81 protein-coding genes and 1 pseudogene (1 of these 82 running past the window's edge) are annotated in these 95475 nt (G+C 62.9%); 37 read left to right on the top strand and 45 right to left on the bottom strand.

The genetic code is table 11. The features are described 5' to 3' along the window. Positions 1 to 329, top strand: a 329-nt coding sequence (locus ABLE85_RS04200; RefSeq protein WP_348791411.1) for a hypothetical protein, incomplete at its 5' end; no start/stop codon positions are given. Positions 330 to 848: 519 nt separating this feature from the next. Here the strand turns inward: ABLE85_RS04200 and ABLE85_RS04195 are convergent. From ABLE85_RS04195 to ABLE85_RS04180, 4 genes are all read right to left on the bottom strand, one after another. Next, entirely contained in the window at positions 849 to 2012 is a 1164-nt protein-coding gene (locus tag ABLE85_RS04195) for an ABC transporter permease (RefSeq protein WP_348791410.1), read from the bottom strand. Positions 2013 to 2080: 68 nt separating this feature from the next. After that, on the bottom strand, positions 2081 to 2797 hold the full coding sequence (locus tag ABLE85_RS04190; protein ID WP_348791409.1) for an ABC transporter ATP-binding protein: 717 nt from the start codon (positions 2795 to 2797) through the stop codon (positions 2081 to 2083). Position 2798: 1 nt separating this feature from the next. Continuing rightward, a complete protein-coding gene (locus ABLE85_RS04185) occupies positions 2799 to 4139 on the bottom strand; it encodes an efflux RND transporter periplasmic adaptor subunit (protein WP_348791408.1) in 1341 nt (446 codons plus the stop codon). Positions 4140 to 4791: 652 nt separating this feature from the next. Continuing rightward, on the bottom strand, positions 4792 to 5988 hold the full coding sequence (locus ABLE85_RS04180) for an MFS transporter (RefSeq protein WP_348791407.1): 1197 nt from the start codon (positions 5986 to 5988) through the stop codon (positions 4792 to 4794). 669 nt (positions 5989 to 6657) lie between these two features. On the opposite strand from ABLE85_RS04180, the gene ABLE85_RS04175 reads away from it, so the two are divergent. Beyond that, positions 6658 to 7638, top strand: a complete 981-nt coding sequence (locus ABLE85_RS04175) for a Tim44 domain-containing protein (RefSeq protein ID WP_348791406.1) — start codon at positions 6658 to 6660, stop codon at positions 7636 to 7638. 242 nt (positions 7639 to 7880) lie between these two features. Here ABLE85_RS04175 and ABLE85_RS04170 read toward each other — a convergent pair whose 3' ends face one another. Continuing rightward, a complete protein-coding gene (locus tag ABLE85_RS04170) occupies positions 7881 to 8873 on the bottom strand; it encodes an alpha/beta hydrolase (protein WP_348791405.1) in 993 nt (330 codons plus the stop codon). Positions 8874 to 9048: 175 nt separating this feature from the next. Between ABLE85_RS04170 and ABLE85_RS04165 the strand changes: the two genes are divergently transcribed. The 3 genes from ABLE85_RS04165 to ABLE85_RS04155 all read left to right on the top strand — a co-directional run bounded on the left by ABLE85_RS04165 (position 9049) and on the right by ABLE85_RS04155 (position 11006). Continuing rightward, entirely contained in the window at positions 9049 to 9486 is a 438-nt protein-coding gene (locus ABLE85_RS04165) for an Rrf2 family transcriptional regulator (protein ID WP_348791404.1), read from the top strand. Positions 9487 to 9896: 410 nt separating this feature from the next. Then, positions 9897 to 10214, top strand: a complete 318-nt coding sequence (locus ABLE85_RS04160; RefSeq protein WP_348791403.1) for an ATPase inhibitor subunit zeta — start codon at positions 9897 to 9899, stop codon at positions 10212 to 10214. Positions 10215 to 10385: 171 nt separating this feature from the next. Beyond that, positions 10386 to 11006: a MarC family protein gene (locus ABLE85_RS04155; RefSeq protein ID WP_348791402.1), complete on the top strand. Its 621-nt coding sequence runs from the start codon at positions 10386 to 10388 to the stop codon at positions 11004 to 11006. 343 nt (positions 11007 to 11349) lie between these two features. Here the strand turns inward: ABLE85_RS04155 and ABLE85_RS04150 are convergent, their stop codons facing one another. The 3 genes from ABLE85_RS04150 to ABLE85_RS04140 all read right to left on the bottom strand — a co-directional run bounded on the left by ABLE85_RS04150 (position 11350) and on the right by ABLE85_RS04140 (position 13551). Then, on the bottom strand, positions 11350 to 11628 hold the full coding sequence (locus ABLE85_RS04150) for a hypothetical protein (protein WP_348791401.1): 279 nt from the start codon (positions 11626 to 11628) through the stop codon (positions 11350 to 11352). Between the two features lie 83 nt (positions 11629 to 11711). Next, a complete protein-coding gene (locus ABLE85_RS04145; RefSeq protein WP_348791400.1) occupies positions 11712 to 12188 on the bottom strand; it encodes a hypothetical protein in 477 nt (158 codons plus the stop codon). A gap of 10 nt (positions 12189 to 12198) precedes the next feature. Next, entirely contained in the window at positions 12199 to 13551 is a 1353-nt protein-coding gene (locus tag ABLE85_RS04140; protein WP_348791399.1) for a metallophosphoesterase, read from the bottom strand. Between the two features lie 806 nt (positions 13552 to 14357). On the opposite strand from ABLE85_RS04140, the gene ABLE85_RS04135 reads away from it, so the two are divergent. Beyond that, a complete protein-coding gene (locus ABLE85_RS04135; protein WP_348791398.1) occupies positions 14358 to 16172 on the top strand; it encodes an arylsulfatase in 1815 nt (604 codons plus the stop codon). A gap of 188 nt (positions 16173 to 16360) precedes the next feature. Here ABLE85_RS04135 and ABLE85_RS04130 read toward each other — a convergent pair whose 3' ends face one another. Further along, positions 16361 to 17140 carry a hypothetical protein gene (locus ABLE85_RS04130; RefSeq protein WP_348791397.1) on the bottom strand — a complete coding sequence of 260 codons (780 nt, stop codon included), beginning with the start codon at positions 17138 to 17140 and terminating at the stop codon, positions 16361 to 16363. A gap of 382 nt (positions 17141 to 17522) precedes the next feature. Here ABLE85_RS04130 and ABLE85_RS04125 point away from each other — a divergent pair, with 382 nt between their 5' ends. The 3 genes from ABLE85_RS04125 (at position 17523) to ABLE85_RS04115 (ending at position 21394) form a co-directional block, all read left to right on the top strand. After that, on the top strand, positions 17523 to 18446 hold the full coding sequence (locus tag ABLE85_RS04125) for a formylglycine-generating enzyme family protein (protein ID WP_348791396.1): 924 nt from the start codon (positions 17523 to 17525) through the stop codon (positions 18444 to 18446). A gap of 173 nt (positions 18447 to 18619) precedes the next feature. Then, a complete protein-coding gene (locus ABLE85_RS04120; RefSeq protein WP_348791460.1) occupies positions 18620 to 20230 on the top strand; it encodes an arylsulfatase in 1611 nt (536 codons plus the stop codon). An 84-nt stretch (positions 20231 to 20314) separates the two neighbouring features. After that, positions 20315 to 21394 (top strand): AI-2E family transporter, encoded by a 1080-nt coding sequence (locus tag ABLE85_RS04115; protein ID WP_348791395.1) that lies wholly within the window; start codon positions 20315 to 20317, stop codon positions 21392 to 21394. Between the two features lie 49 nt (positions 21395 to 21443). Here the strand turns inward: ABLE85_RS04115 and ABLE85_RS04110 are convergent, their stop codons facing one another. The 11 genes from ABLE85_RS04110 to ABLE85_RS04060 all read right to left on the bottom strand — a co-directional run bounded on the left by ABLE85_RS04110 (position 21444) and on the right by ABLE85_RS04060 (position 32023). Further along, positions 21444 to 22178: an SDR family oxidoreductase gene (locus ABLE85_RS04110; protein ID WP_348791394.1), complete on the bottom strand. Its 735-nt coding sequence runs from the start codon at positions 22176 to 22178 to the stop codon at positions 21444 to 21446. Between the two features lie 63 nt (positions 22179 to 22241). Continuing rightward, positions 22242 to 23135 carry a fumarylacetoacetate hydrolase family protein gene (locus ABLE85_RS04105; RefSeq protein ID WP_348791393.1) on the bottom strand — a complete coding sequence of 298 codons (894 nt, stop codon included), beginning with the start codon at positions 23133 to 23135 and terminating at the stop codon, positions 22242 to 22244. Beyond that, on the bottom strand, positions 23069 to 23734 hold the full coding sequence (locus ABLE85_RS04100) for an RraA family protein (protein ID WP_348791392.1): 666 nt from the start codon (positions 23732 to 23734) through the stop codon (positions 23069 to 23071). Before ABLE85_RS04100 ends, ABLE85_RS04105 begins: the two co-directional genes overlap by 67 nt. A 34-nt stretch (positions 23735 to 23768) precedes the next feature. Beyond that, a complete protein-coding gene (locus ABLE85_RS04095; RefSeq protein WP_348791391.1) occupies positions 23769 to 24962 on the bottom strand; it encodes a PLP-dependent aminotransferase family protein in 1194 nt (397 codons plus the stop codon). Between the two features lie 138 nt (positions 24963 to 25100). Next, entirely contained in the window at positions 25101 to 26300 is a 1200-nt protein-coding gene (locus ABLE85_RS04090; RefSeq protein WP_348791390.1) for an ABC transporter substrate-binding protein, read from the bottom strand. 52 nt (positions 26301 to 26352) lie between these two features. Next, positions 26353 to 27351: a branched-chain amino acid ABC transporter permease gene (locus tag ABLE85_RS04085; RefSeq protein WP_348791389.1), complete on the bottom strand. Its 999-nt coding sequence runs from the start codon at positions 27349 to 27351 to the stop codon at positions 26353 to 26355. A gap of 12 nt (positions 27352 to 27363) precedes the next feature. Continuing rightward, positions 27364 to 28230 (bottom strand): branched-chain amino acid ABC transporter permease, encoded by an 867-nt coding sequence (locus tag ABLE85_RS04080; RefSeq protein WP_348791388.1) that lies wholly within the window; start codon positions 28228 to 28230, stop codon positions 27364 to 27366. Between the two features lie 18 nt (positions 28231 to 28248). Further along, positions 28249 to 28956, bottom strand: a complete 708-nt coding sequence (locus tag ABLE85_RS04075) for an ABC transporter ATP-binding protein (protein WP_348791387.1) — start codon at positions 28954 to 28956, stop codon at positions 28249 to 28251. Further along, a complete protein-coding gene (locus tag ABLE85_RS04070; RefSeq protein WP_348791459.1) occupies positions 28953 to 29723 on the bottom strand; it encodes an ABC transporter ATP-binding protein in 771 nt (256 codons plus the stop codon). The genes ABLE85_RS04075 and ABLE85_RS04070 overlap by 4 nt, the downstream gene beginning before the upstream one ends. A gap of 350 nt (positions 29724 to 30073) precedes the next feature. Continuing rightward, positions 30074 to 31087, bottom strand: coding sequence for a 4-hydroxy-2-oxovalerate aldolase (dmpG, locus tag ABLE85_RS04065; RefSeq protein ID WP_348791386.1), 1014 nt, complete (start codon positions 31085 to 31087; stop codon positions 30074 to 30076). A gap of 3 nt (positions 31088 to 31090) precedes the next feature. Beyond that, the gene (locus tag ABLE85_RS04060; RefSeq protein ID WP_348791458.1) at positions 31091 to 32023 is read right to left on the bottom strand and encodes an acetaldehyde dehydrogenase (acetylating); all 933 of its coding nucleotides are present in this window, start codon (positions 32021 to 32023) and stop codon (positions 31091 to 31093) included. A 291-nt stretch (positions 32024 to 32314) separates the two neighbouring features. Here ABLE85_RS04060 and ABLE85_RS04055 point away from each other — a divergent pair, with 291 nt between their 5' ends. Both ABLE85_RS04055 and ABLE85_RS04050 read left to right on the top strand, forming a co-directional pair. Then, positions 32315 to 33217, top strand: coding sequence for an AraC family transcriptional regulator (locus ABLE85_RS04055; RefSeq protein ID WP_348791385.1), 903 nt, complete (start codon positions 32315 to 32317; stop codon positions 33215 to 33217). 748 nt (positions 33218 to 33965) lie between these two features. After that, positions 33966 to 34214: a hypothetical protein gene (locus ABLE85_RS04050; RefSeq protein WP_348791384.1), complete on the top strand. Its 249-nt coding sequence runs from the start codon at positions 33966 to 33968 to the stop codon at positions 34212 to 34214. A 491-nt stretch (positions 34215 to 34705) separates the two neighbouring features. Here ABLE85_RS04050 and ABLE85_RS04045 read toward each other — a convergent pair whose 3' ends face one another. After that, positions 34706 to 35059, bottom strand: coding sequence for a hypothetical protein (locus ABLE85_RS04045; protein WP_348791383.1), 354 nt, complete (start codon positions 35057 to 35059; stop codon positions 34706 to 34708). A 323-nt stretch (positions 35060 to 35382) separates the two neighbouring features. Here ABLE85_RS04045 and ABLE85_RS04040 point away from each other — a divergent pair, with 323 nt between their 5' ends. Beyond that, complete coding sequence (locus ABLE85_RS04040) at positions 35383 to 35763, top strand: rhodanese-like domain-containing protein (RefSeq protein ID WP_348791382.1); 381 nt, start codon at positions 35383 to 35385, stop codon at positions 35761 to 35763. A gap of 147 nt (positions 35764 to 35910) precedes the next feature. Here ABLE85_RS04040 and ABLE85_RS04035 read toward each other — a convergent pair whose 3' ends face one another. The 5 genes from ABLE85_RS04035 to ABLE85_RS04015 form a co-directional block, all read right to left on the bottom strand. Then, a complete protein-coding gene (locus ABLE85_RS04035; RefSeq protein ID WP_348791381.1) occupies positions 35911 to 36642 on the bottom strand; it encodes a DUF4386 family protein in 732 nt (243 codons plus the stop codon). A 273-nt stretch (positions 36643 to 36915) separates the two neighbouring features. Continuing rightward, complete coding sequence (locus ABLE85_RS04030; RefSeq protein ID WP_348791380.1) at positions 36916 to 37353, bottom strand: TRIC cation channel family protein; 438 nt, start codon at positions 37351 to 37353, stop codon at positions 36916 to 36918. Between the two features lie 24 nt (positions 37354 to 37377). Continuing rightward, entirely contained in the window at positions 37378 to 37575 is a 198-nt protein-coding gene (locus tag ABLE85_RS04025; protein ID WP_348791379.1) for a TRIC cation channel family protein, read from the bottom strand. A 54-nt stretch (positions 37576 to 37629) separates the two neighbouring features. After that, a complete protein-coding gene (locus ABLE85_RS04020; protein ID WP_348791378.1) occupies positions 37630 to 38898 on the bottom strand; it encodes a M20 family metallopeptidase in 1269 nt (422 codons plus the stop codon). Positions 38899 to 39056: 158 nt separating this feature from the next. After that, the gene (locus ABLE85_RS04015) at positions 39057 to 40109 is read right to left on the bottom strand and encodes a LacI family transcriptional regulator (RefSeq protein ID WP_348791377.1); all 1053 of its coding nucleotides are present in this window, start codon (positions 40107 to 40109) and stop codon (positions 39057 to 39059) included. Positions 40110 to 40479: 370 nt separating this feature from the next. Here ABLE85_RS04015 and ABLE85_RS04010 point away from each other — a divergent pair, with 370 nt between their 5' ends. The 7 genes from ABLE85_RS04010 to ABLE85_RS03980 all read left to right on the top strand — a co-directional run bounded on the left by ABLE85_RS04010 (position 40480) and on the right by ABLE85_RS03980 (position 48230). Beyond that, on the top strand, positions 40480 to 41697 hold the full coding sequence (locus tag ABLE85_RS04010; RefSeq protein ID WP_348791457.1) for an ABC transporter substrate-binding protein: 1218 nt from the start codon (positions 40480 to 40482) through the stop codon (positions 41695 to 41697). Positions 41698 to 41964: 267 nt separating this feature from the next. Further along, a complete protein-coding gene (locus ABLE85_RS04005) occupies positions 41965 to 42864 on the top strand; it encodes a sugar ABC transporter permease (protein ID WP_348791376.1) in 900 nt (299 codons plus the stop codon). Continuing rightward, complete coding sequence (locus ABLE85_RS04000) at positions 42861 to 43793, top strand: carbohydrate ABC transporter permease (RefSeq protein WP_348791375.1); 933 nt, start codon at positions 42861 to 42863, stop codon at positions 43791 to 43793. The genes ABLE85_RS04005 and ABLE85_RS04000 overlap by 4 nt, the downstream gene beginning before the upstream one ends. 4 nt (positions 43794 to 43797) lie before the next feature. After that, positions 43798 to 44904, top strand: coding sequence for an ABC transporter ATP-binding protein (locus ABLE85_RS03995; protein ID WP_348791374.1), 1107 nt, complete (start codon positions 43798 to 43800; stop codon positions 44902 to 44904). Between the two features lie 32 nt (positions 44905 to 44936). Next, a complete protein-coding gene (locus ABLE85_RS03990; protein WP_348791373.1) occupies positions 44937 to 45683 on the top strand; it encodes a sugar phosphate isomerase/epimerase in 747 nt (248 codons plus the stop codon). A gap of 10 nt (positions 45684 to 45693) precedes the next feature. Beyond that, the gene (locus tag ABLE85_RS03985; RefSeq protein ID WP_348791372.1) at positions 45694 to 46836 is read left to right on the top strand and encodes a Gfo/Idh/MocA family oxidoreductase; all 1143 of its coding nucleotides are present in this window, start codon (positions 45694 to 45696) and stop codon (positions 46834 to 46836) included. Between the two features lie 176 nt (positions 46837 to 47012). Then, complete coding sequence (locus tag ABLE85_RS03980; RefSeq protein ID WP_348791371.1) at positions 47013 to 48230, top strand: cation:proton antiporter; 1218 nt, start codon at positions 47013 to 47015, stop codon at positions 48228 to 48230. Between the two features lie 158 nt (positions 48231 to 48388). Here ABLE85_RS03980 and ABLE85_RS03975 read toward each other — a convergent pair whose 3' ends face one another. From ABLE85_RS03975 to ABLE85_RS03950, 6 genes are read right to left on the bottom strand one after another with little or no spacing between them, the layout of a single operon-like run. Next, the gene (locus ABLE85_RS03975) at positions 48389 to 50011 is read right to left on the bottom strand and encodes an AMP-binding protein (RefSeq protein WP_348791370.1); all 1623 of its coding nucleotides are present in this window, start codon (positions 50009 to 50011) and stop codon (positions 48389 to 48391) included. Between the two features lie 4 nt (positions 50012 to 50015). Next, entirely contained in the window at positions 50016 to 51173 is a 1158-nt protein-coding gene (locus ABLE85_RS03970) for an acyl-CoA dehydrogenase family protein (RefSeq protein ID WP_348791369.1), read from the bottom strand. Between the two features lies 1 nt (position 51174). Then, positions 51175 to 51987 (bottom strand): enoyl-CoA hydratase family protein, encoded by an 813-nt coding sequence (locus ABLE85_RS03965; RefSeq protein ID WP_348791368.1) that lies wholly within the window; start codon positions 51985 to 51987, stop codon positions 51175 to 51177. Continuing rightward, positions 51980 to 52474: a MarR family transcriptional regulator gene (locus ABLE85_RS03960; RefSeq protein WP_348791367.1), complete on the bottom strand. Its 495-nt coding sequence runs from the start codon at positions 52472 to 52474 to the stop codon at positions 51980 to 51982. Before ABLE85_RS03960 ends, ABLE85_RS03965 begins: the two co-directional genes overlap by 8 nt. Beyond that, positions 52471 to 53235 (bottom strand): SDR family oxidoreductase, encoded by a 765-nt coding sequence (locus ABLE85_RS03955; protein WP_348791366.1) that lies wholly within the window; start codon positions 53233 to 53235, stop codon positions 52471 to 52473. Before ABLE85_RS03955 ends, ABLE85_RS03960 begins: the two co-directional genes overlap by 4 nt. Further along, positions 53232 to 55532, bottom strand: a complete 2301-nt coding sequence (locus ABLE85_RS03950; RefSeq protein ID WP_348791365.1) for a bifunctional salicylyl-CoA 5-hydroxylase/oxidoreductase — start codon at positions 55530 to 55532, stop codon at positions 53232 to 53234. The genes ABLE85_RS03955 and ABLE85_RS03950 overlap by 4 nt, the downstream gene beginning before the upstream one ends. Before the next feature lie 170 nt (positions 55533 to 55702). Here ABLE85_RS03950 and ABLE85_RS03945 point away from each other — a divergent pair, with 170 nt between their 5' ends. After that, positions 55703 to 56533, top strand: coding sequence for an alpha/beta hydrolase (locus tag ABLE85_RS03945; protein WP_348791364.1), 831 nt, complete (start codon positions 55703 to 55705; stop codon positions 56531 to 56533). 135 nt (positions 56534 to 56668) lie between these two features. Further along, the gene (locus ABLE85_RS03940; RefSeq protein ID WP_348791363.1) at positions 56669 to 56905 is read left to right on the top strand and encodes an Lrp/AsnC ligand binding domain-containing protein; all 237 of its coding nucleotides are present in this window, start codon (positions 56669 to 56671) and stop codon (positions 56903 to 56905) included. A 56-nt stretch (positions 56906 to 56961) separates the two neighbouring features. Here ABLE85_RS03940 and ABLE85_RS03935 read toward each other — a convergent pair whose 3' ends face one another. The 4 genes from ABLE85_RS03935 to ABLE85_RS03920 form a co-directional block, all read right to left on the bottom strand. Further along, positions 56962 to 57726, bottom strand: a complete 765-nt coding sequence (locus tag ABLE85_RS03935) for a heme ABC transporter permease (protein WP_348791362.1) — start codon at positions 57724 to 57726, stop codon at positions 56962 to 56964. A 75-nt stretch (positions 57727 to 57801) separates the two neighbouring features. Continuing rightward, a complete protein-coding gene (locus tag ABLE85_RS03930) occupies positions 57802 to 59577 on the bottom strand; it encodes a glucan ABC transporter ATP-binding protein/ permease (protein WP_348791361.1) in 1776 nt (591 codons plus the stop codon). 244 nt (positions 59578 to 59821) lie between these two features. Next, a complete protein-coding gene (locus ABLE85_RS03925; RefSeq protein ID WP_348791360.1) occupies positions 59822 to 68374 on the bottom strand; it encodes a glucoamylase family protein in 8553 nt (2850 codons plus the stop codon). 374 nt (positions 68375 to 68748) lie between these two features. Continuing rightward, a complete protein-coding gene (locus tag ABLE85_RS03920; protein WP_348791359.1) occupies positions 68749 to 69093 on the bottom strand; it encodes a RidA family protein in 345 nt (114 codons plus the stop codon). A gap of 203 nt (positions 69094 to 69296) precedes the next feature. On the opposite strand from ABLE85_RS03920, the gene aztA reads away from it, so the two are divergent. From aztA to ABLE85_RS03895, 5 genes are all read left to right on the top strand, one after another. Beyond that, entirely contained in the window at positions 69297 to 70142 is an 846-nt protein-coding gene (gene aztA / locus ABLE85_RS03915; RefSeq protein ID WP_348791358.1) for a zinc ABC transporter ATP-binding protein AztA, read from the top strand. An 8-nt stretch (positions 70143 to 70150) separates the two neighbouring features. Then, positions 70151 to 71017 (top strand): zinc ABC transporter permease AztB, encoded by an 867-nt coding sequence (gene aztB / locus ABLE85_RS03910; protein ID WP_348791357.1) that lies wholly within the window; start codon positions 70151 to 70153, stop codon positions 71015 to 71017. A 22-nt stretch (positions 71018 to 71039) separates the two neighbouring features. Continuing rightward, entirely contained in the window at positions 71040 to 71975 is a 936-nt protein-coding gene (gene aztC, locus ABLE85_RS03905; protein WP_348791356.1) for a zinc ABC transporter substrate-binding protein AztC, read from the top strand. A gap of 242 nt (positions 71976 to 72217) precedes the next feature. After that, on the top strand, positions 72218 to 74290 hold the full coding sequence (locus ABLE85_RS03900) for a 3-hydroxyacyl-CoA dehydrogenase NAD-binding domain-containing protein (RefSeq protein ID WP_348791355.1): 2073 nt from the start codon (positions 72218 to 72220) through the stop codon (positions 74288 to 74290). Between the two features lie 211 nt (positions 74291 to 74501). Then, the gene (locus ABLE85_RS03895) at positions 74502 to 74843 is read left to right on the top strand and encodes a TIGR01244 family sulfur transferase (protein ID WP_348791354.1); all 342 of its coding nucleotides are present in this window, start codon (positions 74502 to 74504) and stop codon (positions 74841 to 74843) included. A gap of 19 nt (positions 74844 to 74862) precedes the next feature. On the opposite strand, the gene ABLE85_RS03890 is transcribed toward ABLE85_RS03895, so the two are convergent. Beyond that, the gene (locus tag ABLE85_RS03890; RefSeq protein ID WP_348791353.1) at positions 74863 to 75330 is read right to left on the bottom strand and encodes an Lrp/AsnC family transcriptional regulator; all 468 of its coding nucleotides are present in this window, start codon (positions 75328 to 75330) and stop codon (positions 74863 to 74865) included. 137 nt (positions 75331 to 75467) lie between these two features. Between ABLE85_RS03890 and hppD the strand changes: the two genes are divergently transcribed. After that, on the top strand, positions 75468 to 76580 hold the full coding sequence (gene hppD, locus ABLE85_RS03885; protein WP_348791352.1) for a 4-hydroxyphenylpyruvate dioxygenase: 1113 nt from the start codon (positions 75468 to 75470) through the stop codon (positions 76578 to 76580). 56 nt (positions 76581 to 76636) lie between these two features. On the opposite strand, the gene ABLE85_RS03880 is transcribed toward hppD, so the two are convergent. The 3 genes from ABLE85_RS03880 to hmgA all read right to left on the bottom strand — a co-directional run bounded on the left by ABLE85_RS03880 (position 76637) and on the right by hmgA (position 79586). Further along, entirely contained in the window at positions 76637 to 77173 is a 537-nt protein-coding gene (locus ABLE85_RS03880) for a DinB family protein (protein WP_348791351.1), read from the bottom strand. 9 nt (positions 77174 to 77182) lie between these two features. Then, positions 77183 to 78199 (bottom strand): fumarylacetoacetate hydrolase family protein, encoded by a 1017-nt coding sequence (locus tag ABLE85_RS03875; RefSeq protein WP_348791350.1) that lies wholly within the window; start codon positions 78197 to 78199, stop codon positions 77183 to 77185. 73 nt (positions 78200 to 78272) lie between these two features. After that, positions 78273 to 79586, bottom strand: coding sequence for a homogentisate 1,2-dioxygenase (hmgA, locus tag ABLE85_RS03870; protein ID WP_348791349.1), 1314 nt, complete (start codon positions 79584 to 79586; stop codon positions 78273 to 78275). Between the two features lie 165 nt (positions 79587 to 79751). Between hmgA and ABLE85_RS03865 the strand changes: the two genes are divergently transcribed. Further along, the gene (locus tag ABLE85_RS03865; protein WP_348791348.1) at positions 79752 to 80207 is read left to right on the top strand and encodes a MarR family winged helix-turn-helix transcriptional regulator; all 456 of its coding nucleotides are present in this window, start codon (positions 79752 to 79754) and stop codon (positions 80205 to 80207) included. 17 nt (positions 80208 to 80224) lie between these two features. On the opposite strand, the gene tdh is transcribed toward ABLE85_RS03865, so the two are convergent. Both tdh and ABLE85_RS03855 read right to left on the bottom strand, forming a co-directional pair. Further along, positions 80225 to 81259 carry an L-threonine 3-dehydrogenase gene (gene tdh, locus ABLE85_RS03860; RefSeq protein WP_348791347.1) on the bottom strand — a complete coding sequence of 345 codons (1035 nt, stop codon included), beginning with the start codon at positions 81257 to 81259 and terminating at the stop codon, positions 80225 to 80227. A gap of 72 nt (positions 81260 to 81331) precedes the next feature. Then, complete coding sequence (locus ABLE85_RS03855; RefSeq protein ID WP_348791346.1) at positions 81332 to 82519, bottom strand: glycine C-acetyltransferase; 1188 nt, start codon at positions 82517 to 82519, stop codon at positions 81332 to 81334. Between the two features lie 171 nt (positions 82520 to 82690). Between ABLE85_RS03855 and ABLE85_RS03850 the strand changes: the two genes are divergently transcribed. Then, entirely contained in the window at positions 82691 to 83674 is a 984-nt protein-coding gene (locus tag ABLE85_RS03850; RefSeq protein ID WP_348791345.1) for a 2-oxoglutarate and iron-dependent oxygenase domain-containing protein, read from the top strand. A gap of 72 nt (positions 83675 to 83746) precedes the next feature. Here the strand turns inward: ABLE85_RS03850 and ABLE85_RS03845 are convergent, their stop codons facing one another. Further along, complete coding sequence (locus ABLE85_RS03845; RefSeq protein ID WP_348791344.1) at positions 83747 to 84223, bottom strand: cupin domain-containing protein; 477 nt, start codon at positions 84221 to 84223, stop codon at positions 83747 to 83749. 116 nt (positions 84224 to 84339) lie between these two features. On the opposite strand from ABLE85_RS03845, the gene ABLE85_RS03840 reads away from it, so the two are divergent. Further along, positions 84340 to 85395, top strand: coding sequence for a LysR family transcriptional regulator (locus tag ABLE85_RS03840; protein ID WP_348791343.1), 1056 nt, complete (start codon positions 84340 to 84342; stop codon positions 85393 to 85395). 157 nt (positions 85396 to 85552) lie between these two features. Here ABLE85_RS03840 and ABLE85_RS03835 read toward each other — a convergent pair whose 3' ends face one another. After that, on the bottom strand, positions 85553 to 86764 hold the full coding sequence (locus ABLE85_RS03835; RefSeq protein WP_348791342.1) for an acyl-CoA dehydrogenase: 1212 nt from the start codon (positions 86762 to 86764) through the stop codon (positions 85553 to 85555). Between the two features lie 290 nt (positions 86765 to 87054). Between ABLE85_RS03835 and ABLE85_RS03830 the strand changes: the two genes are divergently transcribed. Continuing rightward, on the top strand, positions 87055 to 89088 hold the full coding sequence (locus ABLE85_RS03830) for an EAL domain-containing protein (RefSeq protein WP_348791341.1): 2034 nt from the start codon (positions 87055 to 87057) through the stop codon (positions 89086 to 89088). A gap of 10 nt (positions 89089 to 89098) precedes the next feature. On the opposite strand, the pseudogene ABLE85_RS03825 reads toward ABLE85_RS03830, so the two are convergent. Beyond that, positions 89099 to 89962, bottom strand: a pseudogene (locus tag ABLE85_RS03825) (DMT family transporter). 103 nt (positions 89963 to 90065) lie between these two features. Between ABLE85_RS03825 and ABLE85_RS03820 the strand changes: the two are divergent. The 6 genes from ABLE85_RS03820 to ABLE85_RS03795 all read left to right on the top strand — a co-directional run. Next, entirely contained in the window at positions 90066 to 91469 is a 1404-nt protein-coding gene (locus tag ABLE85_RS03820; RefSeq protein ID WP_348791340.1) for a PLP-dependent aminotransferase family protein, read from the top strand. Between the two features lie 98 nt (positions 91470 to 91567). Further along, positions 91568 to 91852 carry a type II toxin-antitoxin system RelE/ParE family toxin gene (locus ABLE85_RS03815; protein ID WP_348791339.1) on the top strand — a complete coding sequence of 95 codons (285 nt, stop codon included), beginning with the start codon at positions 91568 to 91570 and terminating at the stop codon, positions 91850 to 91852. A gap of 51 nt (positions 91853 to 91903) precedes the next feature. Next, positions 91904 to 92212, top strand: coding sequence for a HigA family addiction module antitoxin (locus ABLE85_RS03810; protein ID WP_348791338.1), 309 nt, complete (start codon positions 91904 to 91906; stop codon positions 92210 to 92212). Between the two features lie 104 nt (positions 92213 to 92316). Further along, entirely contained in the window at positions 92317 to 94167 is a 1851-nt protein-coding gene (gene mutL, locus ABLE85_RS03805) for a DNA mismatch repair endonuclease MutL (RefSeq protein ID WP_348791337.1), read from the top strand. A 78-nt stretch (positions 94168 to 94245) separates the two neighbouring features. After that, the gene (locus tag ABLE85_RS03800) at positions 94246 to 95346 is read left to right on the top strand and encodes a glycosyltransferase family 1 protein (RefSeq protein ID WP_348791336.1); all 1101 of its coding nucleotides are present in this window, start codon (positions 94246 to 94248) and stop codon (positions 95344 to 95346) included. Positions 95347 to 95399: 53 nt separating this feature from the next. After that, on the top strand, positions 95400 to 95475 hold the 5' end (the start) of the coding sequence (locus ABLE85_RS03795; protein WP_348791335.1) for a DUF2093 domain-containing protein. The gene runs 161 nt beyond the window's last position; only the first 76 of its 237 coding nucleotides appear in the window; its start codon is at positions 95400 to 95402; the stop codon falls past the right edge of the window.

Here is a 95475-nt window from a genome sequence, read left to right as displayed (position 1 = left end):
GGTGCGGCCGACCTTATCCGGCGCAATTAATACCCCGGATAATATCCCGGATAGCAGGCGCCGTAGTAGCCGTAGTAGCCGGTGGCATAGTAGGGGTTGCAGTAATACAACAACGGCAGGCCTCGACCGAAGAAGAACGCGTTGCCGCTGCCGTTGAAGAAACGACGGTGGAAGAAGCGGCCATCACGGAAGCCGTGGAAACTGCGGAATCCGTGCATACCATGGAAGCCGCCGAAGCGATGGAAGCCGCCAAAGCCGCGCATGCCAGGGAAGCCGCCAAAGAACGTTCACGACGTCTTTCGCCGCTTCGCACAGTCGATGCTTCATGATGACCGGCGCAACTCGCTGCTGTTCCAGCGCATGGCCGACAAGTCTGGGATCGAGCACCGCTACTCGTGCCTCGCGCCATGATGCATGGGCGCTGTTGGCAGCGTTCGCGTTGTTGGGCGTATTGGTCGTGCCATTTGCCTGGAGCCGGGCAACAGTATCGGCGATGAAGTCGAACTGAGGGACGACGCGAGTCGGAGAAAGCGCACTCCTTTTCCGTTTTGGCCTCCAAATCAACCAGATCCAGCTTGCGGTGAAGGTCCGCGACCTCCTGCGCCGCTACGTTCGGATGGAGCACGCTCTCTGATCTCGTTCAGCTTGTCACGCGCCGAGGACGCAGGAGGCGCGAACCTCCCGGGCGCCGAGCATAGGCGACTTCCCAGAACGGATACCGTGACTATCGCCACAGACGCCAGCGCGGTCATGATTGTGCTTTTGGCCAACTTGCAGGGGTAAGAGGAAATACGCTCACCGGCCGGATGGTTCCGGCCGCCGCCGTGACATCCACTGCCGGCAAGTGACTAAGCGAAGCGCAATGCCTCAATCGGATCGAGCCGTGCGGCCCGATGGGCCGGATAGACGCCAAATGAAATCCCAATGAGCCCCGAAAATCCACAAGCCAGGACAACGGCCCAGGGGCTGATCAGGATCGGCCAGCCAGCCTCCCATGCGATTGCAACCGCCGCCGCCGCTCCGAGCACCGCCCCGACAAGCCCGCCCAGCAGTGCCAGGATCAAGGCCTCGATCAGGAACTGCCATCGGATATCGCGGCGACTAGCCCCGACAGCCATGCGCAAACCTATTTCGCGGGTCCGTTCGGTCACAGAAACCAGCATGATGTTCATGACACTGATGCCGCCAACGACCAGCGAGACTGATGCCACCGCAATCAACAGAATGCCGAGGAGCCGCACTGCGGCCCCACGTGCAGTGAGGACATCCGCCGGATTCTCGATTCTGAAGTCGCTGGGAGCATCCCCGCGAATGCGGTGTCGTTGCCGGAGCAACGCTTCGATCTCTTGTTGCGTCTCCGACATCGCGGCCGCATCCGACACCTTGACCGAGACGAAATCCAACGCCTCGCGGGTTGTGCCACGCACGGCCCCGACCACGCGGCTTTTCGCTGTCAACAGCGGAATGAACACGACATCGTCTTGACTTCGGCCTGCCGCCCCCAATCCCTTTTTGTCGAGCACACCGATCACGGTGAACGGTACGTTGCCAATCCGAAGCGTTTCACCGACGCCGGCGCGTCCGTCGAAGAGTTCCTCGACAATAACCGACCCGACAATGGCCACTTTGGCTCCAGATGCGACCTCTTCGTCTGTGAAGGATCGACCGTCGACAACTTGCCACTCGCGCGCCACCAGGTAGTCGGCGTTGATCCCGGCGACCAGCGTCACCCAGTTCTTGTTTGCGGCGACCAGGGGCATGGGGCGCGATAACAGCGGGGCGGCCACCTGTACGTCCGCCAGTTCGCGGCGAATGGCTGCCGCGTCCTCTTCCGTCAGTGTGGGCTGTGTTCCGGCTTGGAGCTTGGCCCCATTGGAATTCTGGGCTCCGGGCAAGACCAGCAGGAGATTGGCACCAAGCGTGCGGATCTTCTCCGAGACCTCCGCCTGAGCGCCCGCTCCGATCGATATCATGCAGACCACAGCGGCGACGCCAACGACGATCCCCAGCACGGTCAAGGCGCTCCGCAGTTTATTTGCGCCAAGCGCTCGAGTGGCGATTCGCATGCTCTCCAAAGGGCTCATTCCGGGAAGTCCGCAAGCGAGTTCTGAGCTGATGTCCCTTCAACTTTAAGAATCCGTCCATCGTGTAAGGTGATCTGGCATTGCGCCCGATCGGCGACATTGGTGGCATGCGTAACCATGATGATCGTGCGACCATCACGGTGAAGGCCCTCGAACAGGGACAGAATCTCGTCGCTGGTGCGACTGTCCAGCGCGCCCGTCGGCTCGTCGGCCAGGATCAGAACAGGATCATTCACGATTGCCCGGGCAATGACGACCCGCTGCTGCTCTCCTCCCGAGAGTTGACTCGGCCAATGGTGACCGCGGTTGGCAAGGCCTACGCGGTCAAGCGCATCCTTGGCCCTGCGACGCCGCTTTGAGCGAGGAACACCCGCATAGATGAGCGGCAGTTCGACATTTTCCAGCGCGGTTGCTCGCGGCAGTAGGACCGGCAATTGGAATATGAAGCCGATGGCTTGGCGCCTGAGGGCGGCGCGCTTGTCCTCGCTAAGCTCTGCAACCGCCTGACCCTGCAGCGAATATTCGCCGGAATCCGGCCGCTCCAAAAGACCCAGGAGGTTCAGCAAGGTCGACTTGCCCGAACCCGAGCGGCCGCGGATCGCAACAAATTCGCCGTGGTTGATCAACAGCGACACGCCGGATACCGCCCGAATGATGGTCTCGCCGGAAGGGTAGGATTTTGAGATTCCTACGGTCTGGAGGAGGGGTTGCATCTCAAAAACCCAGGCGAATGCCGAAGTAGCCCTTCTGGCTCTGTGAATTGGCAACCCCGACGATTACTTGCTGGCCCACTGTAAGCGGTCCCTCAAGCAGCTCTGCGCCGCTGTCGTCGCTCGCCCCGAGCTTGACGGCGATCGGGCTTGGTTGCCCGTCACCGCCGACCACCCACACCGTCGCAGCCGCCCCAGAGGAGGTGCTCAGGTGACCGGGCGGGGATTCGGCGCCGCTCGGCCGGAAGCGCAGCGCTTGGCTGGGAATTTTGAGGATCTCGCCGGTATCACTGACAACGATTTGAAGCTGCGCAGTCATTCCCGGCATCAACAGAAGGTCCGGATTGGGGGCGGAAACGATGGTGGTATAAGTCACGACGTTTTGCACGACCTCGGGCGCCTTGCGGATCTGCAGAATCCGCCCGTCGAAGGTTCGATCGGGGTAGGCGTCCACTCTGAACAGGACCGCCTGGCCAATATGCAGTTGTCCAATATCGGCCTCATCGATCTTTCCGTGGACCTCCATCTGTCGCAGATCGTTCGCGATCTTGAACAGTGTTTTGGCTTCCAGGCTGACGGCGACCGTCTGTCCTGGATTGACATCCCGGCTGATGATGATCCCGTTAATCGGAGCGCGCAGTACGGTGCGATCCAGATCAAGTCGCGCCTGGTCCAGAGTCGCCTGCCTCTGTTCGACAACAGCCTGAGCATTCTCGATTTCGGCCTCGGCCATCAGCTTTTCTGCTTCGGCCATCGCAATGGCCTCCGCCTTCATCTGAACCTGATCCACGGAGGCGCGCAGGTCGGCGGCCCCTGAGTCACGCATAGCTCTGGCCTGGCTTAGGTCGCGCTCGGTCCCGCTGCCGGTGCGTGCCAATTGAACCTTTCGCACGAGATCTCGCTCCGCTTCATCCTGCCTGGACTTGATTGCCGCCGATTGAGCCTCCGCCAATTCCTTGGCGGTCTGCGCATTCGTCACCGCGACCTTCGCTCTTTCCAGCGCCGCCCTTGCGGTTTGGGCGGCAGCCCTTGCCACGCCCAGGGCGGCCTTCCCCTCATTGACCCGGGCGACAAAGATCTCCGGATCGATCTGGGCGATCGGCTGACCAGCCTTTACAGCATCATTGAAATTGACGAACACCGCCGCAATCTGGCCGGACAGTTGTGAGCTGACGTCAACGCTCGCGGCGGCCTCGACGGTCCCATTTGCCTTCACCAGAGTAGAAATGTGACCGCGCTCGACCGGGGCTGTGAGGAAGATCGGGATCGTGCGCTCTTGACTGTAGGTGTAGCCTAAGCCGACCGCCACCGCACAAAGGAAGCCGGCCACAACGACGAGACGCATGCAACTGTCATTCTATTCCAGTGTCCGGCGTTTTGCCCAAAACTCCAAATAACCCTGCACGCCGGAACGAGTCGGTCGATTCAAACCGATCACGTGTTTTAGTAGGCGCAGATGCGCCTACTATGGCATCTGCTTCATCTCCCTTGTCGTGGCGTTCCGGCAAGCAACGTCGTACTGGGAAACCGCATTGGCACTTGCTTGCCCGTTCGTTGTAGTTGGGTTGCCTGGGTTTCCGGCATATCCCTTCGTTACTGACTGGTTGAACGGCGAACCATTGGTGCCTGCCGGGTTACCCGCGTTAGCCGCGTTGCCGGGGGTGTCGAGGGCAGCGGTACTAACCGTGCACGCCAAGCCCGCGCCAGCGCCGGGTTGGCCCGTAGCAAATGCGGCCCCGGTTGGCAGAAGTACCAAGCATAGGCCGGCGGTGAGAGAGACGAATAGGTGTTTCATCTCTTCGCTCCTTCCAAAGCTGTGTTGCAGATCGAAAACGGTCAAATTTGAGTCGTCGCTTCGAGGCGCGTCACGCCTTCAAACCCGGACCATCGATGTGGGGCTGGGACTTGACCGTTAACTGGGAAGAACACCGGAAGGGGGTAAAAGTTCCCGAACAATCCCAGATTTTTTTAAGCCGCCTGTTCGACCCTGCCTCGAGCTAAGTCTGCTCTTCAGGTGGCTTGACGTGACGAAACTGAGCCAGGACCAACAGATCGTAGCTGATCTTCAGCGCTCCACAGATGAAGAGCGGCCACGCTTGGAGGGAGGCGGCAAATAGCAGCCCTGCAAATGTCGGACTGATCGCCGCGGCGAGACTGCGGGGCACCGACGTAAAGCTGGCTGCGGCGGCACGCTCGGGCTCGGTCACGACCGCCATGACATAGGACGAGCGCGTCGGCACATCCATCTGCGACAACGCTGCCCGTAGCAGCAGCAAAGCGAGCGCCACAGGCAACGTCGGTGCAACAGCGGCCAGCATCAAGGCGACGCTGGATGGGATGTGCGTAAACACCATCGTGTTGATGAGCCCTATGCGTCGCGATAGCCGTGCGGCGACCAGATAGGAGGCCGCCGAGAGCAGGCCGGACCAGAAGAAGAACGTGGCCGCCTGGGAGAGCGACAGGTTGAACCGCTCGAACAGCCACAAAGCCAGCAGGGACTGAACGACGAAGCCACCGGCGAACGCGTCGAGGCTGAACAGTGCTGCCAGCTTGAAGACAACGTGACGAGAGGGCCCAAGCGCGGCCGTTGGCTTGGTTTTCGGGACTGTTTCACGCGCGGGGATGCGAGCGTAAAGGCTGCCTCCCAGCACGCCCAGCAACGCATAAAGGACGAACATGACCCTTATGCCGCCGAGGCGATCGAGACCGAACATCGCCAGATGATCCGGAATTGCCGCTGCAAGGCCACCAAACGCCGCGGCGATGGCTCCCACGAAGCTGTAGCGTGCGAACATCCTGGTGCGGGCAGAGGCTGCAACTTCGCGCGCGAGCACGGCGTGTTCCAATGGCACAAAAATGCTGACGCTGCCGGCGGATGGGTTGATCGTGCCGGCGAACGCAACGAGCAAAAGCAGCGCATAATCATGAAGGAAAACGAACGCCGCGCCGGTTGCACACATCAGGCCGGCGGCGGCAAGCAAAAGCCGGCGATGATCGTGGCGCGCGCCGAGGAAACCAATGCCAATGGTGAGCGATGCCGATCCCAGAAGCGATGCGGTCGCAACAACCCCGACTTGCAGCGGCGTGAAGCCGAGAGCGAGCAGATAGACCGGCAACAACACCGCCACGAAGGCGTCACCGAAGTCACGCAGGGCACGCGCCGCAAACAGATAACTTGCGGGTTGGAATCGCATTTGTTCCGCCAGCCGAAATCGACGCAAGCAGAGGTAGACTACTCCATTTCCAAGATCCGTATCGAGTGCCGAGGCGTCGAAGACCCGTCTCACCTGCGGGGGGGCGTTTTGCATACGCCGAAGGTCGTCAAAGGGTCGGACGCATTGGCGCAGCTCTGCCTGGCATGCGCGAGCGCCATTGGGGACGTGTTCTGCTGGTGACAGCGATCGCTGCCAAGCGGGCGGACCTGTATCGCAGCCGGCCAGTATGGTCACCCGCGATGTCTGCTTCCGGGCGGAGGCAAGAATTGCCTCTATGGCCCATATCGGGCGCGTAGCTGACTGGCAGGTTTTGGGGCACGTTACCGGACCGGCAGCTTCTGGCGTCCGGATCGCAGCAACAGACATTCAGCGAGTCTCCCACGAATGCCCGTTCATGAATGCCACCTGCCTGCCGTGGATGGCGGACTGAGCGTCCGGCAGCATCCGGCCTGAACGGGCAAAGGCACGGCCTGCCCTGCCAGACATAAAGTGGGAAGACTGCGCCTCGGGTCTTGTGCGCCGACTTCCCGGCTTCTACATGAGCCACCGTCCGGGCCATTCCGGGCAGCCACCGCATCCGCTCGTCAACGCCGCCATGGCGTGACGCCGAGCCTGGGGGCGACCGCACGCATCCGGGAGAGACCAGTTATGTCCAGGTCACGTCGCGCCAAGATCCTTGCCATGTTCACGGGCCTGATCGTGGCCTTCTCCATGGTCTCGCTGGACTATGCCGAGGCACGGCGCGGCGGCAGTTTCGGCAGCCGCGGCGCCCGCACTCATCAGAACGTGCCAGCCACCCGTACCGCGCCGAGCCAGGCTGCGCCGGTGAAGCGGTCAATGACGCCGAACACCGCTCCCAACGCCGCCCGCCAGCCATCCGCCGCCCAGCAAAGGTCGGGCTTCATGAATGGGCTCGGCGGCTCGCTGCTGCGCGGCCTGTTGCTTGGTGGCCTCATTGGTCTGCTGCTCGGACAGGGCCTCGGCGGTCTGGCCGGCTTCCTCGGCCTCTTGCTGCAAGGTCTGCTGATCGCCGCCGTCGTCATGCTGGCGCTGCGCTTCTTCCGCGGTCAAAAGACGCAGCAACCGGCCATGGCCGGCGCCGGAAACGCACCCCGTGACACCGGCTCCGAAGCGCATTCGGGCATGGGCAAGGCCGGCGGCTTCACCATTCCCAGCTTTGGCAGCCCGGCCGACGCTCCCCGGTCTCAGCCGCTCTCATCCGGTTTGGCTCTCGAACAGGCCGATCTCAGCCGCTTCGAGGCTCTACTGAGCGAAGTGCAAAACGCCTTTGCCCGTGAGGACCATGACGCGCTGCGCCAGCTTGTGACCCCGGAAATGGTCTCTTACCTGTCGGAAGAGCTGGCGCAAAATGCCCATAGGGGCCTGCACAACGAGGTTAGCGACGTCAAGCTTCTGGAAGCCGACATTGCCGAAAGTTGGAGCGAAGGTGCGCGCGATTACGCGACGGCGGCGCTGCGCTACGAGGCGCTGGACGTGATGCGCGACCGCGCCACCGGCAAGATCGTCGAAGGCGACGCCGATGCGCCCAGCCAGACCACTGAGATCTGGACCTTCGTGCGCGAGAACGGCGGCGACTGGAAGCTCTCCGCCATCCAGCAGCCCAACTGACCGCCCTCCCCTTTCCGGATTTGCCGGGCCACCTTGACGGCCCGGCGGTTCTTTGAAGCCTGCAGAGGGCGTTCGAGAATTAACGTCTAGCGAGCCGATTGAGCATGAGGCGAGTGGTTGCGATATCGATCATCGTCTCGGATGTCTGGACGCGAGACTCATGATCCTTGACCGCTTGGCGCGGCGGACAATAGTGAACCGCAGCGCCTATTTCTTGAAAAATCCCACTGCCGTGCCGGAGGCTATCGCAGCCCCTCGCCGTTTCCGAGTTGGCCCAAGAACTCCGTGATGATCTCGGAAACCTCCGACGGCCGCTCCTGCGGCAGCCAGTGCCCCGCGCCAGGCAGGATGTGCGTTCCGCGCAGGTGCGGAACAAGGCTGGGCATGGCCGCGATGATCTGGTCCATGCCGGGAATTTCCAGGCCGGTGTCGCGCTCGCCGATCAAGAACAGGGCCGGAATGGCGATCTTCGCCCCGGCCATGGCCTGTTGAAGCTCCCAGTTTCGATCCAAATTGCGGTAATAGTTCAGGCCGCCGCTGAAGCCCGACATCCGGAAGGCATCCACGAGGCGATCGAAGTCTGCCGCCGGGAGCCAGCCGGGCAGCGCTGCCGGATCGGGCAGGCTCGCCAGCAATCCTGTGCTGCGGTTGACCATGCCGAAAGGATTGGGCGTTCCGTCTCCGGGCTTCCGCTGTCCCGCCTCGCCGCTGGCGGCAAAGAGCAGTTTCCGCAGCGTGCGGCGCGGGTCGGCCTCGAACTCGGCCTCCGCGACCCCGGGTGCCTGGAAGTACAGGGCGTAGAACAGCGCCGCGTCGGTCTGGGGGAAGAGTTTCGTCGGCGGCACCGGAGGCTGGCCCATCATCGGCACGCTTAGCGCTGCGACAGCCCGAAATCGGTCGGGGCGGAGCAGTGCTGCCTGCCAGGCGATCGTGGCTCCCCAGTCATGCCCGACAATGACGGCCCTTTCCTCGCCCAAGGTGTCCAGGAGCGCAATCATGTCGCCGACGCCGTGATAGACCGTATATTGGTCGACATGTGCCGGGACATCCGTCTTGCCGTAGCCTCGCATGTCCGGCGCGACGGCGCGGTAGCCCGCCGCTGCGAGAGCGGCGATCTGGTGTCGCCATGCCTGTTTCGTTTCCGGAAAGCCGTGGCAGAGCAACACCAGAGGGCCAGCCCCCTCGTCTAGGACGCTCATGGCGAGCGTCCGCGTCTGGATAATCTTTTCGTTCATGACGGTCTCCTGAGGAAAGGCGCCGACCTGTGGGGCGGAAAGGGCCAAAGCCGCCGCAGCGAACAGAAATTGGCGACGCCGCATGGATGTTCCTTTCCATGTGTAACAATGCATGTTACGGAAAAGGACGAAAGTCAAGATCGCGTAACTTTAGTTGTTGCGGAAAGGCCTGAGAATGAGAAGCGACGGTCGGTTGGCGCGGATGCTGCATGTGCTCGTCCACATGGCGTTGCTCGGCGGCAAGGAAACATCCGAGCGGATCGCGCAGATGCTCAACACCAATCCGGTTGTTGTCCGCCGGACGCTGGGCGCGTTGCGTGACCACGGGATCGTCGAGTCCGAAGGCGGCCGCGGTGGCGGTTGGAGGATGTCCAGGACATTGGACGACATCACCGTCCTGGATGTCCAGCGCGCCCTGCACAAGGGAACGATCCTGTTGCCGGGAGTTTCAAGCGACCATCCCTCCTGCCCTGTCGAGCGGGCGTCAAATTCGGTTCTCGAAGCGGCCCACGCCGCCGCCGAAGCCAAGCTGCTGGAAATCTACGCCACCACCACACTGGCGGAGATTGCCCGGATCGCACTCGCCTCCAACGGCGAACAGGCGGCCAACTAGGAAAGACAGCGTCAGTGGTGAGACGAATTCACCACGTCAGTTATTGGCGCAATACCGCCCGGCAGTTTGGGAGCCGACAGAGGACTGGCAGCTTTTGGCGTAGAAGGCCAAAAAGCGGACGTTTTGGATCATAAGACGTCATGTCCGAGGCTCTCCCCTTCCGAACATGGAGCCTATTCGACGATTGAGAGAGTTCGATGGAACGAACGGCAGTGTCGCCATAGTCGGCGAGCCCGGCGGGGAGCGTGACGCCGTGGGTTCCGTTGTATGTCTTACCGTGTGTCCTGCCACCTACCGCGCGACCATTATGGCTGAAATTCGTGGACTCGGACGACGACTTCGACGATGATGAGTTGGATGGCGGCCGTGACTGATTGTGACGTGAGCCGAGCCAGCTAGGTGCATTTCCAATGCCCAACCTCGACGAAAACACCCTGCGAATAGTGCGCCGTAACAAGCTCCTTGGGATGTGGGCGGCAGAAAAATTGGGGCTTGTGGGCGAAAGCGCTGACGCCTATTCGACCGATCTCGGCATGCGCGCGTTTGATTACTGCGACGTGGCTAGCAAAATTCGCGAAGATTTCAACGCTGCGGGCGTGGTCGAATCCGACGAGGAAATTCGACGCATCATGAATGAGTCCTGGCTCCAAGCGTCGAGCGGCAAACGAACAGGAGATGCTCGCGACGGCGCTATGGTACAGATCGTGCGCAATCTTGTGCTGAAATGACAACCTCACCGAGGTGCGTTCTCAATCCGGGTCCCTTTCTCCAAGGTTGTCAGGGAATTTTGCTCAGCTATCCATTTTGATTACGATGCATCCATGCTCGCCGGCATAGCTTCGTTTGACATCCGCCATAAATGTCCAATGTCCAGATCCGCTCAGAAATGAGAGCGCCCGATGGAAGACCATCTGCAAGCCATCGTCACCCTCTTCTCGCTGGTCAATCCCATGGTCTGCGCGATGATGTTCGCTGGCCTGACCGCCGGGCGGACGGGGGCGCGGCGCGTTTCGGATGCGACAAGGGCGATCCTGACCATCGCCGTGGTCCTGATCATCGCGGCGCTTGCGGGCGCTCGAATACTCGACATCTTCGGCATACCACTGGATGTGTTTTCCGTGGCTGGCGGGATCGTCCTGTCCTTCATCGGTTTCACCATGCTGTCCGGCTCCAGGCCGGCCAACGAGCCCGATCCCGCAACTCAGAATCCCGATCCATCTGCTGCGGGTGCGGCGCTGGCGCCGATGATCCTGTTCGCGGCCAGCCCCGGCACCATCACCGGGGTCATCACCATCGCGGCGGCGCATTCGCGCGCAGGCATCCCTCTTCCAGCGCTAACCGGAATATGCGTGGTCCTGGTCATCACCTGGGTACTGCTGATGCTTGTTGCACGCGGATCGAAAGAGCCCAAAAAGCCGAGTCTGGCACATGATATGGCGACCCGATACATGGGCTTGATCGTGATAGCGATGGGGATCAAATTCGCCCTGACCGGATACAAGGCATTCATGGCTGGTTGAGGCCAGCCATCGACAGAGCCAATCTGTCCGACCAGCGGCATGGCTCGGACCGTCTCCCATTTCGAAGCTCAAGGCGACCTACCGACCTGAATCGCGCGCGTCTGTCGTGTCAATATCAGCAGGCCGCGGTTTCTTCTCGGCACGGAACGAGCCCAGACTTGTTCTCAAATGCTGAACTACCTGAATGGTGGGCCGGAAGCCAACCGTCAGCTATCGGGAGGCATTTGGCTGAAGTGGTCGCTCCGCTCACGACGCCAAGTAAGTCGTTCGGGCTTTAGCGTCCAAATCCGGAGGCTGAATTTCGCGAAGCGTGAAATAGCGGCTTCGGGCTCCGCCGCCGGGGCTAGAGCCGAAAGAAGGGGAGCGCGAGGTAGACACATGCGACAATTGCCAGCACCGGCGTCAGGCAAATCCATGCCTGTCCGAAAAACCGCGTCGATCGGCCGGGAAGCGACACGGTAAGGAGGCCTATTATGAGCGCGCCAGTCGCCGCCGTCGCGGTCCAACCGTACCAGTAGATTGCCAGCGCCAAGAAACCGACGGCAGGATCCGCGACATCCTGGGAATGGTGCGTGCCGAAAAGGACGATGCCAAGCGAGGGGTATACCGTGAACAGCGCCACGTCTCTCGCCAGCGCGATCACGTAAAGGACTGGGAACGTTGCGCCATACGCCAAGACGAATCTGCGAAACGTAAGACCAGACGTCATTGACTGAAGCCCATGATGTCATTCATGACATGGCCGACCAAGAAGGCCCACCAGACGATGAAGGCAAGAATTGCGGTCAAGATGGCACGCATTCGGCGGGTGTCTTCTGCGGCTGGCCGTCGCCAGAAGAGCCAATAGGCCGGCAAAATCCCCAATCCGATCGAAATGAAGTGCTCCTTGAGGTCGAACAACCCAAGAGCCTGCCAATGTCCGCTGCGCTCCAGTGCAGGCCTGACATCGACACGGAAATACAAATATAGGCTCGCGCCCAGCAAAGCGGCGGCAAGGTACAAAGCGACGATGGCGTTGGCGAAGGACGCGGGAGGGATGGACCGGAAGCGCGCGAAGAAGGAATTTTGGCGAGGGACAGCCGGAGCCCATGCCGCCAGCGTCTGATGAGTGATCGCCCCAAGCAGCGCGACCGCCACCAGGCCATGAATGATCATCAGCGCGCTCGTCACCTCCATCTGCACTCGCAACTCGCTAGGTAAACAAATCCACACTGGCGAACGGTTCTGCCGCCCACGGCCGGAAGCGATTGAGTGTGAATTTGGTCTTCTGCCCCGGTTCAACATCGACCAAGACGTAATTGTATTCCTCTTTGGGTGGCTGGCCTTTCCAATACAAGTCGAGTGGATAGTCCGCCGGCACCTTTATGTTCGTCCGCCCCGGCAGGATGGGATCCTGCTCCGCGCCACCGCCGCCAAGCATCAGGTATTTCACGCCGTCAACCTCGTAGAGCTCGGTCGTGTGGACATGCCCGTTGAATACGACCAGTTCGATATCGTTGGCGTAAGACGCGATGATCTTATGGGGATTGTCGGGCTCAGGAATAGGGCCCAGGCCCGAGCGCGCGAAGACCGGGTAGTGGAAGATGATGAATGCCTTGCGGATGCCTTTGGCCTTGGCGTCGTCCAGCCACTGCTGGAGCTGCGTCATCTGCGCGGCATATTTCGGCCGATCGGCATCCCAGAGCGACGGGGAGCGATAGTCGTACTTCCCGCTCCACAGGAAAATGAAGCGAACATTCTTGAAATCGAACTTGTAGATGAGCCGATCCGGCGTCACGCCCAGTTCCTTCAAATAGGGCACGGCGGACAGGACCCCGGCGATCTGCGGATCGCCCCACACTTCATGATTGCCCACGCTGATGAACCAACGTCCCTCGAGGCCCGCCGCGCGCATCTCATCATCAGGCGGCGGCAGTTGCCTGAGCATCGTATCGTTCACCCGCTGCCAATAGGGGCTCTGCTCGACCGTGAGCCCCTGATTTCCCCACCAGACAACGTCGCCGCTGTTGACCACGAACCTCGCACGCCCGGATCGAACGTCTCTGACGATCTCGCGGCTGACCCATTCGCCGCCGCTCAGCCGGAACATGGTTCGATGCACGCCGGGAAGCAGTTTGACGTCCTCGACCGAGGCTTCCGTGACCCAGCCTCGATCCACGCTCAACGTCATGACCTCGCTGCGGCTTTCAAAGGGCATGACGACCTGAATGAGCTGGCCGGTCACCGGGTCGAAGGTCATCTTCACATCGCGCTTGACGACCGCTTCCGCGACCTTTTCGGGCAAGACCAGTCCAAACATCTCGACGAACAACTTCACGAGGTCCGGTTGGCCATCCTTGTTCGGCAGATACATCATCGGGCGCGTGTCGCCGACCGCGGCGAATGAAAACCCATTTCCCGTTGCCGCGCTTTGGGCGCTTGCCATATTGGAGAGCAGCGTCCCGGACAGAACCGGCATCATCCAAAAGCCTGCCAGCAAAACTCTTCGGTCGACTTGGAGCTTGCGATCGCGATCCCTGCGGTCGGAAAACCGAGCTTTGTGCATGACCTGCCTCCATCACAGATGTTGGCGCCCCGGCAAATCATGCCCGGGCAACATCTGAAAACCTCCGAAAGCCCCGACAAGAGAGGCGCACATGCTGAAAGATAAGGCATCCCGCAATTAGGGCGAGCCGGGTCGTGATGTAGATCGGCTTGCAGCGTGGTCAAGGGCGCTCGGCAAGGCAAGCTATTGTCCGAAATCGACGGATATCCGAGAGTTCGCTCCTGCCGCTCTGCCGCCGCCATGGACCGGCAACTTCGAGGCACGGATTTTCAGAAGCAGACCTTCTGACCCCGGGCGGGCATCGACGTGAGTTGACCCGTCGCTGGCACTCCCGAGCAGGGTTTCCTTCCCGAAAGCTGACATAGCAGGAGCCGTTCAGACAACCCAGTATTTGCTCTCGCATAGACTTGATCGCTTCGCATCAGCGAAATGGCAGTCGTGAAATCCCCGACATGCGCGCCAACCTCTTTCGGGCTTATGCTCTCAATCCATGGTCCGATCGTGCGCTGGTCGGAGTATGCTCGAAGAAGAAGCTAAGGGCTTTGTTCCTCGAGGTGTTCGGCAACTATTCCCATTTGCACACCCGCTCTAACTACTTGCTGTCATTGCCAGAAAACCAGTCGTATTTGCCTTAATACTGGCGACATTCGGTCAACCGAAGAGGTTCGGGTACGTGGAACGGTGAGCCGCGGAACAGGGAGTTCCAACAGGCAAAGCAATCGCGCATTTCGATCGAAATAGGGGTGCCCAGGAGAGGGAGCATGTCTGCCAACTCGAATTGGCGATCTCAATCGAAGGAGCGTGCAATGACAGACAAGCCAGGAGATGACCGCAACACCGAGGCAACCGACGTTGTTGGAAGTGCGTCGTGTGCATCGGGCGGTTCTGCAGAATATTCCCATTCCATCCTACGACGGGGCATTGAGGTTTGCTCCAAGACGATCGCGCTGTGCTCGTTCGGCGCGCTTGCGGCCGGGGTGTTCATCGTCGGGCTGCCCGCGCTCTCGGGCCCGGCGCAGGCGCAGGAAAAGCGTCCCAACATCGTCATGCTGATGACCGACGACACCGGCTGGAGTGACTTCGGTGCCTATTCCGGAGGCGGTGCGGGCCTCGGCCATCCCACGCCAAACATCGATCAGATCGCCAAGGAAGGTGCCGTCTTCACCAACTGGTATGGACAGGCGAGCTGCACGGCCGGCCGCGCTTCGTTCATCACCGGCCGCGTTCCGATCCGCTCGGCGCTTTCAATCGTGGTCGCGCCAGGCGATGAAAACCGTATCCGCAAGGAGACGCCGACAATCGCGGAATTCTTCCAGAAGAACGGCTACTCCACCTATTTCTCCGGCAAATGGCATCTGGGCGACAAGCCAGACGCCTATCCGACCGAGCATGGCTTCGACCAGATGAAGCACTTCGCGGCCTATTATGCCGGCGTCTATGCCTATAACGACACCGCCAGCAACTTCCATCCCTGGTTCCCGTCCTACAATCGTGAATTCAACAAGATGTATGATGACATCGTCAATCTGGGCGAATGGGAAGGAACCGCGGGCCAGCAGGCCAGGATGGTCGGAACGATAACCTACGACTCGCTGGCGGAGTTCGACATCCGGCAAACCGACTCGGCGATCGACTACATCAAGCAGCACGCCAAGGGCGGCAAGCCCTTCTTCATGGACGTCAACTTCATCAAGATGCACAACCCGACGAACCCGGCGCCAGAGTTCAGGGGCAGAACCAAACTCGGCAATTATTCGGATTCATTGTTGGAAATGGATACCGACATCGGCCGCATCATGGACGCGATCCGGGCTGAGGCCCCCAACACGATCGTTATCGTGACAGCCGACAACGGTGCCTGGCTCGATGCCTATCCGGACGCCGGAACGACACCCTTCCGAGGCGAAAAGGGATCGGCTTTCGAAGGTGGCTGGCGCGTGCCTGGCATCATGTGGTGGCCCGGTCATGTGCCGGCCGGCGTCCAGGACCATGAAATGATGTCACACATCGACTGCTGGGCGACGCTGGCTTCTATGGTAGGCCTCACCCCGCCCCCGCACGATTGGGTCGGCAATGACGGCAAACCGATCTACTTCGACAGCATCGACAACAGCGCATACATCCTCGGCAAGGCCCAGCATTCCGCGCGCAGATCGTGGGTGTATATCGACGGTGAGAATTTCATGGGCGTGCGAGCGGATATCGGCGACGACCCCAAGGAACCCTGGGTCAACATCGCCTGGAAATACCTCTGGACGGCGAAGGACTCCTGGCTTGGCGCGACTGCCAATCTGGGCTCGATCGGTGCCCTCTACAACCTGACCATGGACCCTTATGAGAAATACGACATGATCTTCAACGGGGCGGCTCCGGCGCGCGTGCTCACGAGCTCGCCAGGACGTTTCTCCGGAGAGGACAATGGCTGGGCCCTCTCGCTGATCTATCCGGTAGTCATCGATTTCGACAAGTCGATCATGCAATATCCCAGCATCAGGCGCTATGTTGGCGGCGCGTCAAATGACCTGGTGCCCAACCTTCAGCGCCCGGACGATCCGGTCCCGCTTCTGAAGCAGCAATTGATGGAACAGAAGGAACCGCATATCGGCGGTGGTGGCGGCTAAGCCGTTTGCCCCACAGGATGTCAACGCAGCCAGTGCCGTTGGCCTGGCTGCGTTGACGTCTTGGAGGGCCCTTCGGGAATAGATACCGCTCATATCCTCAACGGAAGCTGCGAAAGCAGACCTTGCTTGAGTGTCATCTCGCAATGGGCACCCAATCTGCTTCCGCGAACAGCGCTATACGCCCAGGGTCAAAAATGGATGCCGAGGCTCAGATATGGCCCGTATTCGGTCGTCTTGTAGAGGAAGTTATCCTTGTCATAATCGGTGTAGAGGACCCGATATCCGAGCGCGGTCGAGATCTTCTCGTTCCAATTGTATCCGACCGCACCGAATGCCTGCGCCGAAATTTTCGAGCCGGCACCAAAGCCGCCAATGTCGGCAAGGCCATTGGCGAACCAGCGGTCATTGAAGTCGTAGTGCGCGAAGAGCCCGACGGTCGGATCGACCCAGTCGCGCTTGCCCTCGCGGCTGATGCCTGGCAAAACTGTCGGGGCAATATCGAGGTCTGCCTTGAGATAGTTGTACCTGATGCCCGCCGTCGCGCTCAGATCGAGATTGGGGACGTTGACCGGCAGCGCGTAGCCAATGATGCCGGAAGCGATGACCTGGGTCTGCACCAAGTCGACCGTGCCGACGATCGGGCCGGTCGCTTCGAACGCGGTCTTGGCCCAGATCAGGTCGCCCAGGAACATCCATTCCCCGTCGGTGCCGTAAATCGAGCCCATGAACACGCCGTGAAGATGCCGGAGAATATCGGCGAAGGACACGTCGGCGTGGACGACCGGCAAATCTCGGACACCGATGTCGCCGGTCAGAGACGTCGCCCAGCCGTAAAGGGTCAGTTGGTATTTCCAGCCGCCAGCCTCGATCGGAACCGGCTCGGGTTGAGTCACGTCCGCCGCGGCAACCGGACCCGACAAGGACAAGGATACGATCATTCCAAGCAGCACAGTCCGCATTGCAGCCATCCCCACTTGCTTCGTCCAAGACACCGGAACAATAGTCAAAGACAATCGGCAAACAAACAGATTTCCCTAGTTAGACTCAATATCTATTTGGACTGTTGCGACATTGGCTCACCTTTCCAATAAAGGAGCGACCGAGCAACTGCGCTTTCGGCGCAGGCAACGGCTCGGATACATGTGGGACGAAAATATCTCGTTCACGCTCAGTCGCAATACGATGAATTTTGGGTGGCATTTGAGTCAACATTGACGACCGGAGGCCCCGCCCTAGAACTCCCCAAGATCAGTCTTCATCAGCGCAAAGGAAGGGGTGCCGAGTTCAATGGCTGTTGCTTTGGATTCGCCGACTGCTGGGGGCGCCCGAAGTAAAACGCCAAGTCCCGGCATGATTTGGATTCCGGGCGGTACGTTCCGCATGGGATCGGAGCAGCACTATCCTGAGGAAGCCCCGATCCACCGCGTCGTTGTCGACGGCTTTTGGATGGACCGGACGCCTGTAACCAACCGCCAATTCCGCGCCTTCGTCCGTGCCACCAGGCACGTCACCGTGGCGGAGAGAAAGCCAGACCCCAAGGATTATCCTTTCGCGCTGCCGCACATGCTGAACGCCGGGTCACTTGTGTTCAGCCCACCGGATCACCCAGTGCCCCTCAACGACTACAGTTGGTGGTGGACCTTCAAATTCGGCGCGAACTGGCGCAGTCCTTACGGCCCGGGCTCCTCGATCAAGGGTCTGGAAGATCACCCGGTGGTGCACATCGCCTGCCTCGATGCGGAGGCTTATGCGCGCTGGGCCAACAAGGACCTGCCAACCGAGGCGGAGTGGGAATACGCGGCGCGCGGCGGGCTCGACCAGGCAGAGTTCGCCTGGGGCGACGAGTTGATCCCCGATGGTCGACATATGGCCAACACCTGGCAGGGCCAGTTCCCCTGGCAGAACCTCGCACAGGACGGTTTCGAGCGCACGTCGCCCGTCATGTCGTTCCCGGCCAACGGCTACGGGCTTTACGACATGATCGGCAATGTCTGGGAATGGACGAGCGACTGGTACATGCCGAAACACCCGGCCGATGCGGCGAAGTCGTGCTGCATTCCACAGAATCCGCGGGGTGCGCAGGAGGAGCAGAGCTATGACCCCCGCCAGCCGCAGGAGAAGATTCCCCGACGGGTGCTGAAGGGCGGTTCGCATCTGTGCGCGCCAAACTATTGCCGACGCTACCGTCCGGCCGCGCGTCACCCTCAGCCTGTCGACACGTCCATGAGCCACGTCGGGTTCCGCTGCATCATCAGAAAGAGGAGCACTCCATGAGTGATGTTCGTGCGTTCTCAGAGACTACAGACGGAAGGCCCTGCCTCAGGCGTCTATGGACAAAAACGGCTTTGATCGGGGGCACGGCCTTGCTCTCGGCTGTGACCGCCGCCGCGTCCTTCGCCCAAGCGCAGCAACAGCCACCTCAACCGCAGCCGCAGCGACCGAACATCATGTTCATCATGGGCGACGACATCGGCTGGATGCAGCCGAGCATCTACCATCGCGGCGTGATGGTCGGCGAAACGCCAAACATCGACCGCATCGGCAAGGACGGTGCGATGTTCACCGACTATGTGGCCATGCAGAGCTGCACCTCCGGCCGCAACGCCTTCTTCACCGGCATGTATCCGCTGCGCACAGGCATGATCCCGCCACAGTTGCCCGGCAGCCCATCCTATCTGCAGCCTGGCACGCCGGCGCTGGCCAAGTTCCTGCTCGACCTTGGCTACACCACCGGCGAATTCGGCAAGAACCATCTGGGCGATCACACCGCATCGCTTCCAACCGCACACGGTTTCCAGGAATACTGGGGCTATCTCTATCACCTCGATGCCATGCAGCAGGTGAGCTTCCCGGACATCAACAAGAATCCGAGCACTCAGACCGTCGCGCCACCTTGCCGCAACACGCCGATCCCCGGCATTGCGGAGGTGCCGGGCGCGGTCGACCCCACGACGACGACCTGTCTCACGCCGCCGCGGAACGTGCTGTCGTGCAAATCCCCCGACGGCACGGAGCAAAAGCAGATGTGTTCCGACGAGGGGCCGCTGACGCTTGAGCGCTCCAAGACGGTGGACGAGGAAATCTCGGACAAGGTCGTCGACTTCCTCGACCGCAACGACCCGAAGAAGACCAACAAGCCCTTCTTCGTCTGGTACAACCCCGCCCGCATGCATGTCGTGACCGTTCTGTCGCCGAAATACGAAGCCATGGTCGGCGAGCGCGGCGGCAAGGACTGGGGCGTGAATGAAGCTGGCATGAAGCAGCTCGACGACAATGTCGGCGTCGTCCTCAAGAAGCTGGAGGATATGGGCCAGCTCGACAACACCATCGTGGTCTTCACCACAGATAACGGCGCTGAGGCAATCACTTTCCCGGATGGCGGCATTACCCCCTTCAAGGGCCAGAAGGGCGAGGCTTGGGAGGGCGGTTATCGCGCGCCTATGGTGATCCGCTGGCCGGGCGTGATCAAGCCAGGCACAATCAACAACCAGTTGTTCGCAGCCCTTGACTGGGTGCCGACGCTGGTCGACATCGCCGGCGGCCCCAAGGGTGACGGGCTGAAGCAGCAAATCGAGGCGGGGCAGTATCCAGGCATCGTCAAGACGACACTTGATGGCTTCGACCAGACCGACATGCTCGAAGGTAAGTCCACGAAATCGGCACGTGACTACTTCTTCTACTATTCAGGAGCGACGCCGTCCGCGGTACGCTACAAGAACTGGAAGATGTACTACACCATGTCCCAACCGGGGCCGTCCGGCTGGATTCTGCCGCTCGTCCCATTCCACTTCACCCTGGTGCAGAACATCAAGCGTGACCCCTTCGAGCAGGCGGTCGGCATCGATCAGAAGACGGCCTTGAGCATTGGCGGCGCGTTGGGCGCTCCGGCGACCGCGTTCCAGTACGATTGGAACTTGCTGCCGATCGGACAGCAGTTGTGGCTGCGACACCTCGAGACCTACGAAAAATTCCCGCCGCTGCAAGCCCCCGAAAGCTACAATCTCAGCGGCATCCTCGATCAGGTCAAGAAGGCCTTGGCGAACCACCCGAGCGACTAGCCAACTCGTTAAATGAAGGCACCCGGTGCCCCTACCTCCCCGCTTATGGGGAGGCAGCGGCCGGGTGCCAGGCGGAGAAACTCGATGAGATTTGCGCAACCAGCCACGTTCTGGATTGCGGTCTCTGCTTTAGCTGTGGTTGCGCTGGTGCTGTTGCACCAAATCCTCTTGCCGTTCGTCGTCGGCGCATTGCTCGCCTATCTGCTCGTTCCGGCGGTCGACAGATTGGAGCGGTTTGGAATTGGCCGTTCCTTTGCAGCTCTCATCGTCTTCCTGCCGCTGTTTGCGGGTCTTGTCGCCGTTCTCTTGGTGATGCTCCCGGCCATCATTGGCGAACTCAGATTCTTTATCGAGGAATTTCCTCGCTATGTCGCACGGCTCCAGTCGCTGATGACCGATGCAAGCCGTCCCTGGCTGCACCGTATCATGGGTGATGAGCTTCATATCGAGCCATCCTCCGGCGGTGTCGCGGGCGCGATGGGCAGCGCTTGGCTCGATGGCTTCCTTCGCTCGGCATGGTCGGGCGGACTGGCCTTGATCCGCCTTCTTTCACTGCTCATCATCACGCCGATCATCGCCATTTATCTGGCAATTGACTGGCACCGAATGATTGCGACCGTCGACGGCTGGTTTCCCCCCGCGCACCGCGACCAGGTTCGGGCGCTTGGGCGCGAAATCCACGATACGGTTGCTGGCTTTGTGCGCGGGCAGCTCGTTATCTGTCTCGTTCTCGCCGTGCTCTACGCAACAGCGCTCAAGCTGACCGGCCTCAACCATGCCATTTTGATAGGTATCACCGCGGGCCTCATCAGTTTTGTGCCGTATTTCGGGGCCGCCACCGGCTTCTTCGTAGCCGTGTGTGTTGCGATAGCCCAGTTCTGGCCCAACTGGGCACCCGTCGCTGTTGTGGGGGGCATCTTCATCGTCGGAGAAATGCTTGCCGATTATGTCCTGTCGCCGCGTGTTATCGGTCCTCGCGTCAAACTCAACCCAGTCTGGATGATGTTTGCGCTGTTCGCCTTTGGATGGCTGTTCGGCTTCATCGGCTTGCTGTTGGCGATACCGGCCGCAGCGGCACTGGGCGTGATCCTGCGGTTCGCGAAGCGGCAGTCTCTGACAAGCTCGGGTGACGACGTCGATGGCAGCCTACCCGGCCCTGAATGATGGAGCGGCACTGAGCCGGGTCGCAGATCAAGCGTTGGCTATTCTCAATTCAAATCGACCACAAGGCACCGCCGTCGCAGGCAATCGCTTGCCCGGTGATGTAGCTTGCCCTGTCAGATGCCAGAAATGTGGCGAGGGCAGCAAACTCTTCCGGCTGGCCAATTCGCCCCATGGGGATCATCCCGGCGACCTTTTGGAGATCGAGCTTCGCCTCCGCCAGCCGCTCCGTCATGGTGTAACCCGGCATCAGGGCATTGACGGTAATGCCGTTGGCGGCAAATTCGCGACTCAAGGTCTTCGTCAATCCGTGCAGCCCGGCGCGCAAGGCGTTCGAGATAGTGAAATTGTTGATCGGCTCCTTGGCGGCGATCGACGTCACCAGCAGGATCCGGCCCCAGTTGCGCTCGCGCATGCCGGGGATCGCCGCCCCAATCGCATCGGTCGCGCTCATGAACAGTCCCTCGAAGGCACCGCGCCAGTCATCTGCGGAGATGTTTTCGAACGGCATCGTTGCCGGTCCGCCCGTGTTGACCACAAGGATATCGACCGCGCCGAGTGTCGCGGTCGCCTGCTCAACCAAGCGCCGCCCCGCTCCAGGCTGTCGCAAATCGCCGACCAGGGCGGTCGCCCCCAGCTTCTCCGCGGCCCCTTTGAGCCGAGCTTCATCCCGCGCGCAAATGGCGATGTTTACGCCCTCGGCGGCCAGTTCCCTGGCAACAGCAAAGCCAAGCCCTTTCGACGCGCCCATGACGAGGGCGGACCTACCGCTCAATCCAAAGTCCATCACATAGCCTCTTTCTTCAGTGCACCATTGAAGTCTGCCGCCGGGCAGACGGCCCTGCCGGCGTCAGGCCCCGCTGACCTCGACGCTGCCTATCCCGGAGACATCGAAGCGATAGTTGAAGGGGCCAGCCGGGAAGCGTGTGGTCACGATGCTGCCCGTCATGACGACATCGCCCTTGCGCAAGATCTGCCCGGAGGCCGCGAGATGGTTGGCGAGCCAAGCCAACGGCACGAACGGATGCCCGAGCGCATCCGCGCCACGGCCGCGCGCAATTTCGACGCCTTCCTGATAGGCGATACCCTCGGCCTCTTCCATGCGGCTCGGTGGCGACACGAACGGTCCGACCACGATCCCCGCATTCCAGGAATTGTCCGCCACCAACGTCTCGCAGTGGAGAACGCTGTAGTCGGCATGGCGGTCATCCACCAGTTCGATCGCGGCGGCGACCGCATCGACCGCAGCTCCCGCACTTTCGGGCGTGAACGGAACACCATCCGGCACCAGGTCATGACCGAGCCGGACGCAGATTTCGAATTCAAGGCCGAGATGGTGATAGTCTGCCAGCGACAGCTGGGCGCCGGATTCGACGACACGATTGGTGAAGATGGATCCCCTGATGGGCTGGTCGATGCCGCACATCTCCTGCATGCGCTTTGAAGTCAGGCCGATCTTGTAGCCCGCTGTTCCGTTGTCGCCGATGATCGCGGCGACGTAGGCATCCTGTACCCGATAGGCGTCGGCCAGGCCATTGATCCCGTCCAGCCTGTGGAATTTGGTGCCGTCGTTATGTTCGGCAACCAGCTTCTTGGCGATCTCGCCGATAGCCTGTGTCAAATCCTCATCCTCCGATTTCGATAAAATCGTTTTCAAGCGCCCAATAAAAACAGCCTCTAGATGGCGTCCGGAACGCTGAACACATCGAGCAAAGTCCTGCCCGCCGCCAGTTCCGCCGCCCATTGTTCTTCGAGGCGAACACGCTCCAGAGCCAAGGCGAGGAGGGCTTCTGCGTCTTCCGCTGGAACGATGGCAAGACCATCATTGTCACCCACAACGAGATCGCCGGGCTTCGCCGGAACGCCGCCGAAAACGATCGGCCCATTTACGAAACCGCGCTCCTTCGACAAGGGTCCGCGCGCCGTGGTGCCAAGACAATACACGGGAAAGTCGGGCCAGCTTGCGATCGTGTCGATGTCGCGGACGGAGCCGTTGACGATCAGGCCGGCAATCTTCTTTCGGCGAGCGGCACCGCACAGCAGTTCGCCGACATAGGCCGTGTCAATGCTGCCGCCAGCATCGATGACCACGATGTCGCCTTCCCCGGCGATGTCGATCGCATGCAGCGACGGTCCGAAGTCGGCGCGTTCGCACCAGGCCGTGACAGCCTGCCCGACCATCCGCGTGCCGAGCTCGAACGGGCGAAGCGGCCTTATCCGGCTATCCGTCAGCAGCCGGCCGCCAGTCACGTCTGACAAGATCGTCACCGGCACCGACGCCCAGCCTTGCAGAACGTCACGCGCCGAACTGTTCGGGCGTGTGCTGTGGATTTTTGTAGGCATCGGTTCTTCCTTGATTGCAGGCTGCCGGCAAAGGTCAGGCTTTGCGCCTAGCGGTCAGCAGCTTGCCGAGCGCGGTGATCCCCTTGACGATGACTTCGTCCGCTTGCGTGGAATAGCTGACCCGCGCGTGGTTGACCTCCTGCTCCAGCGGGAAAAACGTCGCGCCGGGGACGTAGGCAACCTTCGCCTCTGGCAACGCGTAATCAGCCATGAAGCGAGCGGTGTCAAAGCCGTCCGGAAAGGTCAGCCATGTGAAAAGGCCGCCGCTAGGTTCGGTGAACACAACGTCCTGCGGGAAGGTCCGCCTGATGGTTTCGAGCATCAGGTCCTTCTTGTGGCGATAGGTCTGGCGGATAGACGCAATGTGTGAATCGATGTCGTATTTTTCGAGAAACAGGGATACCGCCGCCATGTTCAGCGTGCTGCACTGGGTGTCGGCGGCAAGCTTCAGCAGCCCAAGCTGCTGGATGAGTTCCTCGGAGGCGACGGCCCAGCCCAACCGCAAACCGGGCGCGAGAATTTTGGAGAAGCTGCCGAGATAGATGACGCGGCCTCCGGTGTCGAAGCTCTTGATCGGCGGGATCGGCTCGCCCTGATAGCGGATTTCGCGATAGGGCGTGTCTTCGAGGACGACGAGATCGAACCTGTTCGCCAGTTCGACCAACTTCTTGCGGCGCTCCAGGCTCAGCGTCACGCCGGTCGGGTTCTGAAAGTCGGGCACGGTATAGATAAGCTTGGCCCCCGGATTGCGCTCAAGTGTCCGCTCAAGGTCGTCCATGTCCATGCCGTCATCGTCCATCCGCACGGCGGCATAGCGGGGTTCGCAGGGGTTGAAGGCGATGAGTGCGCCCAAGAAGGTGGGGTTTTCCGTGACGATGACGTCGCCCTTGTCGACCAGCATTTTTGCCACGAGATCCAGCCCCTGCTGGCCGCCCTGCAGGATCAATACGTTGTCGGCCCCACAGGCGATACCGTCGCGAGTCATTCGCGTGGCGATCTGCTCGCGCAGCTTCGGGCTGCCGTTGGAGACGGTGTATTGCAGCGCTTCCCGCCCATTGCCAGCGATCGAAGCGCGGAAAACTGCCTCCAACTGTTCGAGCGGGAACAAGGAAGCGTCGGGGTAGCCCCCGCCAAAGGACATGATGCTGGGGTCCGCGCCGAGCCGCAAAAGCTCACGGATGGCGGATGGCTTAACTTGGGACATTCGGTTGGCAAGCCGGATGGTCATCGTCACACTCTCACTTCATCGGCAAGGGCCGGCGGCAATGTTGCCACGGGTACGTGCCTGCTTCTCGTCCGATCGCGGTCGCCTTGAGGGCTGGATAGTGTCGGCGCGACGGGTTCGAACCCGCCGCGCCGGCGTGGTTTATTTCATTTCGGTTTCGACTTCCCAGTCGTCGCCTGCGACCTTGAACAGGGCGTAGCTGCCTGGGACGTCGCCATTGGCGTCGAAGTTGAGTTCACCGGAAGCGCCCTTGTAGTCGATCGCCTTACCTCCAGCGATCAGTTCCTTGGCCTTCTTCCATTCGCCGGGAAGAATGGGCTCGCCCTCGCCGTTCGAAACGGCACGCAGCGATTCCGACAATTTGGACTTGTCGCCGCCGGCTTTCTCAATGGCCAGCGCCAGCAGGAACACGGCATCGTAAGAAGGACCGACATAGCTGGCGTTGATGTCGCCGCCAGCTTCGGCAAATGCCTTGTTGAAGATATCGAGAGCCTCGGACTTCGTGCTCACCGGCGCGGAGGCCATGAACGTCGTAAGATTGTCAGCGCCGATCGCCTTGATTGGAGCGGATGTCTTCATGCCCTCGGCACCAACGAACTTCTCGAAGAAGCCGTTTTCGATCGCCTCGCGCAGGACGGTCAGGCCGGACGTATCGCCATAGTCGAGCAGGACCAGCGTATCGGCACCGCCCTGGGCCAGTCCGGCAAGGTCGGCGCGGTAGGACGACTTGTTTTCCTCATGCGCCTCATAGCCGGAAATCTCTCCGCCCTTGGCTTCGTATTCCTTCTTGAACGCTTCGGCGATGCCCTTGCCGTAGTCGTTGTTGATGAAGGAAACGGCTACTTTCTTGGTGCCGCGGTCCAGCAGCGTCCGCGCCAGCGCCTGGCCCTGATATTCGTCCGACGGAATCGTCCGGAACACCAGGTCGTTGTCCTTGAGTGTCGTGATCTCGGGCGACGTCGCGGACTGCGAGATCAGGATGACACCGGCCGGGATCGTCGCCGAATTTGCAGCCGCCATCAGCGCTCCCGAGCACAACGGCCCGACCACGCCGATGACCTGGGAGACGTTGACGAGCTTGGTGGCCGCGTCGGCGGCGACCTGCGGGCTGCACCCGTCGTCGGCCATGATGCCGACCAGCTTTTCACCCTGCAGGACGCCGCCCTGTTCGTTTATCTGATCCACTGCGAACTGGAGCGACTTGGTTATTTCCGGCGCCATCGCAGCGGCGCCGCCGGTAATCCCGTTCAGCAGGCCGATATTGACGTCGGCAAGCGCCGGCGTCGCCAGGGCACTCGCCCCCAGCAACAGCGAGGCCAGTCCAAGGTGCTTTGCTTTCATTCCATCCTCCATCGTTGTCAGGTCGGCGATCCATTCGCCTTGCTGGGTAAACTCAATTGATGATGTTCCCGGTGGCCTGTGTGACGGAGTCTTGTTCCCCCACCCGCCGCTCCTCCCGGGGTTCTTTGCGCAACTTCTCCGGCAAGATCCCTTCGGGCCGGAAGCGAAGCACGAGTTGCAGCAGCAGCCCGATCAGGAACATGCGGCCGTATTTGGCTTTCAAGGCGTATTCCGACGGCAACTGATCGGTCACGATCTCGGATGTGGACCAAATGACCCAGACGATGATCGCGCCGAGGAGCACGCCACGGTTGTTTCCCGACCCGCCCAGAATGACCATGATCCAGACCAGGAATGTGATGAGCATCGGGTCGATGGCGTCCGGCGTGATGGTGCGGGCGAGATGGACATACAGCGCACCCGCCAGGCCCATCAACGCCGAACCCAGGATGAAGGCTTCGAGGCGGCGGTAAGGCACGTCCTTGCCCATGGCCTGAGCCGCGCTTTCGTTATCGCGGATAGCGCGCATCATCCGGCCCCAGGGCGAGACGGCCTGTCGCTGGACAAGCACATAGGCGACAAGCAGGATCAGTGCGGTGATGCCCAGATAGACCAGTTGCGCCTTGGCGTAAGGCAGGTCGCCGAAAGGCCGAGGGATGGCGCTGATTCCGCGCGCGGAATTGGTCAACCACTCCTCGGAGCGCGCAACGAGACGAATGCCTTCGGCCACGCCGATCGTCACGATAGCCAGATAGTCGGACCGGAAGCGCAGGCATATCTTGCCGATCGGCCATGCGAGCAGACCGGCCAGTAGCATCGCGCCGACGAGCCCCACGGGAAAGGGCAGGTCAAAGCCGCCGAGGCGGCCTTCGGCCCACGGCGATGTCAGGATCGCCGAGGTATAGGCGCCGATCGCGAAGAACCCCGCTACACCGGCATTGAAAAGGCCCGCATAGCCCCATTGAATGTTCAGCCCGATGGCGAGGCAGCCGTAAATGCAGATGAAGATCGCCAGATAGACCGGGTAGTTGAGGACGGTGATCCATTCCATGAGACGTCCTCCCTAAAGTACCTTGCCGCGGAACAGACCGGTCGGGCGGAAGAGCAGCACGAGAAGGAGTATCCCGAACGCGCTCATGACCTTGTATTCGCCGGGAATGACCAGGACGGAGAGTTCTTCCGCGATCCCTACGATCAACCCTCCGACGATCGCGCCTTCGATCCTCCCGACGCCGCCCAGAATGGCGGCGGCAAAGGTCGGCAACAGAATGTTCCAGCCCATCAGCGACTTGAGTTCGGTGTTGAGACCCAAGAAGAAGCCGGAAGCCGCGCAAAGACCGCCGGCGACGATCCAGGTGAGCGCGATGACCTTGTTGTTGTCGACGCCCGACAACAGCGCCAGGTCCGGGTTGTCAGACATGGCGCGCATTGCCTTCCCCCATTTGTTCCTTGTCAGGAACAGGTGCAGCGCAACGACCAGGGCAATTGCCACCAGCAGGGTCACCAACTCATGGCTCTTCACTCGGATCCCGAACCAGTTTTCCGGCCGGGTGATGCCGCGCGCATAGCTCGTTGTGTTCACCCCCCAGACGACCTGGACGAACGAGCGCAGCATCAGCGCGACACCGAAGGAGGCGATCGTCGTGATGATCTTGGGCATGGTGCGCAGATGCGCATAAAACAGCCGGTCTATGCCGATTGCAAAGACACCGGTCGCCAGCACTGCTAGCGGCAATGCGATGTAAGGCGACACGCCGAGCATTGTGGTGAAGGCCAGCGCGATAAAGGCGCCGAAGGTGGCGAGGTCGCCATGGGCGAAGTGGCCGTAGCGCATGATGGCGAAGACAAGGGTTATGCCTATCGCGCCCAGCGCGTAGATGGAGCCCTGCACGATGCCTGGAAGCAGGAAAAAATTGACGAAGCTGAGCATGTCCATTCCGATTGCCGCTTACCCGCCCAGAAACATTTCGGCGATATGACGGTCCGCCAGAAGAGCGGGACCTGGACCTTCATGTCGGTTGCGGCCGGCGGCGAGCACATAGCCGCGATCGGCAAAAGCCAGAGCCTGCTTTGCGTGCTGCTCAACGAGAAGGATCGCCACGCCGCTGTCGCGGACATCGCGGCTGATCTGGAAAATCTGCTCCATGTATTTTGGCGAAAGGCCGGCGGTCGGCTCGTCCAGCAGTAGAACCTGCGGGTCCAGCATCAATGCGCGCCCCATAGCGACCATCTGGCGCTGTCCGCCCGACAGGCTGCCGGCTGTCGTTTTCCGCTTCGTCCTGAGATCGGGGAAAAGGTCGTAAACACGATCAAGCGCAGCGCTGTAGTCGCCTTTGCGAAGAAAGGCCCCCATCTCGAAATTCTCATGAACGGTCATTTCGCTGAAGATATTCTTCACTTGCGGAACGTAGCAGATGCCGGCCTTAACGATGCGATTCGGAACCCAGCCGGTTATGTCGGTTTCGCCGATAGCAATCGATCCCGCGCGGATATCGAGCAGGCCGAAGATCGACTTCATGGCCGTGGACTTACCCGCCCCGTTCGGTCCGACGATGGCTACGATCTCGCCCTTGGCAACCTCGATGGAAAGGTCGAAAAGGATGTCCGCGTCCCCATACCCGGCGCGCAGATTCTTCATGGTCAGCAGGGCTGTCATGCGGCGGCTCCCTGCCTCTCTCCCAGATAGGCCTCGAGGACGCGCGGGTCGGAGCGCACCGTCTGGAAACTCCCCTCGATAAGCACCTTGCCCTCGGCCATGCAGATGACCGGCTCACACAACCGCTCGATCATCTCCATGTCATGCTCGATAAGGATGAAGGTGTAGCCGCGCTCCCGGTTGAGATACTCGATCTTCTCTTCCAGCTTCCTAAGCAGGGTGCGGTTGACGCCGGCGGCCGGCTCGTCGAGCAGGACCAGTTCCGCATCAGTCATGATGGTCCGCCCCAGTTCGAGAAGCTTCTTCTGGCCGCCCGATATCTGGCCCGCGCGCTGGTGTGCAACATGGGTCAGTTCCAAAAACTCCAACGCCTCCCATGCCCTCCGCGAGGTCTCCGCTTCGGCTTTCCTCACCTTCGCAGGGCTTATCCAGTTGTTTAGGAGCGACTCCCCCGACTGTGCCGGAGCCACCACCATCAGATTTTCGATGACGGAGAGATGATGGAATTCGTGGGGTATCTGAAAGGTGCGCACGGCCCCCTTGTGAAACCGCCGATCGGGAGCGAGCGCAGTAATATCCTCGCCGCGATACACGATCCGGCCGCTGCTCGGACGCAGGGCCCCGGCGATCATGTTGAAAACCGTGGTCTTGCCGGCACCATTGGGTCCGACAAGACCGGTTATGGAACCCTTCGCAACGGAAAATGAACAGGCGTCAACGGCCCGAAAAGAGCCGAAGTCAATTGTCAGATTCTCACAGGAAAGTATCGGAGATACGTTCGTCACAGTGCTTTGCCGGCTCCGCCAAATCGAGCTCGTCCGGCGAATGGACGGCAAATCGCACCGGCAGAGGCCCTTCTCCCGGTTCCAGGCCGGTTCAACGGCGAACCGCCCCCGATCAGGCAGTTTGCCCTCTCTGCATGCCGCGTCATCATGGTTTTATGTTTTCCCCCTCACACACCGGCACGCACAGTAGACGTCTGTCCGTTTACCGCCGATTTGCAAAAGGCACCATAAACTTTCTGTCCGCGGATTTTTTCTTTCAAAAGGCCAGAAATTTCACAGGCAGGCCACCGCGCAAAAGCCTAGCGGCCCTTAACCCCTTCCCGGTGTCAGCCCTAGGCATTGGCCCGCTCGACCAGATCGAGCGCCACATCCACGATCATGTCTTCCTGCCCGCCGATCAAACGCCGCCGGCCGATCTCGATCAGGATCGCACGTGGGTCGAGATCAAATTGCTCAGCAGCTTTCTCCGCGTGGCGCAGAAAGCTGGAATAGACGCTGCCGTAGCCGAGTGTGAGCGTCTCGCGATCCACGCGAACCGGGCGATCCTGGATCGGACGCACGAGGTCGTCGGCCGCATCCTGAAGCTTGAACAAATCGCAACCGTGTTCCCATCCATAGAGATTGGCCACGGCCACGAAAGCCTCGATCGGACAGTTGCCGGCACCAGCGCCCATGCCAGCGAGCGAAGCATCGACCCTGGTTGCGCCGTTTTCCACCGCGGTGACCGAGTTCGCCACCGACAGGGAAAGATTTTCGTGGGCATGGATGGCACGCTGCGTACCGGCATCGAGCACAGCGTCGAAGGCCCGGAAGCGCTCGGCAATGGAGCGCATGGTCAAGCCGCCCGCCGAGTCCGCGACATAGATGCAGTCCGCTCCATAACTTTCCATCAACCGCGCCTGTCCGGCCAACCCGTCGGGCGAATTGGCCGAAGACATCATCAGGAACCCCGAGACATCGAGCCCCATCTCCTTGGCTGCCGCGATATGCTGCTCGGAGACATCCGCCTCGGTGCTGTGCGTGGCAATGCGGATCGACTGTATGCCAGCGTCGCGCGCCCGTTTCAGGTCGTCGATCGTGCCGATACCAGGAAGCAGCACGGTGGTCAGCTTTGCGCGCTTGCAGACTTTCGCGGCCTCCCTGATATAGGCGATGTCGGTATGGCGGCTGAACCCATAGGCAATGCTGGAGCCGTCCAGCCCGTCGCCATGACCGACTTCGATCCCATCGACACCCGCCTCGTCAAGCGCGCTGGCAATTTCGCGGACATGACCCAGATCGTACTGATGGCGGATTGCATGCATGCCGTCACGCAGCGTCACATCGAGGATGAACAGTCTCGGCATCGATCAATTCCAGTTGCGGAGTTCGGCGAGGCGCTCGGCAGTCCGCAGCGCTGCCGACGTCATGATATCGAGATTGCCGGCGTAGGCCGGGAGATAGTGCGCGGCACCTTCCACCTCGAGAAAAACGGAGACTTTCAGGCCCGTGAACGGCGCGTCGCTCTGCGGCATGCGCAGCGGGGCATCCGCGCCGATACGCTGGATCTGGACTTCCTGCTTTAACCGGTAGCCAGGAACATATTCCTGGACCGACCGGACCATGCTCTCGACGGACTCCTTTATCACCCCTTCGTCGGCGGTGTCGCAAAGGCAGAACACCGTGTCCCGCATTATCAGCGGCGGCTCGGCCGGATTGAGAACGATGACGGCCTTTCCTCGAACAGCTCCTCCGACGCTTTCCAATGCCCGCGAGGTCGTATGGGTGAACTCGTCGATGTTTGCCCGCGTTCCAGGACCTGCCGACTTCGAAGCGATCGAAGCCACGATCTCGGCATAATGCACCTTCGCGACGCGGCTTACCGCCGCCACGACTGGGATCGTTGCCTGCCCGCCGCAGGTGACCATATTGATGTTTTGCGTATCGAGATGGCTGTCCAGGTTTACCGGCGGCACGACGTATGGACCTATGGCAGCCGGGGTGAGGTCGATGACCTGTTTGCCATGCCGGCGCAATATCGCATCATGCTTCGAATGTGCGGCGGCAGAAGTCGCGTCGAATACGATACGAATGTCTTGAAATTCGGGCATGCGCAGCAGGCCATCTATGCCGTCGTGGCTCGTTGCGACACCAAGGCGGGCCGCGCGCGCCAAGCCGTCGGAGCCGGGGTCGACGCCTATGAGCGCCGCAACCTCCAAAGTCGCGGAGTTGCGCATGATCTTCATCATCAGGTCGGTCCCGATGTTGCCTGAGCCAATTACCGCTGACTTTATTTTTGGCATTCCGCCTTTTTCCTGGCGCACCGACATTGGACCCGTCCCCCTGCGTCAGGGCTGATGCTCGATGTTTGACAATCTTCCCCACCCTAGCCCCATGGGTCTGGCCATGCTTGCTCCATCGAGCCATTTTTGACAGCAAATCGCCAATTGAAGCGGAGCTGGGCGACGCGGGGGGCTATTGCCTAGCCATGGCGTTCCGCCTATCAACGCGCCGGCAATTGAACTTGTGCAAACCATTGTCGGCTCATTCTCGGTGGCAGCCAGATGCAAAGGAATTCTCGGTCAGGGCCTCCAATGTCGAATATCGCGTGGAGCGACTATTCGGACTTTTATCAGGGGTCGGGTTACGGGAAGTTCCCTCAGGAGCATCGTCGTCCCGGAGGGCGGCTAGCGTTCCGCATGATACTGGTCGATCAAGGACCGCACGATTTTAGCGATCCGTCATTTACCGAGACGATTCTCGCCCTTCCCCTCGAGGTGCAAAATGATTGCAATTGGAGCTGGAAGATCGGCGAGTATCGTCATCGCCAGAAGGCGGAGGCGGGCCGAATGCTCGTCGTCCCGGCCGAAACCGAGAGCAGGTGGGATGTGGACGGCAGCCGCAAGATCCTGGTTCTCGCCGTTCCCAACGATACGATTCGTAACGTCCTTGGCGCCGCATGTCCGCGACAGATCGGCGCGGCATTCTGGAAGCTCTGCGAACATACGTGGGCCGACCCCTTCATCGAAGTGCTGATGAATAGACTTTGGGAGACCACCGCCGGACACGAGGTTGCCCACGACTATCTGGCGGATGGATTACTGACGTCGATCCTTTCGCAATTGCTGATCAGGGCCGGGACGGATCTTCAACCGAACACGGCGATAGCGCTACCGCAATGGCGGCTGAAGCGCGTCAAGGAATTCGTCGACAACAACCTCGGGAACGAGATCGGCCTGGACCACCTGGCTGACGCTGCGGGCCTCAGCCGAAGACACTTCGCCCGCAGCTTTTATCAGGAACTGGGCGAAACTCCGCATCGTTGGCTCATGCAAGAGCGCTTGGACAAGGCAAAGGAATTGCTGTCCAGCACCGACGCTTCTATTTGCGAGATTGCCCAAAACTGCGGCTTTTCCAGCCAGAGTCACCTCACCACCGCGCTGAAGCAGTCCACCGGCATGACGCCGCATCGTTGGCGCCAGCTTTTTCGCGGGTGATATGGCTTCGTGGTCCGCAGGAGGATCGTCACGCGTTGCCCTTCAGCGAAGGCCCTGAATGTTCGACGGCATCAAGCCCGCATGCTTCTGCGCCAGTTGTAGATGCCGCTGATCCTGGCCTTCCGGCAGGCCTCTCCCCAAGCGGTGCCGTCCTGCGCACCAAGGGCAAGAAAATCCGGCTGGGACTGAAGCCGGCGACAATCCGTCGACACCTGGGCAACCTCGACCACTTCCTGAAGCACCTGCGCTCGTCCTTTTTCACGGTTACCGAGTGGACCTTCGAGGGATTGCGTCCGAGGAAGCCGCCGAAGGGGGAATTCAGGCTGCAGCAGGTCAAGCCACGGCCTGAAGAGATCCGGCCGATTGAACCGCGCCTATCGCGGCGGAAAGGCGGACGAAAGGGTCTGAGTTTACGCGGCCGGTGGCTACTACTATCCCGGCAAGGCCCGCGGCAAGCTGCAGGACGAGATACGCAACTATCTCGACCGAGGCACCGTCCGCGTCATTGCTACCGCGCGCTTCTGATCACAGCTTCAGGCTACCCCGGTCAGTGATGGTGCACTGCGCACCAGTGACGCGCCCCGTATGAGGCATAGTGGCGATAGCACCAGCTTGCATGCCGGTGGTGCCACCTGACGCCGTAGTATACCGGGTGGTAAATACCGTAGTAGCCGCCGTCATAGTAGTAGGGATATAGCCACGGCAGGCCCAGACCGAACCAGCCCCAGCCCCAGCCGCCGCCACCGTCATGGAAGAAGCGGCCGCCGTGGAAGAAGCGGCCGCCATGGAAGCCACGGAAACCATGGAAGCCGCCGCCAAAACCATGGAAGCCGCCGAACCCATGACCACCGAAGCCGCCGAACCCATGACCGCCGAAACCGCCAAAGCCATGACCGCCGAAACCGCCAAAGCCATGACCGCCGAAACCGCCAAAGCCATGACCGCCGAAACCGCCAAAGCCATGACCGCCGAAACCGCCGCCGCGGACCAACTTTAGGCCACCGGTCGCGCTGTCCGAGCGGGCGCGCATTAAGACGGCCGACTCGAACTTACCTTGGCAGCCGTCCGTGGTGCATGATGGATTCCAGGTCTGGCCGTCGGCTACAGGCTGCGCCGCGCGGATGCCGGCCGCATTGGCCGCCGGAACGTTGTCGACAACGGAGTTGGGATCGATCCCTGCAAACGTCGGTATGCAGAGCGTTCCAATGCTCAGCAACCCCGAACATGCGAGCGTGGTGAGATAGCGTCTCATTGTCTCCTCCAAGGAATTTGTCCGTGGAGCTCAAGGCCTGCGAAGATCGTGGGAAGAAATAGCCTCTCTGCGATGATCGTGGAGACTGGGCCCCTAGCGGGCACCAACATGAACGCATCCGGAACAAACAAGTTCCATAATGCCGGATTGCGGAGCGCGCGCCCGCGTTCGGATCTGCGCTCGCGAGAAGCCAGTCTCAAAATCCGGCACAATGGAAAATCGCAGGTTGCTCTCGTTCAGTGGCGAGCGGACACGATCTCCACCGGGCCGTGATCGTCGACATGATCGCCATGCGGGTGCTGAAGGCGTCCGTCGACGATGTAGTCTATGTGATCGCCATGCGGGACCGCATCGTGACCGCAGCCGGGTCCATGCACATGACCGGCCGCGACGACGGCCCTGTGTTCGGGCGAGCAGCGATCGGGATTGCGCTCGCTGACCTCGATGACATGTTCGTCGTTCCGCCTTCCGTGCGGATGCTGAAGATGCCCATCGGACAGATAGTCGACGTGCCCGTTGTGGCGGATGGCGGTGTGGCCACACCCGGGTCCGTGACGGTGAGGCTGAGCGTGGGAGGATGGATGTGCCATTGCAGTATTCCTTTAAGATTGACCTGCCGATGCTTCAGGCATTCCCTCAACGAGGGTGCATCGAATGCGGTTCCCCGCAAACGCAATCGGCCTCGTCTGCGTTCGGCACAAAATGTGAGTTTGAGGAGATGCGATTGCCGCGCAGAGGCCATATTTGCAGCCGCGCCAGCGAGAATTCCTCAGCCGCGTCGCGCTTAAGAAAAAACAAGCTTAGTCTAAGCTTTTTGGCGCAGTGCTCGACATAAGAATTTCACAGCAATTCTGTTATGAACGCCTCACGATATGTGCTTTAATTAATGCCTGTTCTCGTGATGGAGGATGAAATGGCGACAAGCGTGAAAGAACTTCTTTCTGCCGCAAATTCTGCCGTTCCCAAGATCTCCGCCGACGAAGCACGCAGGATGATTGCGGAGGGAAGTGTTCTCGTTGTTGATGTGCGCGATGCGCCCGAAGTTCAGGCCAGCGGCAAGATCAAGAATGCGCTGCACGTTTCTCGTGGCATGCTGGAATTCCGCGCCGACGCCAACACACCGTATCATAACCCCGAATTCCGGAGGGACCGTCCCGTCATCCTTTATTGTGCGTCCGGTGGCCGTTCGGCCCTGGCAGGCAAGGCCCTTAAGGACATGGGATACAATAAGGTCTTCAATCTCGGTGCCTTCAAGGATTGGGCCGAAAGCGGCGGCGAGGTCGAGGCGAGCTAGACGGCGTTCGCGCTACAGGGCGCGAACCGTGCGGCAACTCGGGTCGGCAGTTCATTGAGTTCGGCCGCGCGCGGCCTCCGGCCCTCGTGCGGTAGAAATTCATCTTCTATCCCGCGAGCTTTGAGACTTGTGCCGCAGGATGGGCCGCTACAGCGTGGCGGCGCGGCTCTCGTTTTGCGACGGGAACTCAGATTCCTGCATCCGCCAGGCGACGACCGCCAGCCAGACCATCCACACCAGGCTCAGCAACCAGCCCAGTACGATTGCGATCGAATGCGCTGCCGTGAAGCCTTGCGAGCCCGCCAGCCATCCCTGCACCAGATAGGTCAGGCCGGTCAGGCCCATGAGGTAGGCTATCGGGCGCGGAACCCAAGCCGTGCGAGCCAGCGAGACCGCAAAGAGGAGCGAGGCAAGGCCCATCGCGCTGTCCTGGTAGCTTCTCATCCCCCATTCGAGCCAACGGATTGCCTCGGCGCTCGCGAAGCGCGCTGCCTTCTCGGCCTCGGGGGCGCTCGCCCAGGCGCTTACGGCCTGCTTGAGGGCAACTCCGTCAACCGCCTGGAGAACGCCGTAAAGCGCCAGGGACGCGGTTGCCGCCGCCGCGCCGCACAGGCCAACCAGCCTTGCCGTCGCAGCTCGAGCATCGAGAGCGAAGAACAGGACGATCAGCCCAGCGAGCAGGATGGCCATGCTCATGAACTGCCCGAGATGCACGGCCGTCCAAATCCCGTTGTCGGCGTATTCGGTGAAGATGGCGGGATGATCATTGGCGTCCCCGCCGGCGTGCAACTGTGTGACCAGAATATACAGGAGTTGCCCGGCAAGCAGCAGCCGGGCCGAAAGCCGCAGCGCTGCACGCGAGCTGAATGTGCCGTTCATGACCATGCGCCTCTCCTTTTCTCAACTAACGACATCGAAGTGCATCATCTCGGCCCCGCGGCGCTGAAACGCCGGCCAATATTGGCAATGTCAAAAGCGGGTTGGCAGCGCCGCAATGCGGAGCGTGGCCGAACATGATGCGGCTTGCAAAGTGCGGCTCCATTATCCCGTCGTAGCGCTGCGGACTTGAACGTAGGGGCTTTTCGCAGACGGATTTTCACGGTGCGATGCGCATCGCAGGAGATTTCTCGATGCATGTCGGAGAATGCGGGCCTAGGATTGCTCCGTTTCGTCTCCGCTTCCGGGCTTCGCATCGTGTTGATCCAGCATCTTGGCCACGGGAAGTCGCCAACCGTACCTGATCGCCAAGATGCGCAGCCCGAAGCAGAGTAGCAATGCAACGGCCGTCACCGGACCTGCGGGCAAGTGAACCATATGCCCGACGACCACGACCACCGCCGCTGCCAGCGCTGCAACGGCATAAAGCTCTGAGCGCAACACGACGGGAATCTCGGCCAGCAGCACGTCCCGAACCATGCCGCCGCCTATGCCGGTCACCATGCCGAGCACTATCGCCATGCCAGGGTTCAGGCCGAAGGCGAGCGCATTGGATGCGCCGGCGACGGCGAACAGGGCAAGTCCTGCCGCATCGAACAGAAGGACCGGGTTCGACATCCGCACGATCAATGGCGAGAAGTAGAAGGTGATCACTCCCGCCAGCAGCGAAACGCCGAGCTATAGCCAATCGTTGACCGAGGCGGGAGGAATCGCACCAATCAGTACGCCCCGCGCCATGCCGCCCGCGGTTTCCGCCGCGAAGGACAGCACCAGAACGCCGAACAAATCCAACTTTCGCTTGGCGCCTGCCAGTGCGCCGCTCAGCGCAAAGACGAAGGTTCCGGACAGATCAAGCGCAAGCGGCAGCGTCTCCACGACCGGCTCCCGGTATTAGTGAACGCGCCCCGGATCGGCGCCCTCCGGCAGGCTCTACGCCGACAGCCATGCGCGGGTCGCGACGACCAGGGTTTCGACGCCCATTGGCAGTGTGGGCTCAAGAACGGGCGCGAATTTTGGACTGTGGTTCACCGGAAGTTCGTTCAACCGGTTTGCCGCCTTGGCCTTCGCGTAGGTGTCCGGGTCCGTGCCGCCCACGAACCAGAAAACCGAAGGGACGCGCCACTCGGATCCGAACGATCCAAAATCTTCGCTGGCAGGTGCGGGGCCGGTTTCTCGAACACGCTCCGCTCCAAAATGCGCGCGGAATGCGTCCACCACGCGCTTGCTCGCATCTCGATCGTTGACGTTGAGCGGATAGCTGTCGAGGGCCGTGATCTCGGGCGGCCGGGGCGCGCCCGAGGCGGCCGCTTCGGCGTTGACGATACGCTCGATCGCCGCCAGCACGCGGGCGCGCACGCCGGCATCGAATGTTCGGACATTGAGCTTGATGATGGCTTCGTCGGGAATGACGTTCTCCTTGGTGCCCGCCTGCAAGACGCCCACCGTCACAACGGCGGCTTCCGCAGCGGCCAGTTCACGCGACACTATGGTCTGGAGGCGCAGGACCGTGGCTGCGGCCATCACCACCGGGTCGATGCTTGCCTGCGGCATGGAGCCATGCGCGCCGCGTCCGAACAGGCGGATCTGCAGGCTGTCCGCTGCCGAAGTGATTGCGCCCGCGCGCCCGGCAACCGTGCCTGAGGGCCCCACCATAACGTGCTGGCCGAGGATCACGTCAGGCTTTGGAAACCGATCGAATAAGCCATCGCGGATCATGCCCAGTGCGCCCTCGCCCGTTTCCTCCGCCGGCTGGAACACCGCCATCAATGTGCCGTGCCACGAGGACCGCGTTTCAGCGAGCAGCTTGGTCGCACCGGCGAGCCAGGTCACATGCATATCGTGACCGCACATGTGCGAGACAGGCACCGTGCGGCCCTCCCGATCGGTGGCCGTCGCCGTGCTCGCATAATCGAGGCCGGTCGCTTCCTGGATCGGCAACGCATCCATGTCGGCCCGCAACATGACGGTCGGGCCATCTCCGTTGCGAAGCAGGCCGACCACGCCGGTTTTGCCCACGCCCGTCGTGACGTCGTAGCCAGCCGCACGAAGACGGTCGGCAGCGAGACTGGCCGTGCGCATTTCCTGCATCGACAGTTCGGGATGGGAATGAATGTCTTTGTAGAGCGCAGTCAGATCGGGAAGCAGATCATCGAGACGGCGCAATACCGGATCGGAAGCTCTCGCTTCATTGGTATCCATGGCCTGCTCCATGAGAGTATCATAGAGAAAAGCGTCGGCCCGTTCCCTGCGGAAGACAAGTAACGTTGGCTTGAGATCAACCTGCCAAGCGGCAGCGGCACCGTCTCTTTTCCGCGCCGAGATGCGCGCATGTTGGGCGTCAGCGTGCCGATGGCTCCCTACTTTTGCTGGCTCGTATGCGCTTCCACCGTCGTCGGCCGGTTGAGGCTCTGCAGGGAAATCACGGGCGCTCCGGCGATGCGGCCCATCACGGCGCGCGCGAGTTCCGCACCCGCCAGCCGCACGTCCTCGTTTACGACATAAAGCTGCGGCCGCAGGAGATGCAGCAGGCGCGAAGATTGCTTTGAGACGATGTCGAGATCCGTGCCGATGCCGAGCCCGGCGTCCTCTACGCCGGCAACCAGGGCGAAGGCCGAGGCGCTGGCGCCGGAGACGATGCCGTCCGGCCTCAGCCGGCGGTTCATCAATTCGGTGGTTCGCGCGCGGATGTGCTCGATCGAGTGGTCGACGGTCGCGGCCGGGAACGGCACCTCGCTCAGGCCGCAATCGACCAGCGCGTCGGCGAAGCCGTTGCGCATATGGTGGTAGTAGCTGAGATTGGCGGGCGGAGCGAGCAGCGCCAGGCGGCGCCGGCCGAGCGCGGCGAGCTTCCTCACCGCCTCGACCGCGAAGGCGTAGTTGTCGAAATCGTGGTATGGATGCTCAATCCCCATGTCGGTCCTGCCATGGGTGGCGAAGGGAAAACCGCGCTCGCTCATGTAGCGCACGCGCTTGTCGTCGGGCTCGGTGCGCGAGATGATGATGCCGTCGGCGGAGGCCGTCTCCACGACATAGCGCACCGGCTCGAGCGGATCGTTGTTGCGCGAGTAGGGCGTGACGATCAGGTGGTAGGGCGTGGCCGCGAGCGCCTCCGAAATGCCATAGATCATGTCGGAGACGAAACCGCCTACCTGCTCCTCGGTGTCGAGCACCAGCGAAATGACGTTGGTCTTGCCGGTGCGCAGGCGCACGCCTGCGCGGTTAGGCCGGTAGCCGATCTGCTTGGCGACGAGTTGCACGCGCCGGCGCGTTTCGGCGCCGATCTCGGGTGCATCCTTGAGGGCGCGCGAGACGGTGGTGACGCCGAGCCCCGTCATGAAGGCGAGCGTCTTTAGCGTCGGCCTGCCAGCCTCCGCCTGCTCCAGTGCCTCGGATATCTTGTCTTTGTCCATTCCGTCCGCCCGGCAGGCGCATAGCAGTCTCGAAACGCGCCCGCAATTGCCGTTTAGGCTTGCCCGACGCATCTCGAGAAGTTTCTATACTGAAACGTTACAGATTGCGAGATGACGCGTTTTCTGTGACGTGCAGATAGGGCCCTGGCGGCAATGCGCGTGCACCTGCCGTGAGCTTTTGCGCCGCGTCAGGCGTTTTGCACGCGCGAAGGCCCTACTGCATCGCAAGATGGGTCGCACGCCGATTTTCTTCGAGGCGCGACAAAATGCCGCCTGCAGGCTTGCGCCCTTGCTGCAATTGCCGTATCGAAAATCTGTAACGTTTCAGATTCTGGGAGGAACCGAAATGCGACACTTGCGCGGGGCTGCCATGCTGGCGGCGGGCGCGGCCGTTTTCGCCTATGCGGGCGTCGCGGCTGCAACGGATCTGGAAGTAACTCATTGGTGGACCTCCGGCGGTGAAGCGGCGGCGGTCGGGGAACTCGCCAAGGCCTTCGACGCCACCGGCAACCACTGGGTCGACGGCGCCATTGCCGGCTCCGGCGGCACGGCGCGGCCGATCATGATCAGCCGCATCACCGGGGGCGACCCGATGGGCGCCACGCAGTTCAATCATGGCCGCCAGGCGGAGGAGTTGATCCAGGCCGGCCTGATGCGCGATCTCACCGATCTCGCCACCAGGGACAAGTGGGCCGAGATCGTGCGGCCCAAGAGCCTGCTCGACAGCTGCACCGTCGACGGCAAGATCTATTGCGTGCCGGTCAACATCCACTCCTGGCAGTGGCTCTGGCTTTCCAACGAAGCCTTCGCCAAGGCCGGTGTGCCGGTGCCGAAGAACTGGGACGAGTATGTCGCCGCGGCTCCCGCGCTGAAGAAGGCAGGCATCGTGCCGCTCGCGGTCGGCGGACAGCCGTGGCAGGCCTCGGGCGCCTTCGACGTGCTGCTGGCGGCCATCGGCGGAACGGACGCTTTCCTGAAGGTCTATAAAGACAAGGACAAGGACTTCGCCGCGGGTCCCGAAATCGCCAAGGTGTTCAAGGCCGCGGACGATGCCCGCAAGATGGCCAAGAACACCAATGTGCAGGACTGGAACCAGGCCACCAACATGGTCATCACCGGCAAGGCCGGCGGCCAGATCATGGGCGACTGGGCACAGGGCGAGTTCCAGGTGGCGGGCAAGGTAGCCGGCAAGGACTATACCTGCCTGCCCGGCCTCGGCATCAATGCCGTCATCGCGACGGGCGGCGATGCCTTCTACTTCCCGCTGCAGAAGGACCCGGAGAAGGCAAAGGCGCAGGAGGTGCTGGCGGAAACGCTGCTCGCGCCGAAGACGCAGGTCGCCTTCAATCTCAAGAAGGGCTCGCTGCCGGTGCGCGGCGACGTGGATCTCGACACCGCCAACGACTGCATGAAGAAGGGCCTCGACATCCTGGCCAAGGGCGCCGTCATGCCGTGGACGGACCAACTGCTTTCCCAGGACAGCCAGAAGCAGAAGGAGGATCTCTTCTCCGAGTTCTTCGCCAAGCAGAACTTGAGCGTGAAGGACGCACAAAAGCGCTTCGCCAAAATTATCGCCACCGCCGACTGACGCGGTCTTACCCTCCCTTCTTGCGGGAGGGGTCGCGAGCGAAGTGAACGGGGGCGGGCGAAGCACGTCCGCCACCCCACCCCTGTCCCCTCCCCACAAGGGGGAGGGAGACGATTTCATTGCTGCCCCGGCCGCAGACGTCGATGTTGGTGCGGGAGCAGGCCGCAGCCAAGTTCCGCTCTCCCTTGTGGAGAAAGGGACAGGGTTGAGGGTAATTCCATTCACCGGGAAGGTGGAATGCCTCGGCGTATCGATGAGAGAGCTCCGATGAGCGAAAGCCAGACACGGCCTCCCAGCAGGCCCTTGCGCAATCTCAATGCCAAGATCGCCTCGATACCGATGATCCTGACGGCTTCGGTGGTCTTTGCCGGTGGCACGGCCTGGACGGTGCTCTACTCCTTCACCAACTCGAAGCTGCTGCCGCGGCTGAACTTCGTCGGTCTCGACCAGTATAACCGGCTGTGGGCAACGCCGCGCTGGCTGGTCTCGATCGAGAACCTGCTGATCTACGGCGTCCTGTCGCTGATATTCTCGCTCGTGGTCGGCTTCGTGCTGGCGGCGCTGCTCGACCAGAAAATCCGCTTCGAGAACACGTTCCGCACCATCTTCCTCTACCCCTTCGCGCTCTCGTTCATCGTCACCGGGCTGGTGTGGCAATGGCTGCTCAACCCGGACCACGGCATCCAGAGCGTTGTGCGCGACCTGGGATGGACGAGCTTCAGCTTCGATCCACTCTACAATTCCGAGATCGTCATCTACGGCATCCTGATCGCCGCGCTGTGGCAAGGCACGGGGCTCGTCATGTGCCTGATGCTGGCCGGTTTGCGCGGCATCGACGAAGACATCTGGAAGGCCGCTCGCGTCGACGGCATTCCGATGTGGAGGACCTATCTGTTCATCGTCATCCCGATGATGAGGCCGGTCTTCGTCACCACGCTCGTCATCATCGCGTCAAGCATCGTAAAGGTTTATGACCTGGTGGTCGCCCAGACAAGCGGAGGGCCCGGCATCGCCTCGGAAGTGCCGGCCAAATACGTCTACGACTACATGTTCCACGCGCAGAACCTCGGCCAGGGCTTTGCAGCATCCACCATGATGCTGCTTTCCGTCGTCATCGTCATGGTGCCGTGGGCCTATCTCGAGTTTGGACGGAGGCGCCGGGCATGAGCACGGCCACCCTCCCTCCCCCGACCCTCATAACCGGCACCGATGCCGCCTCCGGCCCGCGTGGGCCGAAACCACGGCGCATGCTCTCGCGCCGAAACATATTCGTTTACGGCACGCTGCTGGTGATGGCGATCTACTACCTGCTGCCGCTCTACGTGATGATCGTGACCTCGCTGAAGGGAATGCCGGAGATCCGGCTCGGCAACATCTTCTCGCCGCCGCTGGAGATCACCTTCGAGCCCTGGGTCAAGGCGTGGTCCAGCGCCTGCACGGGGCTCAATTGCGACGGGCTTTCGCGCGGCTTCTGGAACTCGGTGCGCATAACCGTGCCGTCGGTGGTCCTGTCAATCGCCATCGCCTCGGTGAACGGCTACGCGCTTGCCAACTGGCGTTTCAAGGGCGCGGAACTCTTCTTCACCATCCTGATCGTCGGCGCCTTCATCCCCTATCAGGTGATGCTCTATCCGATCGTCATCATCCTGCGCGAGATCGGCCTTTATGGCAGCCTCACCGGGCTGGTGATCGTGCACTCCATCTTCGGCATGCCGATCCTGACCCTGCTGTTCCGCAACTACTTCACCTCGATGCCGGAGGAACTGTTCAAGGCCGCGCGGGTGGACGGCGCAGGCTTCTGGGGCATCTACCTGCGCATCATGCTGCCGATGTCGCTGCCGATCTTCGTGGTGGCGGTCATCATCCAGATCACCGGCATCTGGAACGACTTCCTCTTCGGCGTCGTCTACACGCGCCCCGACACCTATCCGATGACGGTGCAGCTCAACAACATCGTCAACTCGGTGCAGGGGGTGAAGGAATACAACGTCAACATGGCCGCCACCCTGATCACCGGGCTGGTGCCGCTGGTCGTCTACTTCGTTTCCGGAAAACTGTTCGTGCGCGGCATTGCCGCGGGCGCCGTGAAGGGATGAGCGCATGAGGTTTGAACGAGCCGCCAGCACAAGCGTCTCAGTACGCGACCTCTCGCTCGACTTCGGCGCCGTGCAGGTGTTGAAGGCGCTCAACCTCGACATCGCCGAAGGGGAGTTCGTGGTGCTGCTCGGACCATCGGGCTGCGGCAAGTCCACCTTGCTCAACTGCATCGCCGGATTGCTGGACGTGACGGACGGGCGCGTCTTCATCAAGGGTCGGAACGTCACCTGGGAGGAGCCGAAGGACCGCGGCATCGGCATGGTGTTCCAGTCCTACGCGCTCTACCCGCAAATGAGCGTAGAGAAGAACCTGTCCTTCGGGCTGCGTGTTGCAGGCCTGCCCAAGGATGAGATCGCGCAACGCATCGCGCGCGCCGCGGAAATCCTGCAGATCGAGCCGCTGCTTCAGCGCAAGCCCGCCGCGCTCTCGGGCGGCCAGCGCCAGCGCGTGGCGATCGGCCGGGCGCTGGTGCGCGATGTCGACGTCTTCCTGTTCGACGAGCCGCTTTCCAATCTCGACGCCAAGTTGCGTTCGGAACTGCGCGTCGAGATCAAGCTCCTGCACCGGCGCCTGCAGAACACGATGATCTATGTCACCCACGACCAGATAGAGGCCATGACACTCGCTGACCGCATCGCCGTGATGCGGGGCGGCGTCATCCAGCAATTCGATGCCCCGCAGGCCATCTACAACCGGCCGGTCAATCGCTTCGTCGCTGGCTTTCTCGGCTCGCCTGCCATGAATTTCCTGGAAGGAACCATCCAGAAGGACGGGCCGGATCTGCGCTTCGCCGCCGACGGTCTTTCGGTGCCGCTCTCCACCTATGCCTTCGCGGACGGTGCGCATCCGGCGCCGGGAGCCGCCGCGCTCGGCATCCGGCCCGAGCATGTGAGCCTCAACAGCGGCGACGGCTGGCCCTTCTCGGCCCAGGCGGTCGTCGAAGTGGTCGAGCCGATGGGCTCCGACACGCTGGTTTGGCTGAAGCTTGCCGGCCAGAAATTCTCCGTGCGCATGTCTTCCGAGCGTGCGCCGCAAGCCGGCGATCGCGTCACCATCGGCTTCGACCCGATGCGCGCCTCGCTGTTCGATGCCGCCGGAGACCGGCTTTGACGATTTCTCTCCCCCAGAAACGGACGGACACGATGAACTGGTCATTCCAACTTTACAGCGCCCGCAACTTCCTCCCCTGGGATCAGGTGCTGAAGATGCTGTCAGCGACCGGCTACAGGGAGGTCGAAGGGTTCGGCGGGGTCTACGAGGACCCGCAGGCCTTCCGGGCCGAGCTCGACAGGAACGGGCTTTCGATGCCGACGGCTCATTTCTCCATCGACGCGCTGGAGACCGATTTCGATGGGGTGCAGCGCATCGCCGAGACGCTCCGCGTCAAGCTGCTGGTCTGTCCCTATCTCGTGGCCGAGGCACGGCCGACGGATGCGGCCGGCTGGCGGGCATTTGGTGAGCGGCTGGCCAAGGTAGGCGAGCAGGCGAAGGCGGCGGGCTACGGCTTCGCGTGGCACAACCACGATTTCGAGTTCGCGCCGCTTGCCGACGGCTCCGTGCCGCAGGAACACATCCTTTCGGTCGCGCCGGACATCGGCTGGGAGATGGACGTGGCCTGGGTGGTGCGCGGCGGCGCCGATCCGCTGCCCTGGATCGACAGGCACGGGCAGCGCATCGTGGCAGTGCATGTCAAGGACATCGCAAGGCCTGGCGAGGGGCTGGACGAGGACGGCTGGTCCGATGTGGGCCACGGCACCGTGGATTGGGCCGGGCTGATCAAAACCTTGCGGAAAAAGACGCCGGCGAAACACTTCATCATGGAACAGGACAATCCCAACGACGTCGAGCGCTTCGCGCGCCGGTCGATCGCTGCGGTCAAGGCTTACTAGGAGAAGGCATATGGCAAGGAAACTGGGGGTCGGCGTCATCGGTTGCGGCAACATATCGGCGGCCTATTTCAGGCTGGCGCCGATGTTCCGCGGCATCGAGATGCGCGCCTGCGCCGACATCAACATGCAGGCGGCCAAGGCACGGGCGAAGGAATTCTCGCTGCGCGCCGAGACGGTAGAGGACCTGCTCAAGGCCAAGGACATCGACATCGTCGTCAATCTCACCGTGCCGGCGGTGCACTATGAGGTGTCCAAGGCAGTGCTCGACGCCGGCAAGCACGTCTATTCGGAAAAGCCGTTCGTGCTGTCGGTCAAGGAAGGGTCGGACCTCAAGAAGCGGGCCGAGAAGAAGGGGTTGCGCATCGGGTCGGCGCCGGACACCTTCCTGGGCGGGGCGCACCAGCTCGCCCGCAACCTGATCGACGAGGGCAAGGTCGGCAAGATCACCAGCGGCACCTGTTTCGTGATGAGCCACGGCATGGAGCACTGGCACCCCAATCCGGACTTCTTCTTCCAGCCGGGCGCTGGCCCGGTCCTCGACATCGGACCGTATTACGTCACCAACCTGATCCAGCTCATCGGGCCGGTCAGGCAGGTCGCGGCTTTCGCCTCGACCCCGGCCAAGGAGCGGACCATCCTGTCCAAGCCGCGGGCGGGCGAAAAGATCCCGGTCGACACGCCCACGACCATCCACGCCATACTGGAGTTCGCGAGCGGAGCAGTGGTAACAATGAACACGAGCTGGGATGTCTGGGTTCACGCCCATCAGCCGATGGAGCTTTATGGCGAGGCGGGCACGCTGTTCGTGCCTGACCCCAACTTCTTCGGCGGCGTTCTCGGCTACACCAACGGCGGCAAGGCGGCAAAGAAACTGCCGAAGTGGGAGCATCCGTTCGGCATCGAGAACGAGAAGCACTCGCACGGCATGATGGCCAACTACCGCACGGCCGGGCTCGCCGACATGGCACTGGCTATCCTCGAGGACCGGCCGCACCGCTGTTCCATTGAGATGGCGCTGCATGCGGTGGAGGTGATGACCGGAATTCTGAAGTCAGGCGAGACCGGCAAGTTCGTCGCCATGCAGACGAGCTGCGAGCGGCCGGCGGCATTGGGCGTGAAAGAGGCGAAGGCGCTGATGGCGAAGCGAGGTTAGCCGCAGCAGCGCGCGAAGCCATACATCCGATGATAACGTCGTGCCTGCTCTTGACGTGCGGTCTCCGTTGCGCGAATGCGATTGCCGTTCCAGCATGGTAGTATCGACGAACCTTCGGCTGGCGCCAATGGAACAGACGGGGAGCGACTGCCAGTGCGCGGGAGAACCGGTGGATCATGCACCAGGACCTGGCCATCCTCGCTGGATTTGCGTTCGTCTATGCGCTCATCGCAGGGCGGCTCGAGCGCACGCCCGTTGCCGGCGCTCTGGTGTTCACCGCCTTCGGGCTCGCCGTCGGCCCTGAGGGGCTGAACTGGCTCACCCTGGATGTCCATGCTCAGGGCCTTCGGACGCTGGCCGAGCTCACGCTGGCGCTCGTCCTGTTCACGGATGCCGCCAATGCCGATCTCAGCGTTCTCAGGCTCAACTACACGATCCCCGAGCGCCTGCTGCTGATCGGCCTGCCCCTGACCATCCTGCTTGGGACCGCTGCCGCCGCCCTGCTTTTCCCAAAACTCGGAATGATCGAGTGCGCCCTGCTTGCCACCATGCTGGCTCCGACCGACGCGGCCCTGGGCAAGGCGGTGGTGACCAACCCCGCCGTCCCCCCGCCGATCCGCGAGGGCTTGAATGTGGAGAGCGGCCTGAATGACGGCATCTGCGTGCCTATCCTTCTGATCCTCTTGGCTTTTGCCTCTAAACCGGCCGACGGCGGCTCTTGGCAACTGGTGCTCGAACATTTCGCGCAGGAGATCGGGATCGGGGGCGCCGTAGGCATATTCTTTGCTATCATCGGCGTCTGGGCGCTCCGCCTTTCGGCCGGGCACGGCTGGCTCAGCCCGGCATGGCGTCAGTTGCCGGCTATCGCCCTGGCGCTCGCCTCCTTCGGTGCGGCACAGGCGCTGGGCGGCAGCGGCTTCATTGCCTGCTTCGTCGGCGGGATCGTGGCCGGCGGGATGGTCCGCGACCAGAAGCAGAAGCACGAATTGCTGCTCGCGGCCGAAGGCTCCGGCGACCTCTTCGGCCTTCTGACCTGGGTGCTCTTCGGCGCGGCGGTGATAGGCCAGGCGCTGAGCCGGCTGACCTGGGAAATCGTCGTCTATGCCGTTCTGAGCCTAACGGCGGTTCGAATGCTGCCGGTCTGGCTGGCCTTGGCCGGCACGGGGCTGAACGCCGACGGCAAGCTCTTTCTGGGCTGGTTCGGGCCGAGAGGCCTGGCGAGCATCGTGTTCGCCATCATCGTTCTCGATGCGAACCTGCCGGGCAGCGAGACGCTGACGGCGACGGTTGCCTGGACGGTGATCCTCAGCGTCCTGGCTCATGGCCTGACCGCCAGTCCTCTGGCCGACGTGTTTGCACGGCGCAACGGCGCAATGAAGGCCCCGATCACCTAGTTTTGAGTTGCAGTGCCAAGCTGTGGCAGCATTTCAAATCGCCGCAAGTGCGTTGAATACCCGGCGCCAATTGAGCCGAGAAAGCATGAGGACGGACTAATGCCCGCCATATGATCCCGAGACGGCAAGTCTCGGGATCAATTTAGACGCGAGGCGACCTACTGCGCCGCGTCCTTCAGCATGAAGCGCTGGATCTTGCCGGTAGCGGTCTTGGGCAGCGCCTCGATGAACTTGATCGAACGCGGATATTTGTACGGCGCGATCACCTGCTTGACGTGATCCTGCAGGATCTTGGTCGTCATTGCATCGGCGGAGACACCCTGGACCAGCACCACATGCGCCTGAACGATCTGGCCCCGCTCCTCGTCGGCCGCACCGATGACGGCGCATTCGGCGACGAAGTCGTGGCTGAGCAGTGCCGCTTCCACCTCCGGCCCGGCTATGTTGTAGCCGGCCGAGATGATCATGTCGTCGGAACGGGCGGCGAAATGGAAATAGCCGTCCTCGTCCTGGTAGAAGGAATCGCCCGTCAGGTTCCAGCCGTCGCGCACATATTTCTTCTGGCGCGCATCGGCGAGATAGCGGCAACCCGTGGGGCCGCGCACCGCAAGCCGACCCACCTCGCCGCGTGGCTTCTCTTTCATGTCCTCGCCGACGATCCTGGCCTCATAGCCGGTCACCGGCTTGCCGGTGGAGCCGGGTGCTGAATCGCCCAAGCGGTTGGTGATGAAGATGTGCAGCATTTCGGTGGCGCCGATGCCGTCCAGCATCGGCTTGCCGGTCTTTTCCATCCAGGCATTGTAGACCGGCGCCGGCAGAGTTTCGCCCGCAGATACGGCGACCCGCAGCGAGCTGAGGTCCGCGCCCTCTTCCATCGCAGCGAGCATCACCCGATAGGCGGTAGGCGCGGTGAAGCTGATGGTCGCCTTGTAGGTCTCGATGATCTCGATCATCTTCGGCGGCGTTGCCTGCTCCAGCAGGGTCGCGGCGGCGCCGAAGCGCAGCGGAAAGATGGCGAGGCCGCCGAGGCCGAAGGTGAAGGCGAGCGGCGGCGAGCCGACGAAGATATCGTCCGGACGAACGCCCAGTACTTCCTTGGCATAGGCATCGGCGATGATGAGCAGGTCGCGATGGAAATGCATCGTCGCCTTGGGCTCGCCGGTGGTGCCTGAGGTGAAGCCCAGCAGCGCAACATCGTCGCGGCTGGTCGGCACGGCCTTGAACTTCACCGGCTTGTCGAGCGCGATGCGGTCGAGCTCGGCATCGTGGTTGGCGGTGCCGTCGAAGCCGATCACCTTCTTGAGGAATTTCGAGGTCTTGGCGCAGGCGACGATCTCGTCGAGGATGCGCGTGTCGCACAGCGCGAACTCGATCTCCGCCTTGTCGACGATCTTGCCCAACTCACCGGCGCGCAGCATCGGCATGGTATTGACCACCACGGCACCCGCCTTGGTGGCCGCCAGCCAGCAGGCGACCATGGCCGGATTGTTGGCCGAGCGGATCAGAACCCGATTGCCGGGCTTGACGCCATAGGTGTCGACCAGCGCATGCGCGATGCGGTTCGACCAGTCGGTCAGTTCCTTGTAGGTGCGGCGGCGGCCATTGCCGATCAGCGCGATGTTGTCGCCAAAGCCCTTGGCGACCATGGCGTCGGTGAATTCGACGCCGACATTGAGGGTTTCGGGATAGTCGAAGCCGTCGAGCAGCAGGTTGGGCCACTCCTCCATCGGCGGCAGGTTGTCACGTGTAAAGGTGTCGGTGTGCGCCGATGGTCCCAGCATCTTGTTATCCTCCCGCCAGTGTCTGCCTGGCTATTATGACTTTCTGTACGTCGGACGCGCCCTCATAGATGCGCAGCGCGCGGATCTCCCGATAGAGCCTTTCGACGACGCTCCCCTTGCGCACGCCGTCGCCGCCATGAATCTGCACCGCCTTGTCGATGACGCTCTGGGCGCGGTCGGTGGCGTAGAGCTTGGCCATGGCAGCTTCGCGGCTGACGCGCGGCGCGCCGGAGTCCTTCAGCCAGGCAGCGCGGTAGACGAGAAGCGCCGACGCATCGATGTCGAGCGCCATGTCGGCAATGTGGCCCTGCACCATCTGCAGGTCGGAAAGCGGTGCGCCAAACAGTTCACGCGATGTGGAGCGCGAAACGGCCTCGTCCAGCGCGCGGCGGGCAAAGCCGAGTGCGGCGGCCGCGACCGTCGAGCGAAACACGTCGAGCACCGACATGGCGATCTTGAAACCTTCGCCCGGCTTGCCGAGCATGGCCGACTTCGGCACGCGGCAGTTCTGGAAGGACAACCGTGCGAGCGGATGGGGCGCAATCACCTCCAGCCGCTCGGCGATCGACAGGCCTGGCGTGTCGGCCGGCGCGATGAAGGCCGATATTCCCTTGGCGCCCGGCGCTTCGCCTGTCCGGGCAAAGACGGTGTACATGTCGGCGATGCCGCCGTTGGAGATCCAGGTCTTTTCACCGTCGAGCACGTAAGAGTCGCCGTCCTCGCGCGCGGCAAGGTCGAGATTGGCAACGTCCGAGCCGGACTTGGGCTCGCTCAGCGCGAAGGCCGAAAGGGCCGTGCCCGCCCGCGTACGTGTCAGCCATTCGCGCTTCTGGTCGACCGTGCCGAAGAGCGAGATCGCGCCGGTGCCCAGGCCCTGCATGGCGAAGGAAAAGTCGGCAAGGCCATCATGGCGCGCCAGCGTCTCGCGGATGATGCAGAGGCTGCGCACGTCGAGCATGCTGACCGCCACATCGGGATCGACCGCCGAATGGGTCAGCCAGCCGCCCTCGCCCAGCCTTGCCACCAGTTCGCGGCAAGCGGCGTCGACGTCGCTGTGATCGATATCGGCCAGATTGGCGGCGGCCCAGCGGTCGAGCGCGTCGGCGAGGATGCGGTGGCGCTCCTCGAAGAAGGGCCAGTTCAGGAAGCTGCGGTCTGCCATGTCAGTCGCCTTTGAAAGCCGGCTTTTCGCGCGCGACGAAGGCGTCATAGGCGCGCTTGAAATCCTGGGTCTGCATGCAGATGGCCTGCGCCTGCGCTTCGGCCTCGATGGCCTGCTCGATGGACATCGACCATTCCTGGTTCAGCATGGTCTTGGTCATCATGTGGCCGAAGTTCGGGCCGTCGGCGAGACGGCGGGCCAGCGCGAGAGCCTCGGCGTCCAGCGAAGCGGCATCCACCAGGCGGTTGTAGAAGCCCCAGCGTTCGCCTTCATCCGCGCTCATCGTGCGGCCGGTATAGAGCAGTTCGGACGCTCGGCCCTGGCCGATGATGCGGGGCAGGATTGCGCAGGCGCCCATGTCGCAGCCGGCAAGGCCGACGCGGGTGAACAGGAACGCGGTCTTGGCCTCGGGCGTGGCGATGCGGATGTCGGAGGCCATGGCGACGATGGCGCCGGCGCCGACACAGACGCCGTCGACCGCCGCGATCACCGGCTTGCCGCAATTGATCATGGCTTTCACCAGATCGCCAGTCATGCGGGTGAAGCGCAGCAGGCCCTTCATGTCCAGGTCGAGCAGCGGGCCGATGATGTCGTGCACATCGCCGCCCGAGCAGAAATTGCCGCCGTTGGAGCCGAACACCACCGCCTTGATGTCTTCGGCATAGACCAGTGCGCGGAACACGTCGCGCAGCTCGGCGTAGCTGTCGAAGGTCAGGGGGTTCTTGCGCTCGGGCCGGTCGAGCGTGACGACGGCAATACCGTCCTCCACGCGCCAGCGGAAATGCTTTGCGACGTAACCCGCCATATCAGTCATTATCATCAACCTTCACTGTCTGTTTCGGCGCCCGGCCGATGGTGTCCAGGATACCGATGACCTGCTCGCACGCCGCCGGCGGCAGGTCCTCGAGCACGGCATTGACCCAGCGCGCATGCGCGGCCGCCATCTTGGCGAACTCCTCCTGCCCCTTCTGGGTCAGGCGCACCAGGGTGGCGCGCTTGTCGCCTTCGACCGGCACGCGCAGCACCAGCCCGTCGATGACGAGACGTTCGATGATGCCGGTGACATTGCCGTTGGAGACGCGAAGCGCTGCCGAAAGTTCGCTCATCTTGAGGCCGTCTTCGAAGCGGTCGAGCGCGGCAAGCACGTCGAAGCGCGGCAAGGTGGTGTCGAATTCGGCGCGCAGGTTTTCGCGCACGACCTGCTCGACGATCTTCGTGACCTTCAAAAGCTTCAGCCAGACGCGAACCCGCGGCCTGGCGGCGCTGGAAGCACTCAACTCGTCGGGCAGCTGCACGCTCATATCTCGCCCCCGGATACGGAAAGAGCCTGGCCGGTCATGGAGCCGGAGTTCGGCCCGCAGAGGTAGAGCACGCTCTGCGCTACCTCCTCCGGGAGCACGAAGCGGCGCTGCGGGTTGCCCGCCGTCAGCGCGGCGGCGGCTTCCTCTCGGCTCTTGCCGGTCTTCTGCATGATGTTTTCGATCGAGCGTTCAAGCATGGGCGTCAACGTGAATCCGGGACAGACGGCGTTCACCGTAATGCCGGTCTCGGCGAGTTCAAGCGCCAGAGAGCGCGTCAGCCCGATAACCCCATGCTTGGCGGCCGCATAGGCGGAGACGTAAGGGTATCCCTTGAGCCCGGCGGTGGAGGCGATCGCGACCAACCTGCCCTCGCCCCGCTTCGCCATGCCGCCGGCCAGCGCCTGCTGGAAGGTCATGAAAACGCTGGTGAGGTTCACGTCCATCATCCGGCGCCAGAGGTCGAGGCCGGTGCGCCGGAAGGGCGCGCTTTCGGCAGCACCCGCATTGGCAATGACGATGTCGAGATCGCCGACTTCGCTGGCGATCTTGTCGAACAGAGCCTTGAGCGACGCCTCGTCGGTGACATCGGCCGTCATGGCGACGATGTCCTTCGAACTAGCCGCCACCTCCAGCAGCGCATCCATGCGCCGACCAGCGACGACGACGGTCGCACCGGCATCGGCCAGCGCCCGCGCAATCACGGCGCCCATGCCGGAGCCGCCGCCGGTGACCAGTGCGCACTTGCCGGTCAGCTCTCTCATACCGCGCGATCCTGCGCCGCCATCTCGGCAGCGCGCTCGGCGAGGCGGCGAAGCTGGTCGCGGCCGGGCAGATACGGATCGGGCCAAGCCTCTGCCGTGTCGCCCAGCGTCGCTGCGGCCCGCAGCGTCCAGTAAGGATCGGTCAGGTGCGGACGCGCCAGGCAGACGAGATCGGCGCGGCCGGCGAGCAGGATCGAGTTGACGTGGTCCGGCTCGTAGATGTTGCCCACGGCCATGGTCGCTATGCCGGTCTCGTTGCGGATGCGGTCGGAGAACGGCGTCTGGAACATGCGGCCATAGACCGGGCGCGCAGCCTTGGTGGTCTGCCCGGCAGAAACGTCGCAGATGTCGACGCGGGCTTCCCGGAAGATACGCGCGATCTCCACCGCTTCCTGCGGCGTCACGCCCTCGGGGCCGACCCAGTCGTTGGCCGAGATACGAACCGAGATCGGCTTGTCCTCCGGCCAGACGGCGCGGATCGCATGGAAGATCTCCAGCGGATACCGCATGCGATTTTCAAGCGAGCCGCCATATTCGTCGGTGCGGTTGTTGGTGACCGGCGTGATGAAGGACGACAGCAGATAGCCGTGCGCGGCGTGGATTTCGAGCATGTCGAAGCCGCAGCGATCCGCCATTTGGGCGGAGGCAACGAACTGGTCGCGCACCAGGTCCATGTCGGTGCGGGTCATCGCCTTCGGCGTCTGGTTTTCTGCGGACCAGGGGAGGTCGGAGACCGACAGCAGCGGCCAGTTGCCTTCCTTCAGCGGCTTGTCGGTGCCTTCCCAGCCCACGCAGGTCGAAGCCTTGCGGCCGGCATGGCCGATCTGCGCGCAGATCTTGGCTTCCGTCTCGGTATGGACGAAATCGACGATGCGCTTCCAGGCCACTTCATGTTCCGGCGCGTAGAAGCCGGGGCAGCCGGGCGTGATGCGGCCTTCGGCGCTCACGCAGGTCATCTCGATATAGAGAAGCCCTGCTCCGCCCTTGGCGCGTTCGCCATAGTGGACGAGGTGCCAGTCGGTCGGCGTGCCGTCGACGGCCTTGTACTGCGCCATGGGCGAAACCACGACGCGGTTCTTCAGTTCCATGCCGCGCAGCTTGAACGGCGCGAACATCGGCGCGCGGTGCGTGCCCTGCGGCGCGCCGGCCTTTTCCTGGAACCAGCCCTCGGCGCTCTCCAGCCAGTCCTTGTCGCGCAGGCGCAGGTTCTCGTGGCTGATGCGCTGCGAACGGGTCAACAGCGAATAGTTGAACTGCACCGGGTCGAGATGGAAATAGCGCTCCACCTCCTCGAACCATTCCAGCGAGTTGCGCGCCGCCGACTGCAGGCGCAGCACCTGCACGCGGCGCTCGTCCTCGTAGCGGGCGAAGGCGGTTTCGAGCGACTTTTCGGTGTGCACATATTCGGCGAGCGCAACCGCGCTCTCAAGCGCCAGCTTGGTTCCCGATCCGATCGAGAAATGCGCGGTTGCCGCCGCATCGCCCAGAAGCGCGATGTTCTTGTGGGACCAGCGCTTGCACAGCACGCGCGGGAAGTTCAGCCAAGCCGAGCCGCGAATGTGGTTGGCATTGGTCATCAACGCATGGCCGTCGAGATGCTTGGCAAAGATGCGCTGGCAGACCTCGATGCTCTCCTGCTGGCTCATGCCACCGAAACCGAATTTTTCCCAGGTCTCGGTGCTGCATTCGACGATGAAGGTCGCCGTGTCATTGTCGAACTGGTAGGCGTGCGCCCAGACCCAGCCGTGCTCGGTCTCCTCGAAGATGAAGGTGAAGGCGTCGTCGAATTTCTGGTGGGTGCCGAGCCAGACGAACTTGCAGGCCCTGACATCGATATCGGGCTCGAACTGGGCGGCAAACTCGGTGCGCGCCCGCGAGTTCAGGCCATCGGCAGCAACGACGAGGTCGTATTGCTCCGCATAGCCCGCGACGCTCTCCACATTGGTCTCGAAGCGAATTTCGATGCCAAGCTCTTTCGCTCGCGCCTGCAGCAGGAGGAGAAGCTGCTTGCGGCCGATGCCGCAGAAGCCGTGGCCGCTCGACACCGTCTTGGTGTCCTTGAAGTGGACGGCGATGTCGTCCCAATAGGCGAAATGCGCGCGGATGGCTTCAGCACTCACCGGATCGTTGGCGGCAAGGTTGGTCAGCGTTTCGTCGGAGAGCACCACACCCCAGCCGAACGTGTCGTCCGGCTTGTTGCGCTCGATCACGACGATCTCCGCCGACGGGTCGCGCAGCTTCATGCTGATTGCGAAGTACAGGCCGGCAGGCCCACCTCCGAGACAGGCGATCTTCATCGGCAACTCCTTTTGATGGGAAAAGGATGGCACCGGGCCGCCATAATTTCAAGTATGAAGTTTCAAGCTTGAAGTTTTTTCGACAACGGTGAATTCTGCCTTGCACGACCGGCAGAGGCCGGCGGATAAGATGCAGAGCCGTGCGGAAAGCGTCGAAATTGGGGGAGAGCATGTCGGCAAGCAGGATCACGGATTGGGACAAGGCCTATTCGAACACGATCTACATTCCTGGGGGGCCCGACTATCCGGCAAAATGGGAGGTTGCCGCATCGGTATTTCGCGACGAGATGCGGGATGCCGGACGCCTGCGCGAGAACATCGCCTACGGCCCGCACCCGCGTAACCGCTACGATCTGTTCCTGCCGAAGGTCGCGGCCAAGGGCCTCGTGGTTTTCGTGCATGGCGGTTTCTGGATGGCCTTCGACAAATCGGCATGGTCGCATCTGGCGGCCGGACCGCTCGCACATGGCTACGCCGTGGCGATGCCCTCCTACGTATTGACGCCGGAAGCGCGCGTCTCCGACATCACGAGGCAGATCGGCGCGGCGATCAATGCCGCCGCCCGCGAGATCGAGGGCCCGCTGCGGATCACAGGCCATTCGGCCGGCGGCCATCTGGTCAGCCGCATGAACACCGCCACCTCGCCGCTCGAGCGCGACGTTGCCACGCGACTGCGCAAGACCGTCTCGATCTCGGGCCTGCACGACCTTCGCCCCCTGCTCAACACCAAGATGAACGAGACGCTGCATCTCGACCTTGCGGAAGCGCGCGTGGAAAGCGTGGCGCTGCTCGAACCGCTCGATGAGGTGGATATCACCTGCTGGGTGGGCGCCGACGAGCGGCCCGAATTCCTGCGCCAGAATCGCCTGCTCGAAAATCTCTGGAGCAGTTTCAACATCGAGATTTCGAGCGTGGAGGAAGCCGGTCGGCACCATTTCGATGTGATCGAAGGCCTTGCCGACCCCGATCACAGGCTGGTGCGGACCCTGCTCGGCGTGTAAGACACGAGCTGGACCGGCCGCTTCCGAGCCCCGCGCAAGCATGGGCTTTGCAGTGAATGCCGGATTGTCGAATCAATGCATGATGTTGGACCGGACGGCTCATGCGCCGGTCGAATCCCGCGTCAGGAGAGCACAATGAAAACCGTATTCGTCCAACTGCAATGCGTGCCCGGCCAGACCTATGCGGTGGCCGACCAGCTCTACGAGCGGGAGGTTGCCTCCGAGCTCTATTCGACCAGCGGCGACTACGACCTGTTGATGAAGATCTACATCGAAGACGATGTCGACATCGGCAAGTTCATCAACGAGAACGTGGCCAATGTGCCGGGCATCGTGCGCTCGCTGACCACGCTTACCTTCAAGGCGTTCTGAGAAACGCGAGAATCAATTGCGGCCTTGATTCAAGGCCGCAATCCAATCCCTTGTTTTCAGTCGGCTTTCCGGTCGGCGCGGCGCGCAGCGATATAGCGCATGGCCATGACGCGGCGGCGCAGGATCTCGGTGCGCATGGCCATGAGATGCAAGGTGAAGAACAGAAGCGTGATGCCGACGGCCATCACCATCAGCGGCCACAGCATGCTTGGGTCGATCGTCGGCCCGCCCATCCGGAACACGGACGCCGGCTGGTGCAGCGTATTCCACCAGTTGACCGAAAACTTGATGATCGGGATGTTGACGAAACCGACCAGCGTCATGACGGCGGCAGCGCGGGCCGAGCGCGCCGGATCGTCGAGCGCGCGCGTCAGCGCGATGACGCCGAGATACATCAGGAACAGGACGAAGACCGAGGTCAGCCGCGCGTCCCACACCCACCAGGTGCCCCAGGTCGGCTTGCCCCAGATCGAGCCGGTGACCAGCGCCAGCGCGGTGAAGGTGGCGCCGATGGGTGCCGCGGCCTTCAGCGAGACATCGGCCAGCGGGTGGCGCCAGACCAAAGTGCCGAGCGAGGACAAGGCCATCAGCGAGTAACACATCATGGCAATCCAGGCGAAGGGCACGTGGATGTACATGATGCGGACGGTGCTGCCCTGCTGGTAGTCCTCCGGCGCGGCGAAGCCCATGTAGAGTCCGACGGCCAGCAGCAACGCCGAAAGGCCGGCAAGCCAGGGAACGATCCTGTCGGCCAGCGCCAGGAAGCGTGTCGGGTTGGCAAGGTCGATCCAGCGGCCGGGCCGCGCGCTTGTTTCACTCATGCCGGATTATCTACCCCGAGCGGCCGTCCCCTGCAATGCGGGAGGTCGCCGCAGCGGCCTCCCCGTCGGCGCATGTCAGGCCGCTTCCGGCTGCACCGAGACGTGGCTGAGGGCACGCACGTCCTCGTCGGTCAGCAGGCCGCCGGCGCGCAGCAGTGCGGCGAAACGTCCGTTGGTCGCCGACAGCTCGGCAAAGCCTCCCATCTCGACGACGCGGCCGTGGTCCATGAAGACGACCAGATCGGCGTCGCGGACCGTGGTCAGCCGGTGCGCGATGATGAAGGTCGTGCGGGCCTGGCGGACCGCGTCGATCGCGTCCTTCACCCGCGTCTCGGTCTCCACGTCGAGGGCGCTCGTCGCCTCGTCCAGCACCAGGATCGGTGCGTCCTTGAGGATGGCGCGGGCAATGGCGATGCGCTGGCGCTCGCCGCCCGAGAGTTGGCCGCCGCGTTCGCCGACGCGGGTGTCGTAGCCTTCGCTCTTGGCCAGGATGAAATCCTGGGCCGCGGCCGCCTGGGCGGCAGCATGAACTTCGGCATAGCTGGCGTTCTCGCGGCCGATGCGGATGTTGTCCTCGATCGAGCGATTGAACAGCCCGGCATCCTGGAACACGGTTGCGATCGACTGGCGCAGGGACTTCTTGGTGACGGTGCGCGTGTCGATGCCGTCGATAAGGATGCGGCCGTCCTGCGGGGTGTAGACCCCCTGCAGAAGGTTGATAAGCGTGGTCTTGCCCGCCCCGGTCGGACCGACGATGGCCACGGTCTGGCCGGCAGGAATCTCGAAGGAGATGTCGTGCACGCCCTGGCCGGAATTCGGGAACTCGAAGACGACATTCTCGAAGCGAACATGGCCGGTGACGTTCTCGAGTTCGCGAAGGCCGGCCGGCTCCTCGCGGTCGGCGACCGAGTCCTCGAGCTTGTAGAAAGCTTCCAGCTTGGCGCGCGAATCGAAGATCTGGTTGGCGAAGTTCGAGATCTGGTCGAGGCGGCTGATCAGCAGCGAGGCAAAGCCGGTGAAGGCGACGATATCGCCGATGCGCAGTTCACCCCGAGACACCAGCAAGGCGCCGATCATCAGCACGATCATCATCGAGACCGTGGACGACAGGCGATGAAGCGCACTGGCAAGCGCCCACCAGTCGAGCACCGGATACTGCGCGTTGATCAGGTCGCGCACGTGGCTGCGCAGTTTTTGGGTCTCAAGCGAGATGCGGTTGTAGCTCTGCAGCACCGAAACGTTGTTGACCGAATCGGTGACGTGGGAAAACACCTCCTGATAGTGGCGCTCCACCTTGGTCTGGCCGTCCTTGGTCTTGTGCATGACGATGCGGCTGACGACGAGGTAGAACACGCCCAGCGCCAGAAGCACAAGCGACATGCGCAGGTCGAGCGACAGGGCGGTCGGCACCAGAAGGACCAGGGCCACGGCGGTGGACAGGTGCTGGCGCATGAATTCCAGCCACAGCGTGAAAAGCGCCTCGACCGCGCGCAGCATGGTGTGCAGCGCGTTGGAGGTGCCGCGCTCCTGATGCCAGGACAGCGGCATGGTGATCACCTGTTCAAACGATTCGCACAGGACCGCCACGCGGCGGGCATGCGCCAGCCGGTCGGCCCCGCGGGCGACGAGGACGAAGGCGACGATGTTGAAGGCACCAAGACCCGCCCACAGCGCCAGGGTCGGCACAAGCTCAGTTTTCTCGGAGATGGCATCGATGACGCGACCGAACAGGATCGGCTCAGCGATGGTGACAATAGCCAAGATGATATTCGCGGTACAAATGAAAAACACGCGTCGTTTTTCGGCGGCTAAATACCGAAGCGCTCTAAAATAAACTTCCAGCAATGACACGAAACTCACCTCAGAGAGTTAACGCCGTGCAGCCACTCATTGCTGAACCCAACACTGCCCGCTGCACCGCAAGACAATGCTCACATACAGACTTGGTTCCGCCATTTCGAAACAACATCGAGCAACGCGCCGTAATGTCACGTGATCGCGTAACGAATTGAGTTTTAAAGAAAAATGGCACGCTTACGGCAAAATAATGGCGGCCGGCCCCTGTTGGGGCCGGCCGCCCAAATTTTCATTTTGGCTAACCCGGAAGCCGCACGAGGATTTCGCTTTTACTTCCGGATTTGAGCTCGAAGGACGACCCGCGAAGCCGCTTTCCGTCGACCTCGATGCTGACTGCCTCGGCGCCCTTTTCGCGCTCGACCCGGATGCGATGGACCGTTCCGGCAACCTTAAGGGTAGCCGAATAACCTGGCCAATCGCTCGGCAGCACGGGCGTCAAAGTCAGGCGCTGCCCTTCCCTGCGGATGCCCAGAATGGCCTCGACCGCCGCCCGGTAGAGCCACCCGGCCGAGCCCGTGTACCACGTCCAGCCGCCGCGACCGGCCTTGTCGCCTTCCGAGTAGATGTCGGCGACCACGACATAGGGCTCCACGCGGTAGTGCTCGGCCGCGTGCTCGTCCAGGGAATGGTTGACCGGATTGAGCATGCTGAAGCAGCGATAGGAGTCATCGGCCCGCCCCATTTCGGCCAAGGCGATGACGAACCAGGTCGAGGCATGCGTATATTGGCCACCATTCTCGCGCACGCCCGGCGGGTAACTTTTTATGTAGCCCGGGTCTTTTTCGGTGTTCGAGAAGGGCGGAGTGAACAGCCTGACGAGCTTGTGCTCGTTGTCGACCAGCATCTCCATCGCAGAGTCCATGGCCTGCTTCGACCGCGCCGGATCGCCCTGCCCAGACAGGACGCTCCAGGACTGGGCGATGGAATCGATCTTGCACTCGTCGCACAGGTGCGAGCCAAGCGGAGAGCCATCGTCATAGGAGCCTCTGCGGTACCACTGGCCGTCCCAGGCGGTCTTCTCCATCGCCTGCTTCAGGCGCTTCGCATGCTTCTCCCATTTGTCCGCGCGCTTCGTGTCGCCCTGTTCGCGGGCGATCGGCGCAAAGTCGCCGAGCGTCTTGAGCAGGAACCAGCCCAGCCAGACACTATCGCCCTTCCCCTCCTCGCCGACGCGGTTCATGCCGTCGTTCCAGTCGCCGCCGAGCATCAGCGGCAGGCCGCCGGCGCTGGTGCGCTTGATGGCGAGGTCCAGCGCCCGCGCGCAGTGCTCGTAGAGCGACACGGACTTTTCGGATGTTTCCGGCGTGAAGAAGTTGTCGTGCTGACCCGGCTCCAGAGGCTCGCCCTCTATGAAGGGGATGCTTTCTTCCAGGATCGTAGCATCGCCGGTCGCCTTCACGTAGCTCGCCGTGCCATAGGCCAGCCAGACCACATCGTCGGAGATCATCGTGCGCACGCCTGCGCCGGTACGCGGCAGCCACCAGTGCTGCACGTCGCCTTCCGGGAACTGCCGGTGCCCTGCGTTGAGGATCTGGTCACGCGCGAGTTGCGGATCGTGCATCATCAGCGACAGCGTATCCTGCAGCTGGTCGCGGAAGCCGAAGGCGCCGCTGGCCTGATAGAAGGCAGTGCGGGCACGGATGCGGCAGGCCAGGCTCTGATAGGGCAGCCAGTTGTTGACCAGCGCGTCAAAGGACTTGTCCGGCGTCTCGACCTGCAACGTGTCGAGGAAACCGCGCCAGTTGCTTTCGTTCTCGGCGAGCCGTTCGTCGAAGTCGCGCCGGCGATGACGGACAACGAGATCCCTGGCCTCTTCCGGCGAGTCCGCGTCGCCGAGCAGGAACAGCATGGATATCTCGCCGCCTGCCGGGACTTCGACGTCGCGCGCCATGGCGGCGCAAGGGTCAATGCCCGCCTCGATCTTGCCCGTCAGGTCCAGGCCGCGGGTCACCGCATGCGGCTTCTCCACCGACCCACCCCGGCCGATGAACTCGGTGCGGTCGGCGGTCACCGAGTGGGCATCGCCGTCGCACGCCAGGAAGGCGACGCGTTCGCAGAAGTCGAGGCTATAGGCATTCTTGGCCAGCAGCGCGCCGGTCAGCGGGTCCTGCGAGGGCACGATGGTCGGCGCCGACTTGGCGCGGTTGTTGCCCAGCACCCACTCGACATAGGCATAGACCCGCAGGCGCACGGACGCGCCGCCCGAATTGCGGATCCGCAGACGCGAGATCTTCACCGGATCGACCGGATCGACGAGCTGGGTCACCTCGGTCGAAATCGGACCCCGCGACGCGGTGAACGTGCTTACGCCTTGCCCGTGTCGCGCTTCGTAGGCGACCGACTCGTCACGAAGCACGGCCGCAAAGGGCGAGAACGCCTGCCCGTCGGCATGGTCGTAGATGTAGATCGCCTCGCCCGGCCGGTTGCTGACCGGATCGTTGGACCATGGCGTCAGCTGGAAGTCGCGGCTGTTGCGGCTCCAGGTGAAGGACGCGCCTTCGGCCGAAGTGTGGAAGCCGAACGACGCGTTGGAGACCACGTTGATCCACGGTTGCGGGGTGGTACGCCGGCCGTCGAGGTGCACGACATAGTCGCGCCCGTCGCGGTCGAAGCCGCCGAAGCCGTTCCAGGCGTGGAGACCGGTGTCACCCTTTGGTCGGGTGGCCGGGACCGACGGTGCACCCCTCCTCATATCCATGGCGAATTCACGCATCATCGACGTCTCGGTGGCCGCCAGCTGATCCCTTGCCTGCAGGGCAGTGGCTTCGGCGCGCTCGATCTGGTCGAAGATGGTGCCGTTCCTGGTGTGCAGCGACACCCGAGCGACCGCCAACAAGGTCTTGTAGGACGTCTCCTCCATCAGATCGCGGCGCACGGCAAAGATGTGCTGCCGCGGCCCGAGCTCCTTGCCGCGCGACCGGCTGTTGTCAGCCAGCGTTTCGATCGCCTGCTGTAGATCCTGGACGTAGGATGAAGCCTGCTCGTTGACGATGACGAGATCGGCAAGCATGCCGCGCGCGCGCATGTATTCCTGGAAGCGCAAGGCCTGGGCGACGATATCGAGGTCGGCGACGTCGCCGATCCTGATCGCCAGGATCGGGAAATCGCCGGAGATTCCCATCGGCCAGAGCGCCGACTGCTGCCCCAAGCCCGTCGCGATCGTCTCGGCCGGCATACGCAAGAACGGATCCGGGTAGAGCAGATAACGCGCGAGTTGCTGCACATTGGAAGCATCGGACAGGCTGAGGCCGAAATGGCGCGTCTGCACCTGCGACCGCGTCCAGGCGAGCATGGCCTGGCGGTGGAAGCTCTCGGGATGGCCGAGCCTGCTCATCGCAGCCTCGACCTCGGCGCGATCGGCGCCCACCATGGTCCAGAACGTCAGCGACACCTTCTTGTTGGCCGGCACGCGCACACGGCTGCGCAGCGCCATCACCGGATCGAGCACGAAGCCGGCATGGCCGCCCAGCCTGACGCCGGGGTCGAAGGCGGCGGCGTCGGCAATGGTCCGCCCGCGACCGATGAAGGCACGGCGATCGGTTTCGGCCTCCGTGTCCCGGGTCGAGCCCGAGGCGTCGGTCACAAAATGCGCCGCCGCTATATCCGGCTCTCCAGCGCTGCGCTTGCGCCGGGTCGCGAAGATGGCGCGGCTGTTCGGCAAGATCTCGGTTTCGACGAACATCTTGGAGAAGGCAGGGTGAGCGTTGTCGGCCGCCTCGGGCGCAAGCACCAGCTCGGCAAATGAGGTCACCTCGATATGGCGGTCGGCGATGCCGTCATTGGCGATGGTGATGCGCCGGCCCTCGCCGTTGCCTTCCGATACGACAATGCACTCGACTTCGGAACGCAGGGTGCCGACGGTCTTGATGAAGCTGGCCTTGTCGTCGCTGAACAGCGTCTGCGCGTGCTCGGAGGCCGCGCGTTTGGGTTCGGTGGTGGCGGACCACCACTCGCCCGTCTCGGTGTCACGCAGGAACAGGTAGGTCCCGTACCGGTCTTCCGTCGGATCGGGCTGCCACCTTGTGATGGAAAGGTCGTTCCAGCGGCTGTAGCCAGAGCCGGTCGCCGTCACCATCACCGAGTAGCGGCCGTTCGACATCAGGTTGGTCGAGCGCAAGGCACGGGCAGGCTCGACCACCAGGCGGGTATCGGCGGCCTGCTCGAGCGTCTCGACCTTGCCGCGCTCGTCCGCCTCGGTGCGCACGGTCGAGACCGTGATGTCGCGCGGGGCCTTCTCCTGCAGAAGCAGTTCGGCGGCCTCGATGACGGGATCGCTATGGAAGCGATCGCGCAGGCGGCCTTCGAAGATCGCGTTGGCCACGGAGGCGATGGACATGCCCTGGTGATGGGCCATGTAGTTGTAGACGATCGCATGGGTGGTGCCTTCCGGCACGCGCTGCGGCGTGAAGTCGACGGCGTCATGATAGCCGTAGCGGCCGAGCGCGCCCAGGCGCTGCAGACGCTCCAGGTTCTGAACCGCCTCATGCGGCATGAACTGCGCGGCCAGCACGGTAGCATAGGGCGCGATCACCGTGTTCAGGCCGAGGCCACGCTTGAGCCCCAGACCAGGCACGCCGAAATTGGTGTACTGGTAGGTCATCTCGCGGTCGCGGGCGTTGTACGCCGATTCCGAGATCCCCCAGGGAACGTGTTTTGAGCGGCCGTACTGGATCTGGCGGTGGATCACCAGCTTGTTCGTCTGGTTGAGCAGGCCGCCCTGCGGCTCCTTCATTACCAGCGGCGGCATCAGGTACTCGAACATCGAGCCCGCCCACGACATCAGCGCGCCCCGGAAGCCGATCTCGACGATCGGGCGGCCAAGCCTGAACCAGTGCTCGGTGGGGATGTCGCCCTTGGCGATGGCGAAAAGGCTGGTCAGCCGCGCCTCGGAGGCGAGCAGGTCGTAGCAGCTCTCGTCAAGCTGGTGCTCTTCGACGCGGTAGCCGATGGACAGCAGCTTGCGCTCGCGCCGGAAGAGGAAAGTAAAATCCATCTCGAAGGCGAAGCGGCGGGCCCGTTCCTGAAGGTTCTTCAGCTTGTTTCGCAGCTGTTCGATAGACTTTTCGTCGCTGTGGGCGTCGTGGACATGCGCCTCGCAGGCGGCCTCCAACTTGGCCGCCCAGTCGGTCAGCACTTCGCTGCGCGCTGTGCCGACCTCTGTATGGATGGCGCTGGCCAGCTTGCGGATCTCGCCGGAGAGCACGGCCAGATTGATGGTGCGGATCGACGCCATTTCCGGCTGCAACTTGATGGTCGCGATGGCGCGCGCCATGCCGTCGATGCGGTCGCGCAGGCGCTGGCGCAGCGGCCGCAGCTGCCGGCGGTCGTCCGGAAGTTCGTCGAGGCTTTCGCCGAGGATCGCCACCGCGTCGAGCAGGCCGTCGAAATCGCCCTGAAGATGGACCGAAGGTGCTTCGGCCCATTCGGCGCAGGCGGCCGCCACCGCTACCAGATGGCCGGCCAGATTGCCGCTGTCGACACTAGAGACATAGAGCGGCAGAAGCGGCCGCAGGGTGACCGTGTCGTACCAGTTGTAGAGATGACCCCGATAGCGGTTCATCCGCTCGATCGTGGTCAGCGTCTGGTCGATGCGGGTGGCCGCCTCGGCAAGGCTGATCCAGCCGAAGTCGCGGGCGGAAATGACCGACAGGAGATAGACGGCGATATTCGTCGGCGACGTGCGGTGCGCGACCACCGGCTGCGGGGTCTCCTGGAAATTGTCCGGCGGAAGCATGTTGTTGTCCGCCGTCACGAAGGTTTCGAAATAGGACCACGTGCGCCGCGCCACGATGCGCAGCCGCTGGATGTCGCGGTCGGAAATGCGCAGCCGGTCCTCGGTCTCGGCCGAGCGGCTGATGAGCCAGGCAAAGGCGGGCGAGCCTGCCCAGAAGATCGCAAAGAAGAATGCGACGAAGCTGCCGGTCGAATCCGCCGCCACGGGAATGGCGAGCCCGACGATCGCGATCACCACGGCGCCGCGCATCAGCCGGTAGTAGGACAGGAGATCGTTGTCGCCGGCCTTGTGCGCCTGCGAGGCGGTGCGCCATTCGAGCAGGTTCTGCCGGCTGACGAAAAGCCGGTAGAGCGTGCGCATGATGGAATCGCCCATCATCCAGGCATTGTGGGCCATCAGCACCACGCGCAGCGCCACCATGGCGGTACCGAAGGCGATGTCGCGGAACAGCGCGCTGAAATGGCCGCGCGCAGTGGCGTCACGGTTCTTCGGCAGGATCGAATTGACGATGTCGAATGTGGGCGCCATGAACAGCACGAGGATCAGCAGCGCCTGCCACTGCGCCGCCTGCGTGAACGGCAGCAGGGTCCAGCCGGCAACCGCCGAAGCGACCCAGAAAATCGGCGTCAGCGAGCGCCGCAGGTTGTCGAGCATCTTCCAGCGCGAGAGGGCCGGCACGCCCGACTTGGGATCGAGCATGAAGCCGAGAAGCTGCCAGTCGCCGCGCGCCCAGCGATGGTGGCGGGAAGCATCGACCGAGTAGCGGGTCGGGTAGTCCTCCACCACCTCGACATCGGTGACGAGCGCCGAACGCGACAGCGCGCCTTCAAGCAGGTCGTGGCTGAGAACAGCGTTTTCCGGGATGCGCCCCTTCAGTGCCGCTTCCATCGCATCTATGTGGTACAGCCCCTTACCGGTGAAGGAGCCGTCGCCGAACACGTCCTGATAGAGATCGGAAACGGCGAAGACGTAAGGATCCAGGCCGCGATTGGCCGAGAAGACGCGCTGGAAGAACGAGGCCTCGTCGCCCGTCGTCAGCGAGGCCGTGACGCGCGGCTGCAATATGGCGTAGCCGGCCGTCACGCAGCGGCGCTTGGGATCGAACTCCGGCCGGTTGAGCGGATGGCACATCTTGCCCACCAGGCGCTTCACCGCGTCGCGGGTCATCCGGGTGTCGGCGTCCAACGTCATGACATGGACGATGTTGTCCGGCAGCGGAGCGTCGGGCGGCAGGAACGTGGTGTCGGCGTCGCCACGCAGCAGCAGGTTCAGCTCGTGCAGCTTGCCGCGCTTGCGCTCCCAGCCCATCCAGCACTTTTGAGTCGGATTGAAGAGCCGGCGCCGATGCAGCAGATGGAACAGCGGCGCGCCTTCGACCGGATAGCGCGCATTGAGCTTGGCGATCTCGTCACGCGCATGGTTGAGGATTTCCAGGTCGCCGGCAGTCTGCTCCATGCGGCTGTCCGGCCAGTCCGACAAGATCGCGTAATGGATCTCGCCGTGCATATTGGCCAGGTGATGAACCTCGAGCTGCCGGATGTTTTCCTCGACATCGTCGCGCGAGCCGATCAGCGAAGGCACCACGACCAGCGTGCGCGCCTCGGCAGGCACGCCGTCCTTATATTCGTACCCGACCAGCCGGGTCGGTTTCAGGAACAGGAGCACGATGGTGTTGAAGAAGGCCATCGCGCCTTCGCTTGCCGGGATCGAGAACAGCACCAGCATCAGTGCGATCTCACCCTTCGACATTCCGATGCCGGCAAGCGCGAAGCCCGCCAACATCAGGAGCAGCGCTGTCAGCAGTAGGACCGGGATGACGATGCCCAGCCAGCCGGTGCGCCGGAATACCCGCGTGAACATCAGGTTGAAGCCTCGCCGATACCCGATCGCCCGCTCGAGCTCGGGACGCTTCGGGCCGACGAGGTAAAAGCCGATGTCGTTGCAGCGATCGCCGGCCGTTTCGTCCCCCTCGGCGCCGTCCTTGACCATTTCCACCGCGCGCTCGGCGACTTCGTATTCGGTATTCTTGGAGCGGCGAGCGAGGTCTTCGATGGCGGTGCGGTACTGGTCGCGCGACTGGAAGTCGAGCTGGCCGAAATTGCTGCGCAGGCGCAGCAGCGCGTCGATGGGGCTGACCGACTCGAACCATTGCGTCCAGTCGACGTCATTGAGCAAACGCAGTCCCCGGATGATGTTGCCGGTGGTCACGTTGGCGCTCGACAAGGTCTGGTGCTCGGTGAGGATGATCTCCTCAGCGTCAGAGCCGGAATTTTCGAGCTGGTCCTCGAGCCACACCAGCGCCGTGCCCGCATTCTGCGAGCCGTCGCGCAGCCGGTAGAGCAGCTGCGTGGCAAAGGTCGTGTCCTGCGCGTGGTTCGTATAGCGAGACAGCATTGCCTCGCGTTTCTCGCCGTCGCTGGTAGCCGCGATCTGGTCAGCCACCTCATTGGCGACCTGTCGCATCTCGTGCGTGCGCTTCACTCGCACGGCCAGGCGGCGCAGATTTTCGACCAGCACAAAGCGCAGCAACGACGGAAGCGCCCACAGTTCGCCGATGCGCAGGGGCTCAATGCTCTGGTAGCCATCGACCAGCGTCTTGAACATATCCCCCGAGACGGTGCTGTCGGAATGGGCGACATAGACCCAGGCCAGCGCCAGCGCGCGCGGTGTGACGACGCCATTCGCCAGTTCTATGGTGGGCAGTTCGCGGTAGAACCGGCGCGGCAGGTCCCGCTTGACCTGGAAGATAGTCTCCTCGACCAGATAGTTGTTGTCGAGCAGCCACTGGGCGGCCGGGGTGATCGTTTCGCCGCGCCCTTGGGCGGCGTTGGTGGCGCGATAGACATCGAGGATCTTCTCGGCATTCTCGCGGATGCGGGCCTGGAAGTCGAAGGTCTCCAGCCCGTAAAATTGGGTGAGTTCGTTGCGGGCCAGACTCTCACCCAAAACCCTCAGGCGGTCCTCCGGCAAGAAATTCGAGCGGATCGGCTGTTCCGCGGTCGACTGAAGACCCGAGACGGCCTTTTCCAAGGTTACGGGGTCGGTCTGGAGATTCATCAATAGCAATTCCGCTCAAGTGGAAACCGGCCGCGCCGTGGACGCAGCCGTTGTAGGGCCAGAACAGTTCAGGTGACGATTGGTTGCATCAAAGCACCGACCGAATAATCTTTTCACTGAAATATGAGCCGGCTGGAAATGTATCGGACATTTCCTGTCAAAACGTCAGTCGAATCAATGCGAAGAGAAAAGGTGTGAATTCGGGCATTTTCGTGTTGGAGCGCTCACTTTCAAGCCCGCTCACGCGAAGGGACCAGCGGCAAGCCTCCACCCACTCGACGCGGCCCGATGCGGCCCCCCGCTACGCCGGAAAAGCAAAAAATTATGCCGCCGGCGACGCGGCGGCATAATCAGGATTTTAGGCGGACGGCCGCTCAGAGCGCCGCCGTGATGATGATCTCGACCTTGTAGTCCGGGGTTGCCAGCTTGGCCTCGCCAGTGGCGCGGGCCGGCGTGTGGCCCTGCGGAACCCAAGCGTCCCAAACGGCGTTCATTTCGCCAAAAGTGTTCATGTCGGCCAGCCAGATGATCGCCTGGAGGATCTTGGTCTTGTCCGAACCGGCCTTGGCCAGCAGCTCGTCGATGGAGGCCAGCACCGCCTTGGTCTGCTCGGTGACGCTCGCGCCCGGCGTGCCGACCTGGCCGGCCAGATAGATCGTGTTGTTGTGGATGACGATGTCGCTCATGCGGGGACCGACATCGATACGGCGGATGGTCATGGCTCGCTTCCTTCCTGTTGTTCCGTGCCCGCCCTCTTTAGTTTTCAGCTTCCTGGCGGGCAAGGCCGCCCCACGGGTATCCCCCACATCTTCCCACCGATTGTGGGCGGGCAGCGTGCAGACACTTGCCGATCCGAATTCTTGACTAATGTAATAACATCACATATCCAGACGACGACGATCACCTTGGCCCACGGACGACCATGACCGACGCCTGCCTGACATTCCGTGACCTGACGCTCGGCTACAACAGCCACCCGGCGGTGCATCACCTCAACGGCGCCGTGAAGGCAGGCTCGCTGACGGCTGTCGTCGGCGCCAACGGCTCCGGCAAATCGACGCTGATGAAGGGCATCGTCGGCGTATTGAAGCCGATGGCCGGGGCGTGCCTGAACACACGCAACGCCCGCATCGCTTACCTGCCGCAACAGTCGGAACTCGACCGCTCCTTTCCCGCCCGGGTCGTCGACCTTGTGTCGCTGGGACTGTGGCCTCGCCGGGGCCTGCTCGGGCGCTTCACCAAGGAAGACCGCGAAGAAGTCTCGAAGGCACTGAAGGCCGTCGGCCTCGAAGGCTTCGAAACGCGTCCGATCGACTCGCTTTCGGGCGGTCAGCTTCAGCGGGCGCTGTTCGCCCGCGTTCTCGTGCAGGACGCGGAATTGATCCTTCTCGACGAGCCGTTCAACGCCGTCGACGCCAAGACCGTCAGCGACCTCATCCAGCTCATCAAGCGCTGGCATGGCGAGAACCGCACGGTGATGGTGGTGGTGCACGACCTCGAGCTCGTCCGCGAACACTTTCCCGAGACGCTGCTGCTGGCGCGCCGGCCCGTCGCCTGGGGCGAAACGAAAGAGACACTGCGGCCGGACAACCTGCTGCGGGCCCGCCGCTTCGACGAAGCCTGGCACGAGGACGCGCCCTGGTGCGAGCCCGACCATGGGCATGGCCATGCGCATGCTCATCCGCATGCCCACGACCACCATCACCATCACGAGCATGGCGAAGTGCTCGACCGTCCCGACCATGAAACCGGCCCAAGGGCTGCGTGAGCGGCGCCATGTATGATTTCCTGATCGCCCCCTTCGTCGAATTCGGCTTCATGCAGCGCGCGCTGGCGGGCTCGCTGATGCTGTCGCTGGGCGCCTGCCCTGTCGGCGTGTTCCTGATGCTGCGTCGCATGAGCCTGACGGGCGACGCCATGGCGCACGCCATCCTACCGGGGGCGGCGGTCGGCTTCCTGTTCTTCGGCCTGCAGATCGTGCCGATGACCATCGGCGGACTGATCGCCGGCGTCATCGTCGCGCTGGGCGCGGGTGCGGTGTCGCGCTTCACCGTGCAGAAGGAAGATGCCTCGATGGCTGCCTTCTACCTGATCTCGCTGGCGCTCGGCGTGCTGATGGTTTCGCTGCGCGGGTCGAGCGTGGATCTCATGCATGTGCTGTTCGGCACGGTGCTTGCCCTCAACAACGATGCGCTAACGCTGATCGCCGCGATTTCAGTCATCACGCTGGCGACGCTCGGCATCTTCTGGCGCGCCATCGTCGCGGAATGCCTCGATCCGCTGTTCCTGCGCTCAGTGAGCCGGCTCGGCACGCCGGTGCATTTCATCTTCCTCGGGCTGGTGGTGCTCAATCTCGTCGGCGGCTTCCAGGCGCTCGGCACGCTGCTTTCCGTGGGCCTGATGATGCTGCCGGCCGCCGCCGCACGTTTCTGGACGGCGCGCGTGGAGCCTATGTGCCTGCTTGCCATCGTCATCGGCTTCGGCTCGTGCATCGCGGGGTTGTTGTTGTCCTATCACGCCTCGCTGCCCTCCGGTCCGGCCATCATCCTCTCGGCCGGGCTGGTGTATTTCGTCTCGACCATTTTCGGCACGCGCGGCGTCTTCAACACGCGCCTGCGCCGTCACCGCCACAGAACCGCCTGATCAACCACAAGGAGACCACCCAATGCTCAAGTCCCTTCGGCTCGCCGCCCTTGTGAGCGTTATAACATCACTACCCTTCGGACTTGCCTCGGCATTCGCTGAACCGCTGAAGGTAGTGGCAAGCTTCTCGATCATCGAGGATTTCGCGAAGAATGTCGGCGGAGACCGCATAGAGGTGACCACGCTGGTGGGACCGGACGGCGACGCCCATGTCTACGAGCCCAAGCCGACTGACGCCATGGCCATGAGCAAGGCCGACGTGGTGCTGGTCAACGGCCTGCATTTCGAGGGCTTTCTGCAGCGCCTGGTCGAGGCCAGCGCCACAAAGGCCTCGATCGTCGAGCTCACCAAGGGTGTCGAGCCGATCAAGATGAAGGAAGAGCACGAGCACGCCGCCGATGATAGCCACGCGGACCACCATCACGGCGACATCGACCCACACGCCTTCCAGTCCATTGCCAATGCGAAGATCTATGTGAAGAACATCGCCGATGCGTTCTGTGCGGCCGACAAGGAAGGCTGCGACGCCTACAAGGCCAATGCGGCAGCTTACACGCAGAAGCTGACGGAAACCGAAAAGGACGTGAAGGCCGCCGTCGCCTCGATCCCGGAAGACAAGCGCACCATTATCACCTCGCATGACGCCTTCGGCTATTTCGAGCATGAATACGGCCTGACCTTCCTCGCGCCGGAAGGCATTTCGACGGAAGCCGAAGCTTCGGCGGCCGATGTCGCAGCGCTGATCAAGCAGGTGAGAGAAGACAAGGCCTCGGCGGTCTTTGTCGAGAACATCACCAATGCCCGGCTGATCGAGCAGATCGCATCCGAGACCGGCCTCAAGGTCGGCGGCACGCTCTATTCGGACGCTCTGTCGCCCGCCGATGGCCCCGCCTCGACCTATATCGACATGATGCACCACAACGTCGATACGATCAAAGGCGCGATCCTGGGAAGCTGAGCGGACAAACCGATTCAAGCTGACGCGCCAACTCACTGACGGGGCGCGATCTTTTCAGGGTCGCGATCCGCCAGCCCAATCCAAACTCCGTTGGGCAGCCTCCCAAGGCGGTTGACCCGACCTCCCCTCTTCACATACTCAGGCGCATGTCCTGAAGGGAGGCCGGGCAGCATCTGGCACCGCCCTCTCTCCCGACCAGCCAGCTATCGGCGCCTGATGCGCCATAAGGGGAGTTTTTTCGAATGACCGACGCAGTGACCCTCGCCCGCGACGGCGAGATCGCCATCGTGACCATCGACAATCCGCCGGTGAACGCGATGAGCTTTCACGTGCGCGAACCCCTGCTGGCTGCCCTGACCGCCCTGCGCGACGATGCCTCCGTTGCCGGCATCGTGCTGGCCTGCGCGGGCCGCACCTTCGTCGCCGGCGCAGACATCACCGAGTTCGGCAAGCCGATGCAGGCGCCGGAGTTGCGCGACCTGATCTCAGCGCTCGAAACGCTCGGCAAGCCGGCGGTGGCGGCCATCCACGGCACGGCTCTCGGCGGCGGGCTGGAACTGGCGCTGGGCTGTCATTATCGCGTGGCCGAAGCGAGCGCGAAGGTCGGCCTGCCCGAAGTGAAGCTTGGCATCCTGCCCGGCGCCGGCGGCACGGTGCGCCTGCCGCGCCTTGTCGGCCCGCTGAAGGCGCTCGACATGATCGTCTCCGGCACGCCGATCAGCGCCAAGGAAGCCCATGCGAACGGCCTCGTCGATGCCCTCGTCGAGGGTGACCTGGTCGCCAGCGCCGTCGCCTTCGCGCGTGAGCAGGTAAAATCCGGCAAGCCGGCCGTCGCCGTGCGCGACCGCAACGATCTGATCGAAAATGCCGATCTCGCCGCTTTCGATGCTCGCGCGGCCGAACATGCCAAGAAGGCGCGCGGGCTGGAAGCGCCGGTCGCCTGCGCCGAATCCGTGCGCAACGCGCTCACCCTACCCTTCGACGAGGCGCTGGCCAAGGAACGCGAAATCTTCGCCAAGCTGGTCGCAGGCGACCAGTCGAAGGCGCAGCGCCACCTGTTCTTTGCCGAGCGCGAGGCCGCAAAAGTGCCGGGCGTGGGCAAGGACGTGAAGCCGCGCGAGATTGCCCGCGTCGGCATCATCGGCGCCGGCACCATGGGTGGCGGCATCGCCATGGCCTTCGTCAACGGCGGCATCCCGGTCACGCTGCTCGAGATGAACCGCGAAGCGCTAGACCGCGGCCTCGGCACGATCGAAAAGAACTATGCGATCTCCGTCTCGCGCGGCTCGCTGACTGAAGAGGCCAAGGCCAAACGCATGGCCGCCTTTACTCCTTCAACCGATTATGCCGATCTCGCCGATTGCGACCTCATCATCGAGGCCGTGTTCGAGGAAATGTCGGTGAAGAAGGAAGTGTTCGGCAAGATCGAAGCGGTGGCGAAGCCCGGCGCGATCCTCGCCACCAACACCTCCTATCTCGACGTCAACGAAATCGCCGCCTCGACCAGCCGGCCGCAGGATTTCCTGGGCCTGCACTTCTTCTCGCCGGCCAATGTCATGAAGCTGCTGGAGATCGTGCGCGGCGCCAAGACGGCACCCGACGTTCTGGCAACGGCGCTGGCGGTAGGCAAGAAGATTGGCAAGGTGCCGGTCGTCGTCGGCGTCTGCCACGGCTTCGTGGGCAACCGCATGCTGGGCGCGCGCGGCTCGGAGACCGAGACGCTGCTGCTCGAAGGCGCAACCCCGCAGCAGGTCGACAAGGTGTTCACCGACTTCGGCTGGCCGATGGGCCCGTTCCAGATGTGGGACCTCGCCGGCCTCGACATCGGCTGGCGCAACCGCAAGGCGCAAGGCAAGAAGGCGATCATCGCCGACACGCTGTGCGAACAGGGCCGTTTCGGCCAGAAGACCGGGCGCGGCATGTATCTCTACGAGAGCGGCGCCCGCACGCCGACGCCCGACCCGGAGGTCGCTGGCCTGATCGAAGAGAAGGCCAAGGAGCTCGGCATCGAGCGCCGCGAGATCTCGTCGCAGGAGATCGTCGAGCGCACCTTCTATCCGCTGATTAACGAAGGCGCGAAAATCCTCGAGGAAGGCATCGCCGCCCGCGCTTCCGACATCGATATCGTCTGGGTCAACGGCTACGGCTTCCCGATCGGCAAGGGCGGCCCGATGTTCTGGGCTGGCCTCGAAGGTTTCGCCAAGATCGTCGAGCGACTGGATTACTGGCATGCCCGCACCGGCAAGGACATCTTCAAGCCGGCCGAACTGCTGCGCAAGGCTGCCGAGACAGGCAAGCTGGCGGACGCAGCCTGAGCGTACTGCCGGGACAGGAAATCATTTTCGCGAGGCAAGACATGCCTCGCGAAACCAGGCGGCCCGCACTATGTTTGCCGCAACCGATTAGAGCGAGACGGCTTCCCCGTTGAATCACCATCTCGCTCTAGGATTAGTTTTTGACGCATGATCTTGTCCGAAAAGTCTGCAACTTTTCGGGATCATGCTCTGAGCGCCTGTGAGGAGCACCATGGAATACCGCCAGATTTCCGACGATTATTCGGTGTCGGGGCAGATCACCGCCGACGACATCGCCACCATCAAGGCGGCCGGCTTCAAGGGCATCATCTGCAATCGCCCCGATAACGAGCAACCCGGCCAGCCTTCCGCCGACGAGATCCGCAAGGCGGTTGAGGCCGCCGGCCTCGGCTTCCGCCATGTACCGCTCATCAGCGGCCAGCCGGTGACGATGGAAGCCGCCGAAGCCATGGCCAAGGCGCTGGACGAACTCGACGGCCCGGTCTTCGCCTATTGCCGGTCCGGCGCGCGCTCGACCAATCTTTTCCTGGCCGCACAGCAGGTCAGAGGCTGAACCCTCTTCGCCCTGTCGCCTAAAGCGGCAGGGCCGACGTTTCCTTCAGGGTCTGCAACACGATCGCGGTCTTCACATGCTGCACGGATTCGTGCGGCAGGAGCACGCCGTTGACGAAGTCAGCCAGCGACCTCAGGTCCGGCGTCACCACTTTCAGAATGTAGTCCATCTCGCCGGTCAGGGCGTGCGCCTCTTGCACTTCGGGCAGGCGCGCGAGCAGATCGGCAAAGCGTTGCGCATTGTCCCGGTTGTGCGTGGCCAGCGTCACCGAGATGACGTTGACCAGCGGAAACCCCAGCCGCTCGCGGTCGAGCACCGCGCGATAGCCGCGGATATATCCGTCATCCTCCAGCCTCTGGCGCCGCCGCGAACATTGCGACGGCGACAGGTTCACGCGCTCCGACAGGTCGTTGTTGGTGAGCCGGCCATCCGCCTGCAGACATGACAGTATCTTGCGATCAAATTGATCAAGATGCGCGTCATTCATACCAGAATGCCCTTTCTTACACGGTCCATGCGCAATTCGAGCACTTGCGGCATTCGAATGCAAGCACTGTGCACCTTTGCGGGCGTATCATGCGGGGAAGATGAAAATTCGCGGCTTTCGAGCCGCAGGAGGAGACTATGGGACCCTTCCCTCACGACGCGCCGCCCGCAACAATCAGCACGGCCAACCCTGCCGGCACCGACGGCTTCGAGTTCGTCGAGTTCGCCCATCCCGAACCGGAAAAGCTCTCCGAGCTGTTCACGCGCATGGGTTATATGCCGGTTGCCAAGCACCGGACCAAGAACATCACCATCTGGCGCCAGGGGGACATCAATTATGTGCTGAACGCCGAACCCGGCTCGCACGGCATGAAGTTCGTGGAAAAGCATGGGCCGTGCGCGCCTTCGATGGCCTGGCGCGTGGTCGATGCCAAGCACGCCTTCGACCATGCCGTCTCCAAGGGTGCCACGCCCTATGACGGCGACGACAAGACGCTGGACGTTCCGGCCATCGTCGGCATCGGCGGCTCGCTCATCTATTTCGTCGACAAGTACGGCTCAAAGGGTTCAGCTTACGACGCCGAGTTCGAATGGCTGGGCGAGCGCGACCCGAACCCGGAAGGCGTCGGCTTCTACTACCTCGACCACCTCACCCACAATGTCTATCGCGGCAACATGGACAAGTGGTGGGATTTTTATCGCGACCTGTTCGGCTTCACCCAGATCCACTATTTCGACATCGACGGCCGCATCACCGGGCTGGTCAGCCGCGCCATCACCTCGCCCTGCGGCAAGATCCGCATCCCGCTGAACGAGTCCAAGGACGACACCAGCCAGATCGCGGAATATCTGCGCAAGTACAATGGCGAGGGCATCCAGCACATTGCCGTCGGCACGGACGGGATCTACGACGCCACCGACAGACTGGCCGCCAACGAGCTGAAATTCATGCCCGGCCCGCCGGACACCTATTACGAGATGTCGCGCAAGCGCGTGCACGGCCATGACGAGCCGCTCGAGCGCATGAAGAAGCACGGCATCCTGATCGACGGCGAAGGCGTGGTGAACGGCGGGATGACAAAGATCCTGCTGCAGATCTTCTCCAAGACCGTGATCGGCCCGATCTTCTTCGAGTTCATCCAGCGCAAGGGCGACGAAGGGTTCGGCGAAGGCAACTTCCGCGCGCTGTTCGAATCCATCGAGGAAGACCAGATCCGCCGCGGCGTGATCAAGATTCAGGCGGCGGAATAAGCCGCCTGTTGCAAGCCGGATCGGCGCTGCCGCCGATCCGCTCAAGACCTGCGCCTCTAAAGGCCGAGCCGCTCCACCTCCTCCTTTCGGAAGCGCAGGTCAAAATCCAGGAAAAACTCATCGAGTTGCGGCGGCTTCACCGAGGTGCCCGATAGCATGGCGTGCACCTGACCCCGATGGTGGGTCTGGTGCACGAAGAGGTGCGCCAGCAGGTCGCCGATCCTTTCGGGAATGATGCCCGCCGTGCCTCGGTCCGTCGGCACGCGGCGGTCGAGGTCGGCAAGCCAGAGTCCATCGCAAAAAGCGATCAGCCTTCCATCCAGCTCCGCTTGCGCGGCGGCGAGCCTTGCCGGGTCGTCATAGGCGACAAAGCGATCGAACAGCGCCCGCCCCTCGCCGCCCTCTACCAGCATGTCGAAATAGAACAGGTCCACTTCGTGGATGTGGTTGAGCGTTTCCTTGATCGAGGGGAAGAAGCTCACCCGCTCGGCCTCGAACTCGCCCGGCTGGAGAGCTAGCACGGCGCGATAGAGCCGGTCGTTTGACCAGCGATTGTTGCGCGCCATCTGGCGATTGTGGGTGAGCATATCCATGGCCGCGGCTCAGCTCTCGTATTTCTGCACGGTCTGCTCGATCGCGCCGAAAATCGAGTGATGTCCGGCCTTGTCCTTCATCTCGATGCGGACCGTGTCGCCGAAATGCAGGAACGGGGTCTTTGGCGAGCCGGTTTCGATGGTCTCAATGGTGCGCAGTTCTGCAATGCAGGAGTAGCCGACGCCCCCCTCGCCCACCGGCTTGCCTGGGCCACCGTCGAGCTTGTTGGACACCGTGCCGGAACCGATGATGGTGCCGGCTACCAGCTGGCGCGTCTTGGCGGCGTGAGCGATCAGCTGCGGAAAATCGAAGGTCATGTCCACCCCGGCATTGGCGCGGCCGAAGGCTTTGCCGTTCAGGTCGACATTCAGAGGCAGGCTGACCTTGCCGCCGTCCCATGCGTCACCAAGTTCGTCCGGCGTCACCGCCACCGGGGAAAAGGCCGACGAGGGCTTGGACTGGAAGAAACCGAATCCCTTTGCGAGCTCGGCCGGGATCAGGCCGCGCAGCGACACGTCGTTGACCAGCATGACCAGCCGGATCGCGTCACGTGCCTCTTCGACGCTCGCACCCAAGGGCACGTCGTCGACGATGACGGCGACCTCGGCTTCCATGTCGGCGCCATAGGTCTGGTCGGCAAGCGGGATCGGATCGCGCGGGCCGAGGAACGCATCCGAGCCGCCCTGGTACATCAGCGGGTCGGTCCAAAAACTCTCCGGCATGGCCGCGCCACGTGCCTTGCGCACCAGTTCGACGTGGTTGACGTAGGCCGAGCCGTCCGCCCACTGATAGGCACGCGGCAGCGGCGAATGGGTGTCGTGCTCGTGAAAACGCTGCGAGGGCACCGCACCATGCTCCAGCGACTCCGCCAGCGCCGCCAGATGCGGGGAGATGCGCCGCCAGTCGTCGAGCGCGGCCTGCAAGGTCGGCACGAGAAAGGATGCATCGCTGTAGCGCGTCAGGTCGCGCGAAACGACCACCAGCTTTCCGTCGCGCGTACCGTTCTTCAGCGTAGCCAGTTTCATGAGCGATCAGTCCCCCGTTTGGTTTTGCGGCATCCCGCGCACCGCAATCAGCGCAGCTTAGACTGCGGCGGCCTCAACTCCAATCACCTTCCGGCGTGCCGTTGAAACGCTTCTTCAGGTCCTTCCAGCAGTCGATGTAGTTGTCCTGGCGCGTCTTGAGTTCGGCGCTGTAGCGCGTGAGCATCTGCGGGAAGCGCGTCTCGAACATGAAGGCCATGGTGTTGTCGAGCTTCACCGGCTTGAGATCGACGTGCGACGCCTTCTCGAAGCCAAGGGCATCCGGCCCATGCGCCAGCATCATGTTGTGCAGGCTCATGCCGCCGGGAACAAACCCCTCTTCCTTGGCGTCGTACTGGCCGTGGATCAGCCCCATGAACTCGCTCATGATGTTACGGTGGTACCAGGGCGGGCGGAAGGTGTTTTCCGCCACCAGCCAGCGCGGCGGGAAGATGACGAAATCGACATTGGCCGTGCCTTCCTCGCCCGACGGCGCCGTCAGCACCGTGAAGATCGACGGGTCCGGGTGGTCGAACAGGATTGCGCCGACAGGGGAAAAGGTCGCCAGATCATATTTGTAGGGCGCATAGTTGCCGTGCCACGCGACGACGTCCAGCGGCGAATGGTCGAGCTCCGTGACGTGGAACTTTCCGCACCACTTCACGATCAGCCTGCACGGCGTCTCCTTTTCCTCGAACCAGGCAACGGGCGTCTTGAAGTCGCGCGGATTGGCCAGGCAGTTCGCGCCGATCGGCCCGCGGTGCGGCAAGGTGAACTTGGCGCCGTAGTTTTCGCAGACATAGCCGCGCACCGGCCCGTCGATCAGCTCGACCTTGAACACGAGCCCACGCGGCAGCACGCAAATCTCGCCGGGGCGGATCTCCATCACGCCCATCTCGGTGACGAAGCGGACGCCGCCCACCTGCGGCACGACGAGAAGCTCGCCGTCGGCATTGAAGAAATGATCGTCTTTCATGTCGGCGTTGGCGACATAGACATGGGCCGCCATGCCCGACTGTCCGAGCACGTCGCCGGCAGTCGTGATGGTACGGATACCTGCGAGAAAATCGGTGCGCGCCTCGGGAACGGGCACGGGGTTCCAGCGATATTGCCCGAGCGCCAGTTCATGGTCGCCGACATTCGGCGCGCTTTTCCAGTGGGGATAGTCGGTCGCCGCGAACCGCCCCGTATGCTTCACGCTCGGCCGGATGCGGTAGAGCCAGGAACGCTCATTGGCGCCGCGCGGCGCGGTGAAAGGGGAGCCTGACAGCTGCTCGGCATAAAGCCCGTAGGCGGGCCTTTGCGGCGAGTTGCGCCCCTGAGGCAGGGCGCCAGGCAGGCTTTCGGTTTCGAAATCGTTGCCGAAGCCGGGCATGTAGGAAATGGCCATGGCATCCTCCCGTGATTGACGCTTATTTGTTACATCTGTAACCATTGAAAATGTAACCATCAACGCGTCGTGGCCAACCTGCAACGGCCTACGATGACAAGCGGCACCCGGCCGATATTCGAGCGAAAAGATGCAGGAAAGGCCGGGCCATCAGGAAATAGTGCGATGCAGCCGGAAATCCTCCCCCTGGAACAGTTCCTGCCCTACCGGCTGAACCGGCTGGCCGAGGCCGTCAGCCGCGAATTCGCCAAGACCTATCGCGACCGCCACGGCCTGACGCGACCCGAATGGCGCACCTTTGCCACGCTTGGCCAATACGGCTCCATGACGGCGACGGCCATCGGCACGCATTCGGCCATGCACAAAACCAAGGTTTCGCGCGCGGTGGCCGCGCTCGAGGAGCGCAAATGGCTGACCCGCACGCCCGATCCAGCCGACCGGCGCATCGAGCATCTGGCGCTGACCAAGGCCGGGCTTACCGCCTATCGCGAGATGGTGCCGCTGGCGAAAGCGTTCGAGCGGGAGCTTCTCGGCAAGCTCGGCGCGAAGGAACGGGATGCGCTGCTAGGCGGATTGCATGCGCTGCAATCCGTCCTGAGCCTCGATCCGTCGGAAACTTAGACCGAAACCCGCGCCTCTTACCAATCCATCACCACCTTGCCGGAGCTTCCGCTCCGCATCGCATCGAAGCCCAGCTGGAAATCGTCGATGCCGATGCGGTGGGTGATCAGGCCAGATACGTCGAGCGGGCCCTGCACGAGCGCGATCATCTTGTACCAGGTCTCGAACATCTCGCGACCGTAAATGCCCTTGAGATGCAGCATCTTGAAGATGACCTTGTTCCAGTCGATCTCGAAGCCGGTCGGGGCGATACCGAGGATAGCTATCTTGCCGCCATTGTTCATGGTGTCGATCATGTCGCGGAAGGCGACCGCCGAGCCCGACATTTCGAGGCCTACGTCAAAACCTTCGGTCATGCCCTCCTCGCGCATGACGTCGCGCAGCGTTTCCTTGGAGGCATCGACCACATGATGCACGCCAAGCTTCCGCGCCAGATCCAGACGCGCCGGGTTGATGTCGGTGATGACGACTTTTCGCGCACCCACGCACTGCGCCACCAGCGCGCCCATGATGCCGATGGGGCCTGCGCCGGTGACCAGCACATCCTCGCCCACCAGATCGAAGGAGAGCGCGGTGTGCACGGCATTGCCGAGCGGGTCGAAGATCGCCGCGATCTCGTCGGGAACGTCGTCGGGGATCGGCACCACATTTTGCTGCGGCAGCACGACATATTCGGCAAACGAGCCCGGCCGGTTCACGCCGACCCCCAGCGTGTTGCGGCACAGGTGCCCGCGCCCCGCGCGGCAGTTGCGGCAATGGCCGCAGACGATGTGGCCTTCGCCGGACACGCGCTGGCCGACCTTGTAGTCGTTAACGCCGGGGCCGAAATCGGCCACCGTACCGACGAATTCGTGACCGGTGACCATCGGCACCGGCACGGTCTTCTGTGCCCACTGGTCCCAGTTGTAGATGTGCACGTCGGTGCCGCAGATAGCGGATTTGCGCACCTTTATCAGCACGTCGTTGGGGCCGACCTCGGGCACCGGCACCTCTTCCATCCAGATGCCCGGTTCGGCCTTGGCCTTCACCAGCGCGCGCATCATGTTCGACATGATCTTGTTCCTCGAAACCGTTGATCCGGAATCCTTCTTCCGGAAAACGTCAATGTAATGTCAGACCGCAGGTCAGGAAATGACGCCGAGTTGGCGCCCAACCACGCCGAATGCCGCAACGGCCCGATCGATGTCCTCGGCCGAATGCGCCGCCGACATCTGCGTGCGGATGCGCGCCTGCCCCTTCGGCACCACGGGGAACGAAAAGCCGATCACGTAGATGCCGTGGTCGAGAAGCCTTTGCGCCATCTCCTGCGCAAGCGCGGCGTCGCCCAGCATGACCGGGATGATCGGATGATTGGCGCCGGCAAGCGTGAAGCCGAGCTTGGACATGCCCGTGCGGAACCGGGCCGCATTGGCGTAGAGCCTTTCGCGCAACGCCTCGCCGCCGGCGATCAGCTCCAGCACCTTCAGCGACGCGCCTGCGATCATCGGCGCCAGCGTATTGGAGAACAGATAGGGCCTCGAGCGCTGACGAAGCCAGTCCACCACCTGCCGCCGACCTGAGGTGTAGCCACCGGAGGCGCCGCCCAGGGCCTTGCCGAGCGTGCCGGTGAGAATGTCCACCCTGTCCTCGACGCCGCAATATTCGGGCGTTCCGCGCCCATGCTTGCCGACGAAGCCCACGGCGTGGCTGTCATCCACCATCACCATCGCGTCGTATTTCTCGGCGAGGTCGCAGATGCCCGGCAGGTTGGCGATGATGCCGTCCATCGAAAAGACGCCGTCAGTAGCGATCAGCCGGAAGCGGCAGTCCTGCGCCTCCTTCAGCCGCTCCTCGAGGTCGGCCATGTCGTTGTTAGCGTAGCGCAGGCGCCTGGCCTTCGACAGACGCACGCCATCGATGATGGAGGCGTGGTTGAGTGCATCCGAGATGACGGCGTCCTCGTCGGACAGCAGCGTTTCGAACAGGCCGGCATTGGCGTCGAAGCAGGAGGAGTAGAGGATCGTGTCCTCCATGCCGAGGAACGAGGAAAGCTGCGCTTCCAGTTCCTTGTGCTCTTCCTGCGTACCGCAGATGAAGCGCACCGAGGCCATGCCGTAGCCATAGCGGTCGAGAGAGGCCTTGGCGGCATCGCGCAGCGCAGTGCTGTCTGCCAGGCCGAGATAATTGTTGGCGCAGAAATTGAGCAGCGTCCGGTCGCCGACCTCGATCTCGGCCGACTGGGGCGAGCTGATTATCCGCTCGGATTTGTAGAGCCCCGCGGATCTGAGCCCGGAAATCTCTGCCTCGAGATGGGAAAGGAATGTTTCACTCATCGCCGTCTCGCCTTGTTGGAGATCGCTCGACTGTGGCGGCAAGCGCGACGAAAAGCTACCCGAAATACGACCCGGCACGGTGGATCATTCAACGGATTCCGCAGGAGGCAGCTGGATTGCACGCCGCCCGATGACTAGGATCGCCGCGACTTTAATGCAGTGGAGTTTGCAATGGCCGTCGGGCAGTTTCCGGTATTCGACCTCGGGCAATTCGAGCAGGCTGATCCAGCCGAACGGCAAAGGCTGGGCGCCGAGGTCGACGCCATCTGCCGCTCCACCGGCTTCCTGGCGATCGCCAATCACGGCGTACCGCAGGCGGTGATCGACGCGGTGTGGAGCAAGGCGCACGACTTCTTCGACCTGCCGCCGGAGGAAAAGCAGAAGTCGAAAGCCCCCTACAAGGGCTATCCTTACGGTTATCTCGGGCCGGAACTCGAAGCGCTGGCCAGGTCGCGCGACGTCGATAGCCCGCCGGACCTCAAGGAGAGCTTCAACGGCGGCCCGCAGCGCACGCCCGAAGGCATGACCGACAAGGACGCGCTGGCCTTCTGCTATGCGCCGACGATCTGGCCGCAGGCGCCGGAAGGTTTTGTCGACGCCTGGAAGGCCTACTACACCGCGCTCGAAGACCTGGCGGCACGCATCATGCGGCTGTTCGCCGTCGCCCTAAAGCTGCCGGAGGACTATTTCGACCGCTTCATCGACGCGCCGATCAGCGCCCTGCGCGCGCTCAACTATCCTGAGCAGACCGTGCCGCCCAAGCCCGGCCAGCTGCGCGCCGGCGCCCACACCGACTATGGCAGCCTGACCATCCTGCTGCCGCAGGAAGGCTCGAAGGGGTTGGAGCTCATCACGCCCGATGGCAACTGGACCCCGGTGCCGCCGGTGCCCGGCGCCTTCGTCATCAACATCGGCGACCTGATGGCGCTGTGGACGAACGACCGCTGGGTCTCCACCATGCACCGCGTGGTGAACCCCTCGCCGGAAGACGGCGGCATGGACCGGCGCCAGTCGCTGGCCTTCTTCCATCAGCCCAACTGGGATGCCGAGATCGTCTGCCTCGAGCAATGCCTCGCACCCGGCGAGGAGCCGAAGTACCAGCCTGTGCTCTCGGGCCCCTATCTGATGAGCAAGTTCCAGTCGACGACGAAATAGTCCCGGCTGCCACTTCGGCCACTACGAGGCCGGCACCGTGGGCCGCTGCTTGGAAGCGGCCCACTCAGGGCATCAGTTCAGCGGGGCGCCGACGATGTCGATGCCATTCCTGGCGCAGGCTTCTGTCAGCGCTGCAATGACTTCCGGGGTCGGGGCTGCCCGCGGCGGCATTTCGGCTGCCGGCGCAGCCCTGCTCACTTCACGCACCATCTTCTCGAAATCGCCGCGGGTCGTGACCGTCAGGCAACGTGCTCCGGCTGCAGAGTCGACTCTGTAGGTGTGCGCAATGCCCTTCGGCGCCAGCACGGTCTGGCCGGCCTGGGCGACGAGTTGCTTGCCGGCAACGTTGAAACGCATGGTGCCCTCCAGGATATGGAACACCTCGTCCTCGTTGCGGTGAATGTGCAGCGGCGGCGACGAGCCGTAGGGCATGCGATGCTCAATGACGCTGATTCCGTCGGCACCCGCCCCGGCGGGCAGGCGGATGGTGACAAGCGTGTCGGTGAACCACAGAAGTTCGCCTGCTTTTCCCATGATCGTATGTTTCATTCCCGTTTTTCCTTCATGATCCGCTGACAGCCCCGGCATCAGCAGACAGCAGTCTGCTGTGCCCGTCCGCGCTGACGGGCTTCGAAGCTGTATCTGCTGTTGAAACAATCCGGCTTTTGCCGATCGCTCTCGACGCCGCGCGTCGAATGCGCGAACCTCTAGCGGCGCTCGGGCGCTACATGAAATCGAATGATCGTATTGGGCCTATAAGCTGCATGAATTTGAATGCGCTGGACCTCAATCTCATCCGTGTACTCGATGCGCTCCTCAGGGAAAGGAGCGTTACCCGAGCCGGCGAACGCATAGGGCTGAGCCAGCCCGCCGTCAGCGCCGCGCTCAACCGACTGCGCCATGCCTTGAACGACCAGCTTTTCGTTCGTCAGGGCAACGACATGCTCCCGACACCGCGCGCGGAAAGCCTGGCGGAACCAGTCCGCACCGCCCTTGCCGAGATCGCACGGATGTTCGAGGCCGACCGCCATTTCGAACCGGCAAGGCTGGAGCGGGTGTTTACCCTGCTCGGCGCCGATTTCTTTTCGATGTTCCTGATGCCGGAACTGGCTTCGCGGATCGCCGAAGCTGCGCCGCACGTTGCGTTCCGCTTTCTCGACAGTGCACGCGGCGACATTTCCAGGCTATTGCTGGACGATGCCATCGACATGGCGTTGGAGCGGCCGCTCGACGTGCCGGAATGGGTTGAAAGCACCCTCCTCTTCCGGTCGCCCTTCGTGGTGATTGCCGCGCGCGGCCATGCCCATCTGGAGTCCGCCGCCGTACCGCCGGGAGGTGCGATCCCGCTCGACCTGTTCTGCGCGCTTCCACACGCGATCCGCTCGGCGGATGGCGGTATGACCGGCTTCACCGATCGCGCCCTTGCAGCCATCGGGCGAAAGCGCTTCATTCAGCTTGCCCTGCCCCATTTTCAGGCGGTGGCGCTGGCCGTGGCGCATGGCAGGCTGATCGCGACGGTGCCCACCCAGTTTGCCGACGCTGTGGCGGAAGACATGCGGCTTGCGGTCTACCAGCCGCCGATCGATATCGAGGTGCCCGAGATCAAGATGTACTGGCACGCACGCCACAACGATGAGAAGCCTCACCGTTGGTTGCGGGGGCAAATCCTCTCCCTGGTGGAGGAACTCGGCTTCAGCGCCGAAAGGCCGGAGCTATCATAAAAGCGAAACGCCCGGCTGCCGCTTCCGTTGACGTGGCCGATTGCAAGGCAGGTTACCGCGACCGCTCAACAGCGGTCCGACCCTTGCGGAATCCGCCCCAAAGAAAAGGCCGCCGGTGCACTACTGCAACGGCGGCCCACTAAGAAGCTGAAGACGCTCAGAAGAACGCCTGGATGCCGGTCTGGGCGCGGCCCAGGATCAGCGCGTGCACGTCGTGCGTGCCCTCATAGGTATTGACCGTCTCCAGGTTCTGCGCGTGGCGCATGACGTGGTAGCCGATCTGGATGCCGTTGCCGCCGTGCATGTCGCGGGCCTGACGAGCGATGTCGAGCGCCTTACCGCAATTGTTGCGCTTCACGAGGCTGATCATCTCCGGCGCGAACTTGTGCTCGTCCATCAGGCGGCCGACGCGCAGCGAGCCTTGCAGGCCGAGCGCGATTTCCGTCTGCATGTCGGCGAGCTTCTTCTGGAACAGCTGGGTGGCCGCCAGCGGCTTGCCGAACTGCTTGCGGTCCAGGCCGTACTGGCGGGCGCGGTGCCAGCAGTCTTCGGCAGCGCCCATGACGCCCCAGGAAATGCCGTAGCGCGCGCGGTTGAGGCAGCCGAACGGACCCTTCAGGCCGGAAACGTTGGGCAGCAGCGCATCCTCGCCCACTTCCACGCCGTCCATGACGATCTCGCCGGTGATCGAGGCGCGCAGGCTGAGCTTGCCGCCGATCTTCGGCGCGGAAAGGCCCTTCATGCCCTTTTCCAGCACGAAGCCGCGGATGACGTCCTTGCCGTCCTCACCCTTCACCTTGGCCCAGACCACGAACACGTCGGCGATCGGCGCGTTGGAGATCCACATCTTGGAGCCGGAAATCTTGTAGCCGTTGGCCGTCTTCTCGGCGCGCGTCTTCATGCCGCCCGGGTCGGAACCGGCATCCGGCTCGGTCAAGCCGAAGCAACCGATCCACTCGCCCGAGGCCAGCTTGGGCAGGTACTTTTTCCGCTGCTCTTCCGAGCCGTAAGCGTAGATCGGGTACATGACCAGCGACGACTGCACGCTCATCATCGAGCGGTAGCCCGAATCGACGCGCTCGACCTCGCGCGCGATGAGGCCGTAGGTGACATAGTTGGCGCCGAGGCCGCCATATTCCTCCGGAACGGTGACGCCGAGCAGGCCCGCCTCGCCCATTTCACGGAAAATCGCCGGATCGGTCTTTTCGTCCAGATAGGCTTCCTCGATCCGCGGCGCGAGCTTGTCGGCGGCGAAGGCGGCAGCCGCGTCGCGGATCATGCGCTCTTCCTCGGTCAGCTGGCCTTCGAGCAGGAAGGGATCATCCCAGACGAAGCTGGCGACGGCGCTCGCCTTGTTTTCGATGTTCATGACGTTTTCCAGATTTGTTTGAAGCTTGAAATATCACTCTAGCGCGGATCGTGCGTGAGGGCAAAAGGCTTTTAACGGCCAAATGTCGCGAAAGGAAAGAATACTCTGCGCTGACCTAACGGGGCAGTAACCTTTTTCGCAATTCCCGACCGGGCGCGGCTCCTCGCCACACGACACATTTTACAAGCGTTAACCCCTAAGCCGTCACGATATCTTCCTGAAAAGACATCGTGGATCGAGGGAGCATCCGGGACATGTCGCGACAGGTCGATTCCGGTTCGGAAAGGCTCATGCTGCTGATCAAAAGCGCGTACTGGGGCGCGCTCCTGATCGTCGTGGCCATGGCCATGACCTCGTTTTCCCTGCTGCAGCAGATGATAGCGGCGCAGCAGCGCGACCAGGCCCTGCTTGAGATGATAAGCACCCAGAAGGCGCTTTCGCAGCGGGTGGTCTTCCTCACCAACGCGGCAAATTCCGTGCCGCGCGAGGAACAGCCCCCCATTCTTATGGCCCTTCGCGCCGCCAACACCGAGTTCGAGCAATCCTACGACCGCATGCTGAAGCGGCTGGAGGCAAGCCCGGACTCCTCGGAGACCCTGGACCCGACGACGCTGGAAAGCGTGCTTTTCGCCAAGCCCTACCACCTGGACTATTTCTCGACGCAGCTTGCGGCCAATGGCTGGCGCTTCCTCTCTGCCTTCGAGTCGCAGCTGGGCACCGGCACCTCGTCGTCGGGCTACAAGGCCGGCCTGGAGCGCGTGCGCCTCGACAACTCCATCGCCAGCGCGGCTCTCGCCGGCTACTCGGCCCTTGGCGACCGCATCGAAGCGCAAGCCAACCAACGTGTCACGGCCATGCTCGACCGGCACAGGACACTGTTCTACGCCATCCTAGGCGCGATCGTCCTGATCGCGGTTTTCATCTTCCGACCGATGTCGAAGATGATCCTCCGCAAGACCCGCGAACTGGTCGAGGCGCGCAACTCGATGGCCTTCATCGCCGTGCATGACGGGCTGACCGGCCTGCACAACCGGGCCTTCCTGACCGACCACTTCGGGACGCTGATCGATAATGCGAAGCGACGGGGCGAGCGGCTGGCCGTGGTTCAGTTCGATCTCGAGCGCTTCAAGCAGATCAACGATTCGCTCGGCCACGCCGCCGGCGACCGGGTCCTGGTGGCAGCGGCCCAGCGCATCCGGGCCTCCTGCCGCGCGTCGGACCTTTGCGTGCGCCTTGGTGGCGACGAATTCGTGGTCGTGCTTTCCGGCGCCGGCACCACGGAAGACATCAATGCGGTCGTCCAGCGCATCCTGGGGCGGCTCAGTCAGCCGGTCATTCACCAGGGCACCACCATCCATCCCGCCGCCAGCGCCGGCGTCGCCGTCTACCCGGTCGACGCTGACAACGCCGATGACCTGCTCTTGCATTCGGACCAGGCGCTCTACTCCGCCAAGAAGAGCGGCGGCGGCCTCGTGTTGTTCTCCGAAGAGCTGCGCCTTGAACTGGAGAACCTCAAGCGGCTGGAGAACGACATCAAGCGCGCTATCGCAACGGAATCCTTCCGCGTCTACTTCCAACCGCAGGTCTCGCTGACCACGGACGCCATCACCGGCATCGAAGCGCTGGTGCGCTGGCAGCATCCGGAGCGCGGCATCGTCTCGCCGGGCGAGTTCATCCCGGTCGCCGAAAAATGCGGCCTCATGGCAGCGATCGGACGCATCGTCATCGCCAAGGCGATCCGCAAGGCCGCCGCCTGGCATCGTGAAGGCATCGAATTCGGCCGTCTCGCGGTCAACGTATCGGGCACCGAATTGCGCGAGGCGGATTTCGATCGCTTCCTTTTCGAGACCCTGGAGAAGGAAGGGCTGCCGGTCGAGAAGATGTCGCTGGAGATCGTCGAATCGGTCATCCTCGATGACGAGAAAAGCGGCATCGCCGCCAAGCTGCGGCGTATTCGTGCCGCTGGCGTCCATCTCGAGCTCGACGATTTCGGTACTGGCTATGCCTCGCTCAGCCATGTCAGCCCGAGCGAGATCGACCGGCTGAAGATCGACCGCCGCTTCGTGCAGAACATCGACGCCAACGGCGACAACACCAAGATCGTGCGCGCCATCACCGAGCTGGCGCGCGGTCTCGGCATCGCCATCATCGCGGAAGGCGCCGAGACGGAGAAGGAACTGGATTTTCTGATGTCGATCGGCTGCGACCAGGTCCAGGGCTATTCCATCGCCTTCCCGATGCCGCACGACGAAGCCCGTGCCTGGCTTTTGGCGCGCGCGGCAAAGATGCCCGCCCTGAAGGTCGTGAGCCGCGCCTGCGCCTAGCCGCCTCTGGTTAAGTGGCGAAGCGCCGGGCCCCGGCCACGCACAGGACCACCCCTGCGGTGACCGCCACCATCGGCCAGCCGACCGCTTCGTGCAGAAGGGTGGCCGCCAGCAGCAGGCCGAAGAAGGGCTGCAGCAATTGCAACTGCCCGACCGCGGCAATGCCACCCTGCGCCAGGCCGCGATACCAGAAGATGAAGCCGATCAGCATGCTGAACAGCGAGACATAGCCAAGGCCGATCCAGGCCTGGCTGCCGATGCCCGCTCAGGACGCGGGCATCGTGTAGAGCATCAGCGCTCCCATCACCGGCAGCGATATCACCAGTGCCCAGGAGATGACCTGCCAGCCGCCGAGCTTGCGCGATAGCCTCCCCCCTTCCGCATAGCCGAGGCCGCAGACGACGATCGCTGCCAGCATCAGCAAGTCCCCCTTTGGCGATGCCGAAAAGCCCTGGGTCAGCGCAAAGCCAGCCACCAGCGCGCTGCCGAAGCACGAAAACAGCCAGAAGGCCGCTCGCGGCCGCTCGCCGCCGCGCAGCACGCCGAAGACAGCCGTGGCCAGCGGCAGAAGCCCGATGAAGACGATGGAATGGGCCGAGGTGACGAATTGCAACGCCAGCGCCGTCAGCAGCGGGAAGCCGACCACCACGCCGAACGCCACCACGACGAGCGAGATGAGATCGCTGCGCGCCGGCCGCTTTTCGCGAAAGATCACCAGCAGCACCAGGGCCAGGACGGCGGCAATGGTGGCGCGGGCTACGGTGAGGAATACCGGATCGAAATCCGCCACCGCCACGCGTGTGGCAGGCAATGACCCGCTGAAGATCAGCACGCCCAGAAACCCGTTCATCCAACCGCTTGCAGACTTGTCCATGCCACGCTCCTATTTGAGCGCGGTATCGATCTCCGTGGCTGGCGCAGCCAGAGACAGTACGGTACAGTTTTGCCAAACTGTATTACCTACAGGAACAGCACAGATGACCTTGCAGCAACGCCTGGAAGAAGAGCCCGGCACGCTGGTGGAGCGGGTGATGCAGGCGATCCGCAAACGCATCGCCGCGCGCGCCCTGGTTCCGGGCGCGAAGCTGCCCTCCATTCGCAGCTTCGCCGAGGCCATGCATGTCTCCAAGTCGACCGTGGTGGAGGCCTATGACCGCCTCGCCGCCGAGGGCGTTATCCGCTCGCGACGTGGCGCCGGCTTCTATGTCGCAGGCCATCTGCCGCCGCTTTCGCTGGCCGAGATCGGGCCACGCCTCGACCGCGAAGTCGATCCGCTCTGGGTGTCGCGGCAATCGCTCGAAGCGGGCGAGACCATGCTCAAGCCCGGCTGCGGCTGGCTGCCCAAGGAATGGATGCCTGAGGAAGCGATACGACGTGCGCTGCGAATGCTGGCCCGCGCCGAACAGACCAATCTTGCCGACTACGGACCGCCTTTGGGGTTGGCGCCGCTGCGCCAGCTTCTGTCGCGCCGCATGACCGAGCACGGCATCGAGGCCGGGCCCCGCCAGATCATGCTGACGGAATCCGGCACGCAGGCGATCGACCTGCTTTGCCGCTTCCTGCTGGAACCTGGCGACACGGTGCTGGTCGACGACCCTTGCTATTTCAACTTCCACGCCATGCTGCGGGCGCACCGCGCCAGGGTCATCGGCGTGCCCTACACGCTGGCCGGACCAGATATCGAAGCCTTCGCGCAGGCGCTCGCCGAGCACCGGCCGCGCCTCTACATCACCAACTCCGGCCTGCAAAACCCGACTGGCGCGACGCTGTCGCCGGTCACCGCGCACCGCCTGCTGAAGCTTGCCGAGCAGCACAACCTCACCATCATCGAGGACGACATCTTCGCCGATTTCGAGCCGGAGGCGGCACCGCGACTTGCGGCCTTCGACGGGCTCGAGCGAGTCATCCACATCGGCAGCTTTTCCAAGACGCTGTCGGCGGCGGTGCGCTGCGGCTTCATCGCCGCGCGCCCGGACTGGATCGAGGGGCTGATCGACCTGAAGCTCGCGACCTCGTTCGGCGGCGGCCCCTTTTCGGCGGAACTGGTGCATGCCCTGCTGAAGGACGGCAGCTATCGCAAGCACGTCGAGGGCTTGCGCGAGCGACTGGCCCGCGCCATGGGCGAAACCGGGCCACGCCTGAAAAAGCTCGGCCTGAAACCATGGATCGAGCCGCGCGCCGGCATGTTCCTGTGGTGCAGCCTGCCGGAAGGGCTGGACGCGGCGCAGATCGCGCGCCGCGCATTGGCCGAGAACGTCGTGCTGGCACCCGGCAACGCCTTCAGCCTGTCGCAATCGGCCAGGGGCTTCCTGCGCTTCAACGTGGCGCAGTCGCTCGACCCACACATCTTTGCGGTGCTGGAACGGGCGATGGGCGAATAACGGAATTCCGACGTCTGATCGTATCCAGTGATGATACGGGCCATTTGACACCGCGCACCACTTGTATCATGATATGATACATCAGGCGGGCGGAGCCGATGATCACTTCGTTCTACGACAAGATGACCGAAGGGATCGCCACCGGCAGCAAGCCGTCAAAGGGCTTCCCAGCCGATTTGATTCGACCCGCGCAGCGAAAGCTCGCCATGCTTGATGCCGCCCACGAACTCAGCGACTTGCGTTCGCCGCCCGGTAACCGGCTTGAGGCTCTGAAGAACGACCGCGCCGGACAGCACTCGATCCGCATCAACGATCAGTGGCGGATATGCTTCATATGGACCGACGCGGGGCCGGAACGGGTGGAGATCACCGATTATCATTGAAACGAGGCTTGGCACGAAGTCGCGAAACCTCACAGGTAAGGAGCCGTTCAAATGGCAACGGAACTACAGCCGGTACATCCCGGTGAAATCCTAAGGGAAGAATACCTGCACGAACTTCACATGAGCGCGGGTGCACTCGCCAAAAAGCTCGGCGTCCCGCGCACGCGCATAGAAAGGCTGATCAAGGAAACGACGCCCGTTACGGTCGACACGGCCTTGCGGCTCGCGAAATTCTTCCACACCACGCCGCAGTTCTGGATCAATCTCCAGACCTCTTACGACATCAAGACCGAAGCCAGATCGTTGGCAAAGGAACTGGAGAAGATCGAACCGCTCGCCGATTTCGAACACGCCGCCTGACCTCGCCTCTGCCAGAGGCGACCGTGCCGTGCAATCGGAGCGGCTGGATTGGCACCAGCCGAATAGCTTTTCCGTTGTTGTCGAATCCGAGTATGATGCGCGCCATGCCGATCCGACATCTACCTGAAACGATGATCAACCAGATCGCGGCCGGCGAGGTCATCGAGCGCCCGGCAAGCGTGGTCAAGGAACTGCTCGAGAATGCGCTCGACGCAGGCGCGACGCGCGTCGAGGTGGCGACGGCCGGCGGCGGGCTCAACCTGATCCGCGTCGGCGACGACGGCTCCGGCATCCCGCCGGACGAGCTGGAGCTTGCCGTCTCGCGTCACTGCACCTCCAAGCTGTCGAATGACATCCACGACATCCGCTCGCTGGGCTTCCGCGGCGAGGCGCTGCCGTCGATCGGCTCGGTCTCGCGGCTCACCATCCGCTCGCGCACTGAAAAGGCCGACGCGGCCGTCGAGATCTCCATCGAGGGCGGCAACGTTTCGGCGGTGCGGCCGGCGGCGGCCAATCGCGGCACCTCGGTGGAAGTGCGCGACCTGTTCTTCGCGACGCCCGCGCGCCTGAAATTCATGAAGGGCGAGCGCGCCGAGGCGACCGCAATCAGCGACGTCGTCAAGCGCATCGCCATCGCCTTCCCGGCCGTTCGCTTCACGCTGTCGGGCCCCGACCGCAGCACGCTCGAACTGCCGGCGAGCGACGACACGCCGGATGGTCGCCTTGCCCGCATCGCGCAGGTGATGGGCAAGGAGTTTCCGCAGAACTCCATCGCCATCGACGCCGTACGCGAGGGCGTAGAGCTCACCGGCCACGTCTCGATCCCGTCCTATTCGCGGGCGAACGCGCTGCAGCAATATGCCTATGTGAACGGCCGGCCGGTGCGCGACAAGCTGATCGCCTCGGCCATTCGCGGCGCCTATGCCGACGTGCTGCCGCGCGACCGCCACGCCGTGACCGTGCTGTTCCTGACGCTGGATCCGGCCACCGTCGACGTGAACGTGCATCCGGCCAAGGCGGACGTGCGCTTCCGCGACCCCGGGCTGGTGCGCGGCCTGATCGTCGGTGCCATCCGCGAGGCACTCGCTAAGGCTGGCCTGCGCTCGGCGACCTCCGGCGCATCGGCGATGATGAGCGCCTTCCGCCCCGGCGCGACGACCTACGGCCACCCCGGCCCGGCCAATGGCCACCGCAGCTTCAACCCCGGCTTCCGGGCCTCCGCGACGGCTGGCTTCGACGCCGCGCGCTCGCCGCATCGTCCGCTGGAGACCGGCGGTTTCGCCGAGACCGCGCAGGCGAGCTTCGACACCGGACCGTCGGCGACCAGCGTCGATACTCGTGCAGGCCTGGTCGAGATTTCCCAGACGTTGCTACAAAGGCAACTCGGTGCGGCCCGCGCTCAGGTGCACGAAAACTACATCGTCGCGCAGACGGAGGATTCGCTCATCATCGTCGACCAGCACGCCGCGCACGAACGGCTGGTCTACGAGGCGCTGAAGGACGCGATCCATTCACGCCCGTTGCCGTCGCAGATGCTGCTGCTGCCCGAGATCGTCGACCTGCCGGAAGACGACGCGACGCGGCTTGCCGCGCACTCCGAGACGCTGCGCCAGTTCGGTCTCGGCATCGAGCGCTTCGGCCCGGGCGCCATCGCCGTGCGCGAGACGCCGGCCATGCTCGGCGAGACCGACGTGGCACAGCTGGTGCGCGACCTTGCCGACGAGATCGCCGACAATGACACCACCGAGACGCTGAAGGCACGGCTCGATGCCATCGCCGCCACCATGGCCTGCCATGGCTCAGTGCGCTCGGGTCGGCGACTTTTGCCGGAAGAAATGAACGCGCTGTTGCGCCAGATGGAGGCCACGCCCGGCTCCGGCACCTGCAACCACGGCCGCCCGACCTATATCGAGCTGAAGCTCGCCGACATCGAGAGACTGTTCGGGCGGCGCTGACGCACCAAACGAGATGCAGATCCGCACGAGCGCGCGGCCGTCACGTGGCTGTCATCGGAACGTGATGAAAGCCGCTTCATGCACAGCGGCACGGTCGATGAATTGGCCAATCTTTCCGAAAATCGTTCGCCGGCTTCCGGGCCACGGCGCATCCTGATCGTCACCGATGCCTGGCATCCGCAGATCAACGGCGTGGTGCGCACGCTGGAACGGCTCTGCGAGGAACTGGAGGCGAAGGGCTGCGTCGTCGAATGGCTGACGCCGCAGGGTTTTCTCAACCTTCCCCTGCCCTCCTACGCCGATATCCGGCTGGCACTGGCGACCCCGGCACGCGTCGCGGAGCGCATCCGGCAGGCGCGCGCCGACTGCATCCACATCGCCACCGAAGGTCCGCTCGGCATGCTGGCGCGCCGCTTCTGCCTGCGGCACGGCCTTGCCTTCACCACCAGCTACCACACGCGTTTCCCGGAATATCTCAGAGCCAGGGCACCTATTCCCGAGAGCTGGTCCTATGCCTGGCTAAGCCGCTTCCACAATGCCGGCCAAGGCACGCTGGTAGCCACGCCCTCGCTCGCCGCCGAGCTTACCGCGCGCGGGTTCAAGCACGTCAAGCCGTGGACGCGGGGCGTCGACAGCAAGCTATACCGCCCCGACCGTGCGCGGGTGCTGGATCTGCCGCGCCCGATATTCCTCTCGGTCGGCCGCGTCGCCGTGGAGAAGAACCTGCCCGCCTTTCTCGACCTCGACCTGCCCGGCAGTAAGGTCGTCGTCGGCGACGGTCCCGAATTGAAACGGCTACGCGCGGCCTATCCCGACGCGATCTTTCTCGGCGCCAAGACCGGCGAAGAGCTGGCCGACATCTATGCCAGCGCCGATGTCTTCGTCTTCCCAAGCCGCACCGATACGTTCGGCATCGTGCTTCTGGAAGCGCTGGCGAGCGGACTGCCGGTTGCTGCCTATCCTGTGACGGGTCCGATCGACGTTCTGGGCGACGGTATGGGCGGCGTGTTGTCGCAAGACCTGCGGCAGGCGGCACTGGCGGCCCTCGACATTTCCCGCGACGCCGCCCGCGCCAAGGCGCTTACCTACAGCTGGGCGGCCTGTGCCGAGCTTTTCCTGGAACATACTGGCGCCGCGCACATTGACGCCCTTGATACGACCCGGAAGCCTTCCGCTTGACCTCGCCTGCGATTTGTGGCGGAACATTCCGGAAGAACAGGCAGAGCACCACCATGATGAACCGTTTCGAGGGCCCCGGCGCCCGGGAAGCCCGTATCCGCTATCTGGACGGCGATTTCCAGGTCACCA

This window comes from Mesorhizobium sp. KR1-2 (assembly GCF_040045035.1).
GTDB lineage: Bacteria > Pseudomonadota > Alphaproteobacteria > Rhizobiales > Rhizobiaceae > Pseudaminobacter.
This window is presented reverse-complemented; position numbering and strand designations above follow the sequence as displayed.

What these genes read in the sequence shown, in the direction of transcription:
- ABLE85_RS04165 (WP_348791404.1), top strand. Translation starts at nt 9,049, where the DNA reads ATGAGAAGCGACGGTCGGTTGGCGCGGATGCTGCATGTGCTCGTCCAC.
- mutL (WP_348791337.1), top strand. Translation starts at nt 92,317, where the DNA reads ATGCCGATCCGACATCTACCTGAAACGATGATCAACCAGATCGCGGCC.
- ABLE85_RS03895 (WP_348791354.1), top strand. Translation starts at nt 74,502, where the DNA reads ATGGAATACCGCCAGATTTCCGACGATTATTCGGTGTCGGGGCAGATC.
- ABLE85_RS04160 (WP_348791403.1), top strand. Translation starts at nt 9,897, where the DNA reads ATGCCCAACCTCGACGAAAACACCCTGCGAATAGTGCGCCGTAACAAG.
- ABLE85_RS03900 (WP_348791355.1), top strand. Translation starts at nt 72,218, where the DNA reads ATGACCGACGCAGTGACCCTCGCCCGCGACGGCGAGATCGCCATCGTG.
- ABLE85_RS04100 (WP_348791392.1), bottom strand. Translation starts at nt 23,734, where the DNA reads ATGCCTACAAAAATCCACAGCACACGCCCGAACAGTTCGGCGCGTGAC.
- ABLE85_RS03815 (WP_348791339.1), top strand. Translation starts at nt 91,568, where the DNA reads ATGATCACTTCGTTCTACGACAAGATGACCGAAGGGATCGCCACCGGC.
- ABLE85_RS04080 (WP_348791388.1), bottom strand. Translation starts at nt 28,230, where the DNA reads ATGCTCAGCTTCGTCAATTTTTTCCTGCTTCCAGGCATCGTGCAGGGC.
- ABLE85_RS03990 (WP_348791373.1), top strand. Translation starts at nt 44,937, where the DNA reads ATGAACTGGTCATTCCAACTTTACAGCGCCCGCAACTTCCTCCCCTGG.
- hmgA (WP_348791349.1), bottom strand. Translation starts at nt 79,586, where the DNA reads ATGGCCATTTCCTACATGCCCGGCTTCGGCAACGATTTCGAAACCGAA.
- aztB (WP_348791357.1), top strand. Translation starts at nt 70,151, where the DNA reads ATGTATGATTTCCTGATCGCCCCCTTCGTCGAATTCGGCTTCATGCAG.
- hppD (WP_348791352.1), top strand. Translation starts at nt 75,468, where the DNA reads ATGGGACCCTTCCCTCACGACGCGCCGCCCGCAACAATCAGCACGGCC.
- ABLE85_RS03850 (WP_348791345.1), top strand. Translation starts at nt 82,691, where the DNA reads ATGGCCGTCGGGCAGTTTCCGGTATTCGACCTCGGGCAATTCGAGCAG.
- ABLE85_RS03935 (WP_348791362.1), bottom strand. Translation starts at nt 57,726, where the DNA reads ATGAGTGAAACAAGCGCGCGGCCCGGCCGCTGGATCGACCTTGCCAAC.
- ABLE85_RS03920 (WP_348791359.1), bottom strand. Translation starts at nt 69,093, where the DNA reads ATGACCATCCGCCGTATCGATGTCGGTCCCCGCATGAGCGACATCGTC.
- ABLE85_RS04060 (WP_348791458.1), bottom strand. Translation starts at nt 32,023, where the DNA reads ATGCCAAAAATAAAGTCAGCGGTAATTGGCTCAGGCAACATCGGGACC.
- ABLE85_RS03960 (WP_348791367.1), bottom strand. Translation starts at nt 52,474, where the DNA reads ATGAGCGTGCAGCTGCCCGACGAGTTGAGTGCTTCCAGCGCCGCCAGG.
- ABLE85_RS04130 (WP_348791397.1), bottom strand. Translation starts at nt 17,140, where the DNA reads ATGGCTGCAATGCGGACTGTGCTGCTTGGAATGATCGTATCCTTGTCC.
- ABLE85_RS04050 (WP_348791384.1), top strand. Translation starts at nt 33,966, where the DNA reads ATGGAAGAAGCGGCCGCCGTGGAAGAAGCGGCCGCCATGGAAGCCACG.
- ABLE85_RS04105 (WP_348791393.1), bottom strand. Translation starts at nt 23,135, where the DNA reads ATGGGCGGCGGAACTGGCGGCGGGCAGGACTTTGCTCGATGTGTTCAG.
- ABLE85_RS03950 (WP_348791365.1), bottom strand. Translation starts at nt 55,532, where the DNA reads ATGAAGATCGCCTGTCTCGGAGGTGGGCCTGCCGGCCTGTACTTCGCA.
- ABLE85_RS03810 (WP_348791338.1), top strand. Translation starts at nt 91,904, where the DNA reads ATGGCAACGGAACTACAGCCGGTACATCCCGGTGAAATCCTAAGGGAA.
- ABLE85_RS04085 (WP_348791389.1), bottom strand. Translation starts at nt 27,351, where the DNA reads ATGGAATGGATCACCGTCCTCAACTACCCGGTCTATCTGGCGATCTTC.
- ABLE85_RS04120 (WP_348791460.1), top strand. Translation starts at nt 18,620, where the DNA reads ATGTTCATCATGGGCGACGACATCGGCTGGATGCAGCCGAGCATCTAC.
- dmpG (WP_348791386.1), bottom strand. Translation starts at nt 31,087, where the DNA reads ATGCCGAGACTGTTCATCCTCGATGTGACGCTGCGTGACGGCATGCAT.
- ABLE85_RS04005 (WP_348791376.1), top strand. Translation starts at nt 41,965, where the DNA reads ATGAGCGAAAGCCAGACACGGCCTCCCAGCAGGCCCTTGCGCAATCTC.
- ABLE85_RS04015 (WP_348791377.1), bottom strand. Translation starts at nt 40,109, where the DNA reads ATGGACAAAGACAAGATATCCGAGGCACTGGAGCAGGCGGAGGCTGGC.
- ABLE85_RS04110 (WP_348791394.1), bottom strand. Translation starts at nt 22,178, where the DNA reads ATGGACTTTGGATTGAGCGGTAGGTCCGCCCTCGTCATGGGCGCGTCG.
- ABLE85_RS03800 (WP_348791336.1), top strand. Translation starts at nt 94,246, where the DNA reads ATGCACAGCGGCACGGTCGATGAATTGGCCAATCTTTCCGAAAATCGT.
- ABLE85_RS04055 (WP_348791385.1), top strand. Translation starts at nt 32,315, where the DNA reads ATGTCGAATATCGCGTGGAGCGACTATTCGGACTTTTATCAGGGGTCG.
- ABLE85_RS04115 (WP_348791395.1), top strand. Translation starts at nt 20,315, where the DNA reads ATGAGATTTGCGCAACCAGCCACGTTCTGGATTGCGGTCTCTGCTTTA.
- ABLE85_RS04000 (WP_348791375.1), top strand. Translation starts at nt 42,861, where the DNA reads ATGAGCACGGCCACCCTCCCTCCCCCGACCCTCATAACCGGCACCGAT.
- ABLE85_RS03995 (WP_348791374.1), top strand. Translation starts at nt 43,798, where the DNA reads ATGAGGTTTGAACGAGCCGCCAGCACAAGCGTCTCAGTACGCGACCTC.
- ABLE85_RS04135 (WP_348791398.1), top strand. Translation starts at nt 14,358, where the DNA reads ATGACAGACAAGCCAGGAGATGACCGCAACACCGAGGCAACCGACGTT.
- ABLE85_RS04095 (WP_348791391.1), bottom strand. Translation starts at nt 24,962, where the DNA reads ATGACCATCCGGCTTGCCAACCGAATGTCCCAAGTTAAGCCATCCGCC.
- ABLE85_RS03880 (WP_348791351.1), bottom strand. Translation starts at nt 77,173, where the DNA reads ATGGATATGCTCACCCACAATCGCCAGATGGCGCGCAACAATCGCTGG.
- ABLE85_RS03980 (WP_348791371.1), top strand. Translation starts at nt 47,013, where the DNA reads ATGCACCAGGACCTGGCCATCCTCGCTGGATTTGCGTTCGTCTATGCG.
- ABLE85_RS03985 (WP_348791372.1), top strand. Translation starts at nt 45,694, where the DNA reads ATGGCAAGGAAACTGGGGGTCGGCGTCATCGGTTGCGGCAACATATCG.
- ABLE85_RS03970 (WP_348791369.1), bottom strand. Translation starts at nt 51,173, where the DNA reads ATGGCAGACCGCAGCTTCCTGAACTGGCCCTTCTTCGAGGAGCGCCAC.
- ABLE85_RS03945 (WP_348791364.1), top strand. Translation starts at nt 55,703, where the DNA reads ATGTCGGCAAGCAGGATCACGGATTGGGACAAGGCCTATTCGAACACG.
- ABLE85_RS04010 (WP_348791457.1), top strand. Translation starts at nt 40,480, where the DNA reads ATGCTGGCGGCGGGCGCGGCCGTTTTCGCCTATGCGGGCGTCGCGGCT.
- ABLE85_RS03835 (WP_348791342.1), bottom strand. Translation starts at nt 86,764, where the DNA reads ATGAACATCGAAAACAAGGCGAGCGCCGTCGCCAGCTTCGTCTGGGAT.
- ABLE85_RS04075 (WP_348791387.1), bottom strand. Translation starts at nt 28,956, where the DNA reads ATGACAGCCCTGCTGACCATGAAGAATCTGCGCGCCGGGTATGGGGAC.
- ABLE85_RS04170 (WP_348791405.1), bottom strand. Translation starts at nt 8,873, where the DNA reads ATGAACGAAAAGATTATCCAGACGCGGACGCTCGCCATGAGCGTCCTA.
- ABLE85_RS04180 (WP_348791407.1), bottom strand. Translation starts at nt 5,988, where the DNA reads ATGCGATTCCAACCCGCAAGTTATCTGTTTGCGGCGCGTGCCCTGCGT.
- ABLE85_RS04140 (WP_348791399.1), bottom strand. Translation starts at nt 13,551, where the DNA reads ATGCACAAAGCTCGGTTTTCCGACCGCAGGGATCGCGATCGCAAGCTC.
- ABLE85_RS03965 (WP_348791368.1), bottom strand. Translation starts at nt 51,987, where the DNA reads ATGACTGATATGGCGGGTTACGTCGCAAAGCATTTCCGCTGGCGCGTG.
- ABLE85_RS03875 (WP_348791350.1), bottom strand. Translation starts at nt 78,199, where the DNA reads ATGAAACTGGCTACGCTGAAGAACGGTACGCGCGACGGAAAGCTGGTG.
- ABLE85_RS04155 (WP_348791402.1), top strand. Translation starts at nt 10,386, where the DNA reads ATGGAAGACCATCTGCAAGCCATCGTCACCCTCTTCTCGCTGGTCAAT.
- tdh (WP_348791347.1), bottom strand. Translation starts at nt 81,259, where the DNA reads ATGTCGAACATGATGCGCGCGCTGGTGAAGGCCAAGGCCGAACCGGGC.
- ABLE85_RS04035 (WP_348791381.1), bottom strand. Translation starts at nt 36,642, where the DNA reads ATGAACGGCACATTCAGCTCGCGTGCAGCGCTGCGGCTTTCGGCCCGG.
- ABLE85_RS03830 (WP_348791341.1), top strand. Translation starts at nt 87,055, where the DNA reads ATGCTGCTGATCAAAAGCGCGTACTGGGGCGCGCTCCTGATCGTCGTG.
- ABLE85_RS04175 (WP_348791406.1), top strand. Translation starts at nt 6,658, where the DNA reads ATGTCCAGGTCACGTCGCGCCAAGATCCTTGCCATGTTCACGGGCCTG.
- ABLE85_RS03845 (WP_348791344.1), bottom strand. Translation starts at nt 84,223, where the DNA reads ATGAAACATACGATCATGGGAAAAGCAGGCGAACTTCTGTGGTTCACC.
- ABLE85_RS04125 (WP_348791396.1), top strand. Translation starts at nt 17,523, where the DNA reads ATGATTTGGATTCCGGGCGGTACGTTCCGCATGGGATCGGAGCAGCAC.
- ABLE85_RS04090 (WP_348791390.1), bottom strand. Translation starts at nt 26,300, where the DNA reads ATGAAAGCAAAGCACCTTGGACTGGCCTCGCTGTTGCTGGGGGCGAGT.
- aztC (WP_348791356.1), top strand. Translation starts at nt 71,040, where the DNA reads ATGCTCAAGTCCCTTCGGCTCGCCGCCCTTGTGAGCGTTATAACATCA.
- ABLE85_RS04040 (WP_348791382.1), top strand. Translation starts at nt 35,383, where the DNA reads ATGGCGACAAGCGTGAAAGAACTTCTTTCTGCCGCAAATTCTGCCGTT.
- ABLE85_RS03865 (WP_348791348.1), top strand. Translation starts at nt 79,752, where the DNA reads ATGCAGCCGGAAATCCTCCCCCTGGAACAGTTCCTGCCCTACCGGCTG.
- ABLE85_RS04045 (WP_348791383.1), bottom strand. Translation starts at nt 35,059, where the DNA reads ATGGCACATCCATCCTCCCACGCTCAGCCTCACCGTCACGGACCCGGG.
- ABLE85_RS03855 (WP_348791346.1), bottom strand. Translation starts at nt 82,519, where the DNA reads ATGAGTGAAACATTCCTTTCCCATCTCGAGGCAGAGATTTCCGGGCTC.
- ABLE85_RS03975 (WP_348791370.1), bottom strand. Translation starts at nt 50,011, where the DNA reads ATGCTGGGACCATCGGCGCACACCGACACCTTTACACGTGACAACCTG.
- ABLE85_RS03940 (WP_348791363.1), top strand. Translation starts at nt 56,669, where the DNA reads ATGAAAACCGTATTCGTCCAACTGCAATGCGTGCCCGGCCAGACCTAT.
- ABLE85_RS04185 (WP_348791408.1), bottom strand. Translation starts at nt 4,139, where the DNA reads ATGCGTCTCGTCGTTGTGGCCGGCTTCCTTTGTGCGGTGGCGGTCGGC.
- ABLE85_RS04020 (WP_348791378.1), bottom strand. Translation starts at nt 38,898, where the DNA reads ATGGATACCAATGAAGCGAGAGCTTCCGATCCGGTATTGCGCCGTCTC.
- ABLE85_RS03955 (WP_348791366.1), bottom strand. Translation starts at nt 53,235, where the DNA reads ATGAGAGAGCTGACCGGCAAGTGCGCACTGGTCACCGGCGGCGGCTCC.
- ABLE85_RS03890 (WP_348791353.1), bottom strand. Translation starts at nt 75,330, where the DNA reads ATGAATGACGCGCATCTTGATCAATTTGATCGCAAGATACTGTCATGT.
- ABLE85_RS03925 (WP_348791360.1), bottom strand. Translation starts at nt 68,374, where the DNA reads ATGAATCTCCAGACCGACCCCGTAACCTTGGAAAAGGCCGTCTCGGGT.
- ABLE85_RS04190 (WP_348791409.1), bottom strand. Translation starts at nt 2,797, where the DNA reads ATGCAACCCCTCCTCCAGACCGTAGGAATCTCAAAATCCTACCCTTCC.
- aztA (WP_348791358.1), top strand. Translation starts at nt 69,297, where the DNA reads ATGACCGACGCCTGCCTGACATTCCGTGACCTGACGCTCGGCTACAAC.
- ABLE85_RS03820 (WP_348791340.1), top strand. Translation starts at nt 90,066, where the DNA reads ATGACCTTGCAGCAACGCCTGGAAGAAGAGCCCGGCACGCTGGTGGAG.